Below are 115,343 nucleotides of genomic sequence, written 5' to 3'. Positions count from 1 at the left end.
TAGCGTACAGGTCTTGATTTAACTTAATAGCATCCCCAATTTTAAATACGTTATTTTGGGACTTTAGTGCTTCAACCATTTTTCCTTCCCCCAAACCCCTTAAATAAATCGTTTCAGTTTCTTTTATATTTAAAGTTTCTGAAACGTTTAAGAAATTAAAAATGATGGGCTTGCTCACTCCTGTATCTAGTAAAAATGACAACTCAACTCCATTAACCTCCACAGGCAAAACAATCAAATTATTTATGAGCTTAAATCTTATTTTATCCTTCCCCTTTTTATTCTCAATAACAAACTTGCTTTGGGAAAAGCCAAACAAGCTAAATCCGAAAAAACAAAGGAAGCCGATTAATCGTAAGATCATGAATACATTATAAATTGTTACATGAATTTACAAATCTTTGAGGTAGCTATTTAATTTAGGGCTGTATTTTAAAAAAAATTTAAGATAATTTTCTCAACTTTGCAGCTTAAAAACAGTTTTTTAATGCCATCGATTTCACAAAAAGGCCATGACATGCCAGCTTCCCCTATCCGAAAACTTGTTCCGTATGCCGAACAAGCTATCGAAAACGGGAAACACATCTATTATCTTAATATTGGACAACCCGACATTAAAACTCCTGAAGTAGCTTTAAATGCTGTTAAACAAAACGATATAGAAATCCTTTCGTACTCCAGATCTGAAGGCTCTGATGAGTACAGAAAAAAACTGGCTAATTATTATAATAAGCACGACATTAAAGTGTCGTATAATGATATTATTGTAACTACAGGAGCCAGTGAGGCTTTACTTTTTTTGTTTAGTAGTATAATGGACCCCGATGATCAAGTGATTATTTCTGAGCCATTCTATGCTAATTATATTGCTTTTTCAACGGCATCAGGTGTAAAAGTAGTTCCTGCAATATGTGATATTGATGACAATTTTGCACTACCTCCTATTGAAACTTTCGAAAAATTAATCACACCAAAAACCAAGGCTATTTTAATATGTAATCCGGGAAACCCAACCGGATATTTATATTCCAAGGAGGAAATTGAACAATTGGCCGCTTTATCAATAAAGCATGATTTGTTTTTGGTAGCCGATGAAGTATATCGCGAATTTGTTTACGACGGTAAGGAGCACTATTCCATTATGCAAGTTGAAGGTATAGAACAACATGCCGTAATTATAGACTCCGTTTCCAAACGTTATAGCATGTGCGGTGCACGTGTTGGATGCCTGGTTTCAAAAAACAAAACACTTTTACAAACAACCCTTAAGTTTGCCCAAGCCCGATTGAGCCCGCCAACTTATGCTCAAATAGCTAGCGAGGCAGCTTTAGACACGCCCCAAAGTTATTTTGATGATGTAATTAAAGAATACGTTGAACGCCGAGACACTTTAATTGAAGAATTAAAGAAAGTTGAAGGTGTTAAAGTGGCTAAACCGCAAGGCGCCTTTTATTGCATAGTTGAATTACCCATTAAAAATTCTGATGATTTTGCCCAATGGCTTTTAGAGTATTTTGAGATTGACGGAGAAACCATTATGGTGGCACCGGCAAATGGTTTTTATTCAACTCCAGGTGTAGGTTTAAACCAAATACGTATTGCATACGTACTTAACAAAGAAAGCTTGATAAGAGCCGTCCATATTTTAAAACAAGCTTTAAAAGTTTACCCTAACTAGTGCAAATTAACCAGAACATATCTTTAAAGCCCTTCAATACATTTGGAATAGATGTTCTATCGAAGCATTTTGTTTCTGTACAAAGCATAGATGAACTTAAAGTAGTTTTAAATTTAGATAACCATTCAGAAAAATTGATTTTGGGCGGTGGCAGTAATATGCTGCTCACCAAAAATTTTAACGGACTGGTCGTCCATATTGATTTAAAAGGTATCGACATCATTTCTGAAAATGATGAGCACGTATTTGTCAAGGCTCGAGCTGGAGAAAACTGGCATGAATTTGTTGTTTGGTGCATTAACAATAATTTTGGTGGTGTTGAAAATCTATCGCTCATTCCCGGTAATGTTGGCACGGCACCCATTCAAAATATTGGAGCGTATGGAGTTGAACTTAAAGATGTTTTTGATTCGTGCGAAGCCATATCTTTAGACACAATAAAGGCAAAAACCTTTACTAAAGCCGAATGTAAATTTGGCTATCGAAATTCCATTTTCAAACAAGAAGCCAAAGGAAAATATATTATTACAAGCGTTATTTTTAAACTGACCAAACACAATCATAACCTTAACGTAAATTATGGCACCATAACTACTGAATTGGCAAAACGAGGAATTGACCAACCTTCTATTAAAGACATTTCAAAAGCGGTTATAGCCATTCGCGAAAGTAAATTACCCAACCCCAAAGAAATAGGAAACAGTGGCAGTTTTTTCAAAAACCCGGTGATTTCAAAAAAGCATTTTGAAAAAATACTAGAAAACTTTGAGGATGCACCATCATATGCCGTATCTGACAATGAAGTAAAAGTACCAGCCGGTTGGCTTATTGAAAAAGCAGGTTTTAAAGGGAAACGTTTTGGTAATTATGGCGTGCACAAAAAACAAGCTTTGGTACTTGTTAATTACGGAGGCGCTAACGGAACCGACATTCTGGAACTTTCCAAACTCATACAAAAAACCATCAAACGCATTTTTAATATTTCTATTGAGGCTGAAGTAAACATCTTATAATCTCAAAAGAAATGTCTAACTTTGGTTTTACAAATCGTAATTATCCATATTCACTAAACTAGTCGACATTGATTTCAGCAATTGAAAAAGAAATAGTTTCTCTACTACAAAATGGCGACAAAAAAGCCATAAAACTTTTGTACGAGTATTATGCTGACGCCCTTTTCGGTGTTATTCAAAAGGTTATTTCAGACGAAGATACGGCTCAAGACGTGCTTCAGGAAAGTTTTGTAAAAATATGGAGGTACTCCAAAAAATATGATGCATCCAAAGCTAAACTTTTTACCTGGCTTTATCGGATTGCCTACAATACTGCCATTGATAAGGTAAGATCGCAAAAAAACAAAAGCGGCAAGGAAGTCCAAATTGAAACTTCAAACGTATATAAATTAAACTCCAGTGAGTTAAATCAGGATGTTCTAGATATAAAAAAACACCTGAGTAGTTTAGATGAAAAATACCAAATAGTTTTAAATGCTCTCTTTTTTGAGGGCATGACACAACAAGAAGCCAGTGACGAACTGGATATACCGTTGGGAACTATTAAATCAAGATTAAAAATTGGATTGCGAGAATTAAAAAAAATCTACGATCCTCAATAAAAAAACGTCATGAATGCGAAAATAACTACTTTTTTAAATTCTGGCCTATTAGAAAAATATCTACTAGGAGAAACTTCTTCTGCCGAAACAGAAAAAGTGGAATCTTTTATTTCAAAATACCCAGAAGTACAGAATGCCTACAACACATTGCAACACAACCTAGAAGTGGTTGCAAAAGTCAATGCGGTTGAAGTTCCCAAAAGCATCTTAAATAATATTTTAGATGAACTTGATGATACACCTGTTGTAAGATTAAATACAAAAAGGTCCTATAAGTATAAAAAATGGTACAAATTCAGTATTGCTGCGAGTGTAGCCGCATTACTTTTTGCCGGTACGTCTTATATATTTTATAACCACGGCCAAAAACTGGCAAAAGAGAATCAGGTTGTTGTTGACGAACTTTTTGATTTAAGAAGCGATATAGCAAAAAACAACGAAATGTTAGACAATGTTATGCGTCAGCTTTTAAAGCTCAACAACCCTGAAACCGAAAAATACATTATTAAAGGAAACGAACGGGCAAAAGACCTTAAAACCGTTGCATATATTAATGCCAAAGAAAAAACATCGATGATTGATGTGGTGTCTTTACCCGAACTGCCAGAAGAGCATTGTTACCAAATTTGGGCAGAATTACAAGGTAAGATGGTAAGTTTGGGGATTTTAAATAAAGCCGATCGCAAACTTAGAAATATCCCTTATATGGAAGACGTCCTTGGTTTAAATATTACCATAGAACCAAAAGGCGGTAATAATGTAGCATCAACCGAAAATTCGGTTGCAGAAATTGATTTACAATAGATTAATAGCAATAATCTCAATAAGCCTCATTTTAATTTAAAATGAGGCTTTTTTTATTTAGGCAATAAGACATTTATGCTTTAGAAAATAAAGCCTTATGGATAAATCCAGCCACAATCGCTCCCGCTATAGGAGCCAACCAAAACAGCCATAATTGTGCAGTAAACTCTCCACCTGCAAACAACGCTTGGCTAGTAGAGCGCGCAGGATTCACTGATGTATTTGAAATAGGAATACTTATTAAATGAATTAACGTTAAGGCCAAACCAATAGCTACGCCCGCAAAACCTTCCGGCGCTTTTACATAGGTACTTCCTAAAATAATCAATAGAAAAAACATGGTCAACAAAAACTCGGTAATTAATACCGATGTCATACTAAAACCTCCGGGAGACAATTCACCATAGCCATTGGCTGCAAAACCGCCAATATCAACAAAATCTGACTTTCCTGAAACGATAACATACAACACCCCTGCAGCCGCTATAGCTCCTATAACCTGGGCGATAATGTAACCAATCAAATCCTTGCCCGAGAATTTTCCACCAGCCCATAAACCGAATGACACAGCAGGATTAAAATGCGCTCCAGAAATGTGTCCCACAGCATAAGCCATAGTTAATACGGTAAGACCAAATGCTAAAGCTACACCCACAAAGCCAATACCTAAACCCGGGTAGCCTGCCGCAAAAATAGCGCTTCCACAACCCCCAAAAACAAGCCAAAATGTTCCGAAAAACTCTGCAAATAATTTTTTCATGATTAAATAGTTTTTTATTAGTTAGTATTGCATAAATGTAATCAATTAACTATTAGACACCTATATAAAAATCGGTCACAATTTCTATTTAGCTATGTTCTTCTAAAAATTTATCTGTAAAACTCTTATCTTTGCATAAATAAACAAGAATAGATGAAACTTCTTTTAATAACCATAGCTTTATTAGCATTAGGTGTAGCGGGAATTGCTATTAAAATTTGGGCAAAAAAAGACGGTAAATTTGCCGGTACTTGCGCAAGCCAAAACCCAATGTTAAATAAGGACGGGGATGCATGTGGTTTTTGTGGAAAAACACCCGACCAGTTTAGTGAATGTAATGAACCACAACATTCGTAACTAGCTCATGGGCCTTCTTGGTTTTGTTTACTGCGCATTTATTGTTGTAGTTGTAATTCAAATTATTTTTTACGTCTTTATTTCTGGGAAATTCGCGTTTTCCAAACTGAAAAAAGCACGTTTTAAAAATGTACCTGTTTCAATCATTATTTGCGCCAAAAATGAAGCAGAAAACCTAAAACGTTTTCTGCCTTCTGTAATCGAACAAGATTTTCCTAATTTTGAAATTGTTTTGATTAACGACTCATCAAAAGATGAAACTTTAGATGTTATGCAAGCATTTTCAAAACTTCATGACAATATAAAAATTGTTGATGTTAAAAGTATTGAGGCCTTTTGGGGTAATAAAAAATATGCGCTCACTTTAGGTATAAAAGCTTCAAAATACGAACATTTAGTTTTCACTGATGCCGATTGCAAACCTGTATCGAACCTTTGGTTAAAAGAAATGGCTTCGCACTTCAGCAATAAAAAAACACTTGTTTTAGGCTACGGTGCCTATGCGAAAATTAAAAATTCCTTCCTCAATAAAGTCATTCGGTTTGAAACCCTAATTACAGCGGTAAATTATTTTTCGTTTGCACTCAATGGCATGCCTTACATGGGTGTTGGGCGTAACTTGGCGTATGTAAAAAATGAGTTTTTTAAGGTCAATGGGTTTATTAAACACATTAAAGTACAATCTGGTGATGACGATTTATTTATAAACCACGTAGCTACAAACGACAATACAACGATATGCGTTTCCAAGGAAAGCTTTACGGAATCGACGCCAAAAACCACGTTCAAAGCATGGTTTTTTCAAAAAAGACGCCATGTCTCCACAGCGCATCATTACAAAACAAAACATAAAATAATATTGGCGCTTCAGTACGTTTCAAACCTTTCGTTTTGGTTGTTTACTTTTTTTTTACTCACAACTCTATACAATTGGCCAATTGTTTTAGGGCTCTTCTTAACCCGAATTATGGTTCAATACCTCGTTTTGGGTTTATCTTTCAAAAAGCTTAACGAAATTGATTTGCTATTTTTATTGCCTTTTCTTGAAATTTTTCTAATTATCGCGCAAATGGCTATATTTATAAACAATCTCATCTCAAAACCCAACCATTGGAAATAACCGAAGCCATTAAACGTGCCAAAAAAAACGACCAGAAAGCGTTCAACTTTTTATTGGATTTATATTGGGACGATGTTTATGGTTTTCAACTAAAACGCACCCAAAATGAGAACGATGCCGAAGATATTACCATTCAAACCTTCTCGAAAGCATTCGATAGAATTGAGACTTTCAAAGAAAAATACACCTTTAAAACTTGGCTGATTACCATCTCAAAAAACATTCATATTGATTTACTTCGGAAAGAAAAGAATACGATTGACCAGGTTATTTCGCAAGATGACCGCGAGGTTTTTCAAGTTTTAGACGAGTCACCTTCACCTGAAGACAAATTAATAACCGAACAACATTTAGCCAAACTGTTGCGCGACATAAAGCAGTTAAAACCGCATTATCAAGAAATAATCAACTTGCGATATTTTCAAGAATTGAGCTATAAGGAAATTTCAAAAGAATTGGACGAACCAATAAATAATGTTAAAGTAAAACTGCTTCGTGCAAAAAAGCTACTTGCAGAAATTATTAGAAACAAATAATGATTGCTAAACTAAAAAATCTCGGCCCAGGGTTGTTATTTGCTGGTGCAGCAATAGGTGTTTCACATTTAGTGCAATCTACCCGATCTGGCGCCGATTTTGGTCTTGGGTTACTTTGGGCACTGCTTTTGGTGCACCTGTTTAAATATCCGTTCTTTCAGTTCGGCCCTCGGTATGCAACGGCAACAGGGGAAAGCTTATTGGACGGTTACAAAAAATTGGGTAAAGGCATTTTAATGCTATACTTTATACTCAACTTGGCCACTATTTTTACTATTCAGGCCGGTGTAACGATTGTTACTGCAGGTCTTGCTTCTACACTATTTGGTAATTTTATTGGTATAAAAACTTGGACCGTCGTCATTATTATAATCTGTTTATTGCTTTTAGTAATGGGAAAATATAAGCTATTAGACAGGCTAATGAAAATCATAATCATAACGCTAACCATAAGTACTATTGCCGCAGTAAGTATTGCATTACTTAACAATTCCGAACCTATTTCGTTGCAACAAGTACTCCCTGAAAATGCTTTGGAAATAGGCTTTTTAATTGCTTTTATGGGGTGGATGCCCGCTCCACTCGATGTGTCCGTATGGCAATCGCTATGGGCGATAGAAAAGAATAAAGATACCAAAAACTATACCACCACATCAGCATTATTCGATTTTAACGTGGGTTACTTTGGCACTATTCTTTTGGGTATCGGGTTTGTCCTTTTGGGCTCTTTAGTTATGTTCAACAGCGGTGAAACATTTAGTGTATCTGCTACCGTGTTTTCTAAGCAACTAATTAGCATGTACACGACTAATCTTGGCGATTGGGCTTACATTGTTATTGGTATTGCTGCTTTTACAACCATGTTTAGCACGACACTTACTACATTAGATGCCTCGCCTCGCGCCATGGAAAAAACCACAGAACTGCTTTTTAAAAACGCATCAAAGTTCAACTACACCTTTTGGATTGCTTTACTTTCTACAGGAACCATTTGCATTTTTGTTTTTTTAGCTTCAGAAATGGGATTCCTGATCCAAATAGCGACTATACTCTCGTTTATTACGGCTCCTTTTTACGCTATAATCAATTACAAATTAATTTCCAGCAAGCATACGCCCAAAGCTTGGCGACCATCAAAACAAATGCATCTTTTAAGCATAATGGGCATTGTTTTTTTAATAGGTTTCAGCATTTGGTATCTTAGCATCCTATAGGTTCATTTAAAAGAATACTTCGTATCTTTGCTTCCTATTTTTCTTAAAGATATGAATACAGATACTGCTTCAAATATATTGCCAGAAGAACGTAAAACAAAACCCAAATGGCTCCGAGTAAAACTTCCAACGGGAAAAAAGTATACCGAATTACGTGGATTGGTTGATAAATACAAGCTAAATACGATTTGCACTTCTGGAAGCTGCCCCAATATGGGCGAATGCTGGGGAGAAGGAACGGCCACGTTTATGATTTTGGGAAATGTTTGCACGCGATCTTGCGGATTTTGCGGTGTAAAAACAGGACGCCCAGAAACTGTTGATTGGGATGAACCCGAAAAAGTAGCACGTTCCATAAAAATAATGAAAATAAAACATGCCGTTCTAACCAGTGTAGACCGTGATGACTTAAAAGATATGGGTAGTATCATGTGGGCCGAAACAGTTAAAGCGGTTAGGCGAATGAATCATGAAACAACTCTAGAAACTTTAGTTCCTGATTTTCAAGGCATAGAAAAACATATTGACCGAATTATTGATGTGGCTCCCGAAGTCGTATCGCACAATATTGAAACTGTACGCCGATTAACCCGTGAAGTTAGAATACAAGCTCAGTACGATCGTAGTATGGGCGTGTTAAAATATTTAAAAGCTCAAGGGCAACGACGCACAAAATCTGGTATCATGCTAGGTTTGGGCGAAACTCGTGAAGAAGTTATTGAAACCCTTCACGACCTAAAGGAAAATGATGTGGATGTGGTAACTATTGGCCAATACCTCCAACCAAGTAAAAAGCACTTGCCCGTAAAACAATTTATTACACCCGACCAATTTAAGGAATACGAAGAAATTGGGTTAGATTTAGGTTTTCGTCATGTAGAAAGCAGTGCTTTGGTACGTTCATCTTACAAAGCTCAAAAACATATTAATTAGCCATGATCAAGGTTGCCATTAGCGGATTTGGTAGAATTGGCAGACGTGTCTTTAGGATTCTTCAAAATTACGACAACATAAAAGTTGTTGCAATTAACGATTTGGCCGACACCAAAACACTAAGCCATCTATTAAAATACGACAGTGTACATGGGATTTTTAACGGTGATGTTTCGTACGATGGTAAGCATATTTTGGTTAACAATGAAAATATACCCTTATTAAACCACTCGCATCCAAAAGACATCAATTGGAAGCCTTACGATGTAGATTTCGTTATAGAATCTACCGGAAAGTTTAAAACATCTTCCATTTTAACACACCATATTAAAAATGGAGCTAAGCAGGTTATATTAAGTGTACCTCCAGTTGAAGACGATATAAAAACCATTGTTATGGGTGTCAACGACCATTTAATTGAGGGCACTGAAACCATCATATCTAATGCATCGTGCACCACAAACAACGCCGCCCCAATGATTGATATTATCAATAAATTTTGCGGTATTGACCAAGCCTATATTACAACTGTGCATTCCTATACTACGGATCAAAGTCTTCACGACCAGCCCCATCGTGATTTGCGGCGTTCAAGAGCAGCCGGACAATCTATTGTGCCCACTACTACTGGAGCAGCAAAAGCACTAACGAAAATTTTCCCTAATCTATCTGATGTAATCGGGGGCTGTGGTATTCGTGTTCCGGTTATTAATGGCTCTTTAACAGATATAACCTTTAATGTAAAAAAGCCCGTTACAATTGAAGGCATTAACGGAGCCTTTAAAGAGGCTTCAAATGACCATTACAAGAATATTATTGAGTACACAGAGGCGCCCATAGTTTCAGTTGATATTGTTGGAAATAGGCACTCCTGCATTTTTGATGCAGAAATGACGTCGGTCATCGGAAACATGGTGAAAATCATAGGATGGTACGACAACGAAACTGGCTATTCAAGTCGAATAATTGATTTAATACGCAATTTATCGGAAAAAAAGTGCTTTTTATCGATAAAATAATTATATTTGTCGCTATAGTTTCGAATAAAGCCCCAAATGAAGAACTACATTTATATAATAGCTTTACTGTTTAGTGTGAGCGGATTATCTCAACAAACGATTGATAATGACCCTGAACTGGCACTAAATAACATTAACTATCGCATTGCTGAATCGCAAGCCGAGTTAGAGAACTTCAACTATTTTAAAGCACAGAAAAACTTAGACGAGGCTTTAAAATTAGCCATAGAAGCAGATAACAAGGTGAGTATTGGAATGGTCTATGCTTTAAAAGGTCGAATCCAACTCATTATTAATGAAAAAGAGAAAGCTGTTAAGTCTTTGAATAAAGCCATTGAAATTCAAAGAATAATAAACGATAATAGGAATCTAGGTCATTCTTATAAAACATTTGGTGATGTATATTTAGCAAAAAAAAAATATTACTCTGCACTCGACTCTTATACGGCTGCAAAATCCAAGTTTGAAGAAGAAGGGCTTAATGAATATCTGGCCGAAACACTATTACAAGAAGGAAAGACTTACGAAGATCTGAAAAATTATAAAATGGCTCGCAATGTTATTGAACAGTCTATTGCTACAGCCAAAAACTATGGCTACAAAAAAACATTAAGTGAGGCCCTTATTCACCAAGCCACAGTATTAGAAAAAATAGGCTACAATGACAGAGCTCTAGAAATAGCTCATGAAGGTGTTCAAATTGCTAAGGACAATCAATATACAAGCGTTCTTAACCAAGGGTATTTTGTGTTAAGTAAACTTTATAAGAATACCGCAAATTTTAAAACATCTATAGATTATTTAAGTGCTTATATAACACTTTCAGACTCAATAAGAAGTTTAACCCGCATTAGCTCGCCACGTAATTTAGAAGCTCAATATCTTTTAAGTGAAGAAATTGAAAAAAACAAATTGGCGAACGAAAAACTTGAAAAGGCTGAAGACAGCAATAACTTACAAACGCTTACGTCTATTCTGAGTGTAGCCTTAATTACTATTTTATCGCTTTTAACATTATCTCTTTATAAAAACAATAATATTAGGTTAAAAACCAATAATATGCTCCATAAAAAAAATGCGGAGCTAATTGTTGCCAAAGAAAAAGCAGAACTCGCTTCAAAGACTAAAGCGAATTTCCTTTCAACGGTAACCCACGAGCTGCGAACGCCGCTTTATGCCGTAACCGGTTTAAGTAATATGCTTTTGGATGAAAACCCAAAACCAGAACAGGTACAACACCTAAAATCGTTAAAATTTTCTGGTGATTATTTACTCACCTTTATTAATGACATCCTTCAAATCAATAAAATTGAAGCCAACAAAGTAGATGTTGAACCAGAAGTATTCAACCTGAACAAAAAGATAAACAATATTATTTTAGCACTAAATAATTCGGCTGAAGACAACAATATTAAGATTCATTTTGAATACGATAAAGATTTACCTGAAAACTTTATTGCAGACCAATTAAAAATATCTCAAATCCTTATTAATTTGGTAGGTAACTCCATAAAATTCACAAAAGATGGTGATATCTGGATAAGGGTTTACAAAATAGAAGAAATAGGCAAAATTTACACCCTACGATTTGAAATTGAAGATAACGGTATTGGTATTAGCCAAGAGAAACAAGACCACATGTTTGAAAGCTTCTCACAAGGTTCCATTCAAATCAACCGTAAATATGGCGGTACAGGTCTAGGCCTATCAATTGTAAAAGGTTTAATCGATATTTTAAAAGGAAAAATTTACGTGAAAAGTGAATTAAACGTCGGCACTACCTTCTACTTTGAAATACCTCTTGAAAAAACAACGATTAAAGAAGCCAAAGAAAACAAGGTCAATTATTTTGATGGCAACAAAGACGAAATAGATTTAAGTAATGTTAAAATTTTGGTGGTTGAAGACAATAAAATTAACCAAATGATTACCAAGAAGATTTTAACTAAAATGGAACTTAAATGTGATATTGTTGACAACGGTGAGGATGCCGTTGAGCAAATTAAGGCCAATGATTACAATATTATTTTAATGGACATCCATATGCCAGGAATCAGCGGTATTGAAGCTACTAAAATAGTGCGGTCATTTGACAAAGAACTTACCATTTTTGCACTCACAGCAGTTACCATTGAAGATAAAATGCACGAGTTTGAAGAGGCTGGTTTTACCGATATAATTCCAAAACCATTCAAACAAGAGGAATTTGAGAAAAAACTTTACAACGCTTTGGCTAGCAAGAAAGACAGTACTCCTAGCGCTTAACGAAATCAGTTATTAGTCGGTTGAACTTCTGGCAATTATCAATTTTTGCCTTAATCGGCAAATAAAAAAGTTTGTCATTTAAGATAGCAATCTGTTTTAGCCGCATGAAATCTTTTTCGGTAGTTATAATTATATCGCGTTCAACAAACTTTTCAATGTCTTGCAGACTAAAATCGTGATGATCTTTAAAATTTAAATGCTCAAAACTCATGCCCTTTTTCTTCAGATAATTTACCAATGGTTTGGCATTAGCTATTCCTGTGACCAAAGTGAACTTGCTTAATTTATCAAGATTTAAACTTTCTGTGTCGTTAACAACATTTTCAGAATAGGCAATAGAACTAAAAAAAACATGCTGATTTACATTTGGCGCTATGCTTTTTTCAAAATCTTTTTTTTCAGACTCACTTATACTTTCAGGGCATTTGGTTACTACAATAATATCGGCACGTTTGGCTCCAGCCCTTGGTTCCCGCAAATTGCCCGTTGGTAAAACTAAATCTTTAAAGTACGGATTGGTATAAGTAGTCAGTAAAATATTAAACCCAGCTTTTACTTTTCGGTGCTGAAAAGCGTCATCCAATAAAATAATATCTGAACCATTTTTAAAATTTTGCAATTGCTTTATGCCATTTTGCCTATCGGCATCAACACCTACTACAATGTCATCTTTAAATTTATTATAAAATTGAAAGGGTTCATCACCCAAAGTTTCGGCCGCTGCATGTTCATCTGCTAACTGAAACCCTTCCGATTTTCTTTTATACCCTCTACTTAACGTTGCCAAGTTAAAATCATCTTTCAAATAGTTGACTAAATACTCCACCATGGGTGTTTTTCCCGTGCCACCAACGCTTAAATTTCCAACGCAAATCACTGGAAAAGGATAAGAAACCGACTTTTTTACTCCCCAATCGTACAATTTGTTCCGCAACCAAGTCACCGCATAATAAACGGGAACAATAGGAAATAGTAAGTATCGTAATATTTTCATCATAGCGAAAGTAATTATTTTATCTTTGAAGTAAAACTTAATTTATTATGATTATACAAGACGTTGTAAACCATTTAGAAGCATTGGCGCCTTTGGCTTATGCCGAAGATTTTGATAACGTTGGCCTTTTAGTTGGAGATAAAAACATCGAGGTTACTGGCGTTTTAGTAACTTTAGACACCCTTGAAACGATAGTTGATGAAGCTATCGAAGAAAACTGCAATCTTATTGTAAGCTTTCACCCCATTATTTTTAAAGGATTAAAAAAACTTAACGGAAAATCGTATGTTGAGCGCGTTGTTATTAAAGCCATTAAACATGACATTTCCATTTACAGCATGCACACCGCGCTAGACAATGCCCAGCAAGGTGTAAACGATATGATTTGCAACAAACTTGAACTTGAGAACAAACGTATTTTAATTCCACAAAGTGAAACCATAAAAAAACTCACCACCTACGTACCAAAAGACGAAGCCGAAACCCTCAGAAATGCTCTATTTGAGACAGGTGCAGGAAGTATTGGCAACTATGATGATTGCAGCTTTAACGTTGAAGGTTATGGTACTTTTAATGGCAATGAGGCCTCCAACCCTTCAAAAGGACAAAAAGGGCAAATACACACCGAATCCGAAACGAAAATCACCATCACCTATTCCAAACACTTGGAGCAAAAATTACTTCAAACGCTATTTAAAACCCATACTTACGAAGAGGTTGCTTACGAAATAACCACGTTAGAAAACAAAAACCAAAATATTGGTATTGGTATGGTAGGGCTACTCGAAAAACCATTGAGTCAAACTGATTTTTTGAACCATTTAAAAGAAAAAATGGGCACACCTTGTATTCGGCATTCCGTGTTTTTAAACAAAAAAATAATGAAAGTGGCTGTTTTGGGTGGTTCGGGAAGTTTTGCTATATCGGCTGCCAAAGCCGCTGGTGCTGATGCCTTTGTAACGGCCGATTTAAAATATCACGACTTTTTTCAAGCTGAAAATAACATTCTTTTAGCCGATATTGGTCATTATGAAAGCGAACAGTTCACAAAAAATCTTTTAGTAGCTTATCTTACAAAAAAAATTCCTAATTTTGCAATCATTTTATCAAAGACAAATACCAATCCTGTTAAGTATTTTTAAAGTATGGCTAAAAAGAAAGAAGCAACTGTAGAAGAGCGTTTAAGAGCTTTATACGATTTACAACTCATCGATTCTCGCATAGACGAAATTAGAAATGTTCGAGGAGAACTGCCTTTAGAAGTTCGTGATTTGGAAGATGAAGTAGCTGGGTTAAACATAAGATTAGAAAAACTTGTTGCCAGTTTAGAAGTAATCGATAACGATATTGCAGGTAAAAAGAACTTAATTGAAGAGTCTAAGGCTTTAATTAAAAAATACGGCGAGCAACAAAAAAATGTTAGAAACAACAGAGAATACAACTCGTTGACCAAAGAGGTTGAATTCCAAGAGCTTGAAATAGAATTGGCCGAAAAACACATAAAAGAGTTTAAGGCACAAATAGAGCAGAAAAAAGAAGTTATTGCCGAAACCAAAGAGCGTTTAAAAGAACGTGAAACCCACCTAAAACATAAAAAAGGTGAGCTTGACGATATTTTGGCAGAAACTGAAAAAGAAGAACAAGCTTTATTGGATAAATCGGAAGAATACAAAAAACAAATTGAGGAGCGTTTGGTTTCTGCTTATACCAGAATAAGAACCAACGTAAAAAATGGCTTGGCCGTTGTACCTGTTGAAAGAGGTGCTTCTGGTGGATCTTTCTTTACCATTCCACCGCAAGTTCAAGTTGAGATTGCTTCACGTAAAAAAGTAATTACCGACGAGCACAGTGGTCGTATATTGGTTGATCCTGTTTTAGCCGAAGAAGAAAAAGAAAAAATGAAAAAACTGTTTGCTAAATTAAACTAGTCCCATTTTTAAACAATTTAAAAAAGCCTTCAAAATTAATTTTGAAGGCTTTTTTATTTAAGGTTTTCAAATTTTATTCGTCTATTTATAAAAGAATAAAAACATCCTATGAGAACTATAATTCCGTTAATTACACTAATCTTTTTATTTAGCTGCCGCAACTCGGCACAAAACTCCCCAAAACAAGATGCCGTTATCAATGCAGAACCCGTTGAAGTTCCCATGGAAAATGGTTTAGCCAAAGCCTATTTTGCTAGTGGCTGTTTTTGGTGTGTCGAAGCTATTTATGAAAGCGTTAAAGGCGTCAAAGAATCTGTTTCCGGATATTCCGGAGGACATAGCCAAAACCCAACTTATGCTGACAGTAACACTGGAATAACGGGCCATGCCGAAGCCGTTGAAATTATATATAACCCGAAAGTTGTTAGTTTTGAAACCTTGGTTGATGTGTATTTTGCATCGCAGAATGTTACACAGGTTAATGGACAAGGAAACGATAGAGGCTCACAGTACCGTTCTATAATTTTTTATCAAAATGATGAGCAAAAGCAAATCATCTTAAAGAAAAAAGAAGCCTTGGCTAAAAAGTTAAATGCCAAAATTGCCGCCGAAGTATATCCCTTCCAAAAGTTTTGGCTAGCGGAAGATTATCATCAAGATTATGAAAAGAAGCACCCCAACCACCCTTATATTAAAAATGTATCCATCCCAAGGCTGAATCGGTTTAAAGCTAAAATGCCTGAGGTTATAAAAGATAAGCACTGAGCATTGTCATTCTGAACTTGTTTCAGAATCTCATTAATCTTGCATTCATAATGGATAATGAAACATTACGAAGCATTTCATGGTCTAAAATTAGATTATGGGATTTCTATAATTTGACTTTGTGAAAAATTCCAACTACCTTCGTTTACCTGTGCTGAACTCGTTTCAGTAACGACGGATGTAAAACATTGAAGCGTTTTTCATATCCTTAAGTCGTATGTCTTTAACATAATCACAAAATGAATAAAACTCTATTAATCTGCTGTATTGCTCTTGTAATATTTAGTTGCATAGAAGTAAATAAAGAGAGTTCAAATGTTGAATACAAAAATGAGTACAGAACAATTGAAGAAAATACAATAATTAATCTATATGATGCATTTGGAGATGATTATAATGGTTTAATTAAAGACTTTGGATTTTCATGTATCGTTAATTATAAAGGGAAAATCATATTATTTGATAGTGGTACAAATGCAGATATTTTTAAAAACAATGTGGAATCATTGAATATAGATTTAAGGCAGGTTGATTTCGCTATTGCTTCACACTCTCATTTTGACCATATTAATGGTTTTGATTACCTATTAAAAGTTAATCCAGATGTTAAAATTTACTTTCCATTTGATATATTCTGGGGAGCAAATATTCCTTTTGATATTTCAGGAACTGATTCTTCTATAGTGGATTCACTTGAAAAACGAATGCAATATTTTGGCGGAAATTATAAGGACTTTCAATTCAATCAGACTGGGAGATTTTGGAAAGCTAACGTGGAATTCATAAAAGAAAGTACAGAAATCGATTCTGGAATAAAATTAATTGCAACAACATCTCCTAACATGGGTTATTTCAACAAATACCCAAGTCTTGATGCTTATGAAAACGGTGAGTCACCCAATACAAGGTTCAATGGGCTTAATGAAATCTCCTTATCACTTGAATCTGATGAAGGGGAAGTACTATTCGTAGGCTGCTCTCATAGTACAGTTGAAAAAATCATTATCGAAACTAAGAGATATACTGAAAACAATATTAAATTGGTTTACGGTGGCTACCATTTATTACCCTATGACAGAACTGCATTAACTGAATTAACCATAAGGTTAAAAAAAGACTTAAAGGTTAAAAAGGTTGCTCCAACACATTGCACGGGACATTTGGCTTACAAAATATTACAAGACCATTTTGGAAAAGACTATGTTTTTGCAGGACTAGGAGAAATATTAGAATTTTGAAACGAACACACAACAATTTATAAGAGGCAATGGAACGACTGCTTATACCGAACCCTTAAACGAAAGATTGCCTTTTCGTCGCCTTCAAAGAAAAAATCAAAGGGTATAATTTATCCTTCAAAACAAACATACCATTTTCTGTTTCGGTTAAATTGGGCAACACATTGTATGGGCTTTCGTTATATTCATTTAAATACTCAATATGTAATCCGGCTTCGGTTAACGCATTAACGACTTCGCTCAATCCGTGGTTCCAGCCATATTCTTTACTTGTTATTTTAGCATCTTCGTTGGCATATGTACCTTCGTACTCTTCGTAAATCACCTCGTCTTGCATATAGCCGTATTTCATTTTCGGTGGTTCTTCTAAATTATCGAACATCCAAACTATGGGATGAAATTCAGCCATAAAAAACATACCACCTACCTTTAAACGTTCAGCAATCATTTTGCCCCAAGGTTTTAAATCGGGTAGCCAACCTATTACGCCATAACTGGTAAATACGATATCGAATTGGTCTTTTACATATTTTGAAGTTTCCAAAACATTACAGCAAACAAATCGGGTGTTCAATTGCAATTCATCGTTTAGATTTTTTGCCAACTTTATACCTTCGTTACTAATATCAACCCCTGTACAAATAGCTCCCATCCTACTCCAACTTAAGGTATCTTGTCCAAAATGGCATTGCAAATGCAACAACAATTTTCCATCAACATTGCCCAAAGCTTCCAACTCATACGGCATTAAGGAAGATTTTCCTTGTTTAAACGCTTCAAGGTTGTACATATCGCTTTCGGCATGCGCCTTTACCTTTTGGTTCCAGGTTTGTTTATTGGTTTCAAAATAAATCTTCTTGTTAGAATCCATTTCTAATCGTGTTATATACGAATTAAAATTACGCAAAAGGGACGGGAATATTGTTCTTTATGCAGTTACAAATTGCGCTTCAAAAAGATTTGAAAAATGTTTCAGTAGTTTTTCTTTAACCTCTCCTTCATCCACTTGCTTTTTCCCTAGTTCAACATTTAAAGAAGTAACAGCTTTACCGCGAATACCACAAGGAATAATATTATCGAAGTATCCCAAATCAGCATTAACATTTAGCGCAAAGCCATGCATAGTCACCCATCGACTGGCACGTACACCCATGGCACAAATTTTACGTGTAAAAGGAGTGCCCACATCTAGCCAAACACCAGTTTCGCCATCGCTACGTTCAGCTTTTAAGCCATATTCGGCCAAGGTTAAAATAATCATTTCTTCAAGTAAGCGAAGGTATTTATGTATATCGGTAAAAAAGTTATCGAGGTCTAAAATGGGATAGCCCACAATTTGTCCGGGCCCGTGATAGGTAATATCGCCCCCACGGTTTATTTTATAAAATGCGGCACCTTTTTCGGTAAGTTGCTGTTCATTTATTAATAAATTAGATAAATCGCCGCTTTTACCCAAAGTATAAACATGTGGGTGCTCAACAAACAAAAAATAGTTGTTGGTTTCGTAATTGGTATCCTCTCGCCTGTTTTTAATCTTGGCATCAACAATACCCCTAAACAATTGCTCTTGAAAATCCCAAGTTTGTTTGTAATCTTTAAAGCCTAAATCTTGCAGTTGAACATTTTTATTCATAGTCCGCAAAATTACGATAATTTTATGTTTTAGCGGTTCGGGTTATTAAGTATAACCAATGCCGCAATGACGCCTGGAACCCAACCACATAGCCAAAGCAGAAAAACAATAATAATGGAACCGCAACCTTTATCGATAACTGCAAGCGGTGGACAGATAATTGAAAGTATAACTCTCCAAAAACTCATTTTAATATTTAATTTTTATTGATTGATGATTTACTTATTTGACGTTGAGAAATTGGTTTTGTTACAAAAATATTGACTTAATTATTCGATATAATTTTAAATAATTTATTAGTAGTTTAGTGGCATGGCAAGAACACTGTTTATAGGCTTTTTAATGCTTGTTGGCTTTGCAGGTAATGCTCAATATAAATTTACTGGACATATTGACAACAACCAGTGGCACAATTATGTTTACCTTTCTGTAATTGAAGATTACCGAAAAATTTCTGGTGTGTACTTTGAACAAATTGTGGCCAGAACAAGCACCGATAGCTTAGGTTATTTTAGCTTTAAAGGGAATCAATTGGAAAGCAAAAACCGTATTTACAGAATACACGTAGATAACTGTTTTGAAAACGAACAAAACCAAAATCATTTTGATGGTCATTGCGATGACAGCAAGGAAGTTGTTTTCATAGCAAAAAATACAGATACCATTGTTTTGCCCGTTACTTTTGGGAATCAAATGTTTTGCGATATCAAATCAACAAACCAAAAATCGTCGGCATTTGTAAAAATTGATTCCTTAAAAGAAGAAATGAAATTTGCATTTAGTGAATTTCGAAGCGAGGCCAACCGCAAATTAAACACCAAAAAGTGGTTTGAAACACTTCAGGATTACGGAAAGAACCTTAACGAGCCCCTTGCAGAACTCTATGTTTATTCCTTTTTATCCAATAGAGGAAATAATTTTCATGAGCATTATTTAGAAGACCTTAAAAATAATGATTACTACGAAGGTTTGCTATTCCGGTTAGAAAAGCGTTATCCCAATTCCACCTATTCCTCACAATACAAGTCTGAACTAAATTCTGATAAATATATTATTAACAGCTCGTCGGAATCTGCTATCAACTGGAATTATTTACTTTATATTCTGCTAGCTGTTTCAGTAAGTTACAATCTTTGGTTTTGGCTTTCAAACCGAAAACACAAGATTAATTCGGTTATAAAAGCCAAGGAACAACTCACCAAGCAAGAACAAAATATTTTGGACCTTTTACTACTTGAAAAGACCAACAAAGAAATTGCCGATGCCCTTTTTGTAAGTATAAGCACCGTAAAAACTCATATAAACAACATTTACAAAAAGCTAAACGTGCAATCTCGAAAAGAGGTTAAATCACTGTTTAACAAAACCATATGAAATATCAACCTGGGTACTAGTACTCTTTTCAACCCATAAAAAACACTTTTTTCGAAAGTATTTTATGATGTTTGTGTTGATATAATCAAAAACAAAATCATTATGAACCAGATTATCAAATTACAACAAAACTTAAAATCTACTTTATTTCTGTTAGCCTTGCTATTTCTTTCTGCAACAAGTTTTTCTCAAGAAGAAACTAGCAAAGAAATAGTTGGGGTTTTATCATTTGAAACCGATGTAATTGATTACGGAACAATTCAGCAAAACGCCAATGGCGAACGCACCTTTACATTTACAAACACAGGTAATGCGCCTGTTGTAATTTCAAACGTAAAAACGTCTTGTGGCTGCACCGTTCCATCTTACGCCAAAGAACCTATTCTACCTGGTGACTCTAGCGAAATTAAGGTTAAATACGCGACTAACAGAATTGGCGCTTTCAAAAAAACCATCACTGTGGTTTCTAACGCCTCAGAAAGTACAAAAATCATCAGAATTAAAGGCACCGTTTTAAAACCAGAACCAGCGCCTGCTAATAAATAACTTCAAATTTTTATCTCCGTACAGTAAAAATCAATTAGATAGTTGTATGCTAATTTTTTGAAAATAACGTAATTTTGCACTCGTCTGTAAAAAGGCCGAATTCAAAATCAAAAATTAGCATGCAACTTTCAGAACAAGAATTAGTTAGAAGAGAGAAATTAAACAAACTTCGCGATTTAGGCATCAACCCTTATCCAGCGGAATTGTATCCGGTAAACCATACTTCAAAACAGGTGAAAGACCAATTTGAAGAAGGCAAACAAGTGATTATAGCCGGACGTTTGATGATGGTAAAAATTCAAGGGAAAGCTAGTTTTGCCCAACTACAGGATGCTGAAGGAAAAATTCAGGTGTATTTTAACCGTGATGAAATTTGCCCTAGTGAAGACAAAACCAAATACAACGAAGTTTTCAAAAAACTACTCGATTTTGGTGATTTTATAGGTATTGAAGGCGAATTGTTTAAAACCAAAGTAGGTGAAAAAACAATAAAGGTTAAAGACTTTACTCTTCTTAGTAAGGCTTTAAAACCGCTTCCCCTTCCAAAAGAGAAAGATGGCAAAGTATATGATGCGTTTACTGATGCGGAGCAACGTTATAGACAACGTTATGCCGATTTGGTTGTAAACCCACAAGTTAAAGACGTATTCGTAAAACGCACCAAATTATTTAACGCCATGCGCCAGTTTTTTAATGAAGCTGGTTATTTTGAAGTAGAAACCCCCATATTACAACCTATTCCAGGTGGTGCTGCGGCCCGCCCATTTGTTACGCATCATAACACATTAGACATTCCTTTATATATGCGAATTGCCAACGAATTGTATTTAAAAAGGCTAATTGTTGGTGGATTTGATGGTGTTTACGAATTTTCTAAAAACTTCCGTAACGAAGGCATGGACAGAACCCATAATCCAGAGTTTACAGCTATGGAAATTTATGTGGCTTACAAAGACTATAATTGGATGATGGATTTTTGCGAGCGACTGTTAGAATATTGTGCCAATGTAGTAAACGGCACAACAAAAGTGACTTTTGGTGAGCATGAAATAGATTTTAAGGCGCCATATGCACGCGTAACAATGGCCAATTCTATTAAACAATTTACTGGTTTCGACATTACGGGAAAAAGTGAAGCTGAAATACGCCAGGCCGCCAAAGATTTGGGTGTTGAAGTAGATGACACTATGGGTAAAGGGAAATTGATTGACGAAATTTTTGGCGAAAAATGCGAAGGCAACTACATACAGCCAACGTTCATTACAGACTACCCAAAAGAAATGAGTCCGCTATGTAAAGAACATCGAGACAATCCAGAACTAACAGAACGTTTTGAACTTATGGTTTGCGGTAAAGAAGTAGCCAACGCCTATTCTGAGCTTAACGACCCAATTGACCAGCGTGAGCGTTTTGAACATCAGTTGAAATTAGCTGCAAAAGGTGATGATGAAGCTACTGAATTTATAGACCATGATTTTCTTCGCGCACTAGAATACGGTATGCCTCCTACATCGGGGATGGGTATTGGGATGGACCGTTTAATTATGTTCTTAACCAATAACCAATCAATCCAAGAAGTATTGTTCTTCCCTCAAATGCGACCAGAAAAAAAGGCCGTTGCAGTTAGTGAAGATACCAAAGCTGTTTTTGAAATTTTGAAAAAATTAGAAAAAACTGAACTAGCAGATTTAAAAACGCAATCGGGACTTTCAAATAAAAAATGGGACAAATCCATAAAGGAACTCACCAAAAATAACCTAGCCAAGGTTGAAAAAACTGATGACGGCTTGTTTGTTGAGGTGATTTAATTCATCCAATAAAAAAAGCCAGTTACAAATAACTGGCTTTAATTAACAAACTAAACTTTAACTTTTTTGCATCTTACTAATGCACTAACTAAACTAACAGTACAAATAGACGAATTATTTCACATGTAAAAAATTAATTTTGAAATATTTAACACTCACATTTACAGTTTTATATGTTCATTAAGATTACATAGACGACATGTTAATTTTTTTAAGAAAGTCCTTAGCCAAATTCAAAGGTTTTTACTCTAATTCCTGTGCTATTTAAAACCCCGCTACTAATAAAAGCAACAGGGTTTTGGGTTAACTAACCAATCATCAAAACAAAAAAATCATATATATAATGATGCCTTCTGCAATTCCCGTAATGATGGACATCCCTAAAATATCCTTGATTTTACTTCTTAAAAAAAATACAGCACATAAAATAGCCATTATGGCCGCCAATAAAATTTCCAAAGCCCCAATTTTAGACATTAAAAAAGTAATGCCTGTAAAAGCCAAGGTAACACCTAGAGCCACTAAACAAAACTTAACCACCTCTTGTTTACTGTAATTTCCCTCGACAAACCCTTTTCGTAAGTCCCTTAAAATAGATAACACAAATAGCAAAGGCACCACTGATAAAAATGGAGCAAAAACAACCTTAATGCCTTTAATTATTGAAAGGTTATTGTAAAAGAAAAAGGCAATGGTGGTAAACACCAATAAACCAATTACAATTATAGATTGAAATGTAAATAACATTTCGCGTTTTGTAGAATTACTTTTTTCAGACTTGTTAAAAAACACTTGATTCATAATATTAAATTTTGATGATTATACTTATTAATTAGGACAAAAAGAACACATGAATGGCCAATGCCAGAAGTATGCCGCTTAAAATCCCATTGCCCCTTAAATTATTATATAAAATAAAGTTCAGCACATAAGAGCTCACAGCTGTAGAGTTTATTAGATGGGCGAAAATTAAGTTGTCTTCCAATTTTTGGTGGGTAAAAAACTCCAAAATTTGCATTGTACCAACCCCTAGTAAAACAGTTGTAAATAACAAAATGGTGGCAGGCTTTTGATTTTGAAGTTTATAAGCTTCAGTATTTTGTGGTATAAAATGTTCAATTAAAATGAAACGAACAAAAAACAACATGGGTATGGGAAACAAAATAGATGCTATTATTTTTACTACATCTTTAAAGGTTTTTATTTCATCATAACCTAAAAAAACGAGGTAAACAAAAATCACAACAGAGATTCCCGTTGTAACCACAAAGGCCATATTTAACTTTTTCAGCTGCATACTATAGGCCTACAATTTGATTACCAGCAATTACATTATTTACTAAATAGTAAATCCTATTATTATAGCCTGTCGATATCGCCCCTAACAATTCATCGAAATAACATATAGGAACTGATACCAATAAAACAATAAACACTGTTTTAAAAATAGGTTTCATAATTTTTTGTTTTAATGATTATGAGACAAAACTGCGAAATTCGTTTTTTATCCGAAACACAATTTTCAAAACTTACTTACGATATTTTTTAATAAAATACATTTATAAATATTATATTAACTATATTGTATAACACTTTTACTTACGATAAAATGATTGATTTAAAAGGCATAGTATTGTCGTTTTCGGTTGAAGAACAACGGAAGTTCCTTAATTATCTAGAAAAAAAGAATAAGCGAAACGACACAAAAAATACCGAATTATTTAAGCTCGTGCTAAAGCATGACCTCAGTTCAAAAGACATGTGTTTGAAGCTTTATAATGAAGATAAAAAAGGTGCATACCACGCTTTAAGGAAAAGACTGCATGAATCGATTATTGATTTTAAGGCCAATATCAGTTTACAGGAAGACACTACTACCGAAATGCAAATTATTAAGTACATTTTGGCTTCAAAATCATTTATGGCGCAGAAGCAATTCAAAGTAGGCTATAGCATTTTGGATAAAGCAGAAACTCTGGCTAAGACCAATGATTTGTTCACACTTTTAAACGAGGTTTACCACACCAAAATTGAATATGCCCATGCCATTCCTACAGGCAATCTAAATGCACTCATCTTAAAGTTTAAGGACAATCAAAAGGCCATCTTAATCGAAGAAGAACTCAATTTGGTATATGCAAAAATCAGAAGGCTATCAAATAAAATCACCTACCAAGGCGCCGTATTAGATTTTGAAACCCTATTAACCAACACGCTTAAAGAACATAATATAAAAACAGATGATTATCTGTCCTTCAAATCACTCTATCAACTAATAAGTATTGTAAGTTTTTCAGCCTTTATAAGCAAGGACTATTTAAATATAGAACCTTTTTTAATCCAGTCATACAAGGCTATTATCTCTCAAAAACATCATAAAAAACAACTCTTTTATCATATTCAAATCCTGCATGCCATTGCGAATGCTTTATTCAGAAATAAAAAATTTGATGAATCTATGAGCAACTTGGAGCAGATGCACAAACTCATGATTATGAACAAGAAACAATATTTTAATACTTTTAAATTAAAATACAACCTCTTATTATCACTCAACTTCAATTACAGCAACAACCAAGACCTAGCCATTAAAACCCTAGAACCCTTCACTAATCAAAAACATAACGACATAGAAGCTTTACTAGATATCCATTTAAGTTTAATCATGTTTTATTTTCAGAAAAATGACCTTAAAAAAGCACACAGCATATTTTCGAAATTTTACCATACCGATACTTGGTATACTGAAAAAGCAGGCAAAGAATGGGTGATAAAAAAGAACTTGATAGAAATACTTCTACACATAGAATTACAAAATATAGACTTAGTTGAATCTAGATTATTAAGCTTTAAGCGTTCATATTACCCCTATTTAAAAAGCATTAAACAAAAGCGCGTAATCACTTATATAACGTTTATTGAAGCCTATTATAAAAATCCTGAAACCATTACCAATGAAGCATTTAAAGAAAAACTCGAATATGCATTTGATTGGAAAGAAACCCACAAAGAAGATATTTTCGTGATGAGTTTTTACTGTTGGCTAAAAAGCAAAATGAATCAAACCAAACTATACGAAACCACCTTAAAATTGGTTGAGCAAGCCCAAGGCGAATTGAAAACCAAACCCATTATAGAGCGATAATTATATAATCTTTATTTATTTTTGCCCGATGATAAAAACCTCGTTTTTTTTATATCTATGCTTTTTGTGGCTTTATGCAGGTGGCCAAGATAAAGATAGTCTTTACTTTAAAAATGGCATTGACAAACCCAGTTTATTGGCAACGCACCACTTTGGTATTTTCAGTTCAAGAATAAACACCAATTTTCAAAATACACCCTCTAAAAAGCCCATATTCACTTTCGACTATATCAGTGGAAACAACTTCCAGCCCTATGTTGAGGCCTATTTCCCCAAGGACCCCGAAGTAAGAAAGCGTTTAAGCAATATAAAATGGCACGACCGCCCTTTTACTTTCATGGACCAAGAAAATACGCCAGCCGACTATATGAATATTGTGATTGATGCGATAATCAAGGAGTTTAGGCTAAAATTTGATTTCCCCATTAACAAACGGCACGAACTGAGCTTAAACCTTAGGCATTATTTTATCGCCAAAGGCAAATACCCTTTTTCTCTTTTTACGAGCGACGAAAGCATCGAATGGTTTCACAGCAACGTAGCTGGAGGGGAAGACCCATATGGAAGACGATACTACGGATTAAACCAGGTTAATTTCAGATATTTAGACCGAAACGGAAACACGATGGAATTACGCCAAAACAACTTTTTCCTTGGTGGTATCGAACTTAGCCATTATTATTACCCAGATTTCGGAATCAATAAAAACCTTAATATTTTTATCAATTTTGGAAGCCATTTAGGGTTAAACACCTCCAGGTTCAATTCGTCTGTTGATGCGGGGTTATCGGCAAATGCAGTAAAAAAATTCAACTTAAAAAACAACTATCAAATACATTTAGCTTTTGGTGCGAATGTCCTTAGAAAAAACCTAATCAACTTTAAGGAAGTAATAGATTTAGGAAACAACAACTATTTGGGTACTATTGAATCGCACATTGAAATAACCAAATACACAAAAAAAGGCAACTATAATGCTTTTGGAATAAACTTTCAAGCCCAAACTAGATATAACAGAAAAGAAGAATATGGTTATTTTAAGCTGTTGGGTAAATGGCGCGAAATAAATGGAGGTTGGCAAAATGGGGTCTACACATTATATAGCACCATGCAAACTTGGAATTTTATTTACACATACGGCCAGCCCAATTTTAAACTTTCCATTTATATAAAAGAAGATTTTGAAGTGAACAACGCCCCTGACTTCCAAACAGGCATTAGCTTAAAACTTCCTTTCCTAAAGTAACCTCCTCTTTCCAGAAAATCACCTAAATGTTAACTTGGAGTTAAAAAACGGCACTGATTAAACCTTTTTTATTTTGCAAGGTCTTATTAATAGAAAGAACCTAAAAAAGCAATAAAAATGAAAAAGCTAATTATCATCGCAATAGCCTTTGTTTCTGCGCAAGGTATTGCCTTTGCCCAAGACGCAATGAAGGTTGAAAAAAAGGACAAAATGCACTTAATGCAAACCCTTACCCCAGAAGAATCTGCTACTTTGAGAACAAAAAAAATGACCTTAAACTTAGATTTGACGAAATCCCAACAAGACGAGATTCATGAAATAAATCTTGAAAATGCTACAAAACGAAAAGAAATGGTTGAGGCTTGGAAAACTAATAAAGAAAGTGGAAACCTAGAAAGGCCATCCAAAGAAAAACGTTTAGAAATGATGAATGCCAAACTGGACCATCAAATTGCTATGAAGGCTAAAATGAAAAAGGTATTAAACGAAGAGCAGTACGCCAAATGGGAGAAATCTCAAGCAAGAAGAAGCTCAAAAGGCAACAAAAAAATGGCCATAAAAAAGAGAAGCCACAAAAAATAAATTTGATTGATTTTAGTTTAGTTTAGTTGTGAAAACGCATTTCCTACTTCTATGGAAATGCGTTTTCTTTTTTAGCTTTTTCAAAATATCTATAAACTTTTTGCCACATCGTTTACGGCGTTTATTGTAAAATCTAAATCATCATAAGTCAATGCGTCTGTAATAAACCAGGTTTCAAAAGCACTAGGGGCAATGTAAACACCTTGATTGAGCATCCCGTGGAAAAATTTCTTAAACGTGTCGTTGTTTCCATTTGATGCCGTATCAAAATCGACTACTGCTCCTTCATCAAAATGCACGGAAATCATAGACCCTGTTCTATTGATGGTGTGAACAATATTATTTATGTTTAGAACTTCAGCTATTCCTTTGTGCAAATACTCAGTTTTTTCAGCCAAGCGCTTAAAAATATCTGAATCATTATTCAATTCGGTTAACATGGCCAAACCTGCTGCCATGGCCAACGGGTTTCCACTTAAAGTCCCTGCTTGATAAACAGGGCCTAACGGCGCCAAATGGTTCATAATTTCATTTCTTGCGGCAAATGCACCAACCGGTAAACCGCCTCCTATTACTTTTCCAAAACAAACAATATCTGCTTGAATTCCTAAAAGCTCCTGAGCCCCTCCTTTGGCTAACCGAAAACCGGTCATCACTTCATCTAAAATCAGCAATACTTGGTGTTCATCACACAATTTTCTTAAGCCTTCTAAAAAACCAGATTTAGGAGGAATACAGCCCATGTTTCCGGCAACCGGTTCAATAATAATACAGGCGATTTCGTCCTTATTGGCTTCAATAATTTCCTTAACATTTTCAATATCATTATATTTAGCCAATAATGTATCTTTAGCTGTACCTTGGGTAACACCAGGACTGTTAGGCGTTCCGAAGGTACTAGCACCACTACCGGCTTGTATTAAAAACGAATCGGAATGACCATGGTAACACCCTGCAAATTTTATAATTTTATCTTTTCCCGTAAAACCACGAGCTAAACGTACCGCACTCATACAAGCCTCTGTACCAGAATTGACAAAACGAATTTTATCAATATTAGGCACCATCGACACAGCTAGCTGCGCAATTTCAGTTTCAATTTCTGTGGGCATCCCGAAAGATGTGCCTTTTTTTGCTTTATCAATCACAGAATTTACTACAGGCTCATAGGCATGACCTAAAATCATTGGCCCCCATGAATTGATATAATCAATCAACCTATTATCATCTTCATCATATAAATAAGCACCCTTTGCTTCTTTAACAAAAATGGGCGTTCCACCGACTCCTTTAAAAGCTCTAACTGGAGAATTCACACCACCCGGTATTACTTTTTCTGCTTCGGCAAATAATGCACTGCTTCGTTTATAAACCATAAATATTTTTTAATTTTTTGATATTGGCTTAACCAGTAAAACCTGACCAATACTCAGTGTCGTACTATTTAAACCATTTAAATTTTGAAGTTCTTCTACTGTTGTATTGTATCTTTTGGAAATAGAATATAATGTATCCCCTTTTGAAACCGTGTATGTGGTACGCTTATTTTCGACCAACTCGGGTTCGTACTTGGTATAAGATTTTCCTAAAACAGCTTTATCAAAATCATGCAAATTATACCGCTCTATTAAACTAATAAGTTTTTGAGGATATTTTCTATCGGTAGCATAACCGGCAGCCCTAAGTCCTCTTGCCCAGCCTTTGTAATCTTCCAATTTTAAATTGAAAAGCCCTGAATACCGCCTGCGTTCGGTTAAAAAAAGTGAATGGTCTCTAAAAGAATATTTGGCATCCTTATACTTTCTGAAGCACTCTTGTCTTTTATCGTCATCATGATAAATTTTAGCTCCAGTCCATTCATGGCATTTAATTCCGAAGTGGTTATTGGCTTCTACCGATAGCCTACCCCGCCCCGAAGCTGATTCTAAAATCCCCTGTGCCAATGTTATACTTGCGGGAATACCGTATAATTTCATTTCGTTTTGCGCCACATCTTTAAACTCATCAATATAACGCTCGGTATTATTGGCGTAAACCTTTGTGGTTGTAGAAGTTTGATTCGTTGATAACGGTTCAGAAGTTTCCGTTTTTCTTTCAATTTGATTTGTTCTTTTGGTGACGACGGCCTTTTTGGACTTACAACTAAACAGGAAAGTTGCAACGCAAAAAACTATAAATATCTTCTTCATTATTAAATAATTATTGGTAATTTTTTCTTTTTCAGCACAGCATTCATTCCGTCAATTCCTTGTAAACCTCCGGTATGAATGGCTAATATTTTAGAACCTTTTGGAAAATAGTTTTTATCAATTAAATCCAAAAGACCAAACATCATTTTACCCGTATAAACGGGGTCTAGCGGTATACTATAATTGGTCTTAAATTGATTAATAAATGTAATCAAATCTTCATTTATTTTGGCATACCCCCCAAAATGGTATTCGCTGATGAGTCCCCAATTGTTCTTGTTTGCAAATTTACTAATATCTTGTTGTAAAAAGTTACCTTTTAAAGCGGGAAAACCCAAAACTTGTTGACTAGGTTTTGAACAATTAATAAGTCCTGCAATTGTCCCGCCTGTACCAACGGCACAACAAACGTAATCAACCTGTTTATCCTGTTCATTTAAAATTTCTTCGCACCCCTTAACAGCCAAAGCATTTGTTCCACCTTCTGGAATTAAATAAAACTCTCCCAACCTTTCCTTTAAAATATTTTGAAAGGCTTCTGAATGTTTTTCTCGATAAATTTCGCGCGATACAAATTTAAGCTGCATGCCATTTTTCTTTGCAAAGTCCAACGTCGGGTTTTCTTCTATTTTATTTTGAAGTTCCTCACCACGAATAACACCAATGGTTTTAAACCCAAGGTTATTTCCTGCTGCAGCCACCGCCGATATATGGTTTGAAAAAGCACCGCCAAATGTCAACAAGGTCCCAGAACCTTGATTTTTGGCTTCAACTAAATTATATTTTAGCTTTCGGTATTTATTTCCTGAAACAAAGGGGTGAATGCGGTCTTCGCGCTTTACAAACAACTCAACACCCAATTCTTCGGGAAGTTTCACTTTTTGGTTAATACTATTTTGAAGCTTGAAATCCATCAACTGCGAAGATAATTCAAAAATGCCCAAAATGGTCGTTCGTCTAGATAATCTAATCGACTTTCGTTACGATAGGCTTCTCTTTCGAAAGACAAGTTACCGTAAGCTTTTTTCCAATTCCTATATTGAATTAAGCGAATTATAAACTCCAAAAAATAAATAATGTAAAACGGCACAATCAATAGTTCCAATTGTTGATTTAAGTGAATTTTTTCATGATTCAGTAAAACTCGGTCATCTATTAAATCTTTTGATTGTAAAAGCACAAAAGGAAATATGGCTATTCCTGTATAGCCTCGTGGAACTAAATATTTTGAAATAAAAATCACGTTTTACTCGTTTCAAAAATCAATCCAAATTACATTATCTTTGTATGAAATGAAAAAAATTGTTCCGATTGAAGATGGTGATTATTATTTAACGCCCGAAGGTTACCGTTGTTTTACAAAACAATACCACTTAAAACGTGGCTATTGCTGCCAAAGTGGATGCAGACATTGCCCATACGGTTATGACAATAAAACAAATACCATGAAAAATTAGCACTAAATATAAGCCTGCCCTTGGTATGATTATTGATGCTATATAATAAAGTATGCTAAAGCAGCTTTTTAAGAAATAATTCAATCTAAGAACCTTAAATTTTATTGTGCTATGAAAACATTACTAAAAACCATACCCCTTTTGGCCTTGCTTATTGTAATTAGTTCATGCAGTTCGATAAGAGTAGCTGCGGATTACGACAGAAAAGCAACGTTTACCGATTATAAGACCTTCGCTTTTTTTAAAACTGGTATAGATAAAGCCGAAATAAGTGATTTAGACAAACGTAGAATACTACGCGCCATCGAAGCCGAACTTTTAACCAAAGGCTTTACAAAATCTGATGATCCCGATTTATTAGTTAGTCTTTTTACCAAATCCCAACAGCGTGTTGATGTTTATAACAACGCATGGGGATACGGTGCCTGGGGATGGGGCGGATGGGGTCCTTGGGGCGGCTATGGACCCGGATGGGGATGGGGCTGGAACCAACCAAGCACATCGGTAAGTACCCAAGGCACACTTTATATAGACCTTATTGATGCCGACAAGAAGGAACTGGTTTGGCAAGGCATGGGCACAGGTTACCTAAGTAAAAACATGGATAAAAAAGAAGAACGTATAAAGGAGTTTGTTTCTGAAATTATGCAGAAATATCCGCCAGAAGCAAAAGAATAATAAATAAAAAAAAGGCAACTCAGTGAGTTGCCTTTTTTTTATTTAGCATTACTTGTAAGGTTAAAGGACATTATATTACAATCTTTAGTAATAACTCCTTGCAAAAATTAATTCCTTATAATATTTCGTATTTTTATGTAAGTCGATAAAAATGTGTTTATGTCCAATAATATAGAACCCAATCCTATTTTAAAACGTTTGCCCGAACACTTAAAACAGTTTATAAAACCTCAAAATTATGAGCAATATTCTGCTATAGATCAAGCGGTTTGGCGCTACGTGATGCGGAAAAATGTCAATTTTTTAAGTCAGGTTGCACATAAGTCTTATGTTGAAGGGCTCAAACAAACAGGTATTTCTGTTAACAGCATTCCTAACATGTATGGCATGAATCGTATTTTAAAAGATATTGGCTGGGCTGCTGTGGCTGTTGACGGTTTTATTCCTCCAAATGCCTTTATGGAATTTCAGGCTTATAATGTCTTGGTTATCGCCAGCGACATCAGGCAATTGGAGCATATTGAATATACGCCTGCTCCAGACATTATACACGAAGGTGCTGGCCACGCCCCCATTATCGCAAACCCAGAGTATGCCGAATATTTAAGGCGCTTTGGAGAAATTGGCTGCAAAGCCATTTCGTCGGCTAAAGATTATGAACTTTACGAGGCCGTACGGCACTTGTCCATTATAAAAGAAGCTCCAAATACGAAAGATGAGGATACCACTTCGGCGGAAAAAAAAGTAGAAGACCTTCAAAAAAACATGGGCAAACCCAGTGAAATGGCTTTGATAAGAAACCTACATTGGTGGACGGTAGAATACGGTCTGATTGGCACAATTGCAAACCCTAAAATTTATGGTGCCGGATTGCTTTCTTCCATTGGAGAAAGTGCTTGGTGTCTAACAGATGAAGTAAAGAAACAACGGTATACTATTGAAGCCGCTTACCAAGATTTTGATATTACCAAACCACAGCCACAGCTATACGTTACGCCAGATTTTGCACATTTAAGCTTGGTTTTAGAAGAATTTGCCAACACCATGGCGCTACGCAAAGGTGGACTAATGGGGGTTACCAAACTTATTGAATCTGAAGCTTTGGGGACTATTGAGTTAAGTACAGGTCTACAAATATCAAGTGTTTTTCAAAAAGTTATTGAGCATGAAGGAAATCCCATTTATGTTCAAACATATGAGAAAACAGCACTTTCTTACCGAGAAAAAGAACTGGTTGGTCACGGCACAGATACCCATAAAAAAGGGTTTGGGTTTCCCATTGGAAAACTTAAAGGCATTAATTTAGCCATTGAAGACATGAGCCCAAGAGATTTGAGTGCTTACAATATTTATGAAGAAGAAACAGTTAACTTAGAATTTGACGGAGGCATAACAGTATCGGGTGAAATTATTACCGGCAAACGTAATCTTCAAGGAAAAATCATATTAATAAGCTTTAAAAACTGCACGGTTATACACCACGACACAATTTTATTTAAGCCCGAATGGGGTGTTTACAATATGGCTATTGGCAAAGAAGTAGTTTCTGCATTTTCTGGTCCAGCGGACCAAAATAGTTTTGATTTGATAACGCACCAAACTTCTTCGGAAACCATTCATTTAAAAAAATCAAAGGAACGTATCGAGCTTGAACTCCTGTACCAACAGGTTAAAGATTACAGAGAAGAAAAAAACCAAACCATTTCCAGGACCAAAGTTTTGGAGCAACTTATTGAAAAACACCCAAACGATTGGTTGCTGCCCGTTGAACTTTATGAGTTGGCCTTTAAGGGCGGTGAAAAAAAATTATGTGCCAGTATTTTAAAGCACTTGGAGCTGATTAAACAAAATAGACCTGAAGTGGGGCACTTAATTGATGATGGGTTAGGGATTACACAGAATACAACTATTAGCCAATAGCTTTAAACCATAGTGCTATGTTACCTAAACCTTTCTAGCGTTTTTTTGGTAAACTTACTTAGCACCAGTTTACCACTAATTTCAGCTCTTTCGGGCAACAGTGTGCTCCAATTTTCGGTGCCTTTCCAAAACACTATTTTCATTTCTTTGAGAGCATCAGGATTATAAGTCGCCAATTTTTCGGCTAAACTTTTAACGGCTTCGTCTAAGGCTTCAGTAGTATCAAACACCTCACCAAACAATCCTTTTTCCCTTCCGAAGTCAGCAGAAAAAAACGTTTCGGCATTTATAGTCATTTGCGACAAGCAAGCACTTCCAATTTTTCTTGAAACTACAGGTTCAATAACAAAAGGACCAATACCAATGGTTAATTCACTCAACTTAATGGATGCGTATTTTGTGGCCAAACAATAATCTGTTGCTGCTGCCAAACCAACACCTCCTCCAACAGCTTTTCCTTGCACACGGCCGACAATTAGCTTTGGGCAATTCCGCATAGCGTTTAAAACGTTTGCAAAACCCATAAAAAAGTCTTTGCCTGTTTCGGCGTCTTCAATCAAAATAAGTTCTTTAAAACTTGCTCCAGCACAAAATGTTCTATCACCACCGCTTTTTAAAACAATGACTCTAATTTCATCATTGCTTCCCGCGCTAACTATGGATTGTTCCAATTCGTTCAAAACTTCACTGGGCATCGAATTTTTATTGGGATGGAAGAATTCAATATAACCAACATTGTTTTCAATTTTTAGGGTAACGTATGGGTTTTCCATATTTTTAACAGCAATTTATTTAAAAGTTGAATATACAAATTTCATTTTGTAATAATATTTAGCTAGTTTTAAAAAAAGTACAAATTATGGGATTTTTAGATTTTATTTTGGGTTCGAAAAAACGACAGGTACAACGCTATTTAGACAAAGGTGCCTTAATTTTAGATGTTAGGTCCAAAAAAGAATGGGATGCTGGACATATTGAGGGGGCTATGCACGTCCCTCTGGATAATTTAACCGAAAAGGTTGATAAAATTAAACGACTCAACAAACCCGTGATTGTTTGTTGCCAAAGTGGTGTGAGATCGGCTAAAGCTGCCAAATTTTTAAACCTGAATAATATTGATGCAACAAACGGTGGCGGATGGATTAGCCTGAAAAGTAAATTATAGCTCTATACTTTCAAGCATTTCGGGCGTGGAGATAGGCGTTTGATGGTATTGCATAGTCCACCCCAAAGAATTGGTGAGAATATAGAATTTAGAAAGTTCACTTATCAGTCTGTTTTTGGCATTCTTCTTTAAGTCGGAAGCTGCAATTTTTTTATTCAATGAAACCTTAACAATATTTTTTATGTCATTATAATCTTTGGCTTCAAAAGGATTTAAAAAATCGGCTTGAATGTCATAATATTCAAAATCGGGACTAATCTTAATTTCTTCATCAGGAATGCTCAAAATAGTTAACGTTTTGGTGTCTTCATCTATTTCAAACTCAATTTTACTTAAATCGTAGGCTATGGTAACGTCGGCATTAACAATCACCAAAGCTTTCTTTTCAACAGTAAAATAATCGCTAAAAATATCCTTTGAATTCTTATAATTGAATACTTCACTAAAATGGCCTTCGGTAACTATAAGTTTACCCACATTTTTTACTTGTTCTTGAATAAGTGCTGAATTTTCACGAAGTACTAACTTGTCTTCTCGTTTTTCATCACAATACTTAAAAGTAAAAAGGACCACTAAAGTGATAAAAACGCCAAACAGAATTTTTCTCATAAAGCTAAGTTATGAATAATTTAGAAAGAAACTCTACTTATTAGAAGAGCAATTTAAACCTTAAATATGAAGCAAAAAAAACATTAGTTTCCTTCGACATAAGAAGTCTAACTAATGTAAAAACTATTTTTTTTGTACGATGTAAAATTATTCTATTTGTCCTAAATAAGTTTTATCTTAAAGTTAAGAGATTATTAAGTTCTATTTAAAACTTTGAAAAATCATATCGATACTAGTAATTTCGGGTCTACAAGCGGTATTATCAAGAACAAATATTTCACAACAAAAAAACACCAATTTTAAAAATGGTTTGCCATTTTTAAAAATTGATGCCTTTTGATATGAACTGATTAATAGCGTAATAAATTTAACTTAATATATTGAATATCAACTAATTTTTCGACAAAATGTTATAATAAAAGGTTAAGCGTAATAGTGTCAATATTACACTTAATCATAAAAAATATCGACAACAAGATTTAGTTGTTTAAATCGAAAGCACTTATGTTGTTTCCTTTGTCCTTGTAATAAAGAAATCCTGCAATATCGTCAACCTCATACATAGGGTTTTTATCATTAATTACAACTTCACTTAATGTTTCTCCTGAGTCTTTATCAACTTTAATCAAGGCTACTCCTTCATCTACTTTAGTTAAAATAAAAGCTGAATTGGCTGTTGCCTTGGTTGCTTTAAAACGTTTTGCCATTTCTTGAAATCCCGCATCTGTAACATTTGCCCAGCTTTCTGCCTGTTGTTCATGGTATTGAACCGTGCTATTGTAAGATGGGACTCCTGCTCCTTTCATGTACCCAGCAGACGCTGAATGCGATATGGATGCAGTAGCAGATGCTAAGGTTAACACACCTACAACAGCAAGCCCGAATGCGCTTTTGCCAGGTGCGCGGTGGTAAACATGCCAATTTGAATTGCCTTGAAATTCTAACATTTCCATATTCTGCGAAGAAGTTAGCAAGATACCTTCATCCCTGACCTCAATATTTGTTGGGTCTTCTTTACCTTCAAAATTTGTATCATTGGCTATCAAATCATAAGCGCCACTATTGCCATCTACTTCATAAACGCCATCTTTACAAGTAATGAGAAATCGATTTCTAGATTTGTCATACGCTGAAGCTACTGCTACAGAACGCTTATATTTAATAGGTTTACCAAAAACCGACTCTCCAGTTGCCATATCTATAATATCGGCATCTGTTTCAGATATATAAAGAAGTCCTTTGGGAACTGTTGCCATAATTTGTATACTAGGACCTGTTTTTAAAGGTTTTTTCCACCGTGGAGTACCATCAAAACCCATTTTATTTATCCCTCCGTCAGAAACTCCGAAAAGAATACCATCATCCTCAATATAAAAGTGACTGATAATGCCTTTCGTTTTAGGCGACTTATCCCATAAATCGGCACCTGAATTCAAATCTAAAAGATAGACTTTTGAGGTTCCCGATCCTTTTAGTTTACTCATCAGTTTACTCCCACCACTCAAAATATTAGTTACGATTGCCAATCCGTGTTCGGTAAACTCTACGGTTGAAATAACACCTTTTATTTTATTGCCTTCTGACCACAATGATGCACCTGTATCAGAATTAATTTTATAAACAACCGTGTTATCACCTTTTGATCGGAATGCATAAACCTCCTTTGAATCTTCATTGGTAACAATACTTGTTGCATTTTTAATGTCTGCCGTCCATCTTACTACAGCCGAGCTTATTGAATAACATTCCACATTTTTCATTCCCGGTATAATAATATTATCACCCATAATATCAGGTTGTCCTATCATTGGGTTTGTAGGTTTCCGCTCAAAAATATTTACAAGCTTACCTGTTTTCAAATCATACAGACCAACCCCTGCAGTATACTTATTTCCTTCTTCCTTATGCATTCCATTGACTACAAACATCATTTCAGGGCCCAAAAAATGCCTGCTTGAAACTCCGTTTTGCCAATTTTCAGCTTTTGAATCGAATACAATTTTACCCTTAACCACATCTACCACTACTGTGTGCATGAAAATGCCTCGAGGTTTGATAATTACGTATGGGGTATTCGGAACAAACTCTAAGTGTTCCTCCTTAACCCGTTTAAGTCGCTCTAGTTTGAAGGAAACTTCATGGCTATTCGGCCTGATCCCAGTTAATGCTTCCCCTGTCGATGCTAATAGAGTACCAGATTCGTGTAGTATTAGCCATTTTACCTGTCCATCAAAAGCATATTGGTAGTCTGGTGCTGTTTTTTGAGACCATCCTGCATGGGCTAATAACAAAGCTACTACGAGCATCACTATTTTTTTTATATCTCTCATTGTTGAATGTTTTATTGGTTAATAGTTCCTCAAATCTACAACTTTAAACAAATAAAAGCAATTCGATGAATTAGGTATACTTTAAAATACAATGTCGGGAAATTGAGACTTAAGTTGTTTTGTTTTAACTTCTAAACCTTGAAGAAACTGGAGGTGGGCCTCAGAATTTGGATTGAATGGTTTATGCAAAAGTCCTTTTTGAATAGTATCAACCTCTTCCATAGTTTTAAAGGAATCTGAAGACATCCAAACCTGTTGAAACCTTTCCCAAATATAATTGATAGCCGTTTGATTGGGGTGTATCATATCGGCCTCATAAAATCGATAATCACGAAGTTCGTCCATCATAATTTCATAAGAAGGAAAGTACAGCCCTTTAGCATCCAAAATAACCTTTTGGATAGCAGAAATTAAATGTGCTTTGCTTTGGGTATTTTCAACAAAACCATCTTTTAAGTGGCGCACTGGTGACACAGTGAAAATTATTGCCGATTTGGGATTGACTTCATTAATTAGATTGATTATGTTTTTCACGGAAGTGAAAATCTCTTCAACCGACAACAGTTCTTTTTTAAACTGTTTTTGTGGCACTTTGTGGCAATTGGCAACCAAAATATCAGATTCTAAAAACCTATAAACCCAAGCTGTACCTATAGTAATTACAATATGGCTTGCATTTTTTATTTGTTCGTGGGTTGATTTAATTTTAGAATTTAATTGGTGTAACAAATCTTCTTTTGAAACCTCACTCAACTTAGAATGTGCATCAAAGCAATGCCATCGTTCATTGTGAAAAAACACATCTTGTTCTGAGTAATTGTAATTATTAACAGCTTTTTCAACCAAAGTTTCAATGGCTTTGGGCTGAAATAAAATACCGAACGGATTTTGAAGATTTTTAAACTTGAAATAGTTCAGTTTTTTTCCAATATTATCTGAAAAACATGAACCCAAAAGTAACATATTAGACTGGTAATCAATTAGATTATGAGGCTGTTTATTTAGCGGTATTTGGGTTTGAAGTTTCATTAATTCAGGCTGCTATATTTCAAAGACATAAAGTTACAAAGTTTAGAACTTAAAACTTTAGTCTTTGAAACTTTACACTTTCAGAACTAGCTATTCTATATATTTTTTTGCTTCACTTAAAGCAGCATTAATCCCATCAGGGTTTTTACCCCCAGCAGTAGCAAAAAATGGCTGTCCGCCGCCGCCACCTTGGATGAATTTTCCAAGCTCTCGTACTACATGCCCAGCATTTAAACCTTTTTCGGTCACCAATTCTTTTGAAATGTAACATGACAAGAGCGCTTTGCCATTTTGCTCAGTAGCTAGAAGCAGGAACAGATTGTTATGCTCGCAGCCCAACTCGAAAGCAACATCTTTTAATCCACCAGCATCTAAATCCAACTTTTTGGCTAAAAACTGAACGCCATTAACTTCTTGCAGTTCGTTTTTTAAATCACTCTTAATATTCTTGGCCTTATCCTTTAAAAGAGATTCTATTTGCTTTTTAAGCGCATTGTTTTCGTCCTGTAAATTTACAAGGGCTTTCACTGGTTCTTTAGTGTTGTTAAGCAAAGCTTTCATTTCAATAAATGCCTGATTATTATCAAAATAATAATTTTTAGTTGCATTATTGGTAATAGCCTCGATACGACGAATTCCTGCAGCCACTGCGCCTTCTGTAATAATTTTAAAGTGCCAAATATCGGCCGTATTATCAACATGTGTTCCTCCGCACAACTCAATGGATTTGCCAAAACGAACAGAACGGACTGTATCTCCGTATTTTTCACCAAACAAGCTCATTGCGCCTTCAGCTACAGCTTCCTCTATTGGCGCGTTTCGTTTTTCCTCTAAAGGCAATTTTCCATCGATTCTACGGTTTACAAAATCCTCTACATCCTGTAATTCTTCAGGTGTTAATTTTGAAAAATGTGAAAAATCGAAACGTAAATACTCCGCATTTACAGCACTACCCTTTTGTTCAACATGAGTACCCAAAACTTCTCTAAGTGCCTGGTGCAACAAGTGCGTTGCTGTATGGTTGCACTCGGTTTGGCTCCTATGGGTTTGATCAACAACGGCTTTAAACGACTCATTGATATGTTCTGGTAAGTTTTTTGCAAAATGGATAATCAGATTGTTTTCCTTTTTGGTATCTAAAATATAAACTACATCACCATGAGCTCCTTCCAAATAGCCTTTGTCTCCTACTTGTCCTCCACCTTCTGGGTAAAACGGTGTTATGTTGAACACCAATTGATACATATCCCCATCCTTCTTGGTACTTACTTTTCGGTATTGGGTAAGTTTTACTAGAGTTTCTAACATGTCATATCCCACAAATTCAGTTTCGGCATCGTCACGTAAAACAACCCAATCATCAGCATTAATTTCGCTTGCCGCACGCGAACGCTCTTTTTGCTTTTGAAGTTTTTCCTTAAAACCTTCTTCATCTAGCTTTAATCCTTTTTCAGAAAGAATCAATCCGGTTAAATCTATTGGAAAACCATATGTGTCATATAATTCAAAAGCTTTTTCACCCGAAACAGTATCACCTTTAGTTTCTTCAACAATTCTATTTAAAAGAACCAAACCTTGGTCTAAAGTGCGTAAAAACGACTGCTCTTCTTCCTTTATCACATTCTCCACCAGCCTTTTTTGATTTTTGATTTCTGGAAAAGCTTGCCCCATTTTTTCACTCAACACATCAACCAGCCTGTAAATAAATGGTTCCTTTTTATCTAGAAAGGTGAATCCGTAACGCACGGCACGGCGTAAAATTCTTCGAATAACATAACCGGCGCCCGTACTACTTGGCAACTGCCCATCGGCAATTGAAAATGCCACTGCTCGAACATGATCTGAAATCACGCGAATGGCAACATCGGTCATTTCATCTTTGCCATATTTTTTATCAGTAATGGTCTCCAACTCACGGATTATCGGCGTAAACACATCGGTGTCGTAATTTGATTGAACGCCTTGAAGCACCATACAAAGGCGCTCAAAACCCATTCCGGTATCAATATGTTTATTTGGTAACGTTTCTAGGCTTCCGCTGGCTTTTCGGTTGTACTGTATAAAAACCAAATTCCAAATTTCTACCACTTGCGGATGATCTTGGTTCACTAGGTCTTTTCCCGGAATTTTGGCTTTCTCTTCCGCAGAACGAATATCCACATGTATCTCACTACACGGTCCACACGGACCTTGATCGCCCATTTCCCAGAAATTGTCTTTTTTATTTCCTTTTAATATACGGTCCTCAGAAATGTGCTGTTTCCAAAGGTCGTATGCCTCAGTATCCATTCCCAGACCATCTTCTTCACTTCCTTCAAAAACAGTAACATATAAAATATCTTTGTCTATCCCAAAAACTTCGGTTAACAATTCCCAAGACCATGCAATCGCTTCATTCTTAAAATAATCGCCAAAACTCCAATTGCCCAACATTTCAAAAAGGGTATGGTGATAGGTATCGTAGCCTACCTCATCTAAATCGTTATGCTTACCAGAAACACGTAAACACTTTTGACTATCGGTTAGTCGAGCATTCTTTGGTGTGGCATTCCCTAAAAAGTATTCTTTAAAGGGCACCATACCTGCATTTACGAACATTAAAGTAGGATCGTTTTTTAGTACCATTGGAGCCGATGGCACAATGCTATGCTTTTTTTCTTCAAAAAAACTTAAAAACTTAGAACGGATGTCTTGAGACTTCATATATAAATTATTCTCTTTTCGGTTATTTGGCTTTAATTACAAAACTATTTTTATCTTTACTTTCCCTAATTTTGAGTAACCAAACCAATTTGCTAATAATATTTTATTGGTTTGTTCGTTTTTTTTAAAATTTGCGTCTTGTAATTAAAGTTTATAAAGCGCAAAAATAGTATAATTTAAGAAATGAGTAAGGTAAAATATTACTACGATCCAGAATCGCTTTCTTACCGAAAGATAGAGCGTAAAAAAAGAACCACGTTTAAGTACGCTTCTTTATTTATCTTAGCTTCTGGTTTTTTTGCTTTTATATTTGTTTTTATCGCCAGCCAGTACATTGAATCGCCTAAAGAACGTGCTTTTAAACGCGAACTTGAAAACACAAAGCTACAGTTTGAATTACTGAACAAAAAAATGGGACAGGCCGAAGCTGTTTTGGCCAATGTCGCTGAAAGGGACAACAATATTTACCGCGTATATTTTGAAGCCAACCCCATTCCGGAAGAGCAGCGTAAAGCTGGTTTTGGAGGTATTAACCGATACAAAAGTTTGGAAGGCTTTGATAATTCTGAATTAATTATAGAAAGTAACAAACGATTAGACATTCTCCAAAAACAAATTGTTGTGCAATCTAAATCGCTTGACGAAATTGCAGTACTTGCTAAAGAAAAAGAAAAACTATTAGCGGCTATTCCTGCTATTCAGCCGGTAAGCAACGAAGACCTAACACGAATGGCATCAGGATATGGTATGCGTTCGGATCCTTTCACCAAGGTAAGAAAAATGCATTGGGGGATGGATTTTACTGCGCCTAGAGGCACACCTGTTTATGCCACTGGTGATGGTATTGTTAAAAGAGCCGACAGTAACTCATCAGGGTATGGCAGACATATAAGAATAGACCACGGCTATGGCTATACCAGTCTTTACGCCCACCTTTACAAATACAACGTTAGAAGAAACCAAAAAGTAAAACGTGGTGATTTAATAGGGTTCGTAGGCAGTACCGGACGCTCTGAGGCACCACATTTACACTATGAAATATTCAAAGACGACAACCGCATTAACCCCATAAACTTTTATTATGGTAGTTTAACGGCGGAAGAATTTAATAAACTACTGGAGCACGCTTCTTTAGAAAACCAATCTTTAGACTAATGCATATAGAACTACCCGAAAAACGATATTATGGAATTGGTGAAGTAGCAAAGGCCTTTGACGTTAACACCTCTTTAATCCGTTTTTGGGAAAAGGAGTTTGATGTACTAAAGCCCAAGAAAAATGCAAAGGGCAACCGTAAATTTACTCCAGAAGACATTAAAAATCTCAAATTTATTTACCACTTAGTAAAAGAACGTGGTTTCACTTTAGAAGGCGCAAAAACTCACCTAAAAGAAGAAAAAAAGCAAGCTTTAAGTAATTTTGAAATAGTTAGCAAACTTGAAGATATCAAAAATCAATTGACAAAAATAAAGGAACATTTGTAACAATTGCTCCATATCCTTACTAACATTATAGTACATACAATTCAATAAAAAACTTTAACACTAAAATCATTCAATATGAAAAAATGGCTAATTCCTGTTATTATAATTGCTGTTGTAATTTTCGGTATTTATAGATGGGCCGTTGGATTCAACAACGATGCTGTAAGACTAAACGAAAACGTAAGCGAAGCTTGGGGTAATGTACAAACTTCATATCAACGTCGTAACGATTTAATAGGTAACCTCGTTAACACTGTAAAAGGAGCTGCGGATTTTGAACGTAAAACACTTACTGATGTTATTGAAGCACGTGCTAAAGCAACATCAATTAGTATAGACCCTAACAATATTACACCAGAACAATTAGCACAATACAATCAAGTTCAAGGCGGGCTAAGTGGAGCTTTAAAAAGTTTGTTGGTAACCGTAGAACGATATCCTGAATTAAAAGCTAATCAAAATTTCTTGAAGCTACAAGATGAATTAACCAGTACCGAAAATACTATTCAAACGGCTAGGACACGATTCAATGAAGCCATTAAGCCTTACAACAACCATGTGAAAACATTCCCAAATTCAATCTTAGCTGGTCTATTCAATTTTGAAGGTAAACCTTATTTTGATGCTGAAGCTGGCTCTGAAAAACCTGTAGATGTTGAATTTGATTTTAACTAAAACCATATGTCACAAGTAGAAGATTTCTTGTCAAAAAACGACGAACAAGAAATCATTGAAGCCATTAGAACTGCTGAATTAAACACCTCTGGTGAAATTCGTGTACACATAGAAAAAAAGTCTAAAACAGACTCATTTAACCGTGCTTTGGAAGTATTTCATTATTTAAAAATGGACAATACCAAGGAGCAAAATGGGGTACTTATTTATGTGGCAGTTGAAGACAAAACCTTTGTGATTTATGGCGACAGAGGAATTAACGAAGTGGTTCCTGTAGATTTTTGGGACAGCACAAAAAACATTATGCAATCACACTTTAAGTCTGGAGAATTTAAGCAAGGACTTGTTGAAGGCATTTTAAGAGCAGGTAAAGAACTTGAAAAACATTTTCCTTGGGAGCAAGGTGATATCAACGAACTCTCTGATGAAATTTCAAAAGGCTAATGCACAAACTTAAAAACACTACATTTTTTCTTTCTTTTCTGTTCTGCTTATGTTTTACACAAATAACAAAAGCACAGTTTGACATACCTAAAATACCCGAAGAGCAGACTAGTGTTTACGATTATATTAAGCTTCTATCTAGTTCTGAAAAAAACACCCTTGAAAATAAACTCATCAAGTATTCAGACACTACTTCAACTCAAATCGTAATTGCTATTATAAGCACTACAAAAGGAGAAAACATTGGTCTTTTAGCGCCTCGGTGGGCGCAAAAATGGGGCATCGGACAAGCCAAAGAAGATAATGGTGTGTTTATTTTATTAGCTAGAGATGACCGCAAAATCTGGATTTCACCAGGCTATGGCGTCGAAGATAGGCTTACGGCCGGTATTGTTGGCGAACTTACTCGAAATATCATTATTCCTGAATTTAAAAAGGGCAATTATTACCAAGGGCTTAATAATGGCGTTGACGCTATTTTTGAAGTTTTAACGGGAGCTTATCAAGGAACTCGAAAAGCTAATGATTCTAATTCTTTCCCTCCTAAGTTAATTTTTATCCTCATTGTCATTTTTATCTTCATTCTTTTATCCATTTCCAAAAATAAACGTGGAGGCGGACGTGGAGGAAATAGACATAAAGGCTTTGATATTTGGGACGCCATAATCCTAAGCAATATGGGGCGTGGTAGCTACGGTGGTCGCTCAAGTGGCAGTGGTTGGGGCGGAAGTTCCGGTGGTGGCTTCGGTGGTGGTTTCGGTGGTGGTTTTGGCGGCGGCGGTTTCTCTGGAGGCGGTGCAGGAGGAAGCTGGTAAAGCCCTGTAATAAAACACTTACTCCTAAATCAATTTTTAAAACCTAAGATTAACTACCTATTAAACCTTCCTGTAACATTTCCATCTAAAATTCTAGTAACCTCTTCCGTAGTAGCATAATTAACATCACCAACATAGGTGTGTTTTAATGCACATGCGGCACTTGCAAATTGCATGGATTTAAAATCGTCGTAATGTTGTAAGCCATAAATTAAACCCGCTGCAAAGGCATCGCCCGTACCAATTCTATCGACAATATGCGTGATATCGAAATCCTCGGTTTCCCTGAATTCTTTCCCGTTCCACATTCGCGCTCTAATTTTATGCCATGATGAGTTAATAGAAGTTCTTATCTTATCGAATACTTTATTAATGGTCGGGAATTCTTCCATTAGTTTTTTACTGGCTTCAATAAACTCTTCGTTACTATAGCCATAATCAGTATCTAAAACTTCATTTATCTCATTTATACCCCCAATAAAAACCGTAGAGCAATGTAACAATTCAGTTAACGTCTCTTTAGGGTCTGTACCGTATTTCCATAAGCCACTCCTATAAGTGGGGTCTGCCGAAACCTGCATACCTTTGTCTTTGGCCAATTTCAATCCTTCCTTTAATGTATCGAAAGCACCTTGCGTTAGCGCCGGCGTAATACCTGTCCAGTGAAACCAACTGCCTTTTCGCAGTGCCTTTTCCCAGTCTACCATATGTGGTTGGATTCCGGAAAATGCCGAATGCGACCGATTATAAGAAATGGAACTAGGTCGCATAACCGCACCCACTTCAAGAAAATATACGCCCAATGGTCTGTTGGAGCGAACTATAGCCGTGGTATCTAAATCAAATTTGTTGAGATATGCGATAGCCGTATCACCTATAAAATCATCTGAAATGGCCGTAATATGTTTTACGTTTCCTCCAAAATGTGCAATAGATAATCCTACATTGACTTCAGTGCCCCCAAAATAAAACTCTAAAGTATTGGCTTGAATAAATTTCTTGTTTCCAAAAGGCGATAAGCGCATTAGCACTTCACCAAAGGTTATAATTTGACTCATAGGTTGATTAGTTTTAGTATTTAAAAATAATCAATCCGTAGTTAATTAGCCCATAGTTAAGCAACGATTTTGCGAAAAAACTTTACTTCTTTCGCATATAAACACTAATAGGTACCCCATGGAAACCAAAGTTTTCACGGAGTTTATTTTCCAAATAGCGTTTGTAAGGCTCTTTGATGTACTGTGGCAGGTTACAGAAAAATGCAAATTGCGGCTGTGGGGTTGGCAATTGCATGATGTACTTTATTTTTACAAATTTACCTTTGTATGCAGGTGGCGGGTAGTTTTCAATTATAGGAAGTAATACTTCATTGAGCTTACTGGTCTTTATTTTTTTAGCTCGGTTTTTATAAACCTCAACAGCGGTTTCAATGGCTTTAAAAATACGTTGTTTAGTCAATGCAGAAATAAACACTACAGGTACATCAGTAAAAGGTTCCATTTGCTTTTTTATCGCCTTTTCGTATTCCTTAACAGATTTATGGTCTTTCTCTACCAAATCCCATTTATTTACCAAAACCACTATACCTTTTCGGTTGCGCTCGGCCAACCAAAAAATGTTCTGTACTTGACCGTCAAAACCTCTATTAGCATCCAATACAAGTAAGCACACATCTGCATGTTCAATCGCTCGAACGCTACGCATTACTGAGTAAAATTCTAAATCTTCCTTAACTTTAGATTTTCTACGGATTCCTGCCGTATCAACCAAATTAAATTCAAACCCAAAACGGTTGTATTTAGTATCTATGGCATCACGTGTTGTTCCGGCTATATCGGTTACAATATATCTATCTTCACCTATAAGCGCATTGATGAAAGATGATTTTCCCGCATTTGGTCGACCCACCACGGCGAAACGCGGCAATTCTTCCTCTTCAACTTCCTCTTTTTCTGGAAGCACATCAATCAAAGCATCCAATAAATCGCCTGTACCGCTACCATTTATGCTAGCAATGGTATAATAATCACCCAATCCTAACGAATAAAACTCTACTGCATCTTCAGAGCGTTTGGAATTATCGACCTTATTCACCACTAAAAAAACGGGTTTTTTGACCTTTCTTAGTAATTTAGCCACGTCCTCATCCATTCCGGTTACACCAGTTTCGACATCTACCATAAAAATAATGGCATCGGCTTCATCAATGGCCAATTCCACCTGCTTATCGATTTCAGCTTCAAAAACATCCTCACTACCAACTACATATCCTCCAGTATCAATTAGAGAAAACTCTTTTCCATTCCAATCACTTTTACCATAGTGGCGATCTCTAGTAACGCCGCTTACGGCATCAACTATAGCCTCCCTTCGTTGAATCAATCGATTAAAAAACGTTGATTTACCAACATTTGGTCTTCCTACTATAGCTACGATATTGCTCATAATGAATTTTTAATAATAATTTCAGGCAGACTTTTACTTTACACAGATGCTACCTGAAAACTTTTGCAAAAATAGCAAATATCCTGACGCCCAATTCTTTTTTGACAAAGAATAAATTATATTAAATTGAATAAAAAATAGTAAATTACCTTACCAATAACTAATCTTATGGCATTACCCAATGATATTGTTTTAAGGCCACGCTTTAAATTTGAAATATCCAGAAGCAATGAAGCGGTTTTAAAGGATTTTGAAAGCGCTAAAACTACCCAGTCAGAATTTATTGTAAATCGAATTGATGACCATGTTTTTATAAAATACCCGAAGGAAAAACAACATTTTTGGTCGCCACAACTACATTTGGAGATTAATGAAATAACCGAAGATTCTTGCATGTTACATGGGTTATTCGGCCCTAACCCAACGGTGTGGACCTTATTCTTGTTTCTTCACTTTATGGTAGCGGTTATATTTGTTGCCTTTGGCATTTGGGCATACTCAAACTGGTCGTTAAAACAAAGCTATGCCCTGCAATTAAGCATCATGTTTTTAATGGTTCTTATTTGGACAGCCTTATACTTTGCGGGAAGTATCGGTAAAGCTTCGAGCAAAAAAGATATGATTGCTTTGAATGATTTTATGAATGGGGTCTTAGGCACTAAGTAAAACTTGCTATAAAGCAATGGCAAATGCACTTTAATTAATTCTTGTTAATCAACAATTTATCTCTAGTTATTATATCCAAAACGTTTAAGCTGGTTTTGGTTGCTACGCCAGTTTTTATTAACCTTAACATAAAGTTCTATATGGATTTGTTTTCCGAAAAATGTTTCCAAATCTTTTCTAGCTTCAACTCCAACGCGTTTTAAAGCACTGCCTTTATGGCCAATAATAATCCCCTTTTGGGTTTCTCGCTCCACCATGATGACCGAACGAACCCTAATGATTCTTTCTTCTTCAAAAAACTCTTCTGTTTCTACCTCAACAGCGTACGGGATTTCCTTTTTATAATGCAGAAGAATTTTTTCGCGAATGGTTTCGTTTATAAAAAAGCGCTCTGGCTTATCGGTAAGTTGGTCTTTAGGATAAAACGGCGGTGATTCTGGAAGCAAATCAATTATTCGATTGAATACTTCCTTTACATTAAAACCTTCAAGCGCCGAAATTGGAAAAATCTCAGCATTAGGAACTTTCTCAGCCCAAACCTGTACTTGTGTTTCCAGTTGCTCTTGGTTCGATTTATCGATTTTATTCAGTAACAGTAAAACCGGGATTTTAGAATTGGTGATTTTTTTAAAAAATGCTTCATCCTTTAAGGTCTGCTCACCAATTTCAACCATGTAAATCAAAACATCGGCATCTTCAAAGGCAGATTTTACAAAATCCATCATCGATGCCTGCAACTCATAAGCTGGTTTTATAATACCCGGTGTATCACTAAGAACAACCTGAAAATTATCGCCGTTTACAATACCTAAAATCCGATGTCGTGTGGTTTGCGCTTTTGAGGTAATAATAGAAAGCTTTTCTCCAACAAAGGCATTCATCAAGGTGGACTTGCCCACATTGGGATTTCCAATAATATTTACAAAACCTGCTTTATGGCTCATGTATGCTGTTTTTAAGTTGATGCAAATTTACAACTTGAAAATGATTGAACCCTATAGTATGAGAAACAAAAAAAGCAGAAAGATTAACTTTCTGCTTTTAATTTTTATTTTGTGAAGTAGGTTCGTTTACTTAACCTCTAATAATTCAACATCAAAAACTAATGTTGCATAAGGTTTAATTGGCCCACCTTGTCTAGGGTTAGCACCATATGCTAAATTTTGAGGAATAAAGAACTTATATTTAGCTCCTTCATTCATTAATTGTAAACCTTCAGTCCATCCTTTTATTACTTGAGTTACACCGAATTCCGTTGGCTCACCTCTATCAACAGAGCTGTCAAATACTGTTCCGTCTAACAAAGTACCATGATAGTGTACTTTTACTTTAGAAGAAGTAGTTGGTTTTTCACCTGTTCCCTCTTTTAAAACAATGTATTGCAAACCGCTTTCGGTAGTTTGCACACCTTCTTTATTCTTGTTTTCTGCTAAGAATTTTTCACCTTCAGCTTTATTTTTTTCACCTTCTTCTTTTCTTTTGGCCATTTCTTCCTGTTGTTTCTTTTGGAAATATGCTCTAACTAATTGTTGTGCTTTGGCTTCATCAATCTGAAGATTAGTTGAATCTGAACCATTTAAAAAACCTTGAATGAATAAATCGTTATCAAACTCATCAAAGCTCTTTTTTACGTTGTTAGCCACATCAATTCCAATAGCATAACTTACAGAATCCAACTCGGTTTTTAATGGTTTGTTTGATACGCCGTTTTTGTTGCAAGATACCATTAGTAAAACGAACGTTAATAGACTTAAAAATTTCATTATTTTCATTTTGTTTGTTGTTTGTTACGTGGTTGATTTTTATGCGATGCCAAATGTAACAAATTTAAAGTGAGTAAAAAAAAGAAAACCTTCCCGAATCCCGAGAAGGTTTTAAGTTTAACAAGTTTTTAAGAAGGAATAGTATTAAAACCCTCTAACCTTTTTAACAATGGCTAAAGCATCTTTTACATCCTGCTCTAATTTTGCATAATCTTTATTGGCAATGATGTCTTTTGAAATTAATTGAGACCCCATGCCCACACATGTTGCACCGGCATCAAACCAACCTTTTAAATTTTCTTCGTTTGGAGACACACCACCTGTTGGCATAATGCTCGTCCACGGTTGAGGGCCTTTAATTCCTTTAATAAATTTTGGACCGTATAAATCGCCTGGGAATAATTTTACAATTTCGCAACCCATTTCCTCAGCTCTAGCTATTTCGGTTAAACTTCCGCAACCTGGAGACCAAAGTACTTTTTTACGATTACATGCTATAGCGATATCTTCACGTAAAACCGGAGTTACAATAAAGTTGGCGCCCAAAGCCATATAAAGAGAAGCTGCTGCCCCGTCAGTAACAGAACCAACGCCCATGATCATACCTGGAAGTTCTTTAATGGCATATTTTGTTAATTCACCAAAAACTTCGTGAGCAAAATCACCCCTTGCGGTAAACTCCATTAAGCGAGCACCACCATCATAACATGCTTTTAATACTTTTTTACTTAATTCTATATCACCGTGAAAAAACAAAGGAATCATCCCGGTGTCTTTCATTGCTTGTGCTACTTCTAATCTTGAAAATTGTGCCATTTTATTGCTTAGTTATTAAATTTTTAATTCCAGTTTAATATTTTCTTAAAGTCGTATGCCTCTGGATTGGGCACATACTTTTTAGCTTGATCATAATCTTTTTCTTGAATGTAGAATAAATTATTAAAGAACAATTGCGCCATATCTGAATTTATATCTACCAATCTTGGAGGAATCTTTCCGTTTTCATCCTCAAAATCCTTTAAAAACAAAGGTGTAATATCTCCTTTTGAATTTGCACTAACTATACACCCCGATATGCCTTGATCAAACAGCTTCTTAACACCAATTCCTAATAGCGTACATAATGTTAAATCGAAGGCAATGGGATTACAACATCTTAATTCATAACCCAATTCCACTGGTCTGGTTTTCACCGTTAACCCAATTTCTTTCAATTTAACCTGTAAAAGATAATTAAAAATATGTGATTTACTTACATTTCCAAGTTCGGGATGCCCGTGGTCGTCATAAGTGAAACTAATTCCAGAGTTTATAATTTCATCTTCATCCATAAAATGAAAAACACCTTCGCTTATCAAAGCTACACCATATTCAATACCTTGAATTTTACACTTTACAATTGAAGAAACAATTAAATTAATCAATTTCTCAAAAGTAATATTGGTTTTGTCGAACATTTCCGGAATAATCATCATTTGAAAATGACATGCAGAAGCAATTCCGAACGCTAAATGACCCGCTGAACGACCCATTGCTGACATAACAAACCAATTTTCGCTGGTTCTGGCATCTTCATAAACAGTATTGCCTATTCTAACCCCTTCGTCTTTCGCCGTATGAAAACCAAATGTTGGGTTTCTGTCCGGCAAAGGTAAATCGTTATCGATAGTTTTTGGAACGTGAACGTGAGCTACCGTTAAATCTTGAGTTTGAAGATATTTGGTCAACCTATTGGCGGTTGAAGCTGTATCGTCACCGCCAATAGTTACCAATAGTTTTACGTTGTTCTTTTTAAAAAAATCTGCTTTAAAATCGCTGTCTTTTGGCTTGAATCTACTCATAATTAAAGTAGAGCCACCTCGACTAAAAATACGATCGGCATGATGAAAATCAAAGATTTTTACCTCTGGATTTTCAGAGAGCAATCCTTTATAACCATGGTGCACACCAATAACTTTGAAACCGTCTTTCATGAAAGTTTTGGCAACAGTACTTATTACAGTATTAATACCTGGTGCAGGACCACCTCCGCACATAATCGCAATCGATTTTTCCATTTTACAATAACGTATTTTGAAATTATTCTAAGATTATCTGGCTACGCGACCTGAAGCATCACCACCCATAAGTTTTTCAACTTCGGACACGGTTACCAAGTTCGCATCACCTTTTATAGTGTGTTTCAAACAAGAAGCCGCCACTGCAAAATCAAGTGCATTTTGATCATCTTCTGGGTATTTAAGCAATCCGTAGATCAATCCACCCATAAAAGAGTCACCACCACCTACTCTATCAACAATATCGGTAATTTGATACTGACGTGTTTCGTACATTTTCTTACCATCATATAGAACACCAGCCCATGTATTATGAGACGCAGAAATAGAACCTCTTAATGTAGTAATTACTTTTTTAGCTCTTGGGAATTTTTCCATCATTTGTTGGCAAACAGATAAGAAAGCTTCCGCCTTAACATCATGTCCTTGAGTTTGAACGGTAATACCTTCTGGTTTGATACCAAAGTGCATTTCGGCATCTTCTTCGTTTCCTAAAACAACATCACAGTAAGAAGTTAATTCAGTCATTACTGCTTCTCTGTGCGCATCATCGCAGTAATTCCATAATTTTGCACGGTAGTTTAAATCTGTTGAAATAGTAACTCCTTTTGCGCTTGCAGCTTTTACAGCTTCTAAGCAAACATCAGCTGAGCCTTGCGAAATTGCAGGTGTAATACCTGTCCAGTGAAACCACTCAACACCCTCAAAAACAGCATCCCAATCAATCATTCCTGATTTGATTTCAGACATCGCAGAATGTGCTCGGTCATAAACCACTTTTGATCCTCTAGATACAGCTCCTGTCTCTAAAAAGTAAATACCTAAACGGTCTCCACCCCAAACAATTTTATCAACATTTACTCCTCTTTTTCTCATTTCCATCATAGCACATTCACCAATATCATTTTTTGGCAAACGCGTTACAAAATCTACTGGTACTCCATAATTAGCCAATGAAACGGCTACGTTAGATTCACCACCACCATAAACAACGTCGAAGCTACTAGCTTGTGAGAATCTTAAAAATCCTTGAGGTGCCAAACGCAGCATAATTTCCCCAAAAGTGACTACTTTTTTCATTTTTGAATTGTGTTTAGTTTTAATTAATAACTGGTTAAACGTTTAACCAAAACCCTTAAAAAGCGCATATAATCTACAACGTTATCTTATTCAGTTAAGTTTTGATTATAAAAATTATCGCACTATATTTGCTTAAACGATTAAGCAAAGGTATAAAAAAAATAATTATCAAAAGAAAAACTACCATAAAAGATATTGCGAATGTGCTAAACATATCTACTGCAGCAGTCTCAAAAGCGCTGCATAACGATTCGCGCATCAGTGAAAAAACTAAACAAGCGGTTAAGCAAGTAGCCAAAAACCTGAACTACCAGCCCAACCATTTGGCAAGTGCACTTCGTAAAGGAAAAAGTAACCTGGTGGGTGTTATTGTACCACGTACTAATAGTAACTTCTTCTCTTCGGTTATTCAAAACATAGAAGAAGTGCTTAATAAAGAGGGTTATAACATCATTATGACCCAATCTAACGAGTCCTATAAAAAAGAGTGCAATAATATTGACACCTTACTTTTTACCCAAGTTGACGGCATTATAGCATCAATGGCCAATGAAACTGTTGATTTGAATTATTACGAAAAAATAAAATCCAAAGGTATTCCTTTAATTTTGTTTGACCGTGGTGAAAACGATTTGAATGTCGATTATATTGGTATTAACGACTTCGATAGCAGCCATATGATTGTTGAACATTTGGTTGAACAAGGCTGTAAGCGCATAGCTCATATTGGTGGCTACAGACACACAAGAATTTTTAATAATAGAATTAAAGGGTATACAGATGCACTGAAAAAGCACAATTTACCTTTGGATAATGAATTATTAATTGAATGCCACTTAAATATTGAGGACGGACGGAAAAAAATGAGGCAACTCCTTAATTTAAAAAATAGACCCGATGCCGTTTATGTTGCTAGCGACCATGCCGCACTTGGTGCGCTTGAAGTTTTAAAAGAACAAAACATAAAAGTGCCGCAAGAAATGGCTTTAGTAGGTTTTGGAGACGAACCTTTTACAGCTATCGCTACCCCAAGTATTACCAGTGTAAAACAGCATAGTGAAGAAATTGGTAAGCAAGCGGCCAAACGGCTTTTGGAATACACCAAACAACCTTCAATAAAGCAAAGCTTAAATAAAATCATTCTTGACGCAGAATTGGTGATACGGGACTCTTCGAATATTAAAAGTGTTAAATAAATCTATTGATTTTCCAATAATACAATTTCATAGGGTGTATCAATTTCGACTTTACCACCTTTTACTGTTGAAATTGAATTGGAATATGCGTCGTAAAGCATTTGCCCATCCGCAAACGCTTGAGAAACATCAAGCACTTTGTTTCCTTTGGGCAATTCTAACCCCACTACCACAACATCTTTATACTCACCTTTTGAAAACTTCCTAGAAAAAACGTAAGGTTCTTGGGTTAACATTTGATGAACCCCAGCTCCTATTGCCGGATGGTTTGTGCGAAACCGACCCAATTTTTGCCAATGGTTTAAAATAGCGCTCGTCTCGGGGTTGTTTTTAACAGCATCCCAATTCATGAACGAACGCAAAGTGGCATCGCCGTGAGTGCCTTCTACCACTAAAGACCGCGCCGATTCATCTCCATAATACACCTGTGATGTACCTGGACACAACAACAGTTTGGTTGCTGTTTCAAACGGTTTTTCTCTGTTTTCATCAAAAGGTTGCCCGTCATCATGCGAACTTAAATAATTTAATATTCCGTAGCCCTTTAATTCTGAATTCAAAACATTTGCATATCTACTAAACATCAGCTCCATTGGTTGTTGAGCCGAATTCCATTTTAGTTCAAAATTTATCAAACTGTTGAAAGCATCATCAAAATAGTTTACTTTTTTATCACCAAAATCGAAAAATTTCCCTCCCGAAATACCATAATTGTAAACTTCCCCCACTAAATAAAAAGTACTGTCGTCCAATACTTTTTCCGGATTATTCTTTTTGAATTGTTCAAAAGCAAAATCACACTGATCTTTAAACTCTTGCCAAACATAGGGTTCGGTATGTTTAACCGTATCTACTCGATAGCCATCAATTCCAAATTCCCTAATATAATCGGTAAGCCATTTCATGATATAAAATCGCGGTGCTCTCATATAGTTTGTACGCTTAAAGAAAGCGTCCAGCTCTACAACTTCCTTTTCGTAACGCCCTTCCCTTTTCCATTTTTCAACCAATTGTTGTGGCAATTCAACCTCATGGTCACTTTCTGTCCTTATATCTGGAAGATTATTGACCAGCGTGCATGTAACAGTATTTTCAAAAGATTTATAATCACATTGCGGCTCAGTACGTACCCATGATTTTGGCCAAACTGGATCAATTTTAGTGACAGGCCCCGTGTGGTTTATAACGGCATCCAATAAAATACGGATACCATTCTTATGAGCTGTTTCCACTAATTCGTGCAAATCTTCTCTGGTTCCAAAATTCGGGTCGATGTTGGTCCAATCGCTGGTCCAATAACCGTGAAAAGCATAGGTGTTTCCTGTGCCTTCATTTGTAGCTCCATGAATTTGCTCAACAATAGGTGTCATCCAAATCGCATTGATTCCTAAATTTGTAAAATATCCATCCTTAATTTTTTGCGTTACCCCTTTAATATCACCGCCCTCAAAACCACGAAGTTTTCCTGTTTCAGCGATTCTATCAAAATTGATATCATTGGATGTATCACCATTATTAAAGCGGTCGGTCAATAGAAAGTACACGTTTGCTCCTTCCCAAATGAAAGGTATGTTCTCTTTAACTTCTAGTACTTTTTCCTCATTTTGTTTACAATTGAAAAAAGCTATAGCCACTAAAAGAAAGCTAATGATTTTTTTCATGTTATTCAACTTTTAATATGAACGATTCTAAGGGTTTCAACTTTATTTGAATGTTTCCGATATTATTTTCCACAAGCAATTTTTCTGAAAATTGATGGTATAGTTGATCTTTAATACTGTAAGCTCCATTTGATAATCCCCAAGCCTCAACAATGGCCTTAGGAACTTTTAAATTGAACTCCTGAATGCCTTCATCATCAAAATTCGAAACGATTATTAGCTTTTCATCTTCATTCCACCGCACAAAACTTAACACTTTGTCGGTATAATTATCGGTGTTTTTTCTATTATACAAATGAATGTCTCTGTATTCCCCCATTAAAGCTAAACTAGTTATGGTAAAATTCAACAACCTTTTGTAAAAGTCCCTTAAAACCTTTTCTGATTCAGTTAATTGCCCGCCATCAAATTGTTTGTTATTGATCCAACGTTGATGCGCTGGCACCCCAACATAATCGTAAATTGAAGTTCTGGTTGGATCTCCAAAACCGGGCGCTTCTGAACCATCTTCACCTACTTCCTGTCCAAAATAAATCATGGTGGGCGCTGTTGTTGATGTTGCCGAAACAACCATGGCCGGTTTGCCTTTTTCAGCACTATTAGCAAAATCCCGACTAGAGATACGCTGTTCATCATGATTTTCAAGAAAGTGCAGCATTTGGTGCTCGATATCTTTTAAATCTTCAAAAATAGCCGGGATATTATCGGTTTTTCCGTGGCCTTGCATGACATGCTTAATGGTATCATATAGTTGAACCTTGTCGTATAAATAATCCATTTTTCCTTTCTTGATATAATTGCGATATAGTGATGGATTATAAACTTCGGCCAATAAAAAAGCATCGGGCTTTTTCATTTTTATCGTTGAATTCATAAAACTCCAAAATTCAACAGGTACCATTTCGGCCATATCGTAACGAAAACCATCAACTCCTTTTTCAAGCCAGTAAAGTGCAATATCTCGGAATTTCACCCACGAATCTGGAACCGTTTTATCGCGCCAAAATTCAAAATGTTTTTTGTAGTTCTCGTTCTCAAATCCAACCGGTAGTTCATTAAAGTCTTTTTTACCATCAGGAGAAATACCGTAATTTATCTTAACGGTTTCGTACCAATCGTCCATTTTTGGCTGTGACAGACGAGATCCGTTACCTGTCCATTTTGCAGGATTTTCATAAAACTTTCCATCCTCGAGCACATGCTTTTCTTCGCCTAATGGTGAATAGCCGTTTACCCAAACGGGAACTTTGAATGCTTCGGTTGGATTGTAGTAAAAATTATTATTAACCTGGTAAGTCAAAGAAGTATCATCATCTTCTCCAAAATCCTTTATGGACTTTGGCTTAGAAATACTCTTGTAATTTCGAGCTACATGGTTTGGTACTATATCTATAATGACTTTTAAACCGACATTGTGTGTGCGGTTAATCAAGGCTTCAAATTCCTCTAGACGATTTTCAACGTAAACTGCCAAATCTGGGTTAACGTTATAATAATCCTTAACTGCGTAGGGTGAGCCTGCACGGCCTTTTACCACATCTGGGTCATCATTTGAAATGCCATATTTTGAGTAATCGGTAATCACATCATGATGAAGAACACCAGTGTACCAAATATGCGTGACTCCTAAATTCTTTATTTCGGTCAAAGCTTTATCGGTAAAATCATTAAACTTCCCAACACCGTTTTCCTCAATAGTGCCCCATGGTTTGTTTGTGGTATTTGTATTTCCGAATAAACGTGTAAATACTTGATAGACCACTTGCTTTTTTTTAACCTCAACCCTATTGGACTCCGAAGATTTAATGGCTTTTATGTCTTTTTTACACCCGAAAACCGTTATAAACAAAGCAAGCAGCATGAATGCCATGCTCTTGTCGACAAGGCTAATTTTAGAACGACTTTTCATCAGATTTTTGTAGTGAGAATTACAGGTCCCTTTTCTGAAAGCACCAAATTACCTTCCCATTTAAACTGGGCGCTGCTAGTAACGTTTCTCATGACTTTACCATTAAGCTGAAGCTCATCGAAACGACTTAAATCCAGTTCCACTTCATTTTCATTTTTATTCAAAATCAAAACAACAGTTTCATCATTAACAACTCTAAACAAAACATAAATACCGTTTTCTGGCACAAAATGCACCGTTTTACCCTCATGTATAGCTTGACTTGTTTTTCTGTAATTCAATATTTTCCGAAGAAAGAATTGCATCCCTTTTTGGGCATCACTCAAGCCATCACCCGTAAAGGCATTTATTTTGTCGTCGTCCCATCCACCAGGAAAATCACTTCTTACCAAACCGTGGTCTCCCGGCTTATCAAAATCTTCCATCAGGATTTCGGTGCCATAATAAATTTGTGGAATTCTAGGCATCATTAAAATGTAGCTTAATGCCATTTTGGTATTTTCTATATTACCGTGAAGTTGGGTAAAAATACGGCTCATATCATGGTTGTCTGGAAATACCATAATATCCTTTGGAGACACATATGCAAAATCGTTGGCAAGGCCTTTATAAATTTCAACAAAACCAGAGTCCCAAGATTCTCCATTATTCAAAGCCCTTACAATGATATCTTGCATGGCAAAATCCATGGGCGATTTTAAATTTGAATTATAGCCATCGCTATTCGGGTTTCCTTGCTGCCAATAGGCAATTAGCAACGGATTGGTTGTCCACTCCTCGCCCACAATACTGAAGTTTGGGTATTCATTCATGATTTCACCCGCCCATTTACTCATGAAATGTTTATCGGGATACGGATAAGTATCTTGCCGAATACCACCCAATTTTGCCGTTTCAATCCACCAAATACTGTTTTGAATGGTATATGTTGCCATGAAGGGATTCCGTTGATTCATATCGGGCATTACGGAAACAAACCAGCCTTCGCTCATATTATCTTTATCCACTTTCGATGCATAAATATCTTGGTTTGTGGTACGCCTATGATTTGTGGTTATGCTTTTGCTACCTTCCCAATTTTCTAAATTTTCCAAATAATTGTCTTGGTGGTTTATCCAATCTTTAAATGGTAAATCCTTTATCCACCAATGCTCTAGTCCACAATGGTTGGCCACCTGATCCATGATGAGTTTCATTCCTTTTGAAGCCATTTTTGAAGACAATTCAAGGTATTCTTCCATGGTTCCAAATCGCGGGTCTATTTGGTAAAAATCGGTCATTGCGTAACCATGGTAAGACCCTTGATACATATTGTTTGTAAGCAGCGGGGTTGGCCAAATAGCGGTAAAACCTAAATCTTCAATATAATCTAGGTGGTTTGTTATGCCCTGAATGTCGCCACCATGCCTGGCGTAGTTATCGTTTCTGTCAATACTTGCCTCATTAAGAGTTTCAATAATATCGTTATTTGGATTTCCATTGGAAAACCTATCAGGAGTAATTAAATAAATGGCATCACTACTATTAAAACCTATGTAATCTTCAGAGGGTTTTTCTCTGGATTTCAATTCATAGGAATGAATGAGTTCCTCTTTGTTTTTATGCTTAAAAACAATATTGAATTTCCCAGCAAAAGCTGTTTCAGAAATGCTTAAATCAAGAAACAAATAATTAGGGCTATCGGCTTTGTTCACTTTTAACAAAGAAACACCTTCGTAAGAAATTTCAGGACTATATTCTGAAATATTTGGATGTTTCACTAATAGCTGCAGGTCTCTATTTTTAAAACCGACCCACCAATTTAATGGCTCAATGCGCTCAATATCCTGTCTTTCGGTTGAAGTATTCATTTGGACTCCATCTGTTGCCATTTTGTCTTCCTTTTTACAAGATAAATTTAAAGTAAAAACAGATATCAAAACAATTAGAATGACATGTTTATTACTTTTTTGATTCTTTATATATCCTATCATGTTCTCATCTTATTTAATTTCCAAAATACTAATGGCATACCCTCCTCCAGGAACGGACAATTGCGACAATTTTGATTTGCTTGTTACCTTCTTGGATTTTATGGTATAGGCCTGCGGATTGGTTTTATAATGGGCATCTTTGGCATCAGAATAAATAGTTGCTAGGTACGTTTTACCTTTTTCCAAGAAATCAAATTCGATTTTGGAAGTTCTTGTTTCATTACCGTTTACATTGCCAATAAACCAATTATTAGTCCCTTTTTCTTTACGAGCCACCGTGATGTATTTACCAGGCTCGGCTTCCAAATAAACACTTTTGTCCCAATCTATTGCCACATCTTTAATAAACTGAAAGGCGTCCATAAATTGTTGGTAATGCTCTGGTAAATCGGCAGCCATTTGTAATGGGCTGCACATGGTAACGTACAAGGCCAATTGGTTGGCGATAGTGCTATTTACATGTGAATTATTTTCAGGATTTAACTTGCTAATGTCCATTTCGAAAATACCTGGAGTATAATCCATTGGGCCACCAATTAAACGTGTAAAGGGCAATACCGTAACATGGTTTGGTTTAGAGCCGCCAAATGCCTGAAACTCGGTACCCCTAGCCGATTCGTTACCAATTAAATTGGGGTAGGTTCTGCAAATTCCTGTTGGCCTCACCGCTTCATGGGCATTGACCATAATTTGATAATCGGCCGCTTTTTCAATAGCATATTGATAATGGTTTACAATCCATTGGCTATAATGGTGTTCTCCTCTTGGTAAAATGTTGCCTACGTAACCACTTTTTACTGCATCGTAACCGTTGTCTTTCATAAATTGGTATGCGCTATCCATGTGGCGTTCGTAGTTTCTTGTAGCCCCAGAAGTCTCGTGGTGCATTATCATTTTAACACCTTTCGATTTAGCGTATTCATGTACTTCATCAACATCGAAATCTGGATAAGGTGTCACAAAATCGAATACATAATCTTTCGATTTACCAAACCAATCTTCCCAACCTTCGTTCCATCCTTCAACTAATACACCATCAAAACCATGTTTTGAAGCAAAATCAATATAATATTTAACGTGGTCTGTGTTGGCAGCATGTTTTCCATTAGGTTCTAATTTTGAATAATCTGTAACTCCCAACTGAACAGAAGGCACATCATCAGTATAGGCCCATGAACTTTTTCCTGTAATCATTTCCCACCAAACCCCAATATATTTAACTGGTTTTATCCATGATGTATCTTCAATTTTACAAGGGTCATTTAAATTCAAAGTTATTTTTGATGCCAGAATATCACGGGCATCATCGCTTACCATTATGGTTCTCCAAGGTGAATTGCACGGCGCCTGCATATAACCTTTATCTCCAACAGCATCTGGTGTTAAATGCGATTCAAAAACAAAATTTTCGTCATCCAAATCAAGGTGCATACATGAATAATTTATGAGTGCCGCCTCATGTAAGTTAATGTACAAGCCGTCATCAGTTTTCATCATTAATGCGGTTTGCACCCCTGTTTTTGAAAACTGTTCTTGTGAAGCATTGTGAGTTACAGCAGTATCAAATTGTTCTCGCATTTCTGAAAGTTTAGATTCCGTGTAATCGTATTCTTGTGAATCGTAATCTCCAGGGATCCAAAAAGCGGTATGGTCGCCCGTCATAGCGAATTGTGTTTTTTCTTCCTTAATCACAAAATATATGAGTTCATTTTGCTGCGGAAATTCATAGCGAAACCCCAACCCATCATTAAATAAACGAAAACGAACAAGCACGGAACGATTGGTTTCGTTTTGTTTTAAGGTTACAGCCAACTCGTTGTATTGGTTTCTTATTTCACTTTCTTCACCCCAAACAGGCTTCCAGGTTTCATCAAAAACAATCGTTTCGGTATTTGAAATGGTAAAATCATCAAGTAATGATTTTTTATCACTCTTTAATTCAAAGCCCAATCTGCTCGTATTAACAACCACTTTGTTTTTGTAAAAGAGTTGGTACGTAGGTATTCCGTCATCTTTTAACTGAAATTTAAGAGTTATTTCTCCGTTTGGGGACTCGAGCTCTTGCGCACGAACGCAAGAGAACACCAAAAAGAATATGGCAATAGTTAAAATATATGTTTTCATATTTTTGCTTTTTTAATTGTCAAATTGAGTTTGAAGAGCACTGTCTTTCTTTATCATTACGGGACTCCCATTCACTAATACTTCTAAATCATCACCACTAATCAATTTAAAGATGGTCTTCTTTTTTGTTACATTAACCTTGATGATTTGGTTTCTAAAATTCACTTTAAAGGAAAAACCTTGCCATTGTTCTGGGATTTTAGGCTCGAAATGCAACGTATTATTCTTTACCCTCATACCGCCAAAACCTTCTACAATGCTCATCCATGTTCCTGCCATACTTGTAATGTGCAGTCCCTCGTGGACTTCCTTGTTATAATCGTCTAAATCTAAACGTGATGTACGCAAATAGAACGCATAGGCTTGTTCCATCCTATTCAATTTGGCCGCTTGAATACTGTGTACACAGGGTGAAAGTGAACTTTCGTGAACCGTAAAAGGCTCATAAAAATCGAAATGGCGCTGGAGTTCTTCATGGTTAAATCGATCTTCAAAAAAGTAAAAACCTTGAAGTACATCGGCCTGTTTTATGTATGGTGAGCGCAATATTCTATCCCAACTCCATTTTTGGTTTATTGGAAGTTGATTTTTATCTAAATCGGCAACAGTGATTAACTCTTTATCTAAAAACCCATCTTGTTGAAGATAAACATTGTGCTTTTCTGAATACGGGAAATACATATTATCTGCAACTGCTTTCCATTCGGCCAATTCCAAAGTTGAAAGCTTCACTTTGTTCATTATTCGAATAAAATCGGAAGCATATTCCGTTTCTATTTTACTAATGTTTTCAATAGCATAATTAATGCACCATTGAGCCAAGTAGTTGGTGTACCAATTGTTGTTCACGTTATTTTCATATTCATTTGGACCTGTAACTCCTAAAATGACATACTTATTTTTGTTGGTTGAAAAGTTGGCACGTTGGTGCCAAAATCGAGCTATACCAATTAAAACTTCAAGGCCTTTTTCAGGAATATAACTGTAATCGCCGGTGTAACGGTAATAGCTATAAATGGCAAAGGCAATGGCACCGTTTCGGTGTATTTCTTCAAAAGTAATTTCCCACTCGTTGTGACACTCTTCGCCATTCATGGTTACCATGGGGTAAAGTGCTGCTCCATTTTTAAAACCTAAATTTTCCGCATTTTCAATGGCCTTTTCTAAGTGATTGTAACGATACTCCAAAAGGTTTCGTGCTACATTTTGGTCTTTCGTAGCCATATAAAACGGGATGCAATAGGCCTCGGTGTCCCAATAGGTACTTCCGCCGTACTTTTCACCGGTAAATCCTTTGGGGCCTATGTTTAATCTGGAATCTTTCCCCAAATATGTTTGGTTTAACTGAAAAATATTAAAACGAATGCCTTGTTGAGCCTTAACATCACCGTCAATTGTGATATCTGACATATTCCAAATATCGCCCCATGCTTGTTTTTGACCTTCTAAAAGTGAGGTAAAGCCTAAACTATTTGCTTTGGCCAAAACGGTTTTTGCAGCATCCATAAGCTGCGATTTCTCGTGATTTCTACTAACCGTATATCCACCAAACTTAACCAGGCTTACTGTTTGGCCTTTTTTGACTTTTAAATTGTAATCGAAAGAAATTATGGTTTCCGTTTTAGACTGTTCTGGTTTAATATTTTGTTGAGTATCTTCAATAAAAACACTGGTTTCCATAAATGTGCAGGTATGGAAATCGGTTTTCATGGTGTGTGCCTCAATAAACGCTTGATTGCCATTGGCCTCTACGTTTGTTGTGTTCCAAAACTGATGGTCCCAATTGGTATCTTCATTTGTAATTCCACTATCCAAATAGGGTTTAAACTCAATTTCGGCATCAGCATTTAACGGCGTAACGTTATATTTTATAGCTCCCAGCTCATCTAAATTCAAACTTAAAAAGCGTAAAACCTCAACCTTAACTTTAGTATCGTTATAAAGGGTAGCAGTAAAACTTCTGGACAACCAGCCTTCTTTCATGTTCAATTCCCTGCGGAAATTTTCTATTTGTTCAACGCTGAATAAATCCAAAACCTCACCATTAACATTAACACTAACACCAATCCAATTGGGCGCATTCAGCACTTTGGCAAAGTATTCCGGATAGCCATTTTTCCACCACCCTACACGGGTTTTATCGGGATAATATACGCCCGCAATATAACTTCCTTGAAATGTTTCGCCAGAATATTGTTCTTCAAAATTGGCACGCTGTCCCATGGCTCCATTACCAATGCTGAACAGACTTTCGGAAGACTTTACACGCTTCGGGTCAAAACCTTCTTCTATGATAGACCAGTTGTCTGGTTTTATATAATCTTGATTCATCCTTTTTTAAGATATGACAGGTTAGATTTGAGAAAATAGCTGTTCTAATTAAGAACCTCCTTTTCCTTTTTCTAAACTTTTTGTTTCTTTTTTCCTTTAACTAACTCTCTTATAAAATCGGCGGTAATCTCCGTTAAACTTTCAATATTGAAATCCGCTTCTTCAAGTGTAGCTTTATCGCCAACACCAATTGAAATCATGTTTGCTGCATTGGCAGCTTCGATTCCTGCAATTGCATCTTCAAAAACGATGCACTGCTCTGGCTGTAGATGTAACTTTTCAGCTCCAATTAAAAACACCTCTGGGTCTGGCTTGGCTTTAGAGACACTATTGCCATCAACTATACCTGTGAATCGGTCAAAAAGACCAACTTGCTTTAAAATGAGTGGCGCATTTTTGCTTGCCGATCCAAGTACGTATTTTATGCCCAACTCATCCAAAGTATCGAGTAAATCCTGTACCCCAGGGAGAATTTCACTTGAATTCATTTTTTTTATGAACTCCAGATATTCTACATTTTTACTCACTAAAACGACTTGTCTCTTTTCTTCTGAAAGTTGAACTTTTCCTATGTTAAGTAATATTTCTAAAGACCTAACTCTACTCACGCCTTTTAGTAATTCATTGTGCTTTTCGGTAAATTCAAAACCTAAGTCGTCGGCAAGGCTTTTCCATGCCAAATAATGGTATTTTGCGGTATCGACAATAACACCATCTAAATCGAAAATGACTCCTATTTTACTATTCATTCTATTTTATATTCTATTGTACAACATCGTCAACATCCTTAACTTTAGACACTAAAGATGCTGCGATTAAAAAACTTAAACCACTCATAACCAGAGCAAATATGGCGTGGTTACCATAAGCATACTTTACAAGCGGACCACCAATTAAAGCATTGATAATTTGTGGCATCACGATGAAGAAATTAAAAATACCCATATAAACCCCCATCTTTTTGGGCGAAATAGAACCCGCCAAAATAGCGTAAGGCATGGCCAAAATACTGGCCCAGGCAATACCCACACCAACCATAGAGACAATGAGCCAATTTTTATCTGGCATTATGTAAATTGAAAGAAGTCCTATACCTCCTATAACAAGAGAAGCTGCATGTGTTTTTTTTCTTCCTATTTTTTTTGCGATATATGGTAATGCGAATGCATAAAATGCAGAAACTAAATTGTAAACACCAAACAATATCCCCACCCAATCACCAGCATCTTGATAGACAGTACTATTGCTATCGGTATAAGGCAAACCATAAGTATGCTGTGCAATGGCCGGCGTTGCAAATACCCACATACCAAAAAGACCGAACCATGAAAAGAATTGCACCCAACTCAATTGACGCATGGTGGTGGGCATTTTTTTAAAGTCTTCAAAAATATCCAGTAAACTAGACTCCTTCTCTTCAACGACTATCTGTATCTCATCAGATTGCGCTTTCCGTTCTTCAATTAGCGCCAACTCTTCTGGGGAATACTCTTTGGTCGTCAATACAGTAATTAAAATGGAAACAATTAAAATAATAGCTCCAATAATAAAAGACCAAATCAAGTTTGAAGGCACAGCTCCCGCAGTAGTTTCATTTGAAACACCGAACCAATTAGCCAAGGCATAAGGCAACCAAGAACCAATTACTGCTCCAAATCCAATTAACGCTGTTTGAACACTAAAGCCTAAAGTACGTTGGTCTGTCCTTAAATTATCACCTACTAAAGCGCGAAACGGCTCCATGGCAATATTGAAAGACGCATCCATAATCATTAGCATTCCTGCACCTACCCATAAGGCAGGTAAATAGGCAATAAACATATCGGCCTGTGGCATAAGCACCAAACCTACAGAAGCTAAAATGGCTCCAATTAAAAAATACGGCTTACGCCTGCCAAAACGTCCCCAAGTCTTATCGCTGTAATGCCCAATAACGGGTTGTACTATTAGCCCCATTAAGGGCGCAATTATCCAAAACCATGACAGTTCGTGAACGTCGGCTCCGAAAATTTGAAGAATTCTACTGGCATTGGCATTTTGAAGGGCGAAACCCATCTGTATTCCTAAAAATCCGAAACTCATGTTCCAAATTTCCAAGAAACTTAATCTACGCTTTTCCATTAAATAGTATGTTTAATTAATACTATTTGATAAGCGATATTTACTTATCAAAACTTACGTGAGAAGTGAAAATATAAGTTTTGATTTCGCATCAAAGATATAGAAAAGATTTTTATTCTTCCAAATAAATTTTTATTTAGTTGATTCTCTTTCAATAATTTCAGTCTCAATAACCACCTTTATAAAATCGCGCTTTTCATTGTTATTACTAAAATACTGTTCACTTTCGGCGTCTTCTGCTTCCAATCTGTCTATCAATAAATTTGCAGCTTGTTCCCCCATTTTTTGACCATGCTGACTTACCGTGGTTAAACTTGGCGTGGCATGTTTAGAAAGTACACCGTCGGTAAAACCAATGACTTGAATATCATCAGGAACATGAAACCCAAGCTTTTTGGCTACCTTCATAACCGTAACGGCATACAACTCGTTAACAGCAAAAACCCCATCAATTTTGGGATTCGTTTGTAAAAATTGAGCGATTTCGGTCTCCAGTATTTCCAAATGGTTTTCCACATTTAAACTGTCATCGATTTTTAAAATCATATTGGGGTCGGGAACTATGCTGTGATGTTCTAAAGCTTCAAGATACCCTTGAGTTCTAAGTTTGCCTACACTAATATAATCCATAGTAGTAACTAGGGCTATATTTTTACAATGGTTTTCAATAAGTTTCTTTACTGCTTTTACCGCTCCGTTAAAATCGTCAACTATCACTTTGTCGCAATCTACTTCATTTACCACTCTATCAAACATTACAATGGGCATACCTTGATTTATAGTGGCATGAAAATGGTGGTAATCTTGTTTTAGTAATGTTTCTTTTGAAATGGACAGAATAAACCCATCTATACTACCATTGGCCAACATTTCCATATTAATAATCTCCTTTGCAAACGACTCATTTGACAACCCCACAATAACATTATATCCACGCCTATTGGCTATCCTTTCTATCCCTCGAATTACGGTTGAAAAAAAATGATGTACAATCTCAGGAATTAAAATACCAATGGTTTTGGTCTTTCTGTTCTTTAAACTTAGAGCAATGTTATTAGGCTTGTAATTATACAACTTAGCAAAAGCTTGTATCTTTTGAGTAGTATCTTCACTAATCTCTTTGCTTCCACTCAAGGCCTTGGATACTGTAGATACCGAAACATCCAGTTCCTTTGCTATTTGCTTTAAAGTTATTTTTTTTTTCATGTCTTAGAATTCATTGAAAAGTAACAATTATTTACTTCTTTTTATAAAGTTATGAAAACATTTTTCTAAACAACCACTTATACGTTTTTATCATTTTTAAGCCCAATTAATGAAAAGTTGTCAACACGAAAACGTTTTCGCTAAAAATTTCGTAAACAAAAATTATTTCTTAACAGTTTCTTTACATAGGTTTGACATGAGAAGTGAAAATATAACTAAACTATTTAATTCATTATTTAACAAAATTATATGAAAACAACTACTAAAAGTTTGCTGTTTTTTATGCTAGCCTTGCCTGTATTTTTATTCGGGCAGAATAGTTTAAAAGGAACAGTAACTGAGCAATCAACTTCCCTTCCGCTTCCCGGAGTAAATGTTGTTGTAAAAGGCACCTCTAATGGTACAGCAACAGACTTTGACGGACTGTATGAAATTGAAGTTAACAACGGAGACGTTCTTGTATTTACCTTTGTAGGTTATCAAACTAAGGAAATAACCTATACAGGACAACCGACATTAGACGTTATTTTGGTGGAAGATGCCGCCCAACTTGAAGAAATAGTCATTATTGGTTACGGTAGCGTAAAAAAAGAAGACCTTACTGGATCAGTAGATGTGGTTTCTTCAGAGGACTTTAACAAAGGGGCAATAGTATCGGCTGATCAGCTCTTAAATGGTAAGGCACCTGGAGTTAGAATTACAAACGCCGGAGGTCAGCCCGATTCCGAACCAAATATTAGGATTAGGAGTGGTGCCTCATTAAGCGCCAACAGCAGCCCACTAATTGTTATTGACGGAATTGCTATTGACAACACAAACCCAGCAGGTGTTAAAAACCCATTGAGTCTGGTAAATCCTAATGACATTGAAAGTTTCAGTGTATTAAAGGATGCATCAGCAACAGCCATTTATGGATCCAGAGCATCAAATGGTGTTATCATCATTACAACCAAGAAAGGAACTTCTGGAGAAGCGAAATTTAATTTCTCCACAAGTATGTCGTCGAACACGGTAAGTAAAAAAATTGATGTCCTAAATGGGCCTGATTTTGTTCGTTTTATCAATGAGTTTGAAAATAAAGGCATTTTTGAGACCGGAGCATCAGATAGACTAGGCGTGCCAATTAATTCTGTAAATACGACCGAGCAAATTATTCAGACGTTTACAGATTCCAACGGACAAGAAAGAGCAATTTATAATACCGACTGGCAAGATGCAATTTATAGGACGGCCATTTCAACGAACCACAACTTTAGTGCACGAGCTAATCTGTTCCAAAAAATACCTTTTAGGGCTTCAGTAGGCTACAATAACACAGAGGGTGTTGTAAAAACTAGTGATTACGAACGTTTAACTGCTTCGTTGAAACTTACTCCTAAGTTCTTAGACGATCACTTAAAAGTTGATTTGAACTTAAAAGGTATCTCAGCCAAAAAGAACGCCATTGATGAAGGCGGCGCATTATTTGGAGCTGTAGTAATGGATCCTACCAAACCTCTTTACGATGAAGGTTCAGGTTTTGGCGGATTTTTTTCAACGACCTCTTCGACATCTAACCCTCCTGGAATGCTTATTGGGCAATCCAATCCACTTGCTCTTTTAAAACAGCGTTCAAGACCTGAAAAGACAGATAAAATTTTAGGAAATATTGAGTTGGATTACAAAATGCATTTTCTACCAGAACTTAGAGCTGTTGTAAACCTTGGTGTTGAAGCTTCAAGATCTGAAATATTAGAACGCTACAGCGAAAACTCCATTGCGACCTACCGATTAAGTAACACCTCCAACAGTTACATTTTTAATCCCGGGGTAAACTTTAAAGAAAACCAGCATATTACCAATACCACCCTAGAAGGCTATTTGGTATATAATAAAAATTTTGACGATTCTGTTATAAATAGTTTTGAAATTCAAGGAGGCTACGGGTACCAAAATTTCAAAAACGACGGTAACAAAGAACAGTATTTATACGATAACGAAACTGGGCTTAGAGAGCTTCAGGTAAACGAAAGCAACCCTAATTTCCGATACTATAACGTTCTTAATTTACAATCCTTTTTCGGACGAAGTAATATAAATATTTTGAACAAGTACTTATTGACCTTTTCTGTTAGAGCTGATGCCTCTTCCCTATTTGTTAAAGAAGACGTTTGGGCTGATGATGTATGGGGTATTTTTCCAGCAGCAGCATTGGCATGGAAAATCAACGAAGAAAGTTTCTTAGAAGACGTTGATTTTTTCCAAGAACTAAAGTTAAGAGTGGGTTATGGTAAAACCGGACAACAAGATATTACGGGATTAGCAGGTGGCTTTTTCCCTTCATCACCCCTATTTACCGTGGGCAATAGCACAACACAATATCTGCCAGGTGTTTCACTATACTCTGCTCGTGCGTTCAACGAGAATTTAACTTGGGAAAAAACAACCACGTACAACGCGGGTATTGATTTCAGATTGTTCGACAATAGTGCCGTTTCAGGTTCTTTCGACATATTTAAAAGAAAAACAAAAGATCTTTTAGTCCTAGCTCCTGTGGCACCTGGTCAAGGATTTACCAATTTATTCCCTCAAAATATTGGAGAAACAGAAAATGAAGGGTTTGAATTAAACCTAGGCATTACTCCTATTGAAAATGAAAATTTTACACTAAATCTTAATGGCAATATAGCTTACAGTAAAACCGAAGTAACCAACTTAAATGGGGTTAGCAATATTTCAGCCGATGAGTCGGACATTCCAACAGGAACCGGAGTGAAACTAGCAAGACATGTGGTTGGCGAGGAAGTTTATTCTGCTTGGGTATTCAAACAAGTTTATGATTTGGATGGTCGACCAATCCTTGGTTCTTTTGTAGACCTTAATGGTGACGGACAAATAACAAATGATGACCGTTATTATAAAGCATTAAGACCTAATTGGACTTTTGGATTCGGGTTTTCAACATACTACAAAAACTGGGATTTAAGCGCCAGCTTTAGAGGTCAATTAGACGGACAAATTTATAACTCACGTAATCTAGCTATTGGTTATGTTCAAGCCGCTATTCCTTCAAATACCGAAAGCTTAAATAATGTGGTTGATTTCTATTCTGGGCTATCAGACACGAATTTTATTAACAGAAATGGTAATGTTCCTTTTTCAGATTACTATTTGGAAAGTGCTGCCTTCTTAAGATGTGAGAACATCACATTAGGTCTAACAGTAAACGAAGCGTTTAAAGATGTATCCCTAAAAGTATATGCTTCTGTGAACAACCCGTTTCTAATAACAAATTATAGCGGACAAGATCCAGAAAATTTTAATGCCATAGATAGCGATTTTTACCCAAGACCACGTGTATATACATTAGGCTTAAATATTGACTTTTAAAAAATTAGATATGAAAAATAAAATTTATATAATCCTGTTTAGTTTAGCTCTGGCGTTTTCTACCAGTAGCTGTACAAACGACTTAGATACGCAGCCTTTAGTAGAGCTTACGTTAGAAGAACTATTGGAGCAAGACCCTAATGCCGTAAAAGGTATTTTGGCTAGATTGTATGCATCGTTTGCATTATCAAGCATCGAAGCAGCTGACAAATCCGACATTCAAGGAGATGATCCTGGAGAATCTCCATTTTTAAGAAACCTTGTAAACCTGCAGGATTTTGCTGCCGATGGCATTAAAAACCGATGGGGCGATGATGGTTTAGATCAATTAACCACGACATCAAATTGGGATGAAAACAACAAATTCTTCAGGTATTTGTTTAATCGTATTTATTTTACCATTCCACAGTGTAACAATTTACTGACGGTTCTACAAAACGTAAGCGTGGAAAACCAAGAGGGCATCATTTCCGAAGTGCGTTTTTTAAGATCCTTAGCCTACTATTATCTAATTGACATTTTTGGCAAAGGTGTACTTTCTACTGAAGAAAACTTTGGAGGAACGGATTTGCTACCCGAAGCATCGAGGTTAGAATTGTTCAATTATGTTGAAAGTGAACTTTTAGCCATTGAAAGCACTTTACCACCAAACAACGATTACGGTAGAGCGACAAATTCCGCTGCACAAATGCTTTTAGCGAAACTATATCTTAATGCAGAGGTTTATACGGGTACAGCGAGATATAATGAAGCTTTAACCTATATCAACAAAGTAATTAATGATGGTGGTTACCAATTAGAGCCAAACTTTATTAAACTGTTTTCGGCAGACAACAACACATCAAACGAAATTATATTTCCATTGATTGCAGATGCCGACACGAGTAGAAGTTATGGAAACACGACTTATATCGTAAACGGAAACTTAAGTACAGACACTATGGATCCCGGAGATTTTGGATCAACAGCTGGATGGACTGGACATAGAGCCACCCAAGCTTGGTATGGTCTTTACGGTGACCTAGGAACTACAAACGACGAGAGAGCTAGTTTATTCTGGACCGATGGTCACAATTTTGAAATGAATGACTATCGCGAATGGACTGATGGCTATCCTTCTGTTAAATTTAGAAACACCAACTCTGACGGTTCTGGTGTTACAACAGAATTTTCAAGTACTGATTTTCCACTTTTTAGGTTAGCAGACGCCTACCTTATTTATGCAGAATGTGTATTAAGGGGCGCCAATGGAGGAGACTCTAACACAGCGTTGCAATATGTAAATGATATTCGAACTCGTGTAAACGCTACCACTATTGGGTCATCAGATTTAACTTTAGACTTTATACTGGACGAACGTGCGAGAGAATTGAATTTAGAAGGTCACAGACGTTCAGATTTAATACGCTTTGGTAAATTTACTGGCAGTGCTTACACCTGGCCTTGGAAAGGCGGAGTAGCTAATGGCGCTTCAATTCCAGAACATTATAAACTTTACCCTATTCCTTTAACCGCTATTCAGGCTAATCCTAACTTAACCCAAAACTCAGGTTTCTAAACTAAAAAAACAAAACGATGAAAAAAATTAAATTTATATTAATAATGGCATTGGCAGTAATAAGCTTTAATGCCTGTGAAGAAAATGATGATTTAGTATTTACTGCTGCTCCCGTAGGAGAATTTGAATTTGTAAATACTTTTTTATCTGAGTATGTTTTAACTCCTCAAACCTCTTCAAACGTTGCTGAACGATTTGTTTTCAATGATGCAGAATTTGGCGTACCAACAAACATCAATTACCAATTACAATACTCAGCCTTGGGTGATTTTTCAGATGCTCAGAATATTGGAGGTGAAAGCATGTCTAACGAAATTGGTTTAACAGTTGGTGATTTTTTATCATTAGCCACTGAAGCTGGTTTAGACAACGATCCAGATACTGAGGCTTCAAATACAGGAACTTTTGCTTTTAGAGTTAGAGCTTACCCAGGAGATGCCAGTTCGACAACAGAACAATTTTCACCTGTCGCAGCTCTTACTGCTGTTTTACCAGAAATAGTTGCTGGAGGCGGAGGTTCTGAGTATGAAATTTCAGAATGGGGTGTAGTTGGTTCTGGTTATAATGATTGGGGCAACGGTGGACCAGATGGTCTTTTTTACACCACTAGTGAATCTGGTGTTATAGTAAGCTATGTTAGTTTAATAGATGGTCAAATTAAATTTAGAACTAATAACGATTGGGGAAGTGGTGATGACCTTGGTGATGCTGGTTCGGATGGAGTTTTAGATCAAGATCCTGACAATAATATCAATGTTACCGCAGGCGATTATAAAATTACAATCAATACTAATGATAACTCTTATACTATTGAACCATATTCATGGGGTGTAGTTGGTTCTGGTTATAATGACTGGGGAAATGCCGGTCCTGATGGAAAACTCTATTATGACTACACCACTGATACATTTAAAGCTAGCCTTAAATTAGTTGATGGAGAGATTAAGTTTAGAAGTAACAACGATTGGGGAAGTGGTGATGATTTTGGTGATGCCGGTTTAGATGGTGTATTAGACCAAGATGCTGATAATAATATTACCGTCACCGAAGGCCACTATCTAATAACAGTCAATTTCAATACTAATGAATATTCCATAGTTGAAGCTGATGTTTGGGGTATTGTTGGTTCTGGGTATAATGACTGGGGAAATGATGGACCTGATTTTGCGCTTACCGAAATACAAGAAAATATTTTGTATGGCGATATTGCAACGCTAATTGATGGTGAAATTAAATTTAGATCTAATAATGATTGGGGAAGTGGCGACGACTTTGGTGATGCTGATTTAGATGGAGTTCTAGATCGAGACGCGGATAATAATATCACCGTGGCCGCTGGTTTATATAGAGTTAGAGTAGATTTAAATGATAATACCTATCAATTAAACAAAATTCAATAAATAATAATAGATAGTAAAAAAGGACAGAAGTAAAATCTGTCCTTTTTTATCTAAATTAATTTCTATGAAAAAAATACTATTACTAACTTTTTTATTATGCCAATTTTCAATATTTGCGCAATTATCATGGGAAGGAGGCATTACCCCAACAGAATCCCAACCTGCCACCCTTCTATTTGATGCTACAGGCACACCATTGGAAGACTATACGGGAATCATTTATGCGCATACAGGTGCAACAATTAATAATACATCACATTGGACCAATGTAATAGGTGACTGGGGAAATAATTCTGTACAACCGGCCTTAACACCTGTTTCGGGCAATATCTATAGCCTCGAAATGACCCCATCTATAAAAGGTTTTTACAGTAACCCTAGTGGCACAATTACAGCTATTGATATTGTTTTAAGAAGTGCTGATGGAAGTTCCCAATCAACCGACCTTAACATTTTAATTGATAGTGTTGTTAACGAGCTTACACTAACTTCCCCGTTGGAAGAATTAACAATTGTAGATTCTGGTACACAAATAACTATTTCGGCAACTACTACGGTTATTTCAGACTTTTCATTAAAGGCTAACGGAAGTGAGATTGATACAGCATCAAGCACTACCAATTACGGTTTTGATTTTATAGTAAAAGAAGACACCGATTTTATATTAGAAGCCAACGATGGAAGTCAAATTTTAAGCAAAAGCTTTAGTGCTCGCTTAACACCTTTAAACCCTGTCCCAACTGGTCTGTTGGATGGTATAAATTTAGATCCAAATGACAATACCAAAGCAACATTGGTACTCTATGCACCGGGTAAAAGTACAGTACATATAATTGGAGATTTTAATAATTGGCAGGAAGATGCAACTTACCTAATGAACCAGGATACCGCGCGTGACAGGTTTTGGTTAGAATTAACAGGTTTAACACCGCAATCCAACCACATGTTTCAATACCTTGTAGATTCTCAATTACGAATAGCAGACCCTTATTCTACAGTTATTTTAGATGAATTTAATGACCAATATATTGAATCGGTTACTTATCCTAATTTGCCTTCCTATCCCACTGGATTAACTAATCATGCCGTAACATTATTGAGAACTGGTGATTCAGATTACAACTGGCAAGTCACAAATTTTCAAAGACCTAAAAAAACCGATTTGGTTATTTATGAATTACTCATAAGGGACTTTGATGCACTTCATAGTTTTGATGCCGTTAAAGCCCGACTTGATTATTTAGAAACTCTCGGGGTTAACGCTATAGAATTTATGCCCCTAAATGAGTTTGACGGCAATTTAAGCTGGGGTTATAATCCTTCATTTCATATGGCATTAGATAAACACTATGGAACTGCAGAAGCATTCAAACAACTCATTGACGAATGTCACAAACGTGGTATAGCGGTGTTGGTTGATGTGGTTTACAACCATGCATCGGGACAAAATCCTTATTATCGCATGTGGAATACCGAAAATGGAGGCTACAACGGTCAGGCAACAGAAGACAATCCGTTCTTTAACGCTACTCCTAAGCATGCCTATAATGTCTTTAACGATTTCAACCATCAATCTACAGCCACCAAACAATATGTTGAGCGCACCGTGAAATATTGGATCGAGGAATATAACGTAGATGGATTTCGCTGGGATTTAACTAAAGGATTTACGCAAAATTGTTCGGAAAACGATGGCGGATGTACCGATAACCTTCAGCCCGATAGGATAGAAATCCTAAAAGAATATGCAGACTACCAATGGGAAACAGATTCAGATTTCTATATAATTTTTGAGCATCTAGGTGGCATATCCGAAGAAAAGCAATGGGCCGATTATCGTGCCGATGAAGGTAAGGGCATCATGCTTTGGAATAACCTCAACCACGATTATGCCGCTTTGATGGATGGTAATGCGAACATTTCAAACCTTTCTTATAAAGTAAAAGGCTTTGATGGGCCTTCGGCCGTTTCCTATATGGAAAGCCATGATGAAGAACGACTAATGGTTGACGCAAGCAATGTTAATGAGTATTTAGAACGATTAGAATCATTTGGCGCATTTTTCTTTACGGTACCTGGACCTAAAATGATTTGGCAATTTGGAGAGCTGGGGTATGACGTAAGTATCGACTTTAACGGCCGTACAGGAGAAAAGCCCATTCTTTGGGAATATTTTGAAGACCCCAAAAGACGAGCAGTTTATGAAACTTGGTCAAAAATTATTGATTTAAAGATTAATGAGCCCATATTTGAGACAGAAACCTTTACGACCAATCTTATGGATGCAGGAAAAGCCGTCCACCTTTCATATGATGGTGCCACCGCCAATGATATTCAATATATCACGATTATAGGAAATTTTGGAACAAGTACCATGAGTATCAATCCAGAATTCCAAACCACGGGTACTTGGTATAATCTATTAGAGAACAATGCCCCAATTCAAGTTGATAATGTATCGACCACCATTGAATTAGCTCCTGGTGAATATCGCATATACGGGGACAAACCTTATATAGACGCGAATGATTTAGACAGTGACGGTGTTACCAATAATAACGATCTTTGTGCCAACACCCCTTTTGGAACAACTGTTGATGCCAATGGTTGCGAAATATTTACGCTCCCCGTTACCAATTTTAGCATTCAAACGGGCAGTGAAACCTGTTCCAATAGTAATAATGGTACCGTTACCATTTCGGCTGATTTAAATTTAAATTATGGCATTTCCATTACAGGAAATGGTATGGATATCCAAGATACTTTTACCACTATTTATTCTGCCGAAAATTTAGAAACCGGAACTTATGAAGCTTGTATTACCATAAAAAACCAATCAGGTTATGAGCAATGCTTTAGTATAAGCATTACTGAACCCGAGGACATTTCGGTGGCTTCGAAAATTGATAAAACCAAAGGTACCGTAAGCTTAAATATGGGTGGAAGTGATTCCTATTATATAACCTTAAACGGCTCTACCATACAAACTTTCCTTTCTAATATTGACCTGGAATTGCAACCGGGAGCAAATACTATAGAGGTAAATGGTGAAAAAGACTGTCAGGGCGAATTTAAGGATACCATTTATTTTCATAATCGCATTCAGGCTTATCCAAACCCCGTTAAAGATATACTTGACGTTTATTTAGGAAATTCAACTTCAGAAAAAACGATTCAACTATATTCTCTTTTAGGCAAATTGGTCTATGAATATATTGGATATGAAAACAATATAAAGATATCTACTTCAAATTTAACCAAGGGTGTTTACATACTTACCATAAATGATAAGATTGAAAACAACCAATTAAAAATAGTTAAACAATGATAAAGCAATTCTATATATATGCAGGCATTTTATTGATTTTTGGTTGTAGCAGTGGAGACTCCAATCCAGAACCAGACCCGAAGGAAATAGTACCACCGAATTCTGCTACGTTGGTCTTTCCCAATAAAAATGCAGAGTGTAATGAAGGCACTAATATAACTGATACCGAAAGCGACGTAACATTCGATTGGGAAGATGCAGAAAACACAACCTCGTATCAATTAGTTCTTAAAAATTTAGATACTCAAACCATTGCCCAATATAATAGCACTGTTTCAGACCTAACCATTACTATTTTGCGCGGTACGCCATACGCATGGTATGTGGTGTCTAATAATGAAACAGCCATCATAGCAAGAAGTGACACTTGGAATTTTTACAATGCCGGTGAGGCAATTAAATCGTACGCTCCATTTCCGGCTGAGTTAATTTCTCCAAATATGGGGGAGTCCTTAAGCGAAAATATCCCCAACGCATTTTTACAATGGAAGGGCAACGATATTGATGATGATATTGAAAACTATGATTTACTTTTTGGCTCGAGTAACCCTCCAACAGAAACAGTAGCAACAGACATTATTAAATCTGAATATTTGGTAAATGTTGTATCTGGAAATACATATTACTGGCTTGTAAAAACATATGACAGTAAAGGAAATACATCAAATTCTGAAGTTTTTGAGTTTAAAGTAAATTAATGGTGTTTTGTTTTAGACAGTTCTAAAACAAAACTAATTAGTTTGTTTAGTTTAGTTTGTTGGAAAGCTCCTTAAAAAAGGAGCTTTTTTCATATACTAACCATAGTAAAGTTCAAAAAAAGTATATTTGGGTAATGATTAAAAATACAAAGTTGAATCGATAAAAATGGTTGGATATCTATTTAAACCTTCCGATAAAAACTGATAGCAAAAAACTACAAATGAAACCATTCAAAATATTTCTGATCCTTATTTCTATATTCTCTCAGCTAAGCCATTCCCAAACCAGAACAGTAAAAATTCTGGATACCGACTGGAAATTTAAAAAAGGTGATTACCAAAATGCTTCACAAATGAGTTTTGACGATTCCAAATGGCAAACCGTTAAAGTGCCGCACGATTGGGCCATTTATGGTCCGTTTGACAAAGAAATCGACAAACAAACCACGGCCATTATACAGAATGGCGAAAAAGTGGCCACCGAAAAAACAGGCCGAACTGGATCATTACCGCACATAGGGACCGCTTGGTACAGAAATACATTCGATATTACTGAAGTCCAAAAAGACAAAAAAACAATTTTGCTTTTTGAAGGTGCCATGAGCGAACCGCAAGTCTACTTGAATGGCAAAAAAGTAGGCGAATGGGCTTATGGATACAGTTATTTTTATTTTGACGTTTCTAGTTTTATAAAAGAAGGCGAAAACATCTTGGCCGTTAAACTAACCAATAAAGAATTCGCTTCACGCTGGTACCCTGGCGCTGGCCTTTACCGAAAAGTCAGCCTCATTATAAAAAACCAAGAAAGCATCAACCAATGGGGTACTTTTATTACCACACCTTATATTAGTGATAGCATTGCTAAAGTGAATGTGAAAACCAAAGTATCAAGTACAAATGGATATTTAGTTACAAGCATTTTTGATTCCGATGGCAACGAAATCACTTCACTTAAAACATCAACAAAATTCGGGAACGAATTTGACCAAAACCTAAAAGTCGAAACCCCAAAACTTTGGAGTCCCGAAACCCCATATCTATATACAGCTGTCTCTAAATTGTTTGTTGACAACGAATTAAAAGATGAAACATCAACACGTTTTGGTATTAGGAATATTAAATATGAAGCCCAAAAAGGTTTTAGTCTGAATGGCGGGATAACCAAGTTTAAAGGCGTTTGCCTGCATCATGATTTGGGACCATTGGGAACGGCGGTTAATAAAGCGGCATTACGTAGGCAATTAACCATTTTAAAGGACATGGGCTGCAACGCTATAAGAAGTTCACATAATATGCCGTCGTTTGAACAACTTGAGCTTTGCGACGAAATGGGCTTTTTGTTCTTGGCCGAAAGTTTTGATGAATGGAAAAAGCCCAAAGTAAAAAACGGATACAATCGATTTTTTGATGAATATGCCGAAAAAGACGTTGTCAACCTAGTTAGAGCCACCCGTAACCATCCTTGTATTGTTATGTGGAGTTCTGGCAACGAAGTTCCAGACCAATGGGGTGCAGAAGGCGTGAAACGTGCTAAATGGCTACAGGATATTTTTCACAGAGAAGACCCAACCCGACCCGTAACTGTGGGTATGGACCGCGTAAAAGCAGTAATGGAGTCTGGCTTTGGTGCATTGCTGGACATCCCAGGGCTTAACTACCGTATTCATCTATACGAAGAAGCATACAACAAATTTCCGCAAGGGTTTATTTTGGGGTCTGAAACAGCTTCAACAGTGAGCTCGCGCGGTATATACAAATTTCCAGTAGTTCAAGAAAAGATGAAGCAATACGACGATTTTCAATGTTCTTCTTACGATTTAGAAGCTTGTAGCTGGTCTAATGTGCCAGATGAAGATTTTGTATTGCAAGATGACAAGCCTTGGGTAATGGGCGAGTTTGTCTGGACTGGTTTTGATTATTTGGGTGAACCAACACCATACGACGAAAGCTGGCCTTCACGAAGTTCTTATTTTGGAATTTCCGATTTAGCTGGTCTACCCAAAGACCGTTTCTATTTATATCGAAGCCGATGGAACACTAAAGACGAAACCTTACACATTTTGCCTCATTGGAACTGGAAAGGACGTGAAGGAGAAACAACACCGATTTTTGTTTACACCAATTACGATAGTGCAGAGCTTTTTATAAACGGAAAAAGTATGGGTATCCAAAAGAAAAATGATTCTACACCTCAAAACAGATACCGTTTAATGTGGAAGGATGTAAAATATGAACCGGGGGAAGTTAAAGTTGTTGCTTTCGAAGATAACCAAAAACCAGTTGTCGAGAAAACCATAAAAACTGCAGGGAAACCTTATAAAATTGTTTTGTCTCCAGACCGAAAAGTAATAAAAGCCAATGGTAAAGACATTAGTTTTATTGAAGTTTCTGTATTTGATAAAAATGATATTCCTTGTCCAACAGCCAACAACCAACTAAAGTTTAAAGTTACTGGAAATGGCACTTACAGAGCGGCATGTAATGGCGATGCCACCTCATTAGAAATGTTTCATTTACCAACTATGAAATTATTTAGTGGTAAATTGGTCGTGCTAGTTCAATCATCATATAAAGCTGGAGATATTATATTGACCGTTTCTGGTAAAGGATTGAAAAAGAATGTAGTTAAAATAAAGTCAGTAAAATTTTAAACGCATGATAACCGTAATCTATAAATACCGAGGAGCCTAACATTATTAACTACAAAAAAAATATTTATTTCCCAGACCAATCAAGCATGGTTTGGATATAAACAGGAATCTCCATTCAAGGTGGCAAAGATGGCCTAGATACAATATGCCAAGAGAAAAGTCTGTTTACCAAGTAACCGTCGACAGTTTTTATCAATAACGAAAGTTTCAATATCGTTTTAAAACCTTTGTTGATGATACCAATTATGTTACTGGCATAGATAAGCCTTAAAATACAACGAAATAAAAAACACGTCAACATTATAGCGAAACACATTAATATCTACAGTTCAAACCGCCCTATTCGCAAATAAGAGTTTTTCGGTGAATATCGAACCAAAAAGTTTTTATTTCAGTTCACAACTTTTCTTCCGTTTGATTAATAAATCAAATCAGAAGGAGAACCCAGAGGATAAGACAATCAGCTAAAGTCGGCATATGTTTCTACCCCATATTTACTCCTACCCCAAATAAAATATATCGTTACATTCTTGATATAGGGTAAAATAACTTCGTAGCCAAAACCCCTTTTCAATACTGACATTCAAATAGTTCCTGACAAAAGTCATAAAATAAGAATATTGATTTACATAATTTTAGTACCTACTCATTACGAGTTTTACAATTCTCTATTGTTAATTAAAATATTCACTTATGGACACCAATAATATCAAAATCAAATTCGAACAGGCCGAACAATTTCTTAAATCAGCGCAAAGCGAATTGAATAGACCGGCAGAAGATGTCGTACCATATATGGTATGCAGAAGTGTGCGTAACTCCATATCCTCTTATTTAATGGGATTTCTATTAAAAAATGATGTAAGGTTTAATGAAGAGGATACTGCAGAGCTTTTGCTCAAAAAATGCCAAGCCATCAATGATAAGTTCAAAGATTTTGATTTGAGCCCAATAACATTTACTAAGGATTACGAGTATAGCGCTGAATTTGACCAAATGGAAAACTGTATTGATTTAGCCGCATATACCAAAGAATTAGTTGACTAATCATGCCATATTAATTGGTAAGTAATCATTAAAATAATGCATCAAAAAATCTCATCCTATGAGCACGTCGATATTTCAAAAAAAAACAGAAAAGAAAAACAAATCAATTGATTTTAAATATCCTGGTAAACCGGTTGCCACCGATGGAAACACGGCAGCAATCATGTGTGAACGTGAATCCACCGATGCCGCTGGAGCATATCCCATTACACCCTCCACACAAATGGGTGAATTTTGGGCTGATGCAGCCGCCAAAGGGCACTTGAATATTTCTGACAAACCATTGATATTTATAGAGCCAGAAGGAGAACATGCAGCAGCAGCGGTAACCGCTGGTCTGTCAATGACTGGTTTGCGTGCAGCTAACTTTTCATCCGGTCAAGGTATTGCCTACATGCACGAATCACTCTATGCTGCAGTAGGTAAGCGACTTACCTATGTGTTAAATATTGGTGCACGAGCAATGACCAAATCTACCCTAAACGTCCACGCCGGTCATGATGATTATCATGCTGTGGATGATACGGGGTTTTTTCAAATGTTCGCTAAAAAAGCACAACACGTTGCTGACCTGAACATTATAGCACACCGTATTGCGGAATTGGCTCTTACTCCAGGTATCATTGCACAGGATGGTTTTTTAACTACTCATTTAATCGAGTCGTTTCTTTTACCAGAACGCGAATTGATTAAAGAATATCTAGGCCGGCCCGATGATATTATCAAAACACCAACGCCTGCCCAACGTATTATTTATGGTGAAACACGTCGCCGTATTCCCGAGCTATGGGATGTAGACAATCCCTTAATGGCAGGTATAGTACAAAACCAAGACTCCTACATGCAAAGTGTAGCTGCTCAACGTCCTTTCTTCTTTGATCACATTGAAGAATTGACAGACCGAGCCTTTGAAGAATACCATGAACTTACAGGTAGACGTTATGAACGCGTTATGACTTACCGAGCAGAAGATGCCGATTACCTTATTTTAGGTCAGGGAAGTTTGATACCAAGTGCCGAAGTCGTTGTGGATTACTTACGTGAAAAACGTGGAATTAAAGCAGGAGTAGTTGACTTGGTGATGTTCCGACCATTCCCAGCAGACATGCTCGGTGAGATATTGAAAGGAAAAAAAGCGGTTACCATTTTAGAGCGACTGGACCAACCACTGGCTGTCGATTCACCCATTACTCGAGAAGTTCGGTCTGTTTTGAACAAGTGTATTGAAAACGGTATAAATAAAAAACAGAAACCTTACCCTAAACTAACCTCATATACTTTATCGGATATCCCAGCAATTTATTCAGGGGCATTTGGTTTGGGTAGCCGGGATTTACAGCCAGAAGGCATCATAGGAGCGATTGAAAATATGCTACCAGATGGCAAACATAAAAAGCAATTTTATCTGTCCATAGATTTTATTCGAACAGTACCGAATTCACCAAAGCAAAAGGCATATCAGGAAACCATTGAAGCATCTTATCCCAATATTAAAGAATTGGCCGTTAGGGGATCTGAAAACCCCAACCTTATGCCAAAAGATGCCATCACAGTACGTTTCCACTCCATAGGTGGCTGGGGTGCCATTACTACAGGTAAAAACCTCGCGATGACCTTGTATGAACTACTGGGATATAACATTAAGGCGAATCCAAAATATGGCTCGGAGAAAAAAGGGCAACCTACCACCTACTATCTAGCTGCCGCTTCTGAGCCTATTCGAATAAATTGCGAATATTACTTCGTTGATGTGGTGTTATCACCAGACCCGAACGTATTTAAACATACCAACGCGCTAGCTGGACTTAAAAAAGGTGGCAGTTTCATTATCCAGAGCGATAAAAAAACTCCAGATGAAGTATGGGGTGAAATTCCTGAACATTACCAAAAGGTAATTATAGATAATGATATTCATGTGTTCTATATTGATGGATTCAAAATTGCACGTGAAGAAGCGACCGATCCCGAATTGCAATTGCGTATGCAAGGGATTGCCTTCCAAGGTGCTTTTTTCGCTGCCTCTCCACTAATGAAAAAATCTGGATTATCAGAAGAAAAATTATTAAAAGCGATTGAAGACCAACTACAACACAAATTTGGATCGAAGGGCCAACGCGTTGTTGATGATAATATGCGTGTGGTAAAACGTGGTTTTGATGAAGTACATGAAATTACCAAAAAAGAATTAGGAGCCAAAAACAAAACAAATGGTAGTGTTGTGGCTGGTGTACCAATTCCAAGGATGATAAAAGAAATCCCTCAGAGTGAATCTAAACTTAGTGATATTCATCGCTTTTGGGAACAAACAGGTAATTTCTATTTAAAAGGAATGGGAAATGACAACCTTACCGACCCATTCATAGGTTTGAGCGTGATGCCAGCTGTTTCATCGGTATTTAGAGATATGACAGGTATTCGTTTTGAACATCCAGAATGGGTTCCAAATAACTGTACGGCTTGTGGTGATTGTTACACCATTTGTCCTGACACAGCTATACCCGGACTTGTTAGTGATGTGTCCGATGTTTTTGACACCATCATAAAACGGGTAAAAAGGAATCATGGAAAAGTTGAGCATTTACCCAAAGCAGTGCGTAAACTAGAAGGTCATGTTCGAAAATTATTTTCCGCCTCAAAAAATGGGGCAACTGTTAATGATTTTATTAAGCATGGCATTGATATGACTCTTGACGGCTCCGATAACCGTGCGGAATTAGCCAAAGAATTTGATTGGTTTAAAGATGAATTGGGAGAATTTAAATTCGCTTTAACCCGCCCCTATTTTGATAATCATGAGAAAAAAGAAGAAAATAGTGGAGGGTTATTCAGCATAACCATTAATCCAACTACATGTAAAGGATGTATGGAATGTGTGAAAGTCTGTAATGACGAGGCACTTATTAAAATACCTCAAACCGAGGGCTCAATTGCAAGATTGAACAAGGAATGGGATTTGTGGATGGATTTACCCAGTACACCTCAAAAATTTAATCGTATTGATGATTTAGAGGAAAAAATTGGTCCACTCGAAACCATTCTCTTGAATAAAGAGGCTTACTTGAATTTTGCTAGTGGTGATGGCGCATGTTTGGGTTGTTCCGAGAAATCAGTAGTACATATTTTTACTGCAACTGTTGAATCCCTCATGCAGCCGCGTATTGAAAAACACATGGCGTATTTGGAGGAACTTACAGATAAACTGGAAAAACACATTCAAGTTAAATTAATGAATCGGGTGAATTTGACCGACTCAGAAACCATGTCCAAAATTGTTACCGAAATGCAAAATTCAGATTTAACCATGGCTGAAATAACCCGTAGGTTAGAATCTGAACAGGGTGGCGAGCCGGTGGACCAAGAATGGCTAAGGAACGTGACTCAACTGCTTGCTCAGTTGAAAAATCTCAAATGGAAATATACTAATGGAACTACAGGTAAAGGTCGCTCTAACATGGGAATGCTTAACTCCACTGGTTGTACATCGGTATGGGGCAGCACCTGGCCATTCAACCCTTATCCATTTCCTTGGGCCAATCACTTATTCCAAGATTCAACGTCTATGGCCATGGGAATCTTTGAAGGCCATATGGCTAAAATGGCTGATGGCTTTAAAGCTATACGTAAGGCAGAATTGGAGCTCGAAGGAAAATATGATGCCGCTGAGCATGACGATTTCTTCACCTATTTCAATTGGAAACAATTTACCGACAAAGAATGGTTGCTATGTCCGCCAGTAGTAGCACTTGGTGGTGATGGCGCTATGTATGATATAGGTTTCCAAAACCTATCTCGTTTGATGGCTTCCGGAAAACCGATAAAAGTCATCATTGTTGATACACAGGTATATTCCAATACAGGTGGTCAGGCTTGTACTTCAGGGTTTATCGGCCAGGTTTCAGACATGGCTCAATACGGTAAAGTATGGAAAGGAAAAAGCGAACCTCGAAAAGAGATTGGTCTCATTGCCATGGCTCATAGAAACACCTACGTTATGCAAGCCACATTGGCCAATACGGGTCAAATGATTGAAGGGTTCATTGACGGTTTGATGACCAAACGTCCAGCGCTTTTCAATCTGTATACAACCTGTCAGCCTGAACATGGTGTGGCAGACGATTTGGGTGCACATCAGGCAAAACTGGCTGTAGAATCCAGAGCTTATCCTATATTCAAATACAACCCAGACCATGGAATAAAAGCTAGGGAAGCATTTGATTTAGCTGGTAATCCGGCTATAGATCAAGTTTGGCCTACCTACAATTTAAAATATCTAGAATATGGTCAAGAACAAAAGATGCAATTACCTATGACGTTTGCAGATTTTGCATTAACCGAGGCACGATTCAGGAAACACTTTAGAAAAGTACCGCGAAACGCCTGGAATGATAATATGATTTTGTTGGCTGAATTTTTAGAATTGGATGACAACGAACGTGAAGGCAAATTCCCTTATATCTGGGCTGTAGACCGAAACCAAAAACTCAACCGAGTTTTGGTTGCAAAACCTATTGTTGAATCTTGTGAAGAACGACGGGATTTCTGGTTGATGTTGCGTGATATTGCAGGCGTAGAAATAGAAAAACCACAAGAAGAAAACCTTGAAGAAAAAATAAGAAACGAGGTGGTTGGAAATATCGCGCAAGGTCTCATGAAACTTGCTGGCGGAAATGGCAATGGTATTCTGAAAATGGCTATGGATAAACCAGCAGAAAACAATGGTGTAGCAGTTGAAGAGCAGTCAACAAATGGGGAGTATATGGCACCGTGGTTGGAAACAGATGAATGTACCTCATGCGATGAGTGTATTAAGCTCAACTCGAATATTTTTGCTTACAATGAAAATAACAAAGCGTACATAAAAAATCCGAAAGCAGGACCTTATGAAGATTTGGTTAAAGCAGCAGAAAAATGCACGGCCGGTGTTATTCATCCAGGATTACCTTCTGAGCAATTAGCAAAGGATATGGAAAAATGGATAAGCCGAGGCGAGAAGTATAATTAATATACAAATAGCATAATGGCATTTTTCAATTTTTATAAAGACACGTTTAAACACGGTATCCACCCGCCGGAAAGCAAGGACGAAACTAATAGTTTGGCTATAAAGCAGTTTCCATTTTCACCGGTTATTATTTTGCCAATGGCACAACACATCGGTGCGCCTTCAGAAATAATGGTTCGGGAAGGACAGGAAGTGCATCGTGGTCAATTACTAGCGAAAGCAGGTGGTTATGTTTCTGTGCCCATGCACGCTCCGGTATCTGGTACGATTCGAAAAATTGCAAATGTCCCCACTATTTCGGGAAAAATGTCTCCCGGTATTTTTCTTGAAGCATTTCCTTTTTCAACTCAGGAAGTGCTTGAAGGAAGTCCGATTGACCCTGACACGGCCACATCTGAAGAAATTCTTCAGGGAATTCAAGATGCCGGCATTGTAGGGCTGGGTGGCGCTGCATTTCCAACACATGTAAAGTTGAAAGTTCCTGAGGGAAAAACATGTGACACACTGATTATCAACGGCATTGAGTGTGAGCCCTATTTAACTACAGACCACCGTGTCATGTTAGAACAAGAAAAGGACATTTTTAATGGCATTAAATATTTATTGAAAGCTACGGGAACACAAAAAGTGATTATTGGTATTGAAGCCAATAAGCAAGATGCCGCTAATCATTTAAAAAAACATATCCCCAAAGGTTTGCCTGTTACCGTAAAAGTACTCCCTGTTAAATATCCACAGGGAGCGGAGAAAATGTTGGTCACATCCATTTTGGGTGAAGAAATTCCGTCAGGAAAGCTTCCTATAGAAGTTGGTGTGGTTGTTGTAAATGTTGCGACAACTGCAGAGATAGGCAGATTGCTGCCCCATGGTCAAGGCATACAGGAGCGGGTCATTACTATTGCAGGCCCGGGGGTTAAAAAGAAAGGAAATTATACCATTCCAATAGGCACACCATTACGTTTTGTTCTTGAACAGGTGGGAATTGACGAAGAAATCAGCGAAGTATATATGGGTGGCCCCATGATGGGGGTTGCTGTTTCAAACCTCAACATATCTATTGTTAAAGGCACATCAGGCATTCTAGTTTTTACAAAAAAAAATGTAAATCGAATACCTAAAACATATCCTTGCATTAAATGTGGTGCCTGCGTAGATGCTTGTCCTATTTTATTGAATCCATCTAAACTGGGTATACTGGCAAAATTTGAAGCCTATAACGAAATGGCTTCAGATTTTAATCTAATGGATTGTTTTGAATGCGGATCGTGCACCTATGTATGTCCTTCTCACATTCCATTGGTACAGTATTTTCGATTGGCAAAACGAATCGTAAGAAAGCGCGAAGTTCAAAAAAACAGAATTTAAATGCTCAAAAAAACTTTAGATATTAGCTCGTCGCCGCATATTGTTAAAGGGCGAAGTACCGAAGACATTATGAAAAACGTGGTTTGGGCGTTATTGCCAGTTGTGTTTTTCTCCGTCTATTCTTTTGGGATAAATGCTTTACTGGTCATTCTTACAGCCACCCTTGCCAGTGTAATAGCCGAACATGTTTTATGTAAACTATCCAAAAAAGAAACTACTGTTGGCGATTATTCAGCAGTAATTACGGGTTTACTATTAGGGCTTTCTTTACCTCCAAGCTTTCCATTATGGATGACTTTCATAGGAGGAGTTATTGGGATTACTCTCGGTAAATATATTTTTGGAGGTTTAGGCTATAATGTATTTAATCCAGCACTTGTTGCCAGAGCTGTTTTACAGGCAGCCTTTCCGGTTGCAATTACCACATGGCATCCTGCATTTTTGTCCAACCGATTCTCAACTATTTCCGAGTCGGTATTTACTTGGCCGTTTATGGAGCCTCAATATGATGCTATTTCGGGAGCAACTCCCCTTTCAGCCTTTAAATTTGACGGAATCACAACATCGACAGCAGAGTTAGCTTTTGGCCAAATAAGCGGTTCGACAGGAGAAACCTGTGCCATAATCATTGCTTTGGGTGGTGTCTATTTAATTGCACGAAATATGATGTCTTGGAGAATTCCAGTAGCGGTACTGTTAAGTGCTTTCTTATTAAGTGGAGCACTTTATTTATTCAATAGTGAGCTTTACCCCTCACCTATGTTTATGCTATTGTCTGGAGGATTGATGCTAGGTGCAGTATTTATGGCAACAGACATGGTATCATCACCAATTACGCCACTCGGCTTATGGATTTATGGGGGTATTATTGGCATACTAACCATTATTATCAGAATTTGGGGTGGTTTATCAGAAGGGGTTATGTATTCCATATTGTTGGCCAATGCCATTTCTCCTCACATAGATTCTGTTATCAAAAATCGGGTGTATGGAACAAAACGAAAAATAAAAACCGCATGAGTGAAGTTGCCAACATGAAAACGCAAAACGGTGCGAGCAGTAAAAAAATGCTACTGGCTATGGTGGGCATTGGCATTATAAGCGCATTACTTATTGTGTCAACCTTCGAATTGACGCTTCCTCGTGTACAGCGATTAAAAGCCGAGGCATTAGAAAAGGCCATTTTTGAAGTGCTACCGGGAACTATTAGTACCCGAGCTTTCGGTGTGAATACGAGTGGGGAATTATTCAAAATGCAAGAAGGAAATAAAAATGAAACAACTGTTTATGCAGGATACGATAAGAATGGCAACATTATAGGATATGCAATTGAAGCTTCAGGCCAAGGATATGCTGATATTATAAGGATACTATATGGATACGAGCCTGACAAGGAAATACTCATCGGATTTCAAGTTTTGGAAAGCAAAGAAACGCCCGGACTTGGAGATAAAATAGAAAAAGAGGAACAGTTTCTGAACAATTTCAAAGCACTTGACGTAAGCCTATCAAGTAGTGGAGAATTACAGAACAAAGTTATTACGGTAAAACAAGGTGAGAAACAAAATCCTTGGGAAATTGATGGAATCACTGGAGCCACAATTTCGTCAAGAGCTATAGGAAACATTATTGGAACAAGCACAGCAGAATTAGTTCCAATTCTATATGACCATTACAAGAAGAACCATCAAAAACCAAAAGACCGCAATGAGCAATGATAAACCTTCATCAAAGGAAAAAGTAACCACTACCGATGAATTCATTAAAGGTCTGTGGCGAGACAACCCCGTATTTGTACAGGTATTAGGAATGTGCCCTGTATTGGCCGTTTCCAATACGGCAGAAAATGCCCTTGCTATGGGATTAGCTACAGCTTTTGTTTTATTGATGTCTAATATTCTGGTTTCCTTACTTCGAAATTTTGTTCCTAAGCAGGTACGCATTGCTTCGTATATTCTCATCATCGCCACATTTGTTACGGTAACAGATTATGCCATTCAAGCCATTAGTGTTGAACTGCACAAAAGCTTAGGTGCATTCATCTCCCTTATTGTAGTAAACTGTTTGATTTTGAGTCGAGCAGAAGCTTTTGCATCGAAAAACACCGTTTGGAAATCCATTTTTGATGCTTTGGGCATGGGCCTGGGATTTACATTTGCTCTTTTTTGTTTAGGAGCGGTTAGGGAAATACTTGGCAACGGCTCACTATTCAATATGGCTCTTTTTCCAGAGGGATTTCAAAGTTGGATTGTAATGATATTACCTGCTGGCGGTTTTTTTACTCTGGCCATCTGGTTACTAATAATTAATGGAATGCAAACAAGAAAAGCAAAATCATGAATACGGAATCTTTAGGTGCTATTTTTCTCAATGCTTGTTTAGTCAATAACTTTGTTTTGGCTTATTTCTTGGGTATTTGCCCATTCTTGGGTGTATCTGGAAGAATGGAAACAGCCACAAAAATGGGCGGAGCAGTCATGTTTGTGATGCTAATAAGTTCGATGTGTGCCTATGGGATACATGCCTTTTTGGTAAGCATTGGCGCACCGTTTTTACAACTGATTAGTTACATTGTTGTCATTGCTTCTACGGTTCAATTAGTTGAAATGTTTATCAAGAAAATAAGCCCTGCTTTATTTAGGTCACTGGGCATTTTCCTCCCATTGATTACAACGAACTGTGCCATACTTGGAGTAGCATTATTTCAAACAAATAAAGAATATGGGTTTTTAGAAAGTATAGTCTATGCCCTAGGTGCTGGTGCCGGATTTACATTGGCATTAGTATTAATTGCTGGATTAAGGGAACAGTTAAATTTTGCTGAAGTACCACAAATTTCAAAAGGAACAGCATTGACCCTGTTTATCGCAGGTATTCTATCACTTTGCTTCATGGGCTTTGCAGGTCTGGGCGCTTAAAAAAATAACGAATGATTAAATCACTCATCATAGGAATTGGTTTCATAGTAACTATTGCACTGGCTTGGGCGCTTGTACAAACATTATGGAAAAAGGTATTTCAAGAGGAATATAACGACGACGATGTTTTGGCGGGTCGAAGAAACTGCTCCAATTGTGGTTGCACCACGTTTTGCGAGCGAAAAGAACATAAAAAATAGATTTGAAAACCTATTGGATAAAAAATTAACAATAAAAATAAAAAATAAGATGGCACATTTATTAGATTTCGATACAGAAAAACGGTATAACGCGGTCGTAAAAAAAACTTCGCGATTAACACCACAAAACACTGAAGAAGTACGTGAGATTGAACTCGAAGTAAAAGATCCTGGGTTTAATTGCGAAGTAGACCAAAGCTTTGGGGTATTGGTTAAAGCTACTGGCGATTTTGGAAACACATATCATCATCGACTCTATAGCGTGGCTGATTTACCAGCAAAAGTTAACGGTAATCCAAAAATCACCATGTTAGTTAAGCGCTGCACATATGTTGATGATTTCAATGGCGAAGAATATAAAGGCGTTGCTTCAAATTATTTATGCAATCGAAAAAAAGGGGATGAAATTACACTCACTGGTCCCTTTCAATTGCCCTTTAGGGTTCCAGATGACAAAGCTGCCAATATGATACTTATTGGTATGGGAACTGGTATTGCTCCTTTCCGTGCCTTTATCAAACATATTTATAAAAATGTAAAGGGTTGGGAAGGAAAAATCCGATTGTTTTATGGTGCTCGAAGCGGTTTGGAACTACTGTATTTAAATGATAAAGATGGTGACCTTACCAATTATTATGACAAGGATACATTCGAAGCGTTTCATGAATTAAGTCCAAGACCACATTGGGCAGATTCCATTGAAATTGAAAAGGCGCTAGAGGGGCAAACTGCTGAGCTGAAAGAACTACTTTCAAAATCCAACACATATGTATATGTTGCAGGATATTCAAGTATCCTTAACAAACTCGATAAATCATTTTCTAAAATACTGGGATCAGAAGAAAAATGGAAGCTTCGTAAAGCCGAACTCATAGCCGGCAGAAAGTGGGCTGAAATTATTTTTTAAGCTATCTTGAAAAATAAAGAATAACCATGTTTCAATAAACTTGTAAATAAATATGTCTATCATTACTGCAATAGCCGCACTGGGGGGCTTAACCTTACTTCTTGCCATTATGCTTATTGTTGCAAACAAAAAGCTATATGTCTATGAAGACCCGCGAATAGACCAGGTAGAAGACATGTTGCCACACGCCAATTGCGGTGCATGCGGGTATCCGGGTTGCCGGCCATTTGCCGAGGCATTGGTTCATGGAAAATCCTTGCCTGGTAAATGTACCGTTAGTACAGATGAAGGCAGACAGTCTATTGCGGAATTTCTTGGTGTTGATTTGGGTGCTGAAGAAAAACAAGTCGCTCGCCTAGCCTGCGCTGGCGGAACGAATGTAGCTCTCAATCGAGCCCAGTATTTCGGAATTGAAAGTTGTCAAGCGGCCACTCTCATTTCTGGAGGAGGAAAAGGTTGTTTCTGGGGTTGTTTGGGCCATGGTGATTGTGAAGCAGTGTGCGATTTTGATGCCATTACCATGAACGAACATGGCCTACCCATAGTGGATACAGAAAAATGCACAGCCTGTGGCGACTGTGTGGAAGTTTGCCCTAAAGATTTATTTTCCCTTCAGCCTATAAGTCACAAACTTTGGGTAGCTTGTAAAAATCTTGAACATGGTGAGGCCATACTTGAAGATTGCCTGGTGGGTTGTACCGCCTGTGGTAAATGTGCCATGGATGCACCTAGAGAATTAATTACTATGAAAAATAATTTACCAGTTATCAATTATGCTGAACATCATAATACACAAAAACCTATTCAACGATGCCCAACCGGAGCCATTGTCTGGCTAGAAGATAACGGAACGGTGGTTAAAGGGAAAGAAAGCAGAAAAATTATTCGCAAGGGATCCAGATTAATGGGCGATTCTTAATTAATTCATATCTCTCCGTTTATTATTTAATGTCTACTGTTTTTAGCTTCACTCAATTTTCAAAGCTATTCTAAATTTTCTTTTATCCAATCGAGAATGGCATAACGGGTCTTCTTTGAAATCCAATGTTCGTTAACCGGAGTAATTAATGCTTCTTTTTCACCCTTGATGGTGTTATAAACAATATAACTAGTAGTTGGTGGGCAGGTATCATCATTGTAGCCCCAAGTCATAAATACAGGTGCTGTAATTTGCTTTGCAAAATTCACTACATCGTAGTACTCCAAGGTCTTTAGCTTTTCAGGAGTGTCCATACCTTCAAATTTTGTAAAAAGGTGTGGGTACCCCCCTGCACGGTCACTTTTGTAACGAGCCATATCGCTCAAAGCTGGGTGATTGGCTGCACATAAGGTTATACGCTGATCTAAGCCAGTAGCAATTAAGGCTAGCGCCCCACCTTGACTTCCGCCCTGTGCAATTACGTTTTTACCATCCCACTGTGGTAAAGTCGTTAAATAGTCGACAACCCGAACAAAGGACAGATAAACCTTTTTCATATAATAGGAATCTCGATTGTCAAGTCCATTAACCAAATAACTGTTATTAGCCTTCCCAAATGCTTGGCTTATTTCTGTGTAGGTATCTCTATCCAGATTGGGTCTAATTCCATGGATTTCCATATCAAAACGGATGCATCCCCCTTCAGCATAAAAAAGATCTTTTAAAGGGGTCATAGGTTTAATTCCAGCGCCCGGTGGAGAAAACACAACAGGAAACTTCCCCTCTTTTTTAGGTATAGTAAGGTAACCATATACAAAATGATTCTTTTCATACACCTGAAGTTTCACTAAATAGCAATCTACCTGGTTGCTTGAAAACTCGGGTACAAATGTTTTTTCAAAATAAAACGGACATTTGGCTGCCTCTTCTTTTGCGGCATGCCAATACGACACAAAGTCATCGGGTAATGGGGTATATGGCTGAAGTATTCCGGGATCAAAACCCACTTTTATGTGGTGTTTGTATATTTCACCATTCAATTTAACCTGCATTTGGCAATCTCGAAAGCCAGGTTCTTTCATTGTTCCGATATCTATAATGGCTTCACCATTTTTTAATACAACATTTCCACTCATATCAGCAGGCTTGAGCTCGGGACCAACACTATAAGTTATTTCAAGGTTATCTTGTAAAATGCCATATTCATATAGCACTACTTTTATTTTAGCTTTTTCATTGACTTTATAAAGCCAATCGCTATGGTTAGGGGTGGTGACCCACAATACATCACTATGGCTGGGGTTGTTTTGTGCAAATAATTTGATTACTGTAATAAAACAGCATATAATCAATACCGCTTTTCTCATACTTAATTAGGTTTGTCTATATTAGTTTTAGCTACTTATTCTGTTTTCTATATTCGATTGGTGAAACTCCATATTTCTTTTTGAAGGACTTACTAAAATATTTCATATCTGAAAAGCCTGTCATTGAAGCCACTTGTTTTATTAGTAATTGCGTATCGACAATAAGTTGTACCGCTCTCTTTAGTCTTACATCCCTAATGAATTCAACAGGAGTAAAACCCGTTAAGCTTTTGATTTTATTACTAAACGTGGTTCTGTTAATTCCTACAATCGAACCTAATTCCTCTACTGAAAAATTATTGTTATCTATATTTTCTTCAATGGCGAGCATCACTTTTTTCATTATCTCTTCATCCTGTTCTGTAATCAGGCTAGGCATAGGCTTATAATCCCTAACGCTTTTATCAAAAACACTAAAAATATTATGCAACCGCTTTCGTTGATTGAGCAAGTTTTCAATTCGAGCTATAAAGTAAGGGACACTGAATGGTTTTGTTATATAATCGTCAGCTCCATAGGACAATCCTTCAAGCTTGCTCTCAATATTGGTTTTAGCTGTTAAAAGAATTACCGGAATATGGCTCGTTTCAATATTTTTTCTGATTTTTTTAAGAAGGTCAACTCCATTTAACTTAGGCATCATTATATCACTAATGATGAATGCCGGCGTTTCTTTCGTAGCCAATTCATAACCCACCTCACCATCTTCAGCCTCAATTATTTCATATTTATCTTCCAAAATAGATTTAATGAATGATCGCAAGTCAGGTTCATCTTCAACAATCAAAACTTTAATTTTTTCTTGAATATCTTTTGTTGAATCTTTTGGTGGCATTATCAAACTTGGTTCTGACTTTTCTTCGTCTTCTATAAAATCCACTTCGTTTGAAAAATGTGCTTTACCTAGCTTAAAATAAACAGAAAAAGAACTTCCCTTACCTTCTTCACTATCAAAATGTAATTTTGCGTTGTGTTTATCGGCAATCTCTTTTACCAAAGACAAACCAATACCAGTACTCGGGTTATTACTTTTATTGTTAAAAGAAACAAAACGGTTAAAAAGTTTATTTTGATCTTTCTTTGAGATTCCAAAACCTTCATCAATAACATGGACACCTAATTGTTTTTCATACTTGGTTATTTTAACATCAATAGATTTTCCTTTTGGGGTGTACTTAAAGGCATTGGACAACAGATTGATTATAATTTTTTCTAGCCCGTTCCTATCTGCCCAAATTGTAGCATTATTTGCATTGTTATGGAATGCAAAATCAATGTTCTGTTCGTTTGCTACTTCCATAAAGTCGCTAAAAATATCTTCTACAAACTTTGCGACGTTTATTTCTGAAACTTTAATTTTTGTTTCCTCAATTTTACGAAAATCTAGTATTTGATTGACCAGCCGCTGTAACCTATTCGAACTATGCGATATAAATGAAAGTTGTTTTTTTATTGATTCTGGAGTTCTATTATCGTTTATTAAATATTCTATTGGCGATGAAATAAGTGTTAGTGGCGTTCGCAACTCATGAGAAATATCTATAAAAAACTTTTGTTTCATGTTAGACATTTCTTTTTCTAATTTCACCTTGGTTTTTAAACGGTATATAGTGATTATGGCATGGTTAACAAGTAGGAAAATGGCAATGAATGCTAACACATATACAATATAAGCCAAATTGTTATTCCATATAGAGGGCTTTATGGTTATTGGCAGGTGGCGTTCATTATCTGCCCAAACACCTTGGCTATTCGTTGATTTTACTTTAAAAATATATTCTCCTTTAGGGACATTGGTATAAGTAGCCGTACCATGTGTTTGGGTATAATTCCAATTTTTATCAAATCCTTCTAATTTATAGGTATAGTTAATATTTGCAGGGTTCTTATAATCTATTGCTGCAAACTCAATGGTAAAGAAATTTTGATTATGTGATAAAACCAATTCTTTACTATGGTCTAAGGATAAGTTTAATGGAGAATCTTTTTTAATAGAAACTTTTTGGTTAAAAAGTTGAAAATTGGATAATGCTAAATAAGGAGAGTAATTATTAGTTTTAATGTCCCCAGGTAAGAAATGTAAAAAACCTTCCGAATACCCAAATAGCAATTCGCCAGAATTTAATTGTAAGCTTGTTGCCTCAGAAAAATTATTATTGGATATAATTGGCTTTACTTCATGGAAAACCTCAAAAAATTCTTGTTCAGGGTTAAAACGAGATAAAGTATAATCTGTTGCAATCCATATCTTGCCATCAACATCTTCTAACAGTGAAAGAATATTATCTGATGGTAAACCGTCTTTTTTAGTAAAACCTTTAAATGTTAAGGGAAAGCCCAAAGAATCTTTTTCAGTTACTTTGTTAATTCCTCCGGAGGTCGTGGCTATAAAAATTTCTTTTTTTTTGGTTATACAAATATCGATAACATCATTTCCATTTAACCCAATATGTGTCTCATCAAAACCAATTTCATATTTTTCTATTTCAGAAGAATCACTTAGTATATCGTTGGGGTTGAATACAATTAGCCCTTTGGTTGTTCCGGCATATAGCAGCCCTTCTGGTGTTTGTTTTATGCAACGCACTTTGTTGAAATCATCTATGGGGTAAGTGTGCCATTTGTTTTTGTGATTTATAAACCGTGTTTCTCCATGGGCATTAGTTTCTATAAGGTTAACGCCGCCATCAAAAGTCCCTAACCAGATGCGTTCACTTTTATCTTGAAAAATGCTGTAAATATCATTGCTAGTTATACTGTACGGGTTGGATTCATCAACTTTAAAATGAATTACTTCATAAGAAAAGGGCACCTCTTTAGGAATTAATTTATAGAGTCCGTCGCCACGGGTTCCAATCCAAACATTCGATTGGCTATCTTGTATTATATTGTAAGCAGGCTTAATCCATTTGGCATTTTCTTTTAGTTGGCCAGAGGGTGAAAGATTACCTATTTTATTTAAATTTTTATCTAAAACAACAATTTGGTTCTGTTTGTCACCAACCCAAATGTTCCCATTTTTATCCTGTAAAATGGCCCTAACATCATTAACGGTAGACAGAATTGATTCATTGGTTACACTGGTTGTTTTAAAACTATTCTCACTAAATACCACTTTTACCAAACCCGATGATCGGGTACTATACCATAAATTGCCTTGTTTATCGAAAAAAGCGGCAAGAAAGCTATTTGAAAAATTACCTTTAGGAAAAGAACCTTTATAATTAAATCGTGTGAGGTCATGGTTACTAGGGTTGAATTTTGAAAATCCACCACCCTGCGGTTGCACCCAAATACCCCCCCTATAATCGGTAAAAACATAAGACCTTGGAGTAGCAGCTGGCATCGATAAGCCCTGATTATTAGATGGGTAAAAATAATGCTGTTGTGTAGAAAAATCAAAAAGGTTGATGCCTGTTTCTTGATTACTTAAAAACCATAACTGTCTATTTTGTGTAAGGGCAACGGGCGTCATATCCTTGGTTATTAGGCCTGGAAGTGTTTTTGAATTATAAAACTGAATATTTCCGTTGAAAATATTAATGGTGCAAAACCCTTGATGGTCGGTAAAAACCAAAACGGTCTGCTCATTAAGCTTTTTCATCCAAGTAATGTTAGCATCCAATTCAAGTTTTTGTGTTCTAAAAGAACGACCGCTCTTTGAATATTTAATTATTGTTCCATGAGACCCTCCAAACCAAATCTCATCCTCAAATTCAACTGCTGTGTAAAAGGATCTAACTTTGCCTGTTTGGTTTGAAAAGTAATAATTTGGTTCATTTAATTTATCTGATTTTAAAAACGCTAGCCCATTGTTGGTTAGCAGCCATGAGTTTTGTTGACTATCTTCATAAACCGAATTCACAGAAGAAGCATTGAGTGTTTTAAGATTTTTATTGTATATTTTGGTGGAAAACAAAGAGTCGGATACCAAAATACACCCATCAGTTTCAGAAAGCAACCATACTAACCCTGATTTATTGGCTTTTACGCTGCTCAATACAAACCCCTCTTTTGGCATGTCAGGAATTAAATCAGTACTCCAAAAGGCTTCAGTTTTAGGGTCAAAACAATAGGTGTTCGTTTTATTTTCATTGGACCGTATCCAAATACGCCCATATTCATCTTCTATAATTTTATCAATACGGTTATTTTTCATCAAAACTTTATCAGACGACTGCGTCTTATAGTTTTGAAAACTGTAGCCATCATATTTGCTAAGACCGTTAAATGTAGCCAACCATATAAAACCTTTTTTATCCTGAATAATTTGGCTTACTGTATTATGAGGAAGCCCATCTTCAACTAAAAAATGTTCAATCGAAAAATCTTGCTGTCCTCTCACACTATAGGCAGCGCAAAAAGATATTATAATAAAAAAATAAAATTTTTCAATTACTTTCATTAAAGTTGGTTCTTATGGGCAGTTCTAAAAAACTAAAAAAACATAACCCTATTGATAATAGCCATCGCGTAAGTATTTTAAAAACATTCACCCAAAATAAAGGATATATAATTTATAATTAATGTATTATAGGCCTAAAAATCCTTTCATTTGTTATTTACCCCCCTTTAAATTGTAATTTGACCACCTCTTAAACCAAATTATCTCATAACTTTGTAATCGATTACAATAATGATTGTTATAGAATCATTTAATCGTCATTCTTTTTAAGAAAAAAATGACTTTAATACCAACATTATAAATTATAACTATAATTAAACAAAACTACTTATTATTATGAAATTACTAAAAAGAATGGGCCTCATCTTTATTGGCCTTTTGATATCACAGGCAACATTTGCCCAAACATTCAGTCCGGATATAGTTGTCGATATTAATGGTACTGGGGACTTTACTTCCTTACAAGCTGCTTTTGATGCCACCCCTGCAGGTACACCTACCATTATTTATGTAAAACGAGGTCTTTACGATCAAGAGAAATTAATCATTCCTGCCAATAAGACGAATATAACCTTAATTGGAGAAAGCAGAGAGGAAACCATTATTTCTTACGATATCTATAACTGTAATGATGGTGGCGATGGCCTTTGTCCTGATGAAAAGGTGGCGCTATGGGACAGTAATAGTGATTTAGTAAGAACCGCTGCTACACTAACCATTCAAGCCAATGACTTTAGGGCAGAAAATATAACCATCCAAAATACTGCAGGACCGGTTGGTCAAGCTCAAGCCATTACAATGCAAGCAGATAGAAATGTGTTTGTGAATTGCGACATATTAGCCTATCAAGACACTATTTATTTTTGGATGGCCGAAACATCAAGAGCCTATTTTGACGGCTGCGTGATTGAGGGTAGAACAGACTACATCTATGGTCGAGGTGTTGGCTTTTTTAACCAATGTGAAATTAGAAGTTATGGTGGTGCTTGGATAACGGCACCATCTACAACACTCAATCAATTTTATGGTTTTGTGTTTTATGAGTGTAATTTAACTTATAAGCCCAATAGTCCAAGACCAGGAGATGATGGCGCACTAATTAGATTTGGTCGTCCATGGCACGAATACCCAAAGGTTGCATGGTTGTATTGTGATATGCCAGCAGAGATTCATCCAGAAGGCTGGGGCGATAAGTGGAATATGGAATATTCAGATACCAGTACCGAGCTTCATTTATACGAATGGATGAATACAGGTCCTGGCGCCGATATGAGCGGAAGAGCAGATTGGGCAGGCCTTAGAGCCATGGCGGATCAGGCTGAAGCCGATTTATATGAACCAGAAATTGTATTGGCAGGTAATGATAATTGGGATCCTACGGCCATACCACCAACCGTTACAGTATATGATTGGGATGGTGGTGCCGCAAATAACGGCTGGCTAGAAGCCAATAACTGGAATCCTGATGGCGTGCCAGCGGTTACCGAAGTCGCCAATGTTGATGGTAGTGTGACCTTGGATGCTAACGGTGGAAATTTTGTTGCCGACCTAAATTTAGTAAATGGAGCAACAATTGATGTTTCAGCCAATAGTTCTGCAACCCTATTAACGCTTAACCAATCAACACTTTCTTCTTCTGCAAGTGTGTCTTTTTCAGGAACGATAAAAACTAAAGGCAACTTAACCATTGATGCTTCAAATAATCTTGATATTACAGCAGCTATTATTGGTGTGCACCAAATTACAAAAGTAGGTTCGGGTATATGCCAGATTAATAATGAAAATACTGGTTTTACTGGAGATGTAGTTGTAGATGCTGGAGATTTACAAGCTAAAGTAAACGGTGCCCTAGGGACTTCGGGAAAGATAACAGTCAAAACTAATGGCCAGTTAACCATTGATGCAGGTAGCGCAATAGATGTCAATACCGCCCTTTATACAGAAGGAACTGCACAATTAGTGCTTAATCAAGACATAACCATTAGTGAATGGTATATTGACGGAGCTATACAACCTATTGGACAGTATGATGCGACTACAAATGCTTCAACTATTAGTGGTTCTGGTAAAATAATCATAGGAAGACCAAGTGAATTTATTTTTATAGGTGGAGCTAATGGAAACTGGGATAATCCAGCCCATTATTCTCCAGCATTATTACCTGAAGCAGGAGAAAAAGTGATTGTTGACGGGTTAACCATTGAAGCCCAGAGCTCACCTTTTGCTGCCGATATGTATGTGCAAAATGGTGGAAGTATTCGTTTAAGAAGAAGTGATTCAGAATGCTTAGGTCCAGTTACAATGTACCAGGGCACCAATATTTCTTATGCAACCAGTGGCTCTGGATTTTATTTGGATGCCAATATCATACTAGAAGGAGATATCTCTCTTTTTATGAACAGTGCCAATACCAGTGGAAGTGTTATGGATTTACCAGGCACTTTTACTGGAGATGCTAAGATAATCGTTCGTAACACAAGAGATGTAGCCAATTCAGCCATAGTTGATTTAGGTGGAGACAACAGTAATTTTACAGGTACATGGGATTTAACCGTAGCCGCCTACAATGCAGGAGGTTATTCGGCAATTAACGGTTTGGTTGAGAATGCTTTCGGATATGGAAAAATTGACCTGGCTGAAAATAATCAAGCCATTTTCAATCATGTAAAATGTGCTGGTGACATTTTGAATATGGATATCTCTGGTAATGCCACTGCTCTTTTAAACGTTGATGTTACAGTACAACAATTTACGTTAAACGGATCTCCGCTTGGAGATGGCACCTATGATGCTTCGACACACTCTGGTTTACTTTCAGGGACTGGATCTATTACAGTTGATTCCAGTTTAAGTATAGATGACAAGATTTTGGTAGAATATGGCTTGCTAAAAGTAAATGGCAATTTAGAAAATCTTGAGATTTACAACATGTTAGGACAAAGTGTACACAAAACAAATACTTCTAAAGAAATTAACATTGAGTGGTTAAAATCAGGAATCTATATTGTTCGCTATAAAATAGATGGCAAATTAGGAGCAATCAAGATTTATAAAAATTAAGATTACCAATTAAAACTCCTAATTAGTATATAATTAATGAGGTGTAAGTCTTTATACACCTCATTAATTAATCTTAAATCTTAAAAACAATGAAATCGTTAGTTTCTAAACTACTCATAATTGCACTTGGGTTTTTCTACAGTATTACCTCGGCAAACGCACAAACCAGTTTTACATTACATACCATTGGTGATTCTACCATGGCCGATTATGATGAAAACACCACAGACAAAAGAGGTTGGGGCATGATGTTCCAACAATTTTTTACTTCAGAAGTCACCGTTAACAACCGAGCAAAAAGTGGCGCCAGCAGTAAAAGTTTTTACTTAGAATCTCCATATTGGGCTACTGTAAAACAACAAATAGAAGCCGGTGATTATGTCCTCATTCAATTTGCACATAACGACGAAAAAAATGGCGGTTTAGATGGTGGAACCGACCCCAATAATCCTATAAACGGGACAGATTATCGTGGAACTACGGCTCAAGGCACCTATAAGGAATACCTTAGAAAGTACGTAGACGAGACCCGCGCATTAGGTGCTACACCGCTTCTTGCCACTGCTATGTGCAGAAAATATTTTAGTGGAGGCACCATTACTCGTAAAGGGCGTCATGATTTAGGGGAGAATTTTAGTGTTCCGGAATCAGACCACACTTACGATTACAGCTACGCTATGCAAGAAGTTGCTACGGAAAAAAATGTACAACTTATTGACTTAACCACTTTAACTAAAGGTTTGTTAGAATCTTATGGCGATGCTGAAAGCACGGCTCAACTTTTTGTTTCTTCTGATTCTACACACCCTAATGCATTGGGTGCTACATTAGTTGCTAGATTATGTGCTCAAGAAATGACCAATCAAAACATTTTAGAAGAATATATCAATACGGCAACCGATGTATTAATCAATCCAAATAACGTCGATTTTGGTGATGCTTACACAGGGCAAACACTTACAAAAGAAATCACAATAACAGGGTTTGACCTAGAACCGGCTTCAGGAACATTTACGCTTACTGTAAGCGAAGGCTTTTTAATAGCAGCAGATAAAATGGATACCTTTACTTCTTCCATCACCATGGATTACGTAAACAATAATCTTGAATTCTCGAAATTTTACATTTCAGTATCGCAATCGGTTGGCGGAAATAAAGAAGGGACACTTACTGCAACCAACGGAACGGTTAACAAAGAAATACCTTTATCAGCTAATTTTATTGAGTTAACTGGAGGAACAGAAGTGAACCTTCTTTGGGAACTTTCTGCAGATGATAGTTATGTTTTAGAAGGTCCTGCCACTCCTTTGGACGAATCCCATAGCAGCATGTATGTGCAACGGTATTCTGCCCCTAATTCAAATACAACGTGGCCTGAAGGTAGCGGTTATGATACAACCAGAAAAACCCAACGAAACTTGTTAGATGGCGATGTTTGGCCGGCAGGTGAGATTGATGAAGTTTCTACACGTTATATTCAATTTGGAATTTCGGCTAGCGAAGGAACCGAACTAAACATAGATGAAATAAGTTTATATGTTGGCGGAGCAGGTGGTAGCGGTATGCGTTGTCGCATTTCTTACTCTAAAGACGATTTTGCGACCACATCTGTAGTTGAAGAGTTTTCAAGCATGACATCCAATACCATGTATGCCGTTTCAAAATTCCCCACTTTAACACTCGCTTATGGAGAAACTTTAAAGTTAAGGGTTTATCCTTGGTATAGCAATGAAGCTACAGGTAAAACCATTTGTCTTGCCGATGTTAATATTCACGGCGTAGCCACTCCTACCCTTTCTATAGATAAACCATTAAAAAACAGTGCAAAATGGATTGTACAGGATGGCTTTATTAAAGTAAAAAACGTTCATACGAATAGCCAGATTACAATCTATGACTTAACAGGAAGGTTAATACATACATCATCAAACAGGAACATTGATGACCTGTATATGATAAAATCACCTTTTACAAAAGGTATATATATTGGTATAATTCAATCTTTTGAAGGCATACAAACAACAAAGTTTTTTGTGCCTTAAATAGAAAATCTCATTAAGACTAAACTAACTAGTACTAACTTAAAAAGCCGGTTATAATTTTCATAACTGGCTTTTTTATTGAATTTTCATAAAATAAAAATTAAATGTCTAAACTATTAAAAAGTTCAATCTATGCCTTATTATATGGTCTTGGAGAACTTGCTTTTATGATTTTACCTTTTGGATCTAACAGGTAAAACAATAACCTTTTAGCATATTTTAAAGCTAAAGATAAATGACTGGTTTTTCACATTTATATACGACATAACCCATCTCAAATTTTAAGTAAAATCTCATTTCCGATAAATTCTACTTAATCTAAAATGTTATCCATAAAAAACGGTTTAGAGTGAACTAAACCGTTGCCTTTGGAGGATTTTCATCTTAGTAGCGGGAACTGGACTCGAACCAGTGACCTTCGGGTTATGAATCACTTTTAAAAAACACAGAGAAATAAATCAAAAATCTCACTTTGAGTTGCAAAAAACTGGTAAACTTAAAAGCACTAGATATTGGCTGAATAATAAATGAAATCTCCATCGATTCCGTTAAACTTTACAAACTTTACTGAATACAACCCATCTAGACTTGCAACAAGCAGAATTATTACCGTCTAAAAAACCATCACCTTGAATGGTAAAGTCCAATAGACCCACAAAAAAATATGAAATAGCTATTTTTACAGTTTTTTGTTTTTATGGGGACAACACCAATTTATTTTTATCTATTAATGTTCGTGCTATTGTCCCCGCTCATTTTTGATTCATCGTCATTTCGTGATCATATTGACAGCAACTCGGAAGGTTGTTATAAGCGACTTCATCCCCCAAAACTTTTTCAGTATCGTAACCAGAAGCCGCTATTGCTTTATGAATTGCCATAGCATCAGTTTTTTTATTGTCAAACGAGACATCAATTTTCTTTTTATCGACATCCCAATTTACACTTGCTACCCCTTCTACACCATTTACCGCTTTTTCAATCGTACTTTTACACATTGCACAATTACCTCTTACGCCAAAAGTCAGGTCTGTAATTCTCACTTCTTCGAACATTTCAATAGTTGTTGTTTCTGGTTCTTTTTTGGTTTCGTTTTTACAACTTGTTAAACCTAATGTTGTTATTACTGCTAAACTTAAAATTACTTTTTTCATTATTTAAAAATTAATTATTTATACTTGTTTTGATTTATTCTATTACTTGTTTTACCTCACCACAGGTTAGCATTCTTTCCCCAAAATATGGATTGATTACTTTTTCCTCTTTGCTTAACCAATATGCACCATTGTTATTATCTGCCATTGGACAAAACACCAAATAGACCTTTTGATTGATACCGAACAGTTGAATAGCATTGATTAGATGTAATGATAAATGCTTGAAATGGTCTTTTTGAGCTTTTATATTAGACGTTTTAGAAATAGATGTTGCAGAAGATTTTATTTCTTTTACTAATGACATCCAATGATTATGCGCCTTATTATCTGATAACAATTTCATATCTACTTTGCTCAAATTGGTTAATAAAGTTGATGCGCTTGTAGAAGTACTTTTTGCATCTTCATTTACTAAAGCATCTTTTAAATTAATATACGCATTGAAAACAACTTTTAACTGCTCTTGAAATTTCGTTGATACTTTTAAACGCTCATTCATATTGGTATGGTCACTTTCTTTGTTGGATGTATTATTATCTATTCCCAAATGGCCTTCGTGACCAGTCATTACTTCACCACCATCCTTGTTCATCATTGACTTTTTGCCTTGTAATTGTGCTGCTGCATCAACTGTAAACGTACCGTTAGTTACAATTTCATTTCCAACAAATAAACCTTCCACAACTTCGTATTCATTGCCAATTTGATTGCCTAATTTAATTTCACGCATTTCAAAAACAGGTTGGTTTGGATTTGTTTTTAAATACACCACAGAACGCTCACCTGTCCATAAAACAGAAGATGCAGGAATTGTTAATACTTCGTCATTGTTAGCTGTACTGCCATCAATACTTGCGGTTACAAACATACCTGGTTTAAATACATCGTCCTTATTGTTTAAAACGACACGTAAGGTTACAGTTCTTGTTTTGGTGTTTAAAACGGGGTCTATAAAATCGACTTTACCTTTAAATTCCTTGTTAGGATAGGCATTGGTTGTAATCATCACTTCCTGTCCTTTTTTAAAGCGGTCAATCTGATTTTCATACAAATCAAAATTTGCCCAAACGGTGTTCAGGTTGGCAATTTTTAGCAATGGCTGACCTTGTTTGATATAATCACCTTGTTCTACCAACTTTTCGGTAACAGTTCCTGAAACGGTTGCATACACAGGAAAGTTTTCTTTCACTTTTCCAGTTTCTTCAATCTGATTGATTTGATTTTCAGAGAGCTTCCATAATTTCAGTTTGTTACGGACCGCTTTGTACAAAGCAGGTTGAGATTCTTTTAAAGAGGCTGCTGTAATCAATTCTTGTTGTGCTGCATAGAGTTCTGGTGAATAAATGGTTGCTAAAAGCTGACCTTTACGAACTTCTTCACCTGTAAAACTCACATTCAAGCCTTCAATTCTACCTGAAAAGTAACTGACCTGAACCGCATTGGCTTCTTCGTTTTCAGTAATCTTACCAGATAATTTGATGGCATTACCTTCAACATTTCCCTTGCCTACAATAGTTGTTTGAATATTTGCCAATGCCATTGCATTTTCAGTCAGTTTGAATTGGTCTGGCAACAAGCCCTCACTTCCGCTTTCCGCAGGAATTAAATCCATTCCACAAATAGGACAATCGCCTGGTTCTGGTTGCATAATCTGTGGATGCATAGAACAGGTCCACATTTGATTGGTTTCAAAAACCTCGTTGCTATTGTAATCTGCTACTTCTTTCGATGAACCAACAAAAAAGAGCCAGCCTATAAAGCAACCAATTCCAAATATGACGATGTAAATTATATGTTTTTTTTGTATCATTTTTATAAAATAATTAATTTAATAATCAATCCACCTACTAGCCATACATAGCAAATGAAGGCCGTATATTTTAAAATATTTTCCTGTATAGGGCTCTTTGGAGCCATTTCGCTCATAGAATGCTCCACATCTTTTTTCTTGAAAAATCCTAAATAAATGAGATAGCCAGAAATAACCAAAAAGGCAAGATTTAAAAAGAGTGTATAATCGATTTTAAAATATTGGCTATCCTGAATTTTTACTTGTGAAGGGTCTGGCAAAATGTTAAATAGGTCAAACGCATAATGCAAAGTAAGTGACGTCCCAATTAAAGCCATAAACAATAGAAAGAGAATGAATAAGGACATTTTCCATCCATAATATTTGGCATTAATACGAAGCACAGGAAACACAACTAAATCACTAAAAATAAATGCCATTACACTTGCAAAACTTACGCCTTTACCGAATAATAAGGCTGCTAACGGAATGTTTCCCATAGACCCAATAAACGTTAAAAAAGCCGCTACTGGCCCAACGATTATATGCTCTAAAATTTCAAAAAAATTAAAATCTGTATTGCCCTGACCGCTATTGATAAACAATGTTTCAAAAAACGAATCGGGAACAAAAGCTGCAACAATACCAGCTATTGTAAAGCCAACTGTAACATCTTTCCACACCATTTGCCATTCCATTTTATACTTCTTGGCAACACGAGCCCAACTTGATTCTTTTTTAATCTGCTTTTTCCAGTTTTTCGAATTGTCTATGGCATCGTTATCACCGTCATCTTCAAGATTTTTACGTGCTTTTTCAATAAGCTTTTTGGGATTGATTATGCGAATAAGAATCCAACAAATACCAATGAGCAACAATCCTCCTATATATTCACCAACCACAAATTGCCACCCTAAGAATATAGAGATGATTATTCCCAACTCAATAACTAGATTTGTAGATGCCAATAAAAAGGATATGGACGACACAAAACTCGCTCCTTTCTTGAACAGAGATTTGGTACTCGCCAAAGCAGCAAAACTACAGGAGCTACTAATAAATCCAAAAAACGCACCTAGCAGTATACTTTTTGATTCGTCTTTACCCATTGTTTTTTGCATTCGCTTTTCGGTCACAAAAACCTGTATCATACTACTTATAAGATAACCTAAAATGAATGCCCAAAGTGCCATCCAAAAGAACCCTGTTGTAGTAAAGGCGGCTTCACCCCATTGTTTTAAAAAATTGTCCATAATTTGTTTTTATTATGATCTAATCGCTTTCAAAAAGCTGTCCAGTCTATTTAAATAATTAAGTTTTTAAAGCTTCTCTATAATTGCTTTTAGTTTCTCTGTAATTTCTTCGGCTATTGCTTTTAATTCAATATTATCTACAGCTTGCATTGAAGCCATAGGGTTTACTGAAGAAACTTCAACATCCCCAGTATCTAGTTCCTGTACGATGACATTACATGGCAACATAGTGCCTATTTTGTTTTCGGCCAATAAAGCCTTATGTGCATAAGGTGGATTGCAAGCACCCAAAATTTTATAGTTATTGAAATCAACATCCAACTTCTTTTTTAATGTTTCTTTGATATCAATTTCGGTCAATACACCAAAGCCTTCTGCTTTTAAGGCTTCCGTTACTTTTTTAATGCTGTCGTTAAAATCACCTTTTAAAGTGGTATTAAAATAATAGTCCATCGTATTTGTTTTTATGTGTTTATAATCAATTTAACATTTATCTCATGCCCTTTTAATCTAAACCATCTGAATATTAACGCGTTATATATTTAATAATCGTGGTTTGTACATAGTATGTCTTTATAGATTCTATTTGGTTTATTTGAAACTTTAGTTGCAACTCTTGAACATCCAGAACATCATTAAAATCAATCGTTCCTGTCTCGTAACTTTTGATTAAAATATCTTCAGCATCTTTGGCTTGTTTTAAGTTTTTGGATTGGGTGGTGTAACTTATTCTTGCTGAAATTCGTTCGTTAATCGCCCTGTCTAAAAAGGTTTCTAATGTGTTTAAGCGTTCCTGTTTTTGAGCAGTTATTTCCTGCTGTTCTAACTTATTTTGTTTGGTTTGGGACTTATATTTTTTATTAAAAATTGGAATAGTCACTGAAACCATTGGCATCACAATATCTTTACCGTTATCCCCAAAATCCATATTTGGTCTTTCGTCAACATTAATATAATCCAAACCAAAACCAATCATAGGACTGCTTTCTTTTTGGTTTAATAATTCAGATTGTTCTATGGATTGATAGAGTTTATCATACTTCAATAATTCAGGGTGTAATGCTAAATTTTCACTGGTAATATCAAAGTCTTCAGAAGGTATCATTAAACTATCTACCACATTGACCGTAAAATCATTTTCCCTATTTAGTAGGTTATTAAAATTAGTTTGTTCTGCTAAAAATTGTTGATGCAAAACGTCTTTTAATTGTTGTAATTCGTTTTGACGCATTTGTAATCGCAGTACCTCTACTGCGGATGCTTCACCAACTTCAACCGATGTTAGTGCTAACGTTTCATAAGTTTTCAATAGTTTGATATTTTCAGTTAAGACCTCTTGCTTTGCTTTGTTGGCGTACAGATTATAATAGGATTGTGATAACGAAGCCATTAGTTTTCGCTTTGCGATAACGATGTCCTCGTATTTAGCATCTGCCAATGAACTCACATAGTCTTCTCTCGACGTAATGGTTCCAAACCACGGTAACATTTGTTTAACTGAAATTTTAAAGCGTTGAGCACCTGTACGTGTTTCTGGTTCGCTAATAAAATAACCGATACCTAGTTCGGTATTAGGAATGGTATTTACCTCATTTACCTTTTCCGAAACTCTTTTATATTGCAATTCAAATTTTTGAATCTCTGGGTTGTTCTTTAATGCTTCATCAATTAAGGTTTTTAATTGTTGTGCATTGATTAAATGAAAAGTGAAAAGTGAAAAACTAAAAACAAGTAATGTTTTTAACATATAATTTATGTCTTCTAAATGTATCATTTTACAGTCTTGATTTTGTTGTTTTAATTGAACTAACCAACATTGCAATCAATTCCTTGTTTAAGTTATAATGAATTAGATGTGTTTCTTCGTCCAAATAATCTGTGTCTTTTAATAAGTCTAGCAAATACAAAGTTTCATTAGCTTCTTTTAGAGAAATACTCATTTTATTTATAAAATCAGCTTTACTTTGAGCAAATTCAGCTTCACGGATTAATGCTCCAATACCAGTTCCACTTCTTAAAAGTTGTTTACTTAAAACGTATTCTTTTTTTTCAATTACTAATAGTTGAGATAGTTTTACAATTAAGATTGCGAAAGCATAACTTTTGTCTTTTAAAATACTTTTATTCATAACTTTTTACTTTTAGTTTTTCACTTTTCACTTCTAACTTTTCACTTCTAACTTTTCACTTTTAACTCGGCTTTCCAGCTATATAATACTGGAACTACAAATAAGGTTATTAAGGCAATTACCATCCCGCCAAAACTCGGTATTGCCATAGGTATCATAATATCGCTACCTCGTCCCGTGGATGTGAGTACTGGCAATAGGGCTAAAATTGTGGTTGCAGTTGTCATTAAACACGGTCTGATACGTTTTTCTCCTGCTTCAACAACTGATGCTCTAATTTCTTTTTTATTCTCTGGTGAATTTCTATCAAATGTTTGGGTTAAATAAGTTGCCATTACTACACCATCATCGGTCGCTATACCGAAGAGTGCAATAAACCCAACCCAAACTGCGACACTTAAATTGATAGGATGCATCTGGAATAAATCACGCATATTTTCGCCAAATAAATTGAAGTTTAAAAACCATCCTTGACCATAAAGCCAAATCATTAAAAAACCACCTGCAAAGGCTACTGCGATACCCGTAAACACCATTAATGATGTGCCAACAGAACGGAACTGAAAATACAGGATTAAGAAGATGATTGCCAATGCCAATGGCACAACTACAGATAAGGTTTTTTCTGCTCGTAACTGATTTTCATAAGTTCCTGTGAATTGATAATTAATGCCTTTTGGTACTATTAATTCACCACTATCTATTTTTTGTTGAATAAGAGCTTGTGCATTTTCGACCACATTGACTTCTGCAAAACCATCCATTTTATCAAATAATACATAACCGACTAAAAAAGTATCTTCACTTTTAATCACTTGTGGACCTTGTTTATAACGAATAGTTGCCAATTCGCTTAACGGAACTGGACTGCCTTTTTCAACAGGCACATAAATTTGTTTTAAATCGGTTGGATTTGCTCGCAGTTCTCTCGGGTAGCGCACACGTACTCCATAGCGTTCTCGACCTTCAACGGTGTGGGTTAAGACCATTCCGCCAACTGCAACTTTTAATACGTTTTGCACATCATCAACGGATATTCCATAACGTGCTATTTTTTCTCTATCAATATCAATGAGCAAATAAGGTTTACCTACAATTCGATCTGCAAACACAGCTTCGTCTTTTACGCCTTCAGCTTGTTTTAAAATGCCTTCTAATTGTACACCAAACGCTTCGATCTGCTTTAAATCCTGACCTTTTACCTTGATTCCCATTGGTGCGCGCATTCCGGTTTGAAGCATAACCAGTCGGGTTTCAATAGGCTGTAGTTTTGGTGCAGAAGTAACACCTGGCAATTTGGTGACTTTTACAATTTCATTCCAAATATCGTCTGGTGATTGAATTTCTGGTCTCCAATTACGGTAGAATTCACCATTATCGTCTTTTATTAATTGAGATTTTTCGACATTAAATGAAATTGAATTAACTATTGCTTTGTTCTCGGATGCACTTGGACTGACAGCACTATTTCCATTAAACAGCAAGCGACCATCTTTCAATTCAAATAAGCCATCTTCGTTAACTTTATAGTGTTGACGTTCCCCGTTTTCATTCAGCATATACTCTGACTTATACTGAATGATGTTTTCGTACATCGATAAAGGTGCTGGGTCTAAAGCAGATTCAGCTCTTCCTGCTTTACCTACTACTGTTTCAATCTCTGGAATAGCGGCAACAGCCATATCCAATTGCTGTAAAACCCGTTTGTTTTCTTCCACACCAGAATGAGGCATCGAAGTTGGCATTAGTAAAAATGAACCCTCATTTAATGATGGCATAAATTCTTTGCCTGTATTTTTCATAATGAAAAAACCTGCGATTACAATCACTGTTGGGACTGATAAAAAGAGTAATTTATTATCTAAACACCACCTTAAAATACGTGTGTAGTATTTGATGAATAATGAGAAAACACCCAATAAACCAAAGCAAATAATACTAACAAAGATGAAATTCCAAAAAATGCTCTTACCCACACCTAATGGTCTCCAGTATTCGGCTAACAGGAATACTATTGCTGACGCCGAAATAATAATATTAATAAGGTTAGCTTGTTTATCTGTTATTCTGTTTTGAAGATTGAAAAGTGCTGTAATTCCAAAAGCTATCAATATCAATCCTAACCCATATCCATAAATTATGGCAGCGATTCCTAATGCTATTAAAACGCCATTTAAAGCAGTTTTAAAATGTGATTTAATGCTTTTCTTTCTGAATAAAAATGCAGCAAACGGTGGAATTAAAAATAGCGCGATGATTATAGAGGCTGTTAATGCAAAAGTCTTTGTGAATGCTAATGGTCTGAACAGTTTTCCTTCTGCCCCAATCATTGTAAATACAGGAATGAAACTAATAATCGTGGTCATTACTGCTGTTACGATGGCACCAGAAACTTCGGCTGTTGCGTTGTAAACCACCTTATTAATTAGTAACTTTTCACTTTTCACTTTTCGCTTATCACTTTCCTCATCTAAATGCCGAATAATATTTTCTGATAGTATGACGCCAACATCGACCATAGTACCGATTGCAATAGCAATACCAGACAAAGCGACAATATTGGCATCGACACCAAAGAGTTTCATCGCTATAAACACCATTAAAACTGCAACAGGCAATAGTCCTGAAATCAAGACAGAAGCTCGAAGATTAAACACCATGATAATTATGACCAAAATGGTAATCAATATTTCTAAAGTCAATGCCTCGTTAAGTGTACCTAAAGTTTCTTTTATCAGTTCTGTTCTGTCATAAAATGGTACTATGTTAACTTGGGATGTTCTTCCATCTGCTAATACTTTTGAAGGTAATCCAGCACTTAACTCGTTGATTTTTTCCTTAACATTATTAATCACTTCCATTGGATTTGCTCCATATCGAGCCACAACAACGGCACCAACAACTTCAGCACCTTCCTTATCTAATAAGCCACGTCTTGTTGCAGGACCTAATGAGACTTTTCCAATGTCTTTGATTTTAATTGCTGTATAATCTTCGGAAGTGACTACCGCGTTTTCGATGTCTGCAATTGATTTAACGTACCCCAATCCACGGACTAAATATTCAGCTTGGTTAATTTCCAAAGTCTGTGCACCAATATCCCTATTACTTTCCTTAACTGCTTTTACAACGTGATGCAATCCAATATTATACTGACGCATCAATTCTGGATTTACATCCACTTGGTATTCCTGAACATAACCACCAATTGAGGCGACTTCCGAAACGCCACTTGCAGAGGATAATGCATATTTAACATAATAATCTTGAATACTACGTAATTCTTGTAAATCCCAACCACCAGTTACGTTTCCGTTGTCATCACGACCTTCTAAAGTGTACCAAAATATTTGTCCTAAACCAGTTGCATCTGGCCCCAAAGTAGGATTAACACCTTCGGGCAATAAACCGCTTGGTAATGAGTTGAGTTTTTCGAGAATACGACTTCTGCTCCAGTAAAATTCAATGTCCTCCTCAAAAATGATATAGATGCTTGAAAAACCAAACATAGAGGAACTACGAATGGTTTTAACGCCTGGAATACCAAGTAAAGAGGTTGTGAGTGGATAGGTTATTTGGTCTTCTATATCTTGCGGTGAACGACCATCCCATTTGGTAAAAACAATTTGTTGATTTTCTCCAATATCTGGTATGGCATCTACAGCCACAGGATTGCTTGGCAAGAAACCCGTGTCCCAATTAAAAGGTGCATTTACTATTCCCCAACCCACAAAAAGTAGGAGTAGCAGAAGAGCAACGAGTTTATTTTCTATTAAAAATTTGATGCTTTTATTTAGCATTGGCTTTAATAATTAAACAATTAGACATTGGTGTTTAGAAAACACCGAATACAGCAAAATATCCTTATAACATTGCAGTTATAGGATAAAAAAGTTTATTGTTCAAAAATCAAATTAAGTATGTCTCGTCAATCTTGTAGATACGCCTTATGAAGAGTGGCGGTTTATATTCTTCGTAAGCAGATACATTGTTATCTAAACCTTCAAAAAGGTTAATATATGTGTAAACATATGAAGCAATGAATACTTTTTGTTCAAAAGAAATTTTGTCAACTTGCAATTGCAGTTCGTCTTGACCTTCAATTACTAATTGTACATCATCACAACAATTTTTCTTGGTGATTGAGCATCCTTCAGTAGAAGGTTTTTCCATTTCCATTCCGCAACCTTTTGCTTTATGAAATATGGCGATTTCTACTAAAGTATCTCCACAATAATGCATATTAACAGTAAATGACATTGTAGCAAATAAAACTACAAAAGCCATTGTTAAAGACATTATTTTATGGAAAAACTGCTTCATATCTATTCATAAAGGTATGAAATTTTAACAAATGTTGATTTTGTTTAACAGAAGTTTAATTGACTATTCAACTCAACACCGACTCATTTCTTTGAAATCTAACATATTCAAAATAACTAATAATACCACTACAACATCATCAAAAACCGGTTCCCACATTATTGCTAAACTGTAAAAAATACTGCTTTTCAAACTATTTGGATAATATTCGGAAACAAAAAAAGCCAACTATTTGATTTACAAATAACTGACTTTAAAATTTGTAGCGGGAACTGGACTCGAACCAGTGACCTTCGGGTTATGAGCTCAGATTTGTGCTTTTCTCAAACACAAATACTGGGGTTCCCAGCCGTTATTTTTGAAAATCGTGTTCCAAAACGTGTTCAGTTTTGTGTTCACTTTTGTTAGTAATATTTAGGTCTAAAATTAGTTAATTTTGGAAAAACAAAAAACTATTTTTCCATATAATCCTGCCATTGGATCAAAACGTACTTTTCATTGCCGTTCTCCATCCTTTTTATGAAACCGTATTCGTAAACAAACAAGTAAACATCCCCTTTTTTATTCTTCCAGTAATGCGTAAAAAACTTGGGGTTAAACCCCTGCTCCGTTAAAACATTAGCTCTAACGGTTGCTTTACCCGCCTTATTAAAGGCCTTTAAGATTCGTCTGTTCTGCTTTAGCTGATTATCTACCTTATTATAAAACCGAGGTGCTTCTTCCAAAGATCTCCTGTAATGGTAAGCGCTTTTGCAGTGCAAATCACAAAACAGCTTATCCGATCTTCCTGTCAATGTCTTACCACAAAATTTACAAGCATTTTTTTTCATTTTATAAATTTAATCGAATGTTACACGAATACTATT

The 115,343-nt window shown here is 36.2% G+C and carries 93 protein-coding genes (1 of these 93 running past the window's edge); 50 read left to right on the top strand and 43 right to left on the bottom strand.

What is annotated here, in order from left to right:
• A protein-coding gene (locus tag ACIEHO_RS13745; RefSeq protein WP_406972695.1) for a retropepsin-like aspartic protease crosses the window boundary here: on the bottom strand, positions 1 to 364 show its start. 962 nt of this gene lie to the left of the window's left edge; the window shows 364 of its 1,326 coding nt (coding positions 1-364); it begins with the start codon at positions 362 to 364; its stop codon lies off the left edge, out of view.
• A 123-nt stretch (positions 365 to 487) separates the two neighbouring features.
• Here ACIEHO_RS13745 and ACIEHO_RS13740 point away from each other — a divergent pair, with 123 nt between their 5' ends.
• From ACIEHO_RS13740 to ACIEHO_RS13725, 4 genes are all read left to right on the top strand, one after another.
• Positions 488 to 1,678, top strand: a complete 1,191-nt coding sequence (locus ACIEHO_RS13740; RefSeq protein ID WP_406972693.1) for a pyridoxal phosphate-dependent aminotransferase — start codon at positions 488 to 490, stop codon at positions 1,676 to 1,678.
• Positions 1,678 to 2,691 carry a UDP-N-acetylmuramate dehydrogenase gene (murB, locus tag ACIEHO_RS13735; RefSeq protein ID WP_406972691.1) on the top strand — a complete coding sequence of 338 codons (1,014 nt, stop codon included), beginning with the start codon at positions 1,678 to 1,680 and terminating at the stop codon, positions 2,689 to 2,691. The genes ACIEHO_RS13740 and murB overlap by 1 nt, the downstream gene beginning before the upstream one ends.
• A gap of 68 nt (positions 2,692 to 2,759) precedes the next feature.
• Positions 2,760 to 3,293, top strand: coding sequence for an RNA polymerase sigma factor (locus ACIEHO_RS13730; protein WP_406972689.1), 534 nt, complete (start codon positions 2,760 to 2,762; stop codon positions 3,291 to 3,293).
• 9 nt (positions 3,294 to 3,302) lie between these two features.
• Complete coding sequence (locus ACIEHO_RS13725) at positions 3,303 to 4,097, top strand: anti-sigma factor domain-containing protein (RefSeq protein WP_406972687.1); 795 nt, start codon at positions 3,303 to 3,305, stop codon at positions 4,095 to 4,097.
• A 73-nt stretch (positions 4,098 to 4,170) separates the two neighbouring features.
• Here ACIEHO_RS13725 and aqpZ read toward each other — a convergent pair whose 3' ends face one another.
• Positions 4,171 to 4,857, bottom strand: a complete 687-nt coding sequence (gene aqpZ, locus ACIEHO_RS13720; protein WP_406972685.1) for an aquaporin Z — start codon at positions 4,855 to 4,857, stop codon at positions 4,171 to 4,173.
• Positions 4,858 to 5,010: 153 nt separating this feature from the next.
• Here aqpZ and ACIEHO_RS13715 point away from each other — a divergent pair, with 153 nt between their 5' ends.
• Genes ACIEHO_RS13715 through ACIEHO_RS13685 form a run of 7 tightly spaced genes read left to right on the top strand, consistent with a single transcriptional unit; the run spans position 5,011 to position 12,301 of the window.
• Positions 5,011 to 5,214 carry a membrane or secreted protein gene (locus ACIEHO_RS13715; RefSeq protein WP_406972683.1) on the top strand — a complete coding sequence of 68 codons (204 nt, stop codon included), beginning with the start codon at positions 5,011 to 5,013 and terminating at the stop codon, positions 5,212 to 5,214.
• A 7-nt stretch (positions 5,215 to 5,221) separates the two neighbouring features.
• Positions 5,222 to 6,334 carry a glycosyltransferase gene (locus ACIEHO_RS13710; RefSeq protein ID WP_406972681.1) on the top strand — a complete coding sequence of 371 codons (1,113 nt, stop codon included), beginning with the start codon at positions 5,222 to 5,224 and terminating at the stop codon, positions 6,332 to 6,334.
• A complete protein-coding gene (locus ACIEHO_RS13705; protein ID WP_406972679.1) occupies positions 6,325 to 6,870 on the top strand; it encodes an RNA polymerase sigma factor in 546 nt (181 codons plus the stop codon). Before ACIEHO_RS13710 ends, ACIEHO_RS13705 begins: the two co-directional genes overlap by 10 nt.
• Positions 6,870 to 8,084 carry an Nramp family divalent metal transporter gene (locus ACIEHO_RS13700; protein WP_406972677.1) on the top strand — a complete coding sequence of 405 codons (1,215 nt, stop codon included), beginning with the start codon at positions 6,870 to 6,872 and terminating at the stop codon, positions 8,082 to 8,084. The genes ACIEHO_RS13705 and ACIEHO_RS13700 overlap by 1 nt, the downstream gene beginning before the upstream one ends.
• Before the next feature lie 51 nt (positions 8,085 to 8,135).
• Positions 8,136 to 9,017 carry a lipoyl synthase gene (gene lipA / locus ACIEHO_RS13695; protein ID WP_406972675.1) on the top strand — a complete coding sequence of 294 codons (882 nt, stop codon included), beginning with the start codon at positions 8,136 to 8,138 and terminating at the stop codon, positions 9,015 to 9,017.
• 2 nt (positions 9,018 to 9,019) lie between these two features.
• Positions 9,020 to 10,036, top strand: coding sequence for a type I glyceraldehyde-3-phosphate dehydrogenase (gene gap, locus ACIEHO_RS13690; protein WP_406972673.1), 1,017 nt, complete (start codon positions 9,020 to 9,022; stop codon positions 10,034 to 10,036).
• A 36-nt stretch (positions 10,037 to 10,072) separates the two neighbouring features.
• Positions 10,073 to 12,301, top strand: a complete 2,229-nt coding sequence (locus tag ACIEHO_RS13685) for an ATP-binding response regulator (protein ID WP_406972671.1) — start codon at positions 10,073 to 10,075, stop codon at positions 12,299 to 12,301.
• Here the strand turns inward: ACIEHO_RS13685 and lpxK are convergent.
• Positions 12,291 to 13,298, bottom strand: coding sequence for a tetraacyldisaccharide 4'-kinase (lpxK, locus tag ACIEHO_RS13680; protein WP_406972669.1), 1,008 nt, complete (start codon positions 13,296 to 13,298; stop codon positions 12,291 to 12,293). The two genes, ACIEHO_RS13685 and lpxK, sit on opposite strands and share 11 nt — an antisense overlap.
• 44 nt (positions 13,299 to 13,342) lie before the next feature.
• On the opposite strand from lpxK, the gene ACIEHO_RS13675 reads away from it, so the two are divergent.
• From ACIEHO_RS13675 to ACIEHO_RS13660, 4 genes are all read left to right on the top strand, one after another.
• Positions 13,343 to 14,437, top strand: coding sequence for a Nif3-like dinuclear metal center hexameric protein (locus ACIEHO_RS13675; protein WP_406972667.1), 1,095 nt, complete (start codon positions 13,343 to 13,345; stop codon positions 14,435 to 14,437).
• 3 nt (positions 14,438 to 14,440) lie between these two features.
• Entirely contained in the window at positions 14,441 to 15,223 is a 783-nt protein-coding gene (locus ACIEHO_RS13670) for a zinc ribbon domain-containing protein (protein WP_406972665.1), read from the top strand.
• Between the two features lie 108 nt (positions 15,224 to 15,331).
• Positions 15,332 to 15,988: a peptide-methionine (S)-S-oxide reductase MsrA gene (gene msrA / locus ACIEHO_RS13665; RefSeq protein ID WP_406972663.1), complete on the top strand. Its 657-nt coding sequence runs from the start codon at positions 15,332 to 15,334 to the stop codon at positions 15,986 to 15,988.
• A gap of 239 nt (positions 15,989 to 16,227) precedes the next feature.
• Entirely contained in the window at positions 16,228 to 17,226 is a 999-nt protein-coding gene (locus ACIEHO_RS13660; protein ID WP_406972661.1) for an MBL fold metallo-hydrolase, read from the top strand.
• A 55-nt stretch (positions 17,227 to 17,281) separates the two neighbouring features.
• Here ACIEHO_RS13660 and ACIEHO_RS13655 read toward each other — a convergent pair whose 3' ends face one another.
• From ACIEHO_RS13655 to ACIEHO_RS13645, 3 genes are read right to left on the bottom strand one after another with little or no spacing between them, the layout of a single operon-like run.
• Positions 17,282 to 18,097 (bottom strand): class I SAM-dependent methyltransferase, encoded by an 816-nt coding sequence (locus ACIEHO_RS13655; RefSeq protein ID WP_406972659.1) that lies wholly within the window; start codon positions 18,095 to 18,097, stop codon positions 17,282 to 17,284.
• Between the two features lie 57 nt (positions 18,098 to 18,154).
• The gene (gene lipB / locus ACIEHO_RS13650) at positions 18,155 to 18,859 is read right to left on the bottom strand and encodes a lipoyl(octanoyl) transferase LipB (RefSeq protein WP_406972657.1); all 705 of its coding nucleotides are present in this window, start codon (positions 18,857 to 18,859) and stop codon (positions 18,155 to 18,157) included.
• A 29-nt stretch (positions 18,860 to 18,888) separates the two neighbouring features.
• Complete coding sequence (locus ACIEHO_RS13645) at positions 18,889 to 19,047, bottom strand: YqaE/Pmp3 family membrane protein (RefSeq protein WP_406972655.1); 159 nt, start codon at positions 19,045 to 19,047, stop codon at positions 18,889 to 18,891.
• A gap of 124 nt (positions 19,048 to 19,171) precedes the next feature.
• Here ACIEHO_RS13645 and ACIEHO_RS13640 point away from each other — a divergent pair, with 124 nt between their 5' ends.
• The 3 genes from ACIEHO_RS13640 to lysS all read left to right on the top strand — a co-directional run bounded on the left by ACIEHO_RS13640 (position 19,172) and on the right by lysS (position 22,587).
• Positions 19,172 to 20,233 (top strand): helix-turn-helix domain-containing protein, encoded by a 1,062-nt coding sequence (locus ACIEHO_RS13640; RefSeq protein ID WP_406972653.1) that lies wholly within the window; start codon positions 19,172 to 19,174, stop codon positions 20,231 to 20,233.
• Positions 20,234 to 20,335: 102 nt separating this feature from the next.
• Positions 20,336 to 20,779: a DUF1573 domain-containing protein gene (locus ACIEHO_RS13635; protein WP_406972651.1), complete on the top strand. Its 444-nt coding sequence runs from the start codon at positions 20,336 to 20,338 to the stop codon at positions 20,777 to 20,779.
• A 119-nt stretch (positions 20,780 to 20,898) separates the two neighbouring features.
• Positions 20,899 to 22,587, top strand: a complete 1,689-nt coding sequence (lysS, locus tag ACIEHO_RS13630; RefSeq protein WP_406972649.1) for a lysine--tRNA ligase — start codon at positions 20,899 to 20,901, stop codon at positions 22,585 to 22,587.
• 318 nt (positions 22,588 to 22,905) lie between these two features.
• On the opposite strand, the gene ACIEHO_RS13625 is transcribed toward lysS, so the two are convergent.
• Complete coding sequence (locus tag ACIEHO_RS13625) at positions 22,906 to 23,388, bottom strand: hypothetical protein (RefSeq protein ID WP_406972647.1); 483 nt, start codon at positions 23,386 to 23,388, stop codon at positions 22,906 to 22,908.
• Positions 23,389 to 23,419: 31 nt separating this feature from the next.
• Positions 23,420 to 23,884 carry a hypothetical protein gene (locus ACIEHO_RS13620; protein ID WP_406972645.1) on the bottom strand — a complete coding sequence of 155 codons (465 nt, stop codon included), beginning with the start codon at positions 23,882 to 23,884 and terminating at the stop codon, positions 23,420 to 23,422.
• A 312-nt stretch (positions 23,885 to 24,196) separates the two neighbouring features.
• On the opposite strand from ACIEHO_RS13620, the gene ACIEHO_RS13615 reads away from it, so the two are divergent.
• From ACIEHO_RS13615 to ACIEHO_RS13605, 3 genes are all read left to right on the top strand, one after another.
• Entirely contained in the window at positions 24,197 to 25,732 is a 1,536-nt protein-coding gene (locus tag ACIEHO_RS13615) for a hypothetical protein (protein WP_406972643.1), read from the top strand.
• 64 nt (positions 25,733 to 25,796) lie between these two features.
• Positions 25,797 to 26,978 (top strand): hypothetical protein, encoded by a 1,182-nt coding sequence (locus tag ACIEHO_RS13610; RefSeq protein ID WP_406972641.1) that lies wholly within the window; start codon positions 25,797 to 25,799, stop codon positions 26,976 to 26,978.
• Positions 26,979 to 27,095: 117 nt separating this feature from the next.
• Entirely contained in the window at positions 27,096 to 27,560 is a 465-nt protein-coding gene (locus ACIEHO_RS13605) for a hypothetical protein (protein WP_406972639.1), read from the top strand.
• An 89-nt stretch (positions 27,561 to 27,649) separates the two neighbouring features.
• Here the strand turns inward: ACIEHO_RS13605 and hemL are convergent, their stop codons facing one another.
• The 4 genes from hemL to ACIEHO_RS13585 are packed head-to-tail and all read right to left on the bottom strand — an operon-like array spanning position 27,650 to position 30,992.
• On the bottom strand, positions 27,650 to 28,936 hold the full coding sequence (gene hemL / locus ACIEHO_RS13600) for a glutamate-1-semialdehyde 2,1-aminomutase (RefSeq protein WP_406972637.1): 1,287 nt from the start codon (positions 28,934 to 28,936) through the stop codon (positions 27,650 to 27,652).
• Between the two features lie 9 nt (positions 28,937 to 28,945).
• Positions 28,946 to 29,749 (bottom strand): glucosaminidase domain-containing protein, encoded by an 804-nt coding sequence (locus ACIEHO_RS13595; protein WP_406972635.1) that lies wholly within the window; start codon positions 29,747 to 29,749, stop codon positions 28,946 to 28,948.
• 2 nt (positions 29,750 to 29,751) lie between these two features.
• Entirely contained in the window at positions 29,752 to 30,663 is a 912-nt protein-coding gene (locus tag ACIEHO_RS13590) for a 1-aminocyclopropane-1-carboxylate deaminase/D-cysteine desulfhydrase (RefSeq protein WP_406972633.1), read from the bottom strand.
• A complete protein-coding gene (locus ACIEHO_RS13585; RefSeq protein WP_406972631.1) occupies positions 30,663 to 30,992 on the bottom strand; it encodes a hypothetical protein in 330 nt (109 codons plus the stop codon). Before ACIEHO_RS13585 ends, ACIEHO_RS13590 begins: the two co-directional genes overlap by 1 nt.
• A gap of 49 nt (positions 30,993 to 31,041) precedes the next feature.
• Between ACIEHO_RS13585 and ACIEHO_RS13580 the strand changes: the two genes are divergently transcribed.
• The 3 genes from ACIEHO_RS13580 to ACIEHO_RS13570 all read left to right on the top strand — a co-directional run bounded on the left by ACIEHO_RS13580 (position 31,042) and on the right by ACIEHO_RS13570 (position 33,804).
• The gene (locus tag ACIEHO_RS13580) at positions 31,042 to 31,206 is read left to right on the top strand and encodes a DUF5522 domain-containing protein (RefSeq protein ID WP_406972629.1); all 165 of its coding nucleotides are present in this window, start codon (positions 31,042 to 31,044) and stop codon (positions 31,204 to 31,206) included.
• Between the two features lie 111 nt (positions 31,207 to 31,317).
• On the top strand, positions 31,318 to 31,884 hold the full coding sequence (locus tag ACIEHO_RS13575) for a DUF4136 domain-containing protein (protein ID WP_406972627.1): 567 nt from the start codon (positions 31,318 to 31,320) through the stop codon (positions 31,882 to 31,884).
• Positions 31,885 to 32,043: 159 nt separating this feature from the next.
• Positions 32,044 to 33,804 (top strand): aromatic amino acid hydroxylase, encoded by a 1,761-nt coding sequence (locus tag ACIEHO_RS13570; RefSeq protein WP_406972625.1) that lies wholly within the window; start codon positions 32,044 to 32,046, stop codon positions 33,802 to 33,804.
• Positions 33,805 to 33,824: 20 nt separating this feature from the next.
• Here ACIEHO_RS13570 and ACIEHO_RS13565 read toward each other — a convergent pair whose 3' ends face one another.
• Positions 33,825 to 34,577, bottom strand: coding sequence for an enoyl-CoA hydratase/isomerase family protein (locus ACIEHO_RS13565; protein WP_406972623.1), 753 nt, complete (start codon positions 34,575 to 34,577; stop codon positions 33,825 to 33,827).
• Between the two features lie 86 nt (positions 34,578 to 34,663).
• On the opposite strand from ACIEHO_RS13565, the gene ACIEHO_RS13560 reads away from it, so the two are divergent.
• Positions 34,664 to 34,969, top strand: a complete 306-nt coding sequence (locus tag ACIEHO_RS13560) for a rhodanese-like domain-containing protein (RefSeq protein ID WP_406972621.1) — start codon at positions 34,664 to 34,666, stop codon at positions 34,967 to 34,969.
• Here the strand turns inward: ACIEHO_RS13560 and ACIEHO_RS13555 are convergent.
• The 4 genes from ACIEHO_RS13555 to alaS form a co-directional block, all read right to left on the bottom strand.
• A complete protein-coding gene (locus ACIEHO_RS13555) occupies positions 34,964 to 35,578 on the bottom strand; it encodes a DUF4230 domain-containing protein (RefSeq protein ID WP_406972619.1) in 615 nt (204 codons plus the stop codon). The two genes, ACIEHO_RS13560 and ACIEHO_RS13555, sit on opposite strands and share 6 nt — an antisense overlap.
• 479 nt (positions 35,579 to 36,057) lie before the next feature.
• Entirely contained in the window at positions 36,058 to 37,908 is a 1,851-nt protein-coding gene (locus ACIEHO_RS13550; RefSeq protein ID WP_406972617.1) for a hypothetical protein, read from the bottom strand.
• 81 nt (positions 37,909 to 37,989) lie between these two features.
• Positions 37,990 to 38,937 (bottom strand): GSCFA domain-containing protein, encoded by a 948-nt coding sequence (locus ACIEHO_RS13545; RefSeq protein WP_406972615.1) that lies wholly within the window; start codon positions 38,935 to 38,937, stop codon positions 37,990 to 37,992.
• Positions 38,938 to 39,027: 90 nt separating this feature from the next.
• On the bottom strand, positions 39,028 to 41,640 hold the full coding sequence (gene alaS, locus ACIEHO_RS13540) for an alanine--tRNA ligase (RefSeq protein WP_406972613.1): 2,613 nt from the start codon (positions 41,638 to 41,640) through the stop codon (positions 39,028 to 39,030).
• Between the two features lie 183 nt (positions 41,641 to 41,823).
• Between alaS and ACIEHO_RS13535 the strand changes: the two genes are divergently transcribed.
• From ACIEHO_RS13535 to ACIEHO_RS13515, 5 genes are all read left to right on the top strand, one after another.
• Positions 41,824 to 42,795 (top strand): M23 family metallopeptidase, encoded by a 972-nt coding sequence (locus tag ACIEHO_RS13535; protein WP_406972611.1) that lies wholly within the window; start codon positions 41,824 to 41,826, stop codon positions 42,793 to 42,795.
• Entirely contained in the window at positions 42,795 to 43,124 is a 330-nt protein-coding gene (locus ACIEHO_RS13530; protein WP_406972609.1) for a MerR family transcriptional regulator, read from the top strand. The genes ACIEHO_RS13535 and ACIEHO_RS13530 overlap by 1 nt, the downstream gene beginning before the upstream one ends.
• A 75-nt stretch (positions 43,125 to 43,199) precedes the next feature.
• A complete protein-coding gene (locus ACIEHO_RS13525) occupies positions 43,200 to 43,799 on the top strand; it encodes a LemA family protein (RefSeq protein ID WP_406972607.1) in 600 nt (199 codons plus the stop codon).
• A 6-nt stretch (positions 43,800 to 43,805) separates the two neighbouring features.
• The gene (locus ACIEHO_RS13520; protein WP_406972605.1) at positions 43,806 to 44,243 is read left to right on the top strand and encodes a TPM domain-containing protein; all 438 of its coding nucleotides are present in this window, start codon (positions 43,806 to 43,808) and stop codon (positions 44,241 to 44,243) included.
• Complete coding sequence (locus ACIEHO_RS13515; protein WP_406972603.1) at positions 44,243 to 45,058, top strand: TPM domain-containing protein; 816 nt, start codon at positions 44,243 to 44,245, stop codon at positions 45,056 to 45,058. Before ACIEHO_RS13520 ends, ACIEHO_RS13515 begins: the two co-directional genes overlap by 1 nt.
• A 53-nt stretch (positions 45,059 to 45,111) precedes the next feature.
• On the opposite strand, the gene ACIEHO_RS13510 is transcribed toward ACIEHO_RS13515, so the two are convergent.
• Both ACIEHO_RS13510 and der read right to left on the bottom strand, forming a co-directional pair.
• Positions 45,112 to 46,116 (bottom strand): sugar kinase, encoded by a 1,005-nt coding sequence (locus ACIEHO_RS13510; protein ID WP_406972601.1) that lies wholly within the window; start codon positions 46,114 to 46,116, stop codon positions 45,112 to 45,114.
• Positions 46,117 to 46,198: 82 nt separating this feature from the next.
• Complete coding sequence (gene der, locus ACIEHO_RS13505; protein ID WP_406972599.1) at positions 46,199 to 47,503, bottom strand: ribosome biogenesis GTPase Der; 1,305 nt, start codon at positions 47,501 to 47,503, stop codon at positions 46,199 to 46,201.
• 168 nt (positions 47,504 to 47,671) lie between these two features.
• Here der and ACIEHO_RS13500 point away from each other — a divergent pair, with 168 nt between their 5' ends.
• Positions 47,672 to 48,169, top strand: coding sequence for a GTP-binding protein (locus ACIEHO_RS13500; protein WP_406972597.1), 498 nt, complete (start codon positions 47,672 to 47,674; stop codon positions 48,167 to 48,169).
• Between the two features lie 62 nt (positions 48,170 to 48,231).
• On the opposite strand, the gene era is transcribed toward ACIEHO_RS13500, so the two are convergent.
• The 5 genes from era to ACIEHO_RS13475 form a co-directional block, all read right to left on the bottom strand.
• Positions 48,232 to 49,113: a GTPase Era gene (era, locus tag ACIEHO_RS13495; protein ID WP_406972595.1), complete on the bottom strand. Its 882-nt coding sequence runs from the start codon at positions 49,111 to 49,113 to the stop codon at positions 48,232 to 48,234.
• A gap of 126 nt (positions 49,114 to 49,239) precedes the next feature.
• The gene (locus ACIEHO_RS13490; protein WP_406972593.1) at positions 49,240 to 49,932 is read right to left on the bottom strand and encodes an FKBP-type peptidyl-prolyl cis-trans isomerase; all 693 of its coding nucleotides are present in this window, start codon (positions 49,930 to 49,932) and stop codon (positions 49,240 to 49,242) included.
• Positions 49,933 to 50,076: 144 nt separating this feature from the next.
• Entirely contained in the window at positions 50,077 to 50,748 is a 672-nt protein-coding gene (locus ACIEHO_RS13485) for a bifunctional 4-hydroxy-2-oxoglutarate aldolase/2-dehydro-3-deoxy-phosphogluconate aldolase (protein WP_406972591.1), read from the bottom strand.
• A 23-nt stretch (positions 50,749 to 50,771) separates the two neighbouring features.
• Positions 50,772 to 51,989 carry a 6-phosphofructokinase gene (locus ACIEHO_RS13480; protein ID WP_406972589.1) on the bottom strand — a complete coding sequence of 406 codons (1,218 nt, stop codon included), beginning with the start codon at positions 51,987 to 51,989 and terminating at the stop codon, positions 50,772 to 50,774.
• 33 nt (positions 51,990 to 52,022) lie between these two features.
• Complete coding sequence (locus ACIEHO_RS13475; RefSeq protein WP_406972587.1) at positions 52,023 to 53,069, bottom strand: PfkB family carbohydrate kinase; 1,047 nt, start codon at positions 53,067 to 53,069, stop codon at positions 52,023 to 52,025.
• Between the two features lie 128 nt (positions 53,070 to 53,197).
• On the opposite strand from ACIEHO_RS13475, the gene ACIEHO_RS13470 reads away from it, so the two are divergent.
• Positions 53,198 to 54,265, top strand: coding sequence for a LacI family DNA-binding transcriptional regulator (locus ACIEHO_RS13470; protein ID WP_406972585.1), 1,068 nt, complete (start codon positions 53,198 to 53,200; stop codon positions 54,263 to 54,265).
• 2 nt (positions 54,266 to 54,267) lie between these two features.
• Here ACIEHO_RS13470 and ACIEHO_RS13465 read toward each other — a convergent pair whose 3' ends face one another.
• The 8 genes from ACIEHO_RS13465 to ACIEHO_RS13430 all read right to left on the bottom strand — a co-directional run bounded on the left by ACIEHO_RS13465 (position 54,268) and on the right by ACIEHO_RS13430 (position 67,590).
• A complete protein-coding gene (locus ACIEHO_RS13465; RefSeq protein ID WP_406972583.1) occupies positions 54,268 to 55,926 on the bottom strand; it encodes an alpha-amylase family glycosyl hydrolase in 1,659 nt (552 codons plus the stop codon).
• Between the two features lies 1 nt (position 55,927).
• Positions 55,928 to 57,835 (bottom strand): alpha-amylase family glycosyl hydrolase, encoded by a 1,908-nt coding sequence (locus ACIEHO_RS13460; RefSeq protein WP_406972581.1) that lies wholly within the window; start codon positions 57,833 to 57,835, stop codon positions 55,928 to 55,930.
• Positions 57,835 to 59,706, bottom strand: a complete 1,872-nt coding sequence (locus ACIEHO_RS13455) for a glycoside hydrolase family 13 protein (protein WP_406972579.1) — start codon at positions 59,704 to 59,706, stop codon at positions 57,835 to 57,837. Before ACIEHO_RS13455 ends, ACIEHO_RS13460 begins: the two co-directional genes overlap by 1 nt.
• A 111-nt stretch (positions 59,707 to 59,817) precedes the next feature.
• Complete coding sequence (locus tag ACIEHO_RS13450) at positions 59,818 to 61,932, bottom strand: glycoside hydrolase family 97 protein (protein ID WP_406972577.1); 2,115 nt, start codon at positions 61,930 to 61,932, stop codon at positions 59,818 to 59,820.
• A gap of 12 nt (positions 61,933 to 61,944) precedes the next feature.
• On the bottom strand, positions 61,945 to 64,263 hold the full coding sequence (locus ACIEHO_RS13445; protein WP_406972575.1) for a glycoside hydrolase family 65 protein: 2,319 nt from the start codon (positions 64,261 to 64,263) through the stop codon (positions 61,945 to 61,947).
• A gap of 71 nt (positions 64,264 to 64,334) precedes the next feature.
• Complete coding sequence (pgmB, locus tag ACIEHO_RS13440) at positions 64,335 to 65,012, bottom strand: beta-phosphoglucomutase (RefSeq protein WP_406972573.1); 678 nt, start codon at positions 65,010 to 65,012, stop codon at positions 64,335 to 64,337.
• 13 nt (positions 65,013 to 65,025) lie between these two features.
• Positions 65,026 to 66,384, bottom strand: coding sequence for an MFS transporter (locus ACIEHO_RS13435; RefSeq protein WP_406972571.1), 1,359 nt, complete (start codon positions 66,382 to 66,384; stop codon positions 65,026 to 65,028).
• Positions 66,385 to 66,516: 132 nt separating this feature from the next.
• Complete coding sequence (locus ACIEHO_RS13430; RefSeq protein ID WP_406972569.1) at positions 66,517 to 67,590, bottom strand: LacI family DNA-binding transcriptional regulator; 1,074 nt, start codon at positions 67,588 to 67,590, stop codon at positions 66,517 to 66,519.
• Between the two features lie 249 nt (positions 67,591 to 67,839).
• Between ACIEHO_RS13430 and ACIEHO_RS13425 the strand changes: the two genes are divergently transcribed.
• The 16 genes from ACIEHO_RS13425 to ACIEHO_RS13350 all read left to right on the top strand — a co-directional run bounded on the left by ACIEHO_RS13425 (position 67,840) and on the right by ACIEHO_RS13350 (position 92,952).
• Complete coding sequence (locus ACIEHO_RS13425; RefSeq protein ID WP_406972567.1) at positions 67,840 to 70,959, top strand: SusC/RagA family TonB-linked outer membrane protein; 3,120 nt, start codon at positions 67,840 to 67,842, stop codon at positions 70,957 to 70,959.
• A gap of 10 nt (positions 70,960 to 70,969) precedes the next feature.
• Positions 70,970 to 72,517 carry a RagB/SusD family nutrient uptake outer membrane protein gene (locus ACIEHO_RS13420; RefSeq protein WP_406972565.1) on the top strand — a complete coding sequence of 516 codons (1,548 nt, stop codon included), beginning with the start codon at positions 70,970 to 70,972 and terminating at the stop codon, positions 72,515 to 72,517.
• Positions 72,518 to 72,534: 17 nt separating this feature from the next.
• The gene (locus tag ACIEHO_RS13415) at positions 72,535 to 73,917 is read left to right on the top strand and encodes a SusE domain-containing protein (RefSeq protein ID WP_406972563.1); all 1,383 of its coding nucleotides are present in this window, start codon (positions 72,535 to 72,537) and stop codon (positions 73,915 to 73,917) included.
• A gap of 64 nt (positions 73,918 to 73,981) precedes the next feature.
• Entirely contained in the window at positions 73,982 to 77,245 is a 3,264-nt protein-coding gene (locus ACIEHO_RS13410; RefSeq protein WP_406972561.1) for an alpha-amylase family glycosyl hydrolase, read from the top strand.
• On the top strand, positions 77,242 to 77,943 hold the full coding sequence (locus ACIEHO_RS13405) for a hypothetical protein (protein ID WP_406972559.1): 702 nt from the start codon (positions 77,242 to 77,244) through the stop codon (positions 77,941 to 77,943). Before ACIEHO_RS13410 ends, ACIEHO_RS13405 begins: the two co-directional genes overlap by 4 nt.
• 221 nt (positions 77,944 to 78,164) lie before the next feature.
• Positions 78,165 to 80,594, top strand: coding sequence for a DUF4982 domain-containing protein (locus ACIEHO_RS13400; RefSeq protein ID WP_406972557.1), 2,430 nt, complete (start codon positions 78,165 to 78,167; stop codon positions 80,592 to 80,594).
• A 693-nt stretch (positions 80,595 to 81,287) separates the two neighbouring features.
• Positions 81,288 to 81,641: a hypothetical protein gene (locus ACIEHO_RS13395; RefSeq protein WP_406972555.1), complete on the top strand. Its 354-nt coding sequence runs from the start codon at positions 81,288 to 81,290 to the stop codon at positions 81,639 to 81,641.
• Positions 81,642 to 81,699: 58 nt separating this feature from the next.
• Positions 81,700 to 86,643, top strand: coding sequence for a 2-oxoacid:acceptor oxidoreductase family protein (locus tag ACIEHO_RS13390; RefSeq protein WP_406972553.1), 4,944 nt, complete (start codon positions 81,700 to 81,702; stop codon positions 86,641 to 86,643).
• A gap of 15 nt (positions 86,644 to 86,658) precedes the next feature.
• Positions 86,659 to 88,008 carry an electron transport complex subunit RsxC gene (rsxC, locus tag ACIEHO_RS13385; RefSeq protein WP_406972551.1) on the top strand — a complete coding sequence of 450 codons (1,350 nt, stop codon included), beginning with the start codon at positions 86,659 to 86,661 and terminating at the stop codon, positions 88,006 to 88,008.
• Positions 88,009 to 89,028 carry an RnfABCDGE type electron transport complex subunit D gene (locus ACIEHO_RS13380; RefSeq protein ID WP_406972549.1) on the top strand — a complete coding sequence of 340 codons (1,020 nt, stop codon included), beginning with the start codon at positions 88,009 to 88,011 and terminating at the stop codon, positions 89,026 to 89,028. It begins immediately after the preceding gene.
• Positions 89,025 to 89,726, top strand: coding sequence for an FMN-binding protein (locus tag ACIEHO_RS13375; RefSeq protein WP_406972547.1), 702 nt, complete (start codon positions 89,025 to 89,027; stop codon positions 89,724 to 89,726). Before ACIEHO_RS13380 ends, ACIEHO_RS13375 begins: the two co-directional genes overlap by 4 nt.
• Positions 89,716 to 90,348 (top strand): electron transport complex subunit RsxE, encoded by a 633-nt coding sequence (gene rsxE, locus ACIEHO_RS13370; protein ID WP_406972545.1) that lies wholly within the window; start codon positions 89,716 to 89,718, stop codon positions 90,346 to 90,348. The genes ACIEHO_RS13375 and rsxE overlap by 11 nt, the downstream gene beginning before the upstream one ends.
• Positions 90,345 to 90,926 carry an electron transport complex protein RnfA gene (locus tag ACIEHO_RS13365; protein ID WP_406972543.1) on the top strand — a complete coding sequence of 194 codons (582 nt, stop codon included), beginning with the start codon at positions 90,345 to 90,347 and terminating at the stop codon, positions 90,924 to 90,926. Before rsxE ends, ACIEHO_RS13365 begins: the two co-directional genes overlap by 4 nt.
• Positions 90,927 to 90,937: 11 nt before the next feature.
• Positions 90,938 to 91,126 (top strand): hypothetical protein, encoded by a 189-nt coding sequence (locus tag ACIEHO_RS13360; protein ID WP_406972541.1) that lies wholly within the window; start codon positions 90,938 to 90,940, stop codon positions 91,124 to 91,126.
• Between the two features lie 49 nt (positions 91,127 to 91,175).
• On the top strand, positions 91,176 to 92,033 hold the full coding sequence (locus tag ACIEHO_RS13355; RefSeq protein ID WP_406972539.1) for a ferredoxin reductase domain-containing protein: 858 nt from the start codon (positions 91,176 to 91,178) through the stop codon (positions 92,031 to 92,033).
• Between the two features lie 52 nt (positions 92,034 to 92,085).
• Positions 92,086 to 92,952: an RnfABCDGE type electron transport complex subunit B gene (locus ACIEHO_RS13350; RefSeq protein WP_406972537.1), complete on the top strand. Its 867-nt coding sequence runs from the start codon at positions 92,086 to 92,088 to the stop codon at positions 92,950 to 92,952.
• 65 nt (positions 92,953 to 93,017) lie between these two features.
• On the opposite strand, the gene ACIEHO_RS13345 is transcribed toward ACIEHO_RS13350, so the two are convergent.
• Both ACIEHO_RS13345 and ACIEHO_RS13340 read right to left on the bottom strand, forming a co-directional pair.
• Positions 93,018 to 94,319, bottom strand: a complete 1,302-nt coding sequence (locus tag ACIEHO_RS13345) for an acetylxylan esterase (protein ID WP_406972535.1) — start codon at positions 94,317 to 94,319, stop codon at positions 93,018 to 93,020.
• Positions 94,320 to 94,350: 31 nt separating this feature from the next.
• Positions 94,351 to 98,724 (bottom strand): hybrid sensor histidine kinase/response regulator transcription factor, encoded by a 4,374-nt coding sequence (locus ACIEHO_RS13340; RefSeq protein WP_406972533.1) that lies wholly within the window; start codon positions 98,722 to 98,724, stop codon positions 94,351 to 94,353.
• A gap of 336 nt (positions 98,725 to 99,060) precedes the next feature.
• Here ACIEHO_RS13340 and ACIEHO_RS13335 point away from each other — a divergent pair, with 336 nt between their 5' ends.
• Together ACIEHO_RS13335 and ACIEHO_RS13330 are read left to right on the top strand one after the other, a co-directional pair.
• Positions 99,061 to 101,784 (top strand): pectinesterase family protein, encoded by a 2,724-nt coding sequence (locus ACIEHO_RS13335; RefSeq protein WP_406972531.1) that lies wholly within the window; start codon positions 99,061 to 99,063, stop codon positions 101,782 to 101,784.
• Between the two features lie 89 nt (positions 101,785 to 101,873).
• Positions 101,874 to 103,826, top strand: a complete 1,953-nt coding sequence (locus tag ACIEHO_RS13330; protein ID WP_406972529.1) for a GDSL-type esterase/lipase family protein — start codon at positions 101,874 to 101,876, stop codon at positions 103,824 to 103,826.
• A 752-nt stretch (positions 103,827 to 104,578) separates the two neighbouring features.
• Here the strand turns inward: ACIEHO_RS13330 and ACIEHO_RS13325 are convergent.
• The 9 genes from ACIEHO_RS13325 to ACIEHO_RS13285 all read right to left on the bottom strand — a co-directional run bounded on the left by ACIEHO_RS13325 (position 104,579) and on the right by ACIEHO_RS13285 (position 115,307).
• Positions 104,579 to 104,980, bottom strand: a complete 402-nt coding sequence (locus ACIEHO_RS13325; protein WP_406972527.1) for a heavy-metal-associated domain-containing protein — start codon at positions 104,978 to 104,980, stop codon at positions 104,579 to 104,581.
• 34 nt (positions 104,981 to 105,014) lie between these two features.
• Positions 105,015 to 106,793, bottom strand: a complete 1,779-nt coding sequence (locus tag ACIEHO_RS13320; RefSeq protein WP_406972525.1) for an efflux RND transporter periplasmic adaptor subunit — start codon at positions 106,791 to 106,793, stop codon at positions 105,015 to 105,017.
• A 2-nt stretch (positions 106,794 to 106,795) separates the two neighbouring features.
• Positions 106,796 to 108,025 (bottom strand): permease, encoded by a 1,230-nt coding sequence (locus ACIEHO_RS13315; protein ID WP_406972523.1) that lies wholly within the window; start codon positions 108,023 to 108,025, stop codon positions 106,796 to 106,798.
• Between the two features lie 66 nt (positions 108,026 to 108,091).
• Positions 108,092 to 108,478, bottom strand: coding sequence for a DUF302 domain-containing protein (locus tag ACIEHO_RS13310; protein ID WP_406972521.1), 387 nt, complete (start codon positions 108,476 to 108,478; stop codon positions 108,092 to 108,094).
• A 73-nt stretch (positions 108,479 to 108,551) separates the two neighbouring features.
• Entirely contained in the window at positions 108,552 to 109,772 is a 1,221-nt protein-coding gene (locus ACIEHO_RS13305) for a TolC family protein (protein WP_406972759.1), read from the bottom strand.
• Between the two features lie 28 nt (positions 109,773 to 109,800).
• Entirely contained in the window at positions 109,801 to 110,154 is a 354-nt protein-coding gene (locus ACIEHO_RS13300) for a four helix bundle protein (RefSeq protein ID WP_406972519.1), read from the bottom strand.
• A gap of 47 nt (positions 110,155 to 110,201) precedes the next feature.
• Entirely contained in the window at positions 110,202 to 113,954 is a 3,753-nt protein-coding gene (locus ACIEHO_RS13295) for an efflux RND transporter permease subunit (RefSeq protein WP_406972517.1), read from the bottom strand.
• Between the two features lie 109 nt (positions 113,955 to 114,063).
• Positions 114,064 to 114,477 (bottom strand): HYC_CC_PP family protein, encoded by a 414-nt coding sequence (locus ACIEHO_RS13290; RefSeq protein WP_406972515.1) that lies wholly within the window; start codon positions 114,475 to 114,477, stop codon positions 114,064 to 114,066.
• Positions 114,478 to 114,929: 452 nt separating this feature from the next.
• The gene (locus ACIEHO_RS13285) at positions 114,930 to 115,307 is read right to left on the bottom strand and encodes an RING finger protein (RefSeq protein ID WP_406972513.1); all 378 of its coding nucleotides are present in this window, start codon (positions 115,305 to 115,307) and stop codon (positions 114,930 to 114,932) included.
• Positions 115,308 to 115,343 lie beyond the last annotated feature (36 nt).

It is taken from the genome of Flavisericum labens, from assembly GCF_045446075.1.
Taxonomy (GTDB): Bacteria; Bacteroidota; Bacteroidia; order Flavobacteriales; family Flavobacteriaceae; genus Flavisericum; species Flavisericum labens.
The sequence above is the reverse complement of the archived record's forward strand: the minus strand, read 5'-3'. Positions and strand labels throughout refer to the sequence as shown.

Bases quoted from the DNA above. Each gene is read 5' to 3' on its own strand.
- lpxK (WP_406972669.1), bottom strand. From the start codon at position 13,298: ATGATGAAAATATTACGATACTTACTATTTCCTATTGTTCCCGTTTAT.
- alaS (WP_406972613.1), bottom strand. From the start codon at position 41,640: ATGAAGTCTCAAGACATCCGTTCTAAGTTTTTAAGTTTTTTTGAAGAA.
- ACIEHO_RS13315 (WP_406972523.1), bottom strand. From the start codon at position 108,025: ATGGACAATTTTTTAAAACAATGGGGTGAAGCCGCCTTTACTACAACA.
- ACIEHO_RS13345 (WP_406972535.1), bottom strand. From the start codon at position 94,319: ATGAGAAAAGCGGTATTGATTATATGCTGTTTTATTACAGTAATCAAA.
- ACIEHO_RS13640 (WP_406972653.1), top strand. From the start codon at position 19,172: ATGGCAAGAACACTGTTTATAGGCTTTTTAATGCTTGTTGGCTTTGCA.
- ACIEHO_RS13360 (WP_406972541.1), top strand. From the start codon at position 90,938: ATGATTAAATCACTCATCATAGGAATTGGTTTCATAGTAACTATTGCA.
- ACIEHO_RS13740 (WP_406972693.1), top strand. From the start codon at position 488: ATGCCATCGATTTCACAAAAAGGCCATGACATGCCAGCTTCCCCTATC.
- ACIEHO_RS13415 (WP_406972563.1), top strand. From the start codon at position 72,535: ATGAAAAAAATTAAATTTATATTAATAATGGCATTGGCAGTAATAAGC.
- lipB (WP_406972657.1), bottom strand. From the start codon at position 18,859: ATGAATAAAAATGTTCAACTGCAAGATTTAGGCTTTAAAGATTACAAA.
- ACIEHO_RS13320 (WP_406972525.1), bottom strand. From the start codon at position 106,793: ATGATACAAAAAAAACATATAATTTACATCGTCATATTTGGAATTGGT.
- ACIEHO_RS13435 (WP_406972571.1), bottom strand. From the start codon at position 66,384: ATGGAAAAGCGTAGATTAAGTTTCTTGGAAATTTGGAACATGAGTTTC.
- gap (WP_406972673.1), top strand. From the start codon at position 9,020: ATGATCAAGGTTGCCATTAGCGGATTTGGTAGAATTGGCAGACGTGTC.
- pgmB (WP_406972573.1), bottom strand. From the start codon at position 65,012: ATGAATAGTAAAATAGGAGTCATTTTCGATTTAGATGGTGTTATTGTC.
- ACIEHO_RS13555 (WP_406972619.1), bottom strand. From the start codon at position 35,578: ATGAGAAAAATTCTGTTTGGCGTTTTTATCACTTTAGTGGTCCTTTTT.
- ACIEHO_RS13420 (WP_406972565.1), top strand. From the start codon at position 70,970: ATGAAAAATAAAATTTATATAATCCTGTTTAGTTTAGCTCTGGCGTTT.
- ACIEHO_RS13625 (WP_406972647.1), bottom strand. From the start codon at position 23,388: ATGAATCAAGTGTTTTTTAACAAGTCTGAAAAAAGTAATTCTACAAAA.
- ACIEHO_RS13425 (WP_406972567.1), top strand. From the start codon at position 67,840: ATGAAAACAACTACTAAAAGTTTGCTGTTTTTTATGCTAGCCTTGCCT.
- ACIEHO_RS13335 (WP_406972531.1), top strand. From the start codon at position 99,061: ATGAAATTACTAAAAAGAATGGGCCTCATCTTTATTGGCCTTTTGATA.
- ACIEHO_RS13395 (WP_406972555.1), top strand. From the start codon at position 81,288: ATGGACACCAATAATATCAAAATCAAATTCGAACAGGCCGAACAATTT.
- ACIEHO_RS13645 (WP_406972655.1), bottom strand. From the start codon at position 19,047: ATGAGTTTTTGGAGAGTTATACTTTCAATTATCTGTCCACCGCTTGCA.
- ACIEHO_RS13390 (WP_406972553.1), top strand. From the start codon at position 81,700: ATGAGCACGTCGATATTTCAAAAAAAAACAGAAAAGAAAAACAAATCA.
- ACIEHO_RS13700 (WP_406972677.1), top strand. From the start codon at position 6,870: ATGATTGCTAAACTAAAAAATCTCGGCCCAGGGTTGTTATTTGCTGGT.
- lysS (WP_406972649.1), top strand. From the start codon at position 20,899: ATGCAACTTTCAGAACAAGAATTAGTTAGAAGAGAGAAATTAAACAAA.
- ACIEHO_RS13460 (WP_406972581.1), bottom strand. From the start codon at position 57,835: ATGAAAAGTCGTTCTAAAATTAGCCTTGTCGACAAGAGCATGGCATTC.
- ACIEHO_RS13290 (WP_406972515.1), bottom strand. From the start codon at position 114,477: ATGAAGCAGTTTTTCCATAAAATAATGTCTTTAACAATGGCTTTTGTA.
- lipA (WP_406972675.1), top strand. From the start codon at position 8,136: ATGAATACAGATACTGCTTCAAATATATTGCCAGAAGAACGTAAAACA.
- ACIEHO_RS13590 (WP_406972633.1), bottom strand. From the start codon at position 30,663: ATGGATTTCAAGCTTCAAAATAGTATTAACCAAAAAGTGAAACTTCCC.
- ACIEHO_RS13595 (WP_406972635.1), bottom strand. From the start codon at position 29,749: ATGAAGAAGATATTTATAGTTTTTTGCGTTGCAACTTTCCTGTTTAGT.
- ACIEHO_RS13670 (WP_406972665.1), top strand. From the start codon at position 14,441: ATGGCTAAAAAGAAAGAAGCAACTGTAGAAGAGCGTTTAAGAGCTTTA.
- ACIEHO_RS13560 (WP_406972621.1), top strand. From the start codon at position 34,664: ATGGGATTTTTAGATTTTATTTTGGGTTCGAAAAAACGACAGGTACAA.
- ACIEHO_RS13285 (WP_406972513.1), bottom strand. From the start codon at position 115,307: ATGAAAAAAAATGCTTGTAAATTTTGTGGTAAGACATTGACAGGAAGA.
- ACIEHO_RS13605 (WP_406972639.1), top strand. From the start codon at position 27,096: ATGAAAAAGCTAATTATCATCGCAATAGCCTTTGTTTCTGCGCAAGGT.
- ACIEHO_RS13490 (WP_406972593.1), bottom strand. From the start codon at position 49,932: ATGAAATTTTTAAGTCTATTAACGTTCGTTTTACTAATGGTATCTTGC.
- ACIEHO_RS13660 (WP_406972661.1), top strand. From the start codon at position 16,228: ATGAATAAAACTCTATTAATCTGCTGTATTGCTCTTGTAATATTTAGT.
- ACIEHO_RS13375 (WP_406972547.1), top strand. From the start codon at position 89,025: ATGAGTGAAGTTGCCAACATGAAAACGCAAAACGGTGCGAGCAGTAAA.
- ACIEHO_RS13565 (WP_406972623.1), bottom strand. From the start codon at position 34,577: ATGGAAAACCCATACGTTACCCTAAAAATTGAAAACAATGTTGGTTAT.
- rsxC (WP_406972551.1), top strand. From the start codon at position 86,659: ATGGCATTTTTCAATTTTTATAAAGACACGTTTAAACACGGTATCCAC.
- ACIEHO_RS13340 (WP_406972533.1), bottom strand. From the start codon at position 98,724: ATGAAAGTAATTGAAAAATTTTATTTTTTTATTATAATATCTTTTTGC.
- ACIEHO_RS13465 (WP_406972583.1), bottom strand. From the start codon at position 55,926: ATGAAAAAAATCATTAGCTTTCTTTTAGTGGCTATAGCTTTTTTCAAT.
- ACIEHO_RS13580 (WP_406972629.1), top strand. From the start codon at position 31,042: ATGAAAAAAATTGTTCCGATTGAAGATGGTGATTATTATTTAACGCCC.
- ACIEHO_RS13445 (WP_406972575.1), bottom strand. From the start codon at position 64,263: ATGAATCAAGATTATATAAAACCAGACAACTGGTCTATCATAGAAGAA.
- ACIEHO_RS13615 (WP_406972643.1), top strand. From the start codon at position 24,197: ATGATTGATTTAAAAGGCATAGTATTGTCGTTTTCGGTTGAAGAACAA.
- ACIEHO_RS13350 (WP_406972537.1), top strand. From the start codon at position 92,086: ATGTCTATCATTACTGCAATAGCCGCACTGGGGGGCTTAACCTTACTT.
- ACIEHO_RS13510 (WP_406972601.1), bottom strand. From the start codon at position 46,116: ATGAGTCAAATTATAACCTTTGGTGAAGTGCTAATGCGCTTATCGCCT.
- ACIEHO_RS13310 (WP_406972521.1), bottom strand. From the start codon at position 108,478: ATGGACTATTATTTTAATACCACTTTAAAAGGTGATTTTAACGACAGC.
- ACIEHO_RS13655 (WP_406972659.1), bottom strand. From the start codon at position 18,097: ATGGATTCTAACAAGAAGATTTATTTTGAAACCAATAAACAAACCTGG.
- ACIEHO_RS13575 (WP_406972627.1), top strand. From the start codon at position 31,318: ATGAAAACATTACTAAAAACCATACCCCTTTTGGCCTTGCTTATTGTA.
- ACIEHO_RS13410 (WP_406972561.1), top strand. From the start codon at position 73,982: ATGAAAAAAATACTATTACTAACTTTTTTATTATGCCAATTTTCAATA.
- ACIEHO_RS13295 (WP_406972517.1), bottom strand. From the start codon at position 113,954: ATGCTAAATAAAAGCATCAAATTTTTAATAGAAAATAAACTCGTTGCT.
- ACIEHO_RS13480 (WP_406972589.1), bottom strand. From the start codon at position 51,989: ATGGAAAAATCGATTGCGATTATGTGCGGAGGTGGTCCTGCACCAGGT.
- ACIEHO_RS13550 (WP_406972617.1), bottom strand. From the start codon at position 37,908: ATGAGAGATATAAAAAAAATAGTGATGCTCGTAGTAGCTTTGTTATTA.
- ACIEHO_RS13485 (WP_406972591.1), bottom strand. From the start codon at position 50,748: ATGGCACAATTTTCAAGATTAGAAGTAGCACAAGCAATGAAAGACACC.
- ACIEHO_RS13620 (WP_406972645.1), bottom strand. From the start codon at position 23,884: ATGCAGCTGAAAAAGTTAAATATGGCCTTTGTGGTTACAACGGGAATC.
- ACIEHO_RS13325 (WP_406972527.1), bottom strand. From the start codon at position 104,980: ATGAAAAAAGTAATTTTAAGTTTAGCAGTAATAACAACATTAGGTTTA.
- ACIEHO_RS13400 (WP_406972557.1), top strand. From the start codon at position 78,165: ATGAAACCATTCAAAATATTTCTGATCCTTATTTCTATATTCTCTCAG.
- ACIEHO_RS13455 (WP_406972579.1), bottom strand. From the start codon at position 59,706: ATGGCAACAGATGGAGTCCAAATGAATACTTCAACCGAAAGACAGGAT.
- ACIEHO_RS13475 (WP_406972587.1), bottom strand. From the start codon at position 53,069: ATGAAAAAAGTAGTCACTTTTGGGGAAATTATGCTGCGTTTGGCACCT.
- ACIEHO_RS13300 (WP_406972519.1), bottom strand. From the start codon at position 110,154: ATGAATAAAAGTATTTTAAAAGACAAAAGTTATGCTTTCGCAATCTTA.
- hemL (WP_406972637.1), bottom strand. From the start codon at position 28,936: ATGGTTTATAAACGAAGCAGTGCATTATTTGCCGAAGCAGAAAAAGTA.
- ACIEHO_RS13675 (WP_406972667.1), top strand. From the start codon at position 13,343: ATGATTATACAAGACGTTGTAAACCATTTAGAAGCATTGGCGCCTTTG.
- ACIEHO_RS13570 (WP_406972625.1), top strand. From the start codon at position 32,044: ATGTCCAATAATATAGAACCCAATCCTATTTTAAAACGTTTGCCCGAA.
- ACIEHO_RS13545 (WP_406972615.1), bottom strand. From the start codon at position 38,937: ATGAAACTTCAAACCCAAATACCGCTAAATAAACAGCCTCATAATCTA.
- ACIEHO_RS13380 (WP_406972549.1), top strand. From the start codon at position 88,009: ATGCTCAAAAAAACTTTAGATATTAGCTCGTCGCCGCATATTGTTAAA.
- ACIEHO_RS13515 (WP_406972603.1), top strand. From the start codon at position 44,243: ATGCACAAACTTAAAAACACTACATTTTTTCTTTCTTTTCTGTTCTGC.
- era (WP_406972595.1), bottom strand. From the start codon at position 49,113: ATGAGCCATAAAGCAGGTTTTGTAAATATTATTGGAAATCCCAATGTG.
- ACIEHO_RS13305 (WP_406972759.1), bottom strand. From the start codon at position 109,772: ATGTTAAAAACATTACTTGTTTTTAGTTTTTCACTTTTCACTTTTCAT.
- ACIEHO_RS13715 (WP_406972683.1), top strand. From the start codon at position 5,011: ATGAAACTTCTTTTAATAACCATAGCTTTATTAGCATTAGGTGTAGCG.
- ACIEHO_RS13430 (WP_406972569.1), bottom strand. From the start codon at position 67,590: ATGAAAAAAAAAATAACTTTAAAGCAAATAGCAAAGGAACTGGATGTT.
- ACIEHO_RS13635 (WP_406972651.1), top strand. From the start codon at position 20,336: ATGAACCAGATTATCAAATTACAACAAAACTTAAAATCTACTTTATTT.
- ACIEHO_RS13330 (WP_406972529.1), top strand. From the start codon at position 101,874: ATGAAATCGTTAGTTTCTAAACTACTCATAATTGCACTTGGGTTTTTC.
- ACIEHO_RS13450 (WP_406972577.1), bottom strand. From the start codon at position 61,932: ATGAAAACATATATTTTAACTATTGCCATATTCTTTTTGGTGTTCTCT.
- ACIEHO_RS13530 (WP_406972609.1), top strand. From the start codon at position 42,795: ATGCATATAGAACTACCCGAAAAACGATATTATGGAATTGGTGAAGTA.
- ACIEHO_RS13500 (WP_406972597.1), top strand. From the start codon at position 47,672: ATGGCATTACCCAATGATATTGTTTTAAGGCCACGCTTTAAATTTGAA.
- ACIEHO_RS13520 (WP_406972605.1), top strand. From the start codon at position 43,806: ATGTCACAAGTAGAAGATTTCTTGTCAAAAAACGACGAACAAGAAATC.
- ACIEHO_RS13685 (WP_406972671.1), top strand. From the start codon at position 10,073: ATGAAGAACTACATTTATATAATAGCTTTACTGTTTAGTGTGAGCGGA.
- rsxE (WP_406972545.1), top strand. From the start codon at position 89,716: ATGAGCAATGATAAACCTTCATCAAAGGAAAAAGTAACCACTACCGAT.
- msrA (WP_406972663.1), top strand. From the start codon at position 15,332: ATGAGAACTATAATTCCGTTAATTACACTAATCTTTTTATTTAGCTGC.
- ACIEHO_RS13355 (WP_406972539.1), top strand. From the start codon at position 91,176: ATGGCACATTTATTAGATTTCGATACAGAAAAACGGTATAACGCGGTC.
- der (WP_406972599.1), bottom strand. From the start codon at position 47,503: ATGAGCAATATCGTAGCTATAGTAGGAAGACCAAATGTTGGTAAATCA.
- aqpZ (WP_406972685.1), bottom strand. From the start codon at position 4,857: ATGAAAAAATTATTTGCAGAGTTTTTCGGAACATTTTGGCTTGTTTTT.
- ACIEHO_RS13365 (WP_406972543.1), top strand. From the start codon at position 90,345: ATGAATACGGAATCTTTAGGTGCTATTTTTCTCAATGCTTGTTTAGTC.
- ACIEHO_RS13535 (WP_406972611.1), top strand. From the start codon at position 41,824: ATGAGTAAGGTAAAATATTACTACGATCCAGAATCGCTTTCTTACCGA.
- ACIEHO_RS13525 (WP_406972607.1), top strand. From the start codon at position 43,200: ATGAAAAAATGGCTAATTCCTGTTATTATAATTGCTGTTGTAATTTTC.
- ACIEHO_RS13405 (WP_406972559.1), top strand. From the start codon at position 77,242: ATGATAAAGCAATTCTATATATATGCAGGCATTTTATTGATTTTTGGT.
- ACIEHO_RS13725 (WP_406972687.1), top strand. From the start codon at position 3,303: ATGAATGCGAAAATAACTACTTTTTTAAATTCTGGCCTATTAGAAAAA.
- ACIEHO_RS13710 (WP_406972681.1), top strand. From the start codon at position 5,222: ATGGGCCTTCTTGGTTTTGTTTACTGCGCATTTATTGTTGTAGTTGTA.